This is a genomic window from Gordonia sp. NPDC127522, from assembly GCF_042672305.1.
Taxonomy (GTDB): domain Bacteria; phylum Actinomycetota; class Actinomycetes; order Mycobacteriales; family Mycobacteriaceae; genus Gordonia; species Gordonia hongkongensis.
Genome location: NZ_JBHXVK010000006.1, coordinates 1 through 115,343, shown reverse-complemented (window position 1 = coordinate 115,343; position 115,343 = coordinate 1). Strand labels below are relative to the sequence as shown.

The window sequence follows — 115,343 nt, the reverse complement described above, 5'->3', positions numbered from 1 at the left end:
CCGGCCGTCGAAGTAGAGGATCATCCCGGGCTGGCCGTTGAAGACCACGAACTCGGCGCGGTAGTCCTCGAGTACAGCTCCGATCCGGGCGAACCCGGACAGCACCTGCATCACCGCGGGCGCCCCGCGCATGGGCTGACGGACTGCGGTGGCCTTGCCGTTGCTGTCCGAGGTCAGCACGACCTCGGGTGCCATGAGGGCGACAAGCGCGTCGGCGTCGCCCGACTCTGCGGCGTCGAGGAACGTCTCGAAAACCTCCGCGGCGCGGGCGCGGTCCATCGGATCGAACCGGGGGCGCCGACGCTCGACGAACGACCGGCCTCGTTCCGCGAGCATCCCCACCTCGTCGGGCGTCCAGGACAGCATCATGGCGATCGTGTCGTCGGCGAATCCGAAGACCTCACGCAGGACGTACACCGTCCGCACAGCGGGCTCGAGCTTTTCCAGAACGAGCAGCATCGCGGTCGACGCGAATTCCGCGAGACCCGCGTCGGCGAGGACGTCGCCGTCGAACCGGATGGGATCGGGTAACCACGGTCCGACGTAGTCCCCGGCAACACGTCGACGCGCGGTGAGCGTCTCGAGCGCGCGCCGGGCAACCTGCGCGGTGAGGTGCGCTCGGGCCGACCCGGGGTCGAGCGCGCCTACCGGAGCGCTCGCCGGATGATCCCAGAGGCAGTGTCGGACAACATGATCGGCGTCCACAGCCGAGCCCAGGATCTCGTAGGCCACCGTGAAGAGCAGCGGTTCGAACGCGGCGGATCGCGCCGGAATCGGGTCCACGTCCATACGGGTCATCGGGGTCTGCCCCCTCGTAGATGGTTCGGGCGGCGAACGACGCGCTCGGGTGTGTGCTCACCCTGCGGGGTCGGGTCGCGGCAGTCTCCACACCGTACGTGGCGCGGCACCGCCAGGGTGCGAGTGTGGCGATCGGTGTCCCAGATCGTCTCGTCCGACCACGCCTCCCCGCGCGGCCGACGACGACACCGCGCGGGCACCCGGCCGGGATGTCCGCGCGGTGCACGGGTCAGCGGATCAGTTCGCCTTCGCCACGTCGGCGGTCACACCGTCGCCCAGTTCGATGCTGCCCGCGTCACCATCGCCGGACACGTCGAAACGCACCGCGAGCACCTCGCCGGCGATCAGGTCGGCGTGCGTCCTCGCCCAGTCCAGACGTTCGGCCGGTACGACGAGTCGCACCGTGATCCGGTCGGACACGTCCAGTCCCAGGGTGCGGCGCGCATCCTGCAGCTCGCGAACCCGGTCCTTCGCCCACCCCTCGGCCTCGAGTTCGGGCGTGACCGCCGTGTCGAGGACGACCAGGCCGTTCCCGCCCGGCAGCTCCGCGGTCGAGTCCGGTTCGACGGCCACCAGCCGCCGGGTGAACTCACCGTCGTGGAGTTCGATGCCGTCGGCGACGACGACCTCGGACCCGTCGGCGCCCTCGCCCGCAGTCCAGTTGCCCGACTTCACCGCCTTGATCGCACGCTGCACGTCCTTGCCCAGGCGGGGGCCGGCGGCACGGGCGTTGACCGCGATCTCGTAACGCCCGTACTCGCTGGCATCGGTCGCCAGTGTCACGTTCTTGACGTTCATCTCGTCCTTGATCAGGTCGACGAACGGCTCGAGCGCGGCCGCGGTCGGCGAGGCCACCGTCAGACCCGACAGGGGCAGTCGGACCCGCAGCTTGTTGGCCTTGCGGACGCTCGACGCCGTCGAGCACACCGCCTGGACCTGGTCCATCGCCATGACCAGGTCGGCATCGGCCGGCAGCTCATCGCTCGTCGGCCAGTCCGTCAGGTGCACCGACCGCTCCCCGGTGAGACCCCGCCAGACGGCCTCGGTCGCCAGCGGGAGCAGCGGCGAGGCCAGCCGGCAGGCGACCTCGAGCACGGTGTACAGGGTGTCGAAGGCGTCGGTGTCCTCGTCCTGGCCGGCCCAGAAGCGCGCCCGGGAACGACGCACATACCAGTTGGTGAGCGACTCGACGAACTCACGGAAGGCGTCACACGCCCCCGCGATGTCGTAGATGTCGAGCGCCGCGGTCATCGTGTCACGGGTCGTCGCCAGCTTGGCCAGGATGTAGCGGTCGAGCACATGCTGCGAGTCGGTCCGCCAGGTCGCCGGGCGCTCGGCGTAGAGCTGCAGGAAGCTGTAGGCGTTCCACAGCGGCAGGAGCGCCTGACGCACCCCTTCCCGGATGCCTCGCTCGGTCACGACGAGGTTGCCGCCGCGCAGGATCGGCGAGGCCATCAGGAACCATCGCATCGCGTCCGAACCGTCGCGATCGAAGACCTCGTTGACGTCGGGGTAGTTGCGCTTCGACTTCGACATCTTCTGCCCGTCGTCACCCAGCACGATCCCGTGCGCAGCAACGGTTTTGAAGGCCGGCCGGTCGAACAGCGCGGTGGCCAGCACGTGCAGCGTGTAGAACCAGCCACGGGTCTGCCCGTTGTACTCGACGATGAAATCGCCCGGGTTGTGGGCCGGGGCGTGCGCGGAGTCACCACCGTCGAACCAGTCGCGGTTCTCGAACGGATAGTGCACCTGGGCGAACGGCATCGAACCCGACTCGAACCAGCAGTCGAGGACCTCGGGCACCCGACGCATGGTCGACTTGCCGCTCGGGTCATCGGGATTGGGCCGGGTGAGTTCGTCGATGAACGGCCGGTGCAGGTTGTCCGGACGCACCCCGAAGTCGCGCTCGAGGTCGTCGAGCGAACCGTAGACGTCGACGCGCGGGAACTCCGGGTCGTCGGACACCCAGACCGGCAGTGGCGCACCCCAGTACCGGTTGCGACTGATGTTCCAGTCCCGGGCGCCCTCGAGCCACTTGCCGAACTGCCCGTCCCGGATGTGTTCGGGTACCCAGGTGATCTGCTTGTTCAGCTCCACCATACGGTCGCGGAACTGCGTCACCGCGACGAACCACGACGGCACCGCCATGTAGATGAGCGGCTGGCCCGACCGCCACGAGTGCGGGTAGGAGTGCTCGATGGTCTCATGGCGCAGGATCCGGCCGGATTCCTTCAGGTCCTTGATGATCACCGGGTTGGCGTCGAACACCATCAGGCCCTCATACGGCGGGACCTGCGCGGTGAAGCGTCCGCCCGGGTCGAGCGGTTGCACCACCTCGATGCCGTTGGCGGTCGCGAGGTCCATGTCCTCCTCGCCGAAAGCCGGTGCGAGGTGCACGATCCCGGTGCCGCTGTCGGTGGTCACGTAGTCGCCCAGCAAGACCCGGTGCGAGTTCGGGTGACCGGCGAAGAAGTCGAACGGCGGTGTGTACGACAGGTTCTCCAGGGTCGTGCCCAGGTGGGTGCCGAGCACCTCCGGATCGGCGATCTCCTTCGCGTACGCACCGAGCAGCGCCTCGGCCAGCAGGTACTCCCGGCCGTCGGCGGCCTTCACATGGACGTACGTGACCTCGGGGTTCACCGCGATCGCGAGGTTGGACGGCAGGGTCCACGGCGTCGTCGTCCAGATGAGCGCGTTGACTCCGTCGAGCGAGGCCAGCGGACCGTCGGGCACCCGCAGCGGCATCGTGACGGTGACCGCCGGGTCCTGCCGCATCCGGTAGGCATCGTCGAGCTTGGACTCCTGGTTGGACAACGGCGTCTGCTCGTACCAGCTGTAGGGCAGCACCCGATAGCCCTGGTAGATGAGCCCCTTGTCGTAGAGCGCCTTGAACGCCCACATCACCGACTCCATGAAGTCGAGATCGAGTGTCTTGTAGTCGTTGTCGAAGTCGACCCAGCGGGCCTGGCGGGTCACGTAGTCACGCCACTCCCCCGTGTACCGCAGCACCGAGTCGCGGCAGTACTCGTTGAACTTCGCCATGCCCATCTTCTCGATCTCCGACTTGTCGGTGATCCCGAGCTGGCGTTCGGCCTCCAGCTCTGCGGGCAGACCGTGTGTGTCCCAGCCGAACCGGCGGTCCACCTTCTTGCCGCGCATCGTCTGGTACCGAGGTACCAGATCTTTGACGTAACCGGTCAGCAGGTGACCGTAGTGCGGCAGCCCGTTCGCGAACGGCGGACCGTCGTAGAAGACGAACTCCTCGGCGTCGGCCCGGTTCTCGATCGACGCGGCGAAGGTCGAATCGGAGTCCCAGTACTGCAGGACCCGCTGTTCCACGGACGGGAAGTCGGGGGCGCTGCGCCCGGTGCCCCCGGTCATGTCGACCTTGGGATACACCCGCCCGGACTGAGTGGGGGCGGACTGGGTGGGGTCGGTCGCGTCGCTCACGGCTCGTCTCCTCGTGCCTGGTGATGTCTCATCGGCACGGGGACGCACACCGGAGGTCTGCGCGGTACCACCCCGCTTGCGTCGGAGATCCGACGCCACTCGACGAATCGCGACGGTCGGTGACCGTACGATCCTGTGGCTGTCACGGGCCACGCCCGCCCGGTTCTACTGGGAGTCACGCATTCGCACCGTCCACTGGACGCCGCACTCGATGACACCGTTCTTCCGGGTGCTCCCCGGTGATGGCCGGATCAACGCGTGAACCAGTGTAGCGACGACCCACCCGGTCGGGCCAATGGGTGTTCGGCCGCGCGGGTGCGCTCAGTCCGACGGCGGATGCCAGTTCGGATCAAGCGGATCGAAATCTGCACGCCGGCGACGCGGCGCGGACTCATCGGAACGCGTTGCCCGGTCGTCCGGGCCGGCGGCGCTGCCGCCCGGCACGTCGTCGGGGGCCCACCCCGTGGACTGCGGGTCGAACGGACGCGGAGCCGACGGCGGGCCGACCGGAGGCCGTTGACCCCTGGTCGGAGGCGGGCCGGATTGCGGAGGACCGAATTGCCCCTGCTGCGGCCGGGCCTGCTGTTGAGTCCACGATGGTTGACCGACCCCGGGCTGGCGACTCTGCGGTCCTACGCCGGGCGGTCGGGAACCCGGCGGCGGACCGGGGCGACCCTGGGCACCGGGGGGACCACCGGCGACATCGACACCGGTCGGCGGGACCCCCCGGGACGGCCCGTCACCACTCGGACCGTCGCCGCCGACCGAACGCAGATAGTCCTCGAGGTTGCCCTCACGACGCTCGGGAGCAGGACGATTCGGCGGGACCGAACCAGCGGGCGCGGCCATTCCTGGGTCGAAGGCCCCGGGCCGATAACCGGCGGGCTCGGAATCGCCGACACCGGGGGCGTCGGCGGCGGGGTACCGGCGCGTCGGTGCATCGGCGCCGCGATCGCCGTCCGAGTCGTGCCGGGTGACCGCGTCGTCGTCGGCGTCGTGCGACGGACCGGTGTCGGAGCCGGCGCCCGGGACCATGTCTTCCAGTGACCGGGCCGCGTCGCCCTTGCGACCGGCGAACACGTCCACCAGGAGGAAGCCGAGGCCCACCAGACAGACCACGATGCAGGCCACGGCCAGCCACACGGTTCCGGTGATGAGACCGAGGATGAGCAGCACGAACCCCAGAAGGGTCGCGGCCAGCGCCAAGGTCAGCACATCACCAGCCTAGTGCGCACCGATCCGCCCAGGTCAGCTGGGTGAGTAGCTGCTGAATCCACCGTTACCCGGATCGTTCGAGAACGACTGGTCGGGTCGGCCGCCCTCGACAGGCGCCGCGCTGCCACGCTGCTGGAGTTCCTCGAGCTGGGATTCGAGGTAGGTCTTGAGACGCGTACGATATTCGCGCTCGAACGTCTTGAGCTGCTCGATCCGGCCCTCCAGCACACCGCGCTGCTGGTTGATCGTGCCCATGATCTCGCTGTGCTTGCGCTCGGCGTCGCTCTGCAGGGCATCGGCACGTTCCTGTGCCTGCCGCAGCTGCGCCTCCGATCGCGTCTGGGCGTCGGCGAGGATCGCCTCCGAGCGCTGCCGGGCATCGGCGAGCATGGCATCGGACTTGCTCTGCGCCTCGGAGACGAGCGTGTCGGCGCGCGTCTGAGCGTCGGACAGCATCGCGTCGGCGTCGGCGCGTGCGCTGCCGGTGAGCCGGTCCGCGGTGTCCTGGGCGAGCGCGAGAACGCGTGCGGCGCGCACGTTGGCGTCGTCGTTGGTCGCCTGCGGGGCCGGCGTCGGCGCCGGGGCGGGCGGCTCGGGTGCCGCGGCGGGCTTGGCGAACATCTGGGTCCGGTCGTCCGCCTGGGCGCCACCACCGGAACGGGCATCGGCGAGCTCGCTCTCGAGCTCCTCGACGCGCTGCTTGAGGTCGGTGTTCTCTTCGATCAGCCGTGCGAGTTCGGCTTCGACGAAGTCGAGGAACTGATCGACCTCGTCCTCGTTGTAACCGCGCTTACCGATGGGCGGTTTGCTGAACGCGACGTTGTGCACATCAGCTGGAGTCAGCCGCATGTCGGTTCCCCTCGTGTCTGGTGGTGAACTTGTGTTCAGTTGGCGGGCCGTCCAACCCGGATCGCGCGACGGTGAGTCGTTCGACCAATACAGGTTGTCACTAACTATTCATACCAGTCAAAAATTGTAACTGGCGTCCAATCCTGTCACACGCGAACCGTTGGTCGCATCTCTGCGATGCGCTGTTGAAATGAAACAGTCATCCGAAGATGACTTATAACCGTAGACCATCTCCCTGACGCGGGGTACCCGCCGCCCGATCGAGTGCGCCCGCCGGGGACGGACCCTTCGTGACGCGCCCTCCGCAAGCTCCGGGAGCTCCTCAGGGAGCAGGGGGACGCGCCCGCAAGCTCCGGGAGCTCCTCAGGGAGCAGCGGGACGCGCCCGCAAGCTCCGGGCGCTCCTCAGGGAGCAGGGGGAGTCGCTTCTTTCGGATTCGGGAGCAGAGGGGACGCGCCCGCAAGCTCCGGGACCAAGGGATCACGGGCGGACGAGGTGTCCGGCGATCGCGAGCGACTCGGCCAGAGCGTCGGCGCGCAGACCGTTGACGATGTTCATGCCGATGATCACGACGAGCATCACGATCATGAGCGACAGGTCGAGCCGGATGGGACCGAGTGGGATCGGGGGGAGAACGCGACGCAACGCCTTGATCGGGGGGTCGGTCACGGTGAAGACCATCTCGATGACGACCACCGCGATCCCGGTGGGGCGCCACTCACGGGCGAAGGTGCGCACCAGTTCGACCACCAGCCGGCCCAGGAGGAGCAACCAGAAGATCAGCAGGATGTAGTACAAGACGCTCAACAAAATCGCAGCCACGCGTCAAGAGTGCCTGAACATCTCGGACGACGGCGAACCGAGGTACCCGACGCCGGTCAGGAGTGGTTGTAGAAGCCCGTCTCGGCGATCTTGCGGCGGTCTTCGGGCGACACGTCGACGTCGGCGGGCGACAGCAGGAACACCTTGGTGGCCACCTTGTCGAACGATCCGCGCAGCGCGAACGCAAGACCCGCGGCGAAGTCGACGAGGCGCTTGGCGTCGTCGTTGCTCATGTCGACGAGGTCCATGATGACCGGGTTGCCGTCGCGGAAACGCTCCCCGATGGTACGGGCTTCGCTGTAGTCCGACGGGCGCAGCGTGGTGATCTTCTGCAGCGGGCTGTCGGCGAAGACGCGCTCGAGTTCGCGGGGGTCGGCACCCATCGACCGCGGCGCGGTGGCAGCGCGCAGGGCCGCACTCGACGAACGCTGCAGCGGTTCGAGGCGGGCGGGTGCCCGCATCGGCCCCTCGCCCACCGCGCGACTGCCGGCGTAGGCGAACTCCGCCGCGTACTCCGGGGCCAGGTCGAAGCCGGCGTCGTAGTGACGGTCGGACAGCTCGTCGCGGTACGCGATCTCGTCGCGGTAGCCGGCGTCCCGGAAGGACGGCTCGTATCCGGGATCGTAGGAGGAGTCGCCGTAGTAGTCGTCACGGTAGGCGCGCTCACGAGACCGCTCACGCAGCGGCGGGGCCGACTCCTCGAGGTAGTCGTCCTCGTACTCGCTGGGCGGCACCATGCCGAAGTAAGCCTTGAACTTCTGCATCGTGGTCATTGACGGCCTCTCTGGTAGTGCGACGCCGGTTGCTGCCGTGCCGGATGGTGCATCTGTGGTCAGTGAGCTGACTGCGCTTCGTGTGTCACTTGGTTCTGGTGTTACCAATGTGATTACTGAGAGATTAGCGGCCGATCGCCCATGATCGCGGTTCCGACACGCACGCATGTCGAGCCCGCGGCGACCGCCTCCTCCATGTCCCCGGACATGCCCGCGGACAGTTCGGCGGCGTCGAATCGCCCGCGGAACGCCTCGTGGATGCGTGCGGCCTCGGCCATCCAGTGTCCGGGTTCGCCGTCCAGCGGGGCGATGACCATGAGCCCGCGCAACCGCAGTGAATCGGCCTCGACGACCCGCTCGGCCAGAGCCGGGAGATCCTCTTCGACGACGCCGCCGCGTTGCGGATCGCCGTCGAGGCTGACCTGGAGCAGGATGCCGAGCGGATCGGCGCGCTCCCCCTCGTCGAGTGCCGCGACCGCGGCACGGTCCAGGGCGTCGACGACCTTCGGGCGGTCGACGGAGTGCACCGCGCGCGCCCACCGCGCCACCGACCGGGCCTTCTTGGACTGCACCGAACCGATCATGTCGAAGACGGGGACGTCGCCGGGCTCCGGGGACTCCCAGTCCCCCAGCACCTCTGCCACCTTCCGGCCGGCCTCGGGTTCGCGCGACTCGCCGAACGCGCGCTCCCCCAGCCGCAGCAGCCGACGGACGTCATCCGCGGGAAAGAACTTGGTGACCACGAGGAGCTGACAGGACCCCGCCGGCCGGTGGGCGGCCTCGACCGCGGCGTCGAGGCGCCGACGCACCGCGGCCAACCGTTCGCCCAGCTCGGCGGTGCGCGCATCAGATGACCCGGTCATGTCCCCATCCTTCTCGCCACCGGGTCACTCCCCGAGCGGGCGCCGCTCACCGGGTGCATCGTCGCCGGGTGCATCGTCGCCGTGTGCATCGTCACCGTGTACATCGTCACCGTGTACATCGTCACCGGGGTCCATCCAGATGACCGAGGCCAGGCGGCCCGTGGGTGCGCCCCGGCGATGGCTGAACAGGCTCGGGTCGGCGATGGTGTCCCGCGGGTCGACCGCGACTCCGGCGACGCCGGCCTCGAGCAACTGCCGCCGCAAGCCGGCACGCAGGTCGAGACCGGCCGTGCCCTTCTTGGTACGCACGGCGCTGCCCGGCAGATGTTTCTCTACGTCGGCCTGCATGTCGGCGGGCACCTCGTAGTGGTCTCCGCTCGCGGCGGGACCGAGGAAGGCACCGATGGACCCGATGCTGGCGCCGAGTTCGACCATTGCGCGCAGGGTGGCGGGCACGATGCCGATCCGGGCGCCGACGCGGCCCGCATGGACCGCCGCGATCACACCGGCGTCGTCGTCGCTGAGGAGTACCGGGACGCAGTCGGCGGACAGCACGGCGAGGGCGAGACCGGGCGTGGTCGTGACCAGCGCGTCAGTGGCGGGCACCGGCTCGGGAACCGGTCCGTCGACCACGGTGACGTTGCGACTGTGGATCTGTTCCATCCAGACCACCGACCCGGCCGCCACCCCGATCTGCTCGGCCAGCCGAATCCTGTTCGCCGCCACGGCTTCCGGATCGTCTCCGACGTGATCACCGAGATTGAACGAATCGTACGGTGACACCGAGACCCCGCCGGCACGGGTGGTGATGACACGACGCACCCGCATGCGCGGGCTCAGCGCTTCATGAACGACGGCACGTCGACATCGTCGTCGTCGAGCCGGACGGTGTTGCGGCGGGGCGGCTCCGGCTCCTGCTCGAACGGATCGCCCGCACCCTTCGGCATGTCCCCGAAGAGCGGATCGTTCTTCGGCGGCGACGCCACGGCGCCGGCCTGGCCCTGACCGACCGCGGAACGCCCCGCGGCGGCCGGGACGTCGGTCCGCTTCTTGGGTGAGCCACCGTCGAAGCCGGCGGCGATGACCGTGACCCGGACCTCGTCACCGAGGTTGTCGTCGATCACCGTGCCGAAGATGATGTTGGCGTCCTCGTGCGCGGCCTCCTGCACCTGGGTCGCGGCGTTGTGGATCTCGAACAGACCCAGGTCGCTGCCACCGGCGATCGAGATCAGCACACCGCGGGCGCCTTCCATCGAGGCCTCGAGCAGCGGCGAGTTGATCGCGGACTCGGCGGCCTTGCGCGCACGCTCCTCGCCGCGGGCCGAACCGATGCCCATCAGCGCGCTGCCGGCATCGCTCATGACGCCCTTGACGTCGGCGAAGTCGACGTTGATCAGGCCCGGCGTGGTGATGAGGTCGGTGATGCCCTGCACACCGTTGAGGAGCACCTCGTCGGCACTGCGGAACGCGTCCATCAGGCTGACCTGCGCGTCGCCGAGCTGCAGCAGACGGTCGTTGGGGATCACGATCAGCGTGTCGCAGGACTCGCGCAGCGCGGTGATGCCCGCTTCGGCCTGTCCGCCGCGTCGCTTGCCCTCGAAGGCGAACGGCCGGGTGACCACGCCGACGGTGAGCGCACCGAGCTTGCGCGCGATCGACGCGACCACGGGTGCACCACCCGTTCCGGTCCCGCCGCCCTCGCCCGCGGTCACGAAGACCATGTCGGCGCCCTTGAGCAGTTCCTCGATCTCGTCGCGCGCGTCCTCGGCGGCGCGGCGACCGACCTCGGGATCGGCACCGGCGCCGAGACCCCGTGTCGAGTCGCGCCCGACATCGAGCTTGACGTCGGCGTCGCTCATCAACAACGCCTGGGCGTCGGTGTTGATCGCGATGAACTCGACTCCCTTGAGTCCCTGTTCGATCATGCGGTTGACGGCATTCACGCCGCCACCGCCGATGCCGACGACCTTGATGACGGCCAGGTAGTTGTGCGGTGGCGTCATGCGCTCGCCTTCCTTGTGTGGTCGATCTCTGTTCGAGTTCTGGTCTCGATATGTCCTGTGTGAACCGGCCGGTCCACGTCCCGCTCGCGACAAACCCTAAACCTGAACCATAGATTTAGAGTTATGTCAAGTAACTCGTTGTGGTGATGACGCTAGGCATCGCGGGCCCCGGTATCCAGATCCGCGCTCGGCGTGTCGGGAAGTCGTGGCGAAATCCGCCGGAACCCTCAGCTTTTCGCCGCCCCACGGCAGTCGTCCGGCCCCGTCACGCGGGTCCGCGCCACCCCGCCGGAGAATCCGAGGACGGCCGGATCCGGCGTGCGGTCACCGATAGGCCGGGAACTCGGGACTCGACACGTTGTACATCCGCGCCTCGCGGGTGAGCAGGTGCGTCAGTGTGCGGGCCTTCTCGGCGCCGCGGTCGCTGTCCCCCCACACCACGGTGCGCTTCTCCGACAGCGTGAACTCGATGTCGACCGGCGAGGTCGCCGTCACCCGGATGACCTGCCGCGCCAGCGATTCGGGCAAGCCCGCCACCGCCGCGATGGTCTCCCTGGTGGTCGGGTCCGCCGGCCCCGGGTTCGGGGTGTCGAGAACCGGGAGCTTGAGCACCTCGGGCGGGACGCCCTGCGTGCGGTCGTAGTCGAGGAACGCCACCCCGGACTTGTCGAGCACGTGGACGTCGTCGCCGTTGTTCACGATCACGACCGGGACCCGCTCGACGACGGTGATGGTCAGCGACGAGGGGTAACTCCGCTGCACGCGCGCCGATTCGACGGACGGGATGGTGGCGACACGCTGCGCGACCGCCCGGGTGTCGACCTGCAGCAGCGGGGTGCCCGACGGCACCGCCGCGACCCGCAGGATCTCGTCGGCCGGAATCGACCCGTTGTCGCGGACGTCGGTGCCGCGCACCGACATCAGCGGCGTGAGGTAGGCGATGAGCACCAACCCGACGCCGGCCGCGACCACCATGAGCGTGCCGAGGACCACGCGCGACCGGCGGCGCTCCGGCCAGCGGATCACGACACCCGCCCCGTCCGGCCGTCGGAGTCCGCCGGGCCGTCGGTCGTCGAGGCCGGGGCCAGGGCGTCGAGGATCTCCGGACCCTGCATCGTGATGTCGCCCGCGCCCAGGGTCAGCACGACATCCCCGGATCGCGCCAGTCGCGCGACCTGCGCGGCCAGCCGCGACAGGTCCGGGGCGAAGATCCCCGGCACGGTCAGCTTGTCCGAGATCGTGCGCCCGCTGACTCCCGGGATCGGGGCCTCACGGGCCCCGTACACATCGGCGACGACGACTGCGTCGGCGAGGTCGAGAGCAGCGGCGAACTCGTCGGCGAACTCGACGGTGCGTGAGTAGAGGTGCGGCTGGAACACCGCGATCACGCGCCCGCGCGAACCGCTCGGCCCGCCGCGGGCGGACACCATGTCCTGCGCCGCCGACAGCACGGCCCGCACCTCGGTCGGATGATGGGCGTAGTCGTCGATGACCTCGACGCCGCCGCGCCGTCCGCGGAACTCGAAACGGCGGTGGACACCGCCGAACGCGCCGATCCCGGCCACGATGCCGTCGAGCCGCCCGACCCCGGTCGATGCGTCGGATGTCGCGACGCCGGGCTGCGCACCCACCCGGGCGGCACCGATCACCGCGGCGATCGCGTTGAGCGCCATGTGCTCGCCCGGGAGCGGGAGGACGATTCGTCGATCCTCGGCATCCGGACAGAGCGGGGAGGTGAACCGGACCGTGGCGGCTCCGCCGCCTCCGCGCGGCTGCCAGGACGTCATGGTCGCGACGTTGCGGACGGTCGGCGCCAGCGCGGCGTGGGTCCCCCGTCCGTAACCGAGGACCTCCACCCCGCGCGCGGTGAGCGACTCGGCGACGCGGCCGGCCAGGGCGGCCGAGCCCGGGTCGTCGAGGCACACGACGAGCGACCCGCCGCCGGCGATGCGCGCGACGAACCGGTCGAACACCTCGACATAGGCCTCGATGGAACCGAAGAAGTCGAGGTGGTCGGCGTCGATGTTGGTGACGACGACGACGTCGGGTGTGTACTCCAGCAGCGAGCCGTCGCTCTCGTCGGCCTCGGCGACGAAGATCGGGTCGCCACCGTGGTGGGCGTTGGTCCCCGACTCGTTCAACTCGCCGCCGATCGCGAACGACGGGTCGGTCCCGGCATGCTGCAGCGCGACGACCGCCATCGAGGTCGTGGAGGTCTTGCCGTGGGTGCCGGCGATCAGCAGGCTGCGCTGACCCGCCATCAGCTGGGCCAGGACGCGCGGTCGCAGGAGAATCGGGATGCCGCGCGACCGTGCCGCCACGAGTTCGGGATTGGTCTTCGGGATCGCGGCGTGAGTGGTCACCACGACAGACGGGCCACCGGGGATCTGGTCGAGCGCCGACGGATCGTGCCCGACCTGCACCCGGGCGCCGCGGGTCCGGAGTTCGAGGATGCCGCGACTGTTCTTGGCATCCGACCCCGACACCTGTCCCCCGCGGGCCAGCAGAATCCGGGCCAGCCCCGACATCCCGGCGCCGCCGATGCCGACCATGTGGACGCGGCTCAGTTCGTCGGGCAGCGACCCCGGAGCCGACGCCGCCTCGTCCTTCTCCGTCGCTTCGCTCACGGTCTCATCGTTCACGGGCCGACCTCCCACCGCGACGACGTCCGGCCCGGAAATCCTGCGCGAGTTCGATGGCGGCGGTGGCCACCGCCGCCGCGGCGTCCCGATGCCCGGTGCCCGCGGCAGCGATCGACATCTCGTGCAGCCGAGCCGAATCCGTCAGCAGCGCAGGCACTTCGCGGGCAACCCAGTCCGCGTCCACCGTCGCATCGTCGACGAGCAGTCCCCCGCCCGCCTCCACGACCGGGAGCGCATTCAGTCGTTGTTCGCCGTTCCCGTGCGGCAGCGGGACATAGATCGCGGGCAACCCGGTCGCCGACACCTCGGCGACGGTCATCGCGCCGGACCGGCACATCACGAGATCCGCGGCGGCGTACGCGAGATCCATCCGTTTGAGATACCCGACGGCGCGGTAGGGCGGCGCGTCATCGACGACGGCGGGGTCGATCGAGTTCTTGGGACCGTATGCGTGCAGCACGCCGATGCCGGCCTCACCCAATGTCTTCGCCGCGCCCGACACGGCGTCGTTGAGTCGTTGCGCGCCCTGCGAGCCGCCGAAGACGAGCAGCGTCGGAGCGTCGTCGTCGAGTCCGAAGTAGTGGCGCGCCTTCGCCCGCAGGGCGGGCCGGTCCAGTTCGGCGAGGACACCGCGCACCGGGATTCCGACGACCGTCGCATCGAGCCCGGAACCGTCGACCGCCGCCAGGACCCGATCGGCGAAGCGGGCACCGACCTTGTTGGCGATGCCGGCCGAGGCATTGGCCTCGTGGATGACGATCGGGATCCGATTGCGTCGGCGCAGGTGCATCTGCGCCGCGAGGTACGCCGGCACCGAGACGTAACCACCGAAACCGATGACCACGTCGGCGTCCACCTCGTCCAGAACCTTGCGGGTGGCGGCCACCGAACCCAGCAGACGACCGGGGGTGCGCGCCAGGTCGAGGCCGGGTTTGCGCGGCAACGGCACCGGCGGGATCAGCTGCAGGTCGTATCCGCGTTCCGGGACGAGATCGACTTCGAGGCCCCGACTGGTACCCAGCGCCGTGATACGGGCCGTCGGATCGATGCGGCTGACCGCGTCGGCGACGGCGAGGGCGGGTTCGATGTGACCGGCCGTGCCGCCGCCTGCGACGACCACCGACAACGGCCGGCCGTTCGGCCGTCCGGTCGTATCAGCTTGTACCGCACCCGAACTCACCGGCGTCGTCACTCCATTTCAGCTTTCGATCACATTCGCGGGCTCCCGGCCGGGAGATCTCCCGTCGTGGGCCCGCACCTCAGCCGCTCCCACCGCCGGTCACCGACGGCCGGCGCCGCGTACATTCGGCCCGCTCGCTCCGCTCCCGGCGCCGCGTACATACGACCCGCTCCCCCGATACCCGACACCGTAGTCGACGCCGCTCCGCGAAGAAGTCCCCGGCCGGACCCGCCCGCGCGGGACACCCGCCCGGCCGGAGGCCGCCGACCGGGCCCCTCGGGTGTCGCCGGCACCGGATCGCGTCGACGACCGGCCCTGCCGTCGATCGTCCCGCGCGGACTGCGACGGGGCGGCCCGCCGCTGCGACGTCTCGGCGGCCCGCCGCCAGGGCAACGGGAAGCGTCGACGGCCACGTCCGGCATCGGCCGACGGCGCGGGCCCGCTCGGCGGACGGCGACGCGACTGCGGTCCCCGGCCGCCGCGACCCGCGCCGGCCGTCGGACGCGGACCGGCCGTGCGACGCTGGTCCAGTCGATCGCGCAGCGACTCCGCCCGTGTCTGCCGGTAGGCCACCGGCGTCGGCAGGCGCAGCCACCGTGCCACGCGGCTCGGCGACCCGCCGGTGAGCGTCGCGACCGCCTCGGGTTCGTGCCTCGCGGCGTTGGCGAGCAGACCGAGCATCGCGAGGACGGTCAGCGTCGACGTGCCACCGGCCGAGATCAGCGGCAGCTGGATTCCGGTCACCGGCAGCAATCCGATGACGTAGCCGATGTTGATGAACGCCTGCGCGGTGATCAGCACCGTGATGGTCGCCGACATCAGGCGCAGGAAGGGATCGGTCGACCGGGATGCGATCCGGAAGCCGATGTAGGCGAGGACGACGAACAGGAACACCACCATGAGCCCGCCGAGCAGCCCGAGCTCCTCGCCGATGATCGCGAAGATGAAGTCGTTGTGCGCGTTCGGCAGATAGTTCCACTTGGCACTCGACTGGCCGAGGCCCACGCCGAAGACCCCGCCGTTGGCGAGCGCGTAGGTCGCCTGGCGCGCCTGATAGCCGGCGCCCTGCGGGTCATCGACGTTGCCGAGGAAGCTCATCACGCGCTGCGAGCGGTAGCCCTCGGCCAGGGCGAGGATCACGGCGAGCGCGATGCCGGACACCGCGAACGAGACGAAGACCTTGACCGGCAGTCCCGCGAACCACAACAGCGCACCGACGATGATCGCGATGGTGATCGTCGTCGACAGGTTCGGCTCGAGGATGATGAGCAGGCACACGAGCATGGCCACCGGGACGAGCGGGACCAGCAGCTCGCGCAGGGAGGCGTTGTCCCGCCGGCGCGAGGCCAGCAGGTGCGCACCCCAGATACACAACGCGACCTTCACCAGCTCCGACGGCTGCACCGACAGGCCGTAGATGACGAACCAGCGGCGTGCGCCCTGACTGAGCGTGCCCACGCCGGGGATGAGGACCAGCGCCAGGAGCACCACCGCGACGAACATCGCGGGAGCGGCGAACCGTCGGAGCAGCCGCACCGGAATCCGCAGCATGAAGTAGAAGACCACCAGGCCGAGCAGGGCGAAGATCACCTGCGTGGCGAACAGCCCGTACGCCGAACCCTCTTTGGAATACCCCTCGACCGACGACGCCGAGAGCACCATCACCAGGCCGAATGTGGTGAGCAGGAACGACATCGTGAGAATCAGCTGATACGACGCCAGCGGACGTGCCAACAGGTTGCGGATGGCGTCGAGCACGATCGCCGGGATCGACGCGGCGGTCGCTGCTGCCGCACCCGCGGAGCGGCCCGAGGCGTCGTCCGGTGCCGACCTGCCACCGGTCCCGCGCTTCACGCTCTGCCGTTCGTTTTTCGTGCGCGTCCGGCCACCGGTGTCCCCGCCGGTCTCGACATCAGCGCTCCCGTTGTCGGCAGCGACACCATCGTCTCCGACGCCGTCGAGACCGCTGCGGTCGTCGGCATCGTCGACGGGGTCGTTGTCCGCGGCCGGGTTGCGGCTGCTCATCCGACTCAGCGTCCGGTGTCGGGCGAGCCGGCGATCCGACGCGCGGCGGCGGCGAAAGCGTCACCGCGCGCGCCGTATCCGGCGAACATGTCCAGCGAGGCCGCCGCGGGTGCGAGCAGCACGGCGTCGGGCGCGGACGGGCTCGCCTCCGCGAGCACCCACGCCTCCTCGACGGCCCGGTCCATGACCGCCACCGATGTCGAGGAGCCCGTCCCCGGGAGATCAACTGCTGAGGCATGGGGACCGGCCTGTCCCGGACGATGCGCGTTCACCGTGCCATCGTCCCCTGTGAATACTGTGACTGTTGGGACTTCTGGGGCGTGTCGCGCGATCGCCTCGATCACCAGGTCCCGGTCGCGGCCGATCGCGACCACCCCGGCCAGCCGACTGCCCACCGCGGTGAGCATCTCATCCATCGACGCACCCTTGAGCAGACCGCCCGCGATCAGCACGACCCGATCGAAGGCGGCGACCGCCGCCTGGGCGGCGTGGGGGTTGGTGGCTTTCGAGTCGTCGACGAAGTCGATCCCGTCCCGCGAGGCGACGACTTCGCCGCGATGACCGGCCGGCCGGAAGGACGCCAGCCCCGCCCGTATCGCCTCCGGCCCGATGCCGGCCGCGAGCGCGAGAGCCGACGCGGCCAGCGCATCGGCGACACCCGACGGTCCGGCCGGGCGCACCTCGTCGGCGTCATACAACCGGCCCGCGTCGAAGGCGCGGTCGATCAGCACGCCGTCCGCGACGCCGAGTTGTCCGGGCTGCGGCTCGCGCAGCGTGAAACCGATGCGGCGGCCCGCGGCGGGCAGGCCGGACGCGACCGGGTCGTCCAGTCCGACAACGCTCACCGCACCGCGCAGCGCTCCCGCCTTGGCAAGTGCGTACGCCTCGAAGGTCCCGTGCCAGTCGAGGTGATCCTCGGCCACGTTCAGCACGACTCCCGCATGCGGACGGACCGACGGCGCCCAATACAGCTGGAATGACGACAGTTCCGCACACAGCACGTCCACCCGGGGCTCGGCCTGCATCGCGTCGAGCACCGGGAGCCCGATGTTGCCGCAGGCCGCACCCCTGCGACCCGATGCCTCGACGATCCCGGCGAGCATCGACGTGGTCGTCGTCTTGCCGTTGGTGCCGGTCACGACAAGCCAGGTGCGTGGTTCGCCCAACAGTCCCGCGACGTCCACGCGCCAGGCCAGTTCGACCTCGCCCCAGACCGGTACGCCGGCGGTGGCCGCGGCGGCCACCAGGTGGTGGGTGGGCGCGAAGCCGGGTGACACGATCACGACCCTGGCCGTCGCCAGTCGCCCGGGACCGGTGAGCAGATCCGCGACGGCGACCGGTTCGACGCCCTGCGACATCAGTTCGGTGACCCCGGCGACCGCCGCGGCCGCGGCGTTCCGGTCGACGGGCGGCGCGTCAGCACCGGCGAACCGGTCGTCGGCGAGCAGGACATGCGCGCCGAGCGTCACCAGGAACCGGGTGGCGGACAACCCCGCGGTCCCGGCCCCGCCGACCACGACGGTCCGGCCGGCCAGGGCGCGCGGGTCGGGCCCCCCGGGGGTCGGACTCGCTTCCGGCTGATCAGCCATTGGTGGTCAGGAACTCGCCGTAGAACAGCGACAGGCCGAGCGCACAGGCGATGGCGGTGAGCAACCAGAATCTGATGATCACCGTGGTCTCCGCCCAGCCACCGAGTTCGAAGTGGTGATGGAACGGCGCCATCCGGAACACGCGACGACCGGTGGTCCGGAAGAAGGCGATCTGGATCACCACCGACATGATCTCGGCGACGAACAGCGCGCCGATCACGACCGCGAGCAACTCCGTTCGCGTGGTGATCGACAGACCGGCGAGCATGCCGCCGAGGGCGAGCGAGCCGGTGTCGCCCATGAAGATCTTGGCGGGCGCCGCATTCCACCAGAGGAAGCCGAGGCACGCTCCACCGCCGGCCACGGCGATGAGCGCGAGATCGAGGGGGTCACGGACCTGGTAGCAGCCGGTGGGGATCTCGCTCGGTGGTTTCGCGCCGCCCGCACAGGCGTTGACGAACTGGAAGAAGGTGACCAGGACGTAAGAGCCCAGGACCATCGCCATCGAGCCGGCGGCCAGGCCGTCGAGTCCGTCGGTGAAGTTCACCGCGTTCGACCAGGCCGCGACGACCAGCCAGCAGAACACCACGAACACGACCGACCCGAGCGTGATCGCATCGATGTCGCGGACGTAGGACAGGTTCGTACTCGCCGGCGTGTAGCCGTAGTCGTTGCGGAACTGCAGCACCAGGATGCCGAAGAGGATGGCGGCGATGAACTGCCCGATCGACTTCGCGGTCTTGTTCAGACCGAGGTTGCGATGCTTGCGGATCTTGATGATGTCGTCGAGGAACCCGACGACGCCCAACGCGGTCGCCAGCCCCAGGACGAGCAGTCCGGAGGCGGTAGGCCCGTTCCCGGCGTCGGTGAAGACCCCGACGAGGTGGGCGCCGAAATATCCGGCCCAGAGAGCCGCCAGGATCGCGACGCCGCCCATCGACGGGGTCCCGCGCTTGGTCTGGTGGCTCTGCGGGCCCTCGACCCGGATCTCCTGCCCGAAGCCCTGCCGGGAGAACACCTTGATGAGGACCGGCGTCAGCAGGATCGACACCGCGATCGCGATCGCCCCCGCGAGGAGTATCTGTGTCACCGCGTTGCCCCCGCATCCTCTCCGTACGCGACCGGTCTGTTCCCGGCCGCGATCTTCCCGAACCTGCCTGACACCCCGCGGCGGAGCGGCATCGTCGGCCCACTCACGCCCGCGCGAGCGCTCACGGTGCCGCCTCGTCGCCGGCCGGGGCGTCGACGACCCGCCATCCGCCCCGCTCGGACCACGCGGTGATCACCGAGTCGAGATCGGCGCCAGCCGCGGCCAGCAGGATGACGTCGCCGGCGGCGGGCCGCCAGTCCGGTTCTGTGTCGGCGAGTCGGGCGGCGGCGTCGACGGACTCGACGATGCGCGCCTCGTCACCCCACGAACCCTCCATGACCGCGCCCTGGTGCAGCGCGTGCACCGATCGTGAATCCCCCACGCAGAGAGTCTTGTCGACGGCCAGCCGGACCGCCAGGCGGCCCAGCAGGTCGTGTTCGACGACGCGCTGGTTCTCGGTCAGGCCGGCCGGCGAGGCCAGCTCGGCGATGACCGCCCAGGTGCGGCCGGCGCCGGCGGACTCGGCGAGGCGCCGGATCAGCCGACGGGCGTCGTCGACCGACACCGGCGCATCGCCGCGGATGACCGTGACCGCTCCGGTGGTCATCGTTCGCTCTCCGTGACCGCACCCGGAGCCTCGGCTGCGCGGGACTCGAGCGCACGGGCGACGACCTCCCGATCGTCGAACGGATGCTTCACGCCGTCGATCTCCTGTCCTGCCTCGTGTCCCTTGCCGGCGACCAGCACGATGTCGGCGGGTCGTGCCCAGGCGACGGCCGCCTCGATCGCGGCGGCGCGATCGCCGATCTCCTGGATCGGTTCGGCGCCGCGGGGGCGCTCGGTTCCGGGCACGGCCTGTGCACCGGCGAGCACCTCGGCCCGGATCGCACCCGGGTCCTCGGTACGCGGGTTGTCGTCGGTCACGACCACGAGTTCGGCACCACGCGCGGCCGCCTCCCCCATCAGCGGTCGCTTCCCGGTGTCGCGATCGCCGCCGGCACCGACGACGATGGCCACCCGTCCGGTCGTCTGCCCGCGCAGTGTCGCCAGCACCGCCTCGATCGCGCCCGGCTTGTGCGCGTAGTCGACGAGGGCCAGGAACGGCTGTCCACGATCGATGCGCTGTAGGCGTCCCGGGACGCTCACCGACGCGACCGCCTCGAGTGCGGTCGGCACCGGCACCCCGGCGGCATGTGCCACGGCGACGGCCAGGAGCCCGTTGGCCACGTTGTACCGGCCGGGCAATGGGATGAGGAGCTCGTGCTCACCGTCCGGCTCGGTGAACGGGGTGCGTGACGAGCCGTCGTCGGCGAGCGACGACTCACCCGCACGCCAGTGGGCCGGCGTCGGCCCGGTGGACACCAGGACCGGCTGCAGATGGGCGGCCTCGCCCGGCCGCCGGGCGAGCTCGGCCATCCGCCGACCCCACTCGTCGTCGACGCACACGACCGCCCGGACCGCGTGCGTCGGGGCGGACGGAACGAACAGCTGGGCCTTCGCGTCGAAGTAGGCGCGCATCGTCAGGTGGAAATCGAGATGGTCCTGCGAGAGATTGGTGAACGCGCCGATCGCGAAATGCGCACCGTCGACGCGACCGAGTGCCAGCGCGTGACTCGACACCTCCATGACGACGATGTCGACGCCGTCCTCGAGCATCGCCGCGAGCAGGGCCTGCAGTGTCGGGGCCTCCGGCGTGGTCAGCGAACTCGGTTGGGCGACGCCGTTCACGCGGGTCTCGACGGTGCCGATGAGCCCTACCGAGTGCCCGGCGGCCAGCAGGGCGGCCTCGACCAGATAGGACGTGGTGGTCTTGCCCGACGTGCCGGTGATGCCGATCAGCTTGAGTCGTTGGGACGGATTGCCGTACACGCGGGCGCTGACATTGCCGAGCACCGTGCGGGGAGCGGGATGGATGAGGACCGCGACGGCCGTCTCCGGCGGCAGGACGCGAGCCAGTTCGGCCCGGCCGGCGGGGTCGGTGAGGATGGCCGTCGCACCGGCCGCCACGGCCTGATCGGCGAACTTCGCGCCGTGCGTGCTGGCCCCGGGCAGAGCGGCGAACAGGTCACCGGGCCGGACGTCCTGCGCCCGCAGGACGACCCCGGTCACCTGGGTCTCGGCGTCGGCGCCGCCGACCAGGTCGAGTCGGGCCCCGGTGGCGGTGGACAACACGGACACCGGTGTCGGCGCGACCTCACGCGGACGGATGGGTCCGCCACTCCGGTCGGGTGATCGTCGACGAGACGCCATCGGTGCTCCTCGCCTCCTCGGTTCTTCTCTCGGCGTTTCCCACGGGCGAGCGGACATGCTCGCTCCTCGGGACTGTGCTGGTCGTGCGGGACTGCTCGGTACGGGTGTCGGTGTCAGGACGTCGGACCGGGCTGTGCCGCGAGGTGCGTCGGTGCCTCGTCGGGAGGCGCAGAATCGCACTCACGATACCGACCCGCCCCGACACCACGGCACACGGTGCGCCCGTGGCCGCACCTGCCCGGCCGATCGGCGACGGGCGCCGCGGGCGCTACCGCGCGGTCAGGGTCAGCCGCGGCGTCGGCGCGGACAGCGGCACCTGGGCGCGCTGGAGCATCCACGACGTGATGGTGGAGAACAGCGGGGCCGCCGACTGACCGCCCGACCCGTCCGAACTGCGCCGTGGGTTGTCGAGCATGATCCCGACGACGTAGCGCGGGTTGTCGGCCGGGGCGATGCCCGCGAACGTGATGTTGTACCGCGAGTTCGAGTAGCACCCACAGGATGGATCGACCTGCTGCGCGGTGCCGGTCTTGCCGCTCACCTGGTAGCCGTCGACGGCCGCCTTGGTCCCGGTGCCCTGTTGCTCGCCGGTCGGGTCGTCCTGCACCACCGACCGGAACATGTCCCGGACGGTGCGGGCGGTGGACTCGCTCACCACTCGAACGGGTTGGGGCCGCGCCCGGTCGTCGGGCGCCGACCCGTCCCGCTGTTCCGACGCCAGGATACGTGGCGGAATGCGCAGGCCGTCGTTGGCGATCGCCTGGTACATCGCGGTCATCTGCAGCAGCGACATCGAAAGGCCCTGTCCGATGGGCAGGTTGGCGAACGAGCCACCGGACCACTGACTCAGGGCGGGAACCTCTCCCGCGCTCTCCGCGGGCAGGCCGACCCCGGTTCGCTGACCGAGACCGAACTTCTTGACCATGTCGGCGAAGCGCTCCTCGCCGATCCGCTGCGCGAGCATCAGGGTGCCGACGTTCGACGATTTACCGAAGATGCCGGTGGTGGTGTACGGCTCGACCCCGTGCGGCCAAGCGTCGCGCACCGTCACCCCTGCCATCCGGATGCTGCCCGGAACGCGGTGCACCGTCTCGGGCCGGGTGATGCCGTATTCGACGGCGGCCGCGGCGGCGATGAGCTTGTTGACCGAGCCTGGCTCGAACGGAGACGTGACGGCGGGGTTGCCCAGCTCGGCATCGGGCTGCTCGGACAACGGGATGGATGCGTTGAACGTCCCGTCGTTCGCCATCGCCAGCACCTCACCGGTCTTGGCATCGAGCACCACGGCCGACGCGCCCTGCGCACCCGATGCCTGCTTGGCCTTCATGACCTGGCTCTGGACGAACCACTGGATGTCGGAGTCGAGGGTGAGGCGCACCGTCGCCCCGTTGAGAGCCGGGTGCACGTTGCGCATGCTGCCGGGGATGACGGCCCCGTCCGATCCCCGGTCGTAGGTCCGCGAGCCGTCGGTCCCGGACAGGATCGAGTCCAGCGACGCCTCGAGCCCGATGAGTCCGTTGCCGTCGTAGTTCACGTCGCCGACCACGTTCGCCGCCAGCGACCCACCCGGGTAGAGGCGGACGCTCTGCGGGTCGGCACCGACCTCCGGGAAGTCCTCGGTGATACGGGACGCGACGTCGGGGCTCACGGACCGCGCGAGGTACACGAAAGTGTCCTCGCCGGTGACCTTTTCGAGGAGATCCTCCTCGCTGATCGAACCACCGAGGGCCACCGACACCCCCTTCGCGATCTCCTCGAGCCTGGTCTCGACGTCGGGAAGCGCGGGGTTCTTGCGGTGCTCTTCCTCGATTGTCTTGCGAACGGCCTTGGGCAGGAACGTCAACGACCGCGCTTCGTCGGTGTAGGCCAGCGGGCGCCCGTTGCGGTCGAGGATCGCACCGCGCTTGGCGGTGAGGACCTGCGTGTACTCGCGCTGCTGTGCGGCCTCGGCAGAGATCGAACTCGCCTGCACCGTGTGGACGACGATCATCTTGACCGCGACGGCGAGAACGACCAGCAGGACCACCACGCCCGCCGCGCGCGCACGGAAGACGAAACCCTGCGGCCCACGGCCGTTCCGCCCGCCGGGCCCCTTCCGATCCGATCCTCCCGACCCCGCTCCGGGTCCACGCCCGGGTCTGCGTCCCGGACGCGACGGGCCGGCGCCGAGCCGCTCGAAGGTCGCACGTGTCATGGTCGTCAATTGTTCACCGCTTCAACGTGGTTACCCCGGATTTGACCCCGGCGGGTTGGAGATGGCGCCGGAGATCCAGCGCACTTCGGAAGCGCGGATCGGAGCGAACTCACGGGGTGGGCACCACATTCGGCGCCGGAGTCGGGGCCGATGGCGCGGCCGGGGGCACGGCACCGGCCCCGGAGGGAGCCGGACTCGCACCGGACGGGAGCGGATTCGCGCCGGGCGGCGCGGTCTGCGACGGAGACGGTCCGCCGGCCGCCGGTTCGCCGGATGCCGGTTGCGACGATGTGGGTTGCGACGGTGCGGGTTGCGGTGTGGACGTCCCACCCGCCTCGGGTCCCGCGGAACCCGATCCGCCGCCCAGCCCGATCGAGTCGTCGACCTGGCTCGGGTCGATCGATTCCGCGGGATCCGGTGCGGTATCGGGATTCAGGCTCCCCATCGGACGCCCGGACGCGGGCTCCGGCTTGCCCACCACGCGCGGGCGTCGCGGGTCGTCGACGATCATCCGAGCGGGGTTGTCGGCGGGGATCATGCCGAGACGTGCTGCCTTGTCGGACAATTCAGGCGCCGAGTTGCCCGATTCGTACGTGCGCTTGAGCGCGTCGCGCTGATCGATGAGGGACTGGTTCTGCGTCCGCTCGATTCCCAGCTTGTAGGAGTCCTGCGCCGCCTTGGTCGACAACCACAGGCTGAGACCGAGTCCGAGGACGAGCAGCGCGATCACCGGCACGACAAACGGGGTGTGCTGCAGTCGCTCTCGCAGGGACACCCCGGTCATGGACAGTCCGCCGCCGGTACGACGCGGCGGCGTGGCACGACCCGCCGCGGAGCGTCGGTGTCGACGGTCGAGCGCCCGCTGGGCGGCCCGCGATCGTGTCGCACGTTCGGACTCGATGCGGGTTCGGCGTGACCGTCGCGAATCGCGCTCGTCGCCGGCGGACCGCGACGGGGCCTCGTGCAGGATGGTCATGCTCAGCCCTTCTTCTCGACTCGTTCGATCGCGCGGACACGTACCGGCGCCGAGCGCGGGTTGGTGGCCAGTTCGTTCTCGTCCGGACGTTCGGCGCCCCGCGTGACGAGACGGAATTCCGGTGCCGTGCCGGGCAACTCGACCGGGAGCCCGGGAGGTGAGGTGGACGATGTGCGCGTCGCGAACTCGCGCTTGACGATCCGATCCTCGAGAGACTGGTAACTCATCACGGCGATCCGTCCGCCCACGGCGAGCGCGTCCAGCGCAGCCGGCAGAGCCTCACGCAGGACATCCAATTCGTGGTTGACCTCGATGCGCAGCGCCTGGAACGTCCGCTTCGCCGGGTGCCCGCCGGTCCGCCTGGTGGCGGCCGGGATGGCGTCGTAGAGGAGTTCGACGAGACGCGCGCTGGTCGTGAAGGGCTCCTTGTCCCGCTCCCGCAGGACCGCCGAGGCGATCCGGCCGGCGAAGCGCTCCTCCCCGTAATCGGAGAGCACGCGGGCCAATTCGCCGTGCGAGTACGTGTTGAGCACGTCGGCGGCGGTGAGCGGGTCGTCGGAGTTCATGCGCATGTCGAGCGGCGCATCCACCGCATAGGCGAAACCGCGTCCGGCCTGGTCCAGCTGCATCGACGACACCCCGAGATCGAACAGCGCGGCGTCGATGACCGACTCCCCCGCTGCGTCCATCACGTCGCGGATCTCGTGAAAGGTGGCCTGGTGCAGCGAGATCCGGTCGGAGTACGACGCCAGGCGCTCGCGGGCGATCTCGAGTGCCGAGGAGTCCCGATCGATGCCGACCACGCGGACGTTCGGGAACGACTCGAGAACCAGTTGACTGTGCCCGCCCGCGCCGAGCGTGGCGTCGAGGAAGACGCGCGGATCGTCGGAATCCAGTGCGGGGGTCAGCAGTTCGACGATGCGCGCACCCATGACGGGGATGTGACCGAACTCGCCGGACCGACGCGGTTCGTCCTCGGCATCGACCATGATGAAGACCCCCCATCGGCATGTATGCGGTATCGGCGGTGGGCGGATGCCTCGGGTCGGCGAGAGCAGGCGGTCGGATGGAGCGGGGTCCCGACCCGATCACGCACCTGGCGTTGGGGAAGTACGCCAGGGTCGCCACCGGGCCGGGGCCTCGTGCCACCCGAAGCCGCTGGGCACCGAACTCGCCCATCGGTTGCTGTCTCTTCGGTCGGTTTCTGGTCGGTTGCTGTCGTTGGTGTTGCTGTCTCGGCGGTGTGGCGGGCCGGTCCTCCGGCTACAGCACCGCGTTCAGCGCGGCGGAGTTGGCAGCCGAGAAGTTCTCCTCGTGCCGCGTCTGGTACTCGTTCCATGCGGCCGAGTCCCAGATCTCGAGGTGATCGAAGCTGCCGAACACCACGCACTCCTTGGACAACCCCGCGTACACGCGATGGTCGCCGGACAGGCTGATCCTGCCCTGACCGTCCGGTCGCTGCTCTTCCGAACCGGCGAAGAACGTCCGCTGGAACGCGCGCAGATCAGGGTCGTTCCGAGACGCCTCGACGATCCGAGCGGCTATCGCGTCGAACTCTTCGGTCCGGTACACCGACAAGCTGTGATCTTGGCCTTTGGTGACCACTACCCCTCCTGCCAGTGCATCGCGGAACTTGGCGGGCAACGTGAGCCGCCCTTTGTCGTCCAATTTGGGCGTGTAGGTACCGACGAATCGCACGGACACGTCGACACCTCCTGCCCACCGGGTTCCGCGTCGTATCTCGCCTCACCCAGTGCTGCCACAGTACCCCACTTTCCACCACTTTCCACCCCCGCCGCCCCCGCATTCACCCACTGACAGCAAATTCCCAGTTCAGAGAGCTCAAGATGACAATGAACGCGCGTGTCCCCGGCGCGTCACGGGCCGAAAGAAGCGCATCAAGCGTGTGACCAGAGATACCGATGAGGTTCGAGAGGCGGGAAATCCAGGCATAGATCCTCTAGTGGGGCAAAGTGGGGCGACCCGGTGGGGAGAAGTGGGGATCGCCGGTGGGGAGAAGTGGGGATCGCCAGTAGAGAAGCGCGAGGACCGTCGACCGGGCATCCGATCCCGTCGATCGTGCGCCCGAATCCGTCTGCCGTGCGCCCGAACCCGTTCAGCGTGCTCTGAAGAGCGATCGAGAACATGAAAGAGCCGCGTGCCCGAAGGCACGCGGCTCAGTCGTATGCGAAGTTGCGGGAGTCGGTCAGCCGATCGACGAACGCGGAGTCGGGATCAGCGGATCACTCCTGCTCGAACCGGCGATTGAATCGCTCCTCCATGCGTTCCGACAGCTTGCGCTTGCCGCCGGACGACCCCGATTGCTTCTTGCCGGACCTGGTCGACGACGAGCCCGCCTCGGCGGTGTTGTTGTCTCCCCAGAGAGCGAAGAGGCCGGCCCCGAACATCACCAGGAAGCCCAGGAGGCTCACGATCGGGAATCCGCCGATGTTGATGTTGACGATGAGTCCGCCGACCAGCATCACCAGGCCGACGACGAAGACCGCTGCCGCCTGCAGGCGACGACGACCGCTCGACTTCCCAAGGCGCCGACGCTTGACACTGGACGCAAACTTGGGGTCTTCCGCGTACAGCGCGCTCTCGATCTGTTCGAGCATGCGTTGCTCGTGCTCCGAAAGTGGCACCGACCCTCCTTCTCACTGATCCGTGACGCCGACGAAGGTCACCCGCGACCGGAAAGGCGTCTGCGCCTATATCGTCCCATGATACGAGGTGAAATCGACCGCGACCACCATTACTCGCTGTTGCCGACGACCGGGCGGTGCCAGAAACCGCAAAGTGTGGCCGGATTCACGCCGTCGCGCCGATCTGCGGCGCTTCGGCACCGAGTTTTCCTTGCTCGTAGGCGATGACCATCGTCTCGACCCGACGCAGGAAGTCGAGGACGAGCAGCCGCATGCCGGCGACGCTGTCGGGGTCGATCGTGCGGATGATCCCGGACTCGATCTTCATCCGAACCGGCGACAGTGCGGCGAACCGGGCGGCGATCGGCGCCAGCTCGGGGGCGACCACACCGATGCGGGTCCAGGCGTTCGACGTCCTGCGCCGCACGGTCCCGACCGGTTCGTGCACGGCGAGGGCCGCGCCCGAGGCGCGGAGTGCGACGAGGTACAGCTGGCGGAACCGCTCGACGTCGTCGTCGACGCCGTCGGCGTTGTCGAAGAGCACGTGCGCACGTTCGAGGAGATCGCGCGCTCGACCGACCATCACCGGGTCGACGGGCGCCGCGTGGGTGAGAGCCGTGGCGCTGCGGGATCTGGCCATGTCGTCCTCCTCGTGCGTATGGGCTGTGTCCGGCGGCAGACGCTTCCCTCGTCCGCCGCCGGACCGTGTCGTCGGATGAACGCGAACAGCTTGCGGAGGCACATTCATCGAACATCCGTTCGACACGTTCAATATAGCTATCCCGGCGTCGGCGTTCAAGACATCTGTGACCCGAAACCCCCGCCGGGGAGTACAACGCCACCACCTGCGGGCCGATTCCTGCCGAGTGTGCATCATCGATAGGACAATTCCCGGAAGTGGCCTGCGACGCGATGCCCCCGGCAGAGGGCGGCCCGCCCCAGCGGCAGCCGACCTCGTCTGCAGGTCGACGACGCAGGACGAACGATGCAGAGAACGGAAATCCGTTGACCATCCGCCTGGTGAGCCTGAGTGGCCAGGACGCCCGGGCCTGGCTCGAGCCGGCCCTGGAGATCTACGTGACCGCGATGAATTATCCGCGCGGTACGGAGATCCATCGGGCCGGGCTCTGGCGCGAACACATCGCGCGGCCCGGATGGCGTGCGGTGGGCGCGGTCGAGACGGTGACCCCATACAAGGCGCGGACCATGCCGGCCGCGCGGCGCCGGGTCGGTCCACCGGTCGGCTCCGGACCCGACGACCTGCTCGTCGGCATCGCCTACGGCTACACCGGCGCGACCGGTCAATGGTGGAACCAGCAGCTGCGGCTCGGACTCCGCCAGACGGGCCGACCGCCCGAGACGGTCGAGGCGATCGCGCGCGATTACTTCGAGCTCACCGAGCTGCACGTCCACCCGACCGCTCAGGGCCGTGGGATCGGACAGGCGCTCCTCGCCCGGCTGCTGGCCGATCGGCCCGAACGCCATGTGCTGCTGTCGACCCCGGAGATCCCCGCCGAGGACAACCGCGCGTGGTCGTTGTACCGGCGGATGGGTTTCACCGACGTCCTGCGCCACTTCACCTTCACCGGCGATCCGCGTCCGTTCGCGTTCCTCGGCCGTCCGCTCCCCCTGGAACTGCAACCCCCGGCCGCCGCCCGCCGCGCCGGTACCGGGAGCTGACGATGCACGGCACCCGGCGTGACGCCGTCGTCATCGGCGCGGGCCACAACGGCCTGATCGCCGCGGCCTACCTGGCACAGGCCGGACGGGATGTGGAGGTACTCGAGCGGGACGACATCCCCGGCGGCGCGGTCTCCACCGTCGAACGGTTCCCCGGCCATCGGGTCGACCGGGGGTCGTCGTCGCATCTGATGATCCGTCACTCCCCCGTCCTCGACGACCTCGACCTCGCCGCGCACGGCCTGCGCTACGTCGACTGCGATCCGTGGGCGTTCGTCCCGGCCACCGCGACCGCCCCGCCGATCGTCTTCCGCACCGACCTCGACGCGACGTGCGCTTCCATCGAGAACGCCTGCGGTGCAGCCGATGCCGCCGCATATCGACGGTTCGTGGAGACGTGGACGCCGCGGGCGCGGGCGGTCATGGATGCGTTCTACCAACCCGCGACGATGGGGAAGTTCGGCCGGGCCTTCGGCGGGCTCGGCGGCACCGCCACCACGGCACGCACGGGGTTGTTCGGCCGGCGCGGCGGCCGGGTGCTGAACCTGACCGCCGAATTGATGGCCTCCGGCGACTCCCTCCTCGACGAGTATTTCGAGTCCGAACAGCTCAAGGCCGGACTCGCGTGGTTCGGCGCCCAGTCCGGACCGCCCATGAGCGCACCGGGCACGGCGCCGATGATCGGATTCGCCGCACTCATGCACCGAATCCCGCCCGGACGCGCGATCGGGGGCAGCGGCGCACTCACCGAGGCCCTCGTGCACCGAATCCACCAGGACGGCGGCCGTGTCTCCTGCGGCGACCCCGCGGTCTCCGTCGCCCGCTGCGGCGACCACTGGCGGGTGCTCACCGGCACGGGTCAATCCCGTTGTGCCGCAACAGTCATCCACGCCTGCCACGTGCTCACCACGCTCGACCTCCTCGCCGCCGGCGGTTTCGACGCGGGCGTCATCGACCGCTGGCGACGCGCCATCGTCGTGGGCAGCGGGATCGGGATGGCGGTTCGCCTGGGGACAACCGGCCTGCCCGACTACCAGGGGCTGCCCGGCGACCTGCCCGAGCACGGCGTCCATTCGGCTCTCGGACTGCTGGTCACCGACCGCGCCCACCTCACCCGAGCCCATGCCGCGGCGTCGGTGGGCGAACTCCCGCCGCGCCCGGCCGTGGTCGCGATGAGCTATTCGGCGATCGATCCGACGCTCGCGCCCCCGGGCTGCTCCGTCATCAATCTCTGGGCACAGTGGCATCCGTACCGGCTGGCCGACGGCGACTGGCCGGCCGCGGCGGACCGCGCCGCGAAGGCCGTCGTCGACGAGGTGGACCGCCACGCGCCCGGTTTCGCCGAGTCGGTCGCGCATCGATACATCCAGACGCCGCGAGATCTGGCCGATGAGCTGGGCCTGATCGGCGGCAACATCATGCATGTCGAGATGTCCATCGACCAGATGTTCATGTGGCGTCCGACCCCCGACCTCGCCGGACACCGCGTCCCCGGTGCCGACGGCCTGCTCCTCGCCGGAGCGTCGACTCACCCCGGCGGAGGTGTCACCGGCGCGAGCGGTTACATCGCCGCCCACCTGGCGCTGCGACGCGGGCGTCGGGGTCTCGGCCGTCGGCCCTGACACCGCCGACACCCGACGCGGCGCGGTGTGACGGGTGCCCCGCGGTCCGGCCGGGGTCTGGCACGATGAGCACCGTGCGTTCGTCGAATCCCGTACCGGGTGCGCCCGGGTCCCGCCGAGCCCGGCGCCTGTTGCCGTCCGCGGTGGCCGTCGCTCTCGTCGCCCTCTCCCCGCTGATGGCCGGTTGTCTCGAACGGTCGACGACGGTGGGAGATCGCTACTCGGGGAGCGTCGTCGTGGCGACCACCCCGGACAATCCGCGCGGGACACCGCAGTTCGACCTCCCCGAGTCGATGATGGGGCAGGTCTCGGTGACCGACTACAAACAGGTGCCCGATCGTCCCGACGCGCCGTCGTCTCCGGGCGCCGGACCCGAGAACACGGCCGAATCCCCCTCCCCCTCCGAGTCCGCCGGAACCGACGAGGCCGGCGCGGACGAGAACCCCGACGAGGACGATCCCGCCACGCGCGTCGGAACGCGGGCGTCGTTCAGCGATCTCACCGCGGGACAGTTCGCCCAGCTGGGCGACATCGTGGCCGACGCCTACGGCGACACCTCGCTGACGATGGACCTCACCGCCAAGCGCAGCGGGGAGGTGGTGCGGTTCCGCGGCGACGCCGATCTGACCGAGCTGGTCCCGGACCGCGACTACGTGCAACTGACCGTCACCTTCGGCGGTCCGGTGACCGCGACGAACGGCGAGCAGGTCGGCGAGTCCACCGTGACCTGGACCCCCGCTCCAGGTGAACCGTCGGACTTCAGCGCCGATGCCACCTACCCGGACCCGGCGACCGCCGCGGTCAGCAGTTGGTCGTGGTTCGTCGCGTTGCTGTGCGTCGTGGTCGTCCTGGTGATCGTCCGGATCGCCTACTCCAAGCGGTATCGCGGACCGCGGCCCGGACGTCCGGCCGCGGCGAAGACAACGTCGTCGTCGATCTCGGGTGAAGGACTCGCCGCTGCCGCCGATCCCGTGTCGGGTCCGTCATCGGCAACACCGCCCGCGGATCGAAAGCCACCCGCGGGCACATGATGCCGCGCCGGACCGGCGTCGACACCGGTCCGGCGGAACAGCTTCGGCCGTTCAGGCCGGGACGTGCAGCGCGGCGTCGACGTCCACGCCGAGTCGGCCCAAGACCTCCGTCGTGGCCTTGGCGAAGTTCAGACTGCAGAAATGCAGGCACGGCGCACCCTCGGCGACGAGGCGCTGCGCCATCTCGGTGGCGAAGTCGATGCCGACGGCACGGACCGACGCACGATCCTCCTCGGCGCCGTTGCCCGCGGCCTTGGCGAAGCGTTCCTCGACGTCGGGCGGGATCACCGATCCCGACAGCTCGACCATGCGACGGACGGTGGCCAGCGACGTCACCGGCATGATCCCCGGGATGATCGGCTTGAGTCCCTGCTCGGGGTCGGCGGCCGCGACCCGGTCGCGCAGCCGCAGGTAGTGCTCGACGTCGAAGAACATCTGGGTGATGGAGTACTCGGCCCCGGCCCGCAACTTGCTGACGAGTGTCCGGGTGTCGTGTTCGACGTCGGGCGATCGGTGATGCGTCTCCGGGAACGACGCCACCCCCACGTGGAAGTCGCCGAGGGTGTCGATGAGCCGGACCAGTTGCTCGGCGTACTCTACGCCGTCGGGATGGGCGACCCACTCGCCGAGCGGATCGCCGGGCGGATCGCCGCGAAGCGCGAGGATGTTGGTGATGCCCTGGTCGGCGTAGGCACCGACGAGCGCGCGCAGTTCCGCGACACTGTGGTTAACGGCGGTCAGGTGGGCCACCGGCAGCAGCGTGGTCTGTGCGGCGAGCTCACCGGTGATGCGCACCGTGCGATCCCGCGTCGAACCGCCGGCACCGTAGGTCATCGAGACGAACGCCGGGGACAACCGCTCGAAGATGCGCACCGCCCGCCACAGCCGGGACTCGGCCTCGGCGTCACGCGGCGGGAAGAACTCGACCGAGAACGGGACCGGGCCGCGGTGCGGAGCGGACAGGCGTTCGACGATCGAGGGTGCGGGAGCGGTTGGGGTCACCCGCACAGTGTACGGAGCAGGTCGCATAGCCTGGCAGGGTGACCTCCACGATCCCCACGCCCACCTCGCTCGATGCGGTTCCGGGCGCCGTCGAGGCCGAATTACGCGCCTTCTTCGACGACGCCGTCCCGGCCGCCGCCGCGATCGCACCGGTGGTCGGTGAGGCGGCCGAACTGATCCGGGAGTTCGTGCTGCGAGGAGGCAAACGCATCCGACCGGTCTTCGCCTTCGCCGGGTGGCGCTGCGGGACGTCGTCGTCGGACCGTGCCGTCGCCGGGGCCGCAGTCGAGGACGACGCCCCGGGCCCGCGGGACGCGCTGCGCGTCTGCGCCGCACTCGAACTCGTGCAGGCCTGCGCCCTGATCCACGACGACATCATCGACCGGTCGGACACCCGGCGCGGGTACCCGACCGTGCACCGGGAGTTCGAGTCACGGCACGCGAGCGCGGAGTGGGCCGGGGACTCCGGCGCCCACGGGGTCGCGGCCGCGATCCTCGCCGGCGACTTCGCGCTCGCCTGGGCGGACGACCTGGTCCACGGTCACCGGCCGGGGGTTTCGACAGGCTCAACCGGCGGGGACCGCTCAACCGGCGGGGGCCGCTCAACCGGCGGGGACGGCGCAGCCGGCAGGGACGGCGACCACCCGCTGCCCGCGGAGGTGGGCGCGACGTGGGCGGCGATGCGGACCGAGGTGCTCGGCGGCCAGTTCCTGGACATCGTGAACGAGGCCGGCGGCGACGACTCGACCGAGGCCGCCTACCGGGTGATGGAGTTCAAGACCGCCGCCTACACCGTCGCGCGACCGCTCGAGCTGGGTGCGCGACTCGCCGGTGCGTCCGAGCAGCTGGTGTCGACGCTGCGTGCGATCGGGCACGACCTCGGCATCGCCTTCCAGCTCCGCGACGATCTGCTCGGCGTCTTCGGCGATCCCGAACGCACGGGTAAACCGTCCGGGGACGATCTGGTCTCGGACAAGCACACGGCCCTGCGCGCGATCGCGCTGCAACGCGCCGATGCGGCCGACCCGGCCCTCGGCGCGCGGTTGCGCTCCTACTTCGGCCGCCGGCTCGACAGCGACGAATTGGGTTCCGCGCGAGACCTGTTCGTCGAGCTCGGCGCGGTGGCCGAGGTGGAGAACTCGATCGACGAGCTGTTGGGGTCGGCGTTGACCGCACTCGACGCCGCCGACATCGGCGACGACATCCGTGCCGAGTTGATCGCGGTCGCCCATCGCGTCGCGCACCGTCAGGCGTGAGCACTTCCGTGACAGGTGCCGCCACGGCCGGTCGGGGCGATCTGATCCTCGGCGCGATCGGGTCCGTGCTGGTCTGTCTCGGCAGCTTCGGGGTCGGCGACCCGCCGCGCAACTCCGCTCTTCTCTCCGATCTGGGTCTGAGCTGGATCACGTACGGGCACGGCAAGAACGTCTTCGGGACGCTGTTCTGGCTGGGCGTGTTCCTCATGGTGTTCGGGTGGGTCCGGCTGGGGCGTCGGATCATCTCCTCCACCACCGACACCGCGCCGACGACGCGGACGCTGAGCCGATGGGTGCTCGTGTGGACCGCTCCCCTGCTCGTCGCGGTGCCGGTGTACTCGCGCGACGTCTACGCCTATCTCGCCCAGGGCGCGGTGTTCGGCGCCGGTTTCGACCCGTATGCCGACGGTCCGGCCCACCAGCCCGGTCCGCTCGTCGACAGCATGGCGCAGGTCTGGGCGACCACGACGGCACCGTACGGCCCCTTCTTCATGGGCATGCTGCGCGTCGTCACCGAGATCACCGGCGACCAGGTCGTCCTCGGCGTGCTGGCCATCCGGCTGGTGCTGCTGCCCGGACTCTTCCTGTCCCTCTGGGCGATACCCCGATTGGCGGAGCGGTTCGGGGCCTCCCCGCAAGCCGGACTGTGGCTGGTGCTGTTCAATCCGCTGGTCCTGATCCATCTCGTGGCGGGACCGCACGTGGAGCTGCTGATGATGGGCGTCCTCGTCACCGGGATCGTCCTGGTGGTCGACGGCCGGCACGTGGTGGGCACAGCCGTCCTGGCGCTCGCGGTGTCGATCAAGATCACCGCCGGCATCGCACTGCCGTTCGTCTTATGGATCTGGTTGTCGCACATCCGTTCCCGGCGACCGGTGACCGCCCGCGACGTGGTGACGGTGTTCGCATCCATCGTCGGGATCGCGGTCGCGGTGTTCGGCCTGTGGACCCTGGTGATCGGTTTGGGACTCGGCTGGCTCACCGGCCTGGGGTGGGCCGACGTCATCATCAACTGGTTCACGATTCCCACCCTGGCCGCCCATGTCGTGACCCTCGTCGCGGCGCCGTTCGTCGCCCTCAATCTGCAACCGGTGCTGGAGGTCACGCGGGCAATCGGTTCGGTGGTCCTCGCGGTCACGCTGGTCGCGCTCTGGTGGCGCCACCGCCACGACGTGCGGGACGCGGTCGCCGGGATGGCGTGGGCGATGCTGGCTGTACTCCTGCTCGAGCCGTCGACGCTGCCCTGGTACTACACGTGGGTGCTGGTGATCGCGGTGGCCTTCGACCTGCCGATGTGGGTGCGGGCCACGGTCGTCGGTGCCTCGACGTTCCTGCTGATCGTGTTCCAGCCCGACGACGCGATCGTCTTCTACAAACCTGTCGAGGTGACGCTGGCGGCCGCACTGGCCGGCCTCGCGGCCTGGTCGCTGACCCGTCGGGACCCGTTGCGGCTGGGCCGGTTCGGGAGGTGGGCGTGGGGCGCGACCCCGGCCGGCGAGGGCACTCTCGCGTCGGATGTCCTCGCGGAGACGGGCGTCGAGGAGTCGGGGCGCGCCGAGGCCGAGCCCCGGGAGTCCGGACCCAGGGGGTTCGGGGACGGGGCGTCGCTCAGAAAGCCTGGGCCTGCGCCCGGCGGATGACCTCGCGGGCGAGATCCGTGTGCAGCGCTGCCGCCGGGTGGAGTCCGAGATCTTCCTGCTCGGTGAACAACCACTCCATCACCTCGTCGCGCGTGTAACCGCCGTCGATCAGGACCGCCACGAGCCCGTAGAAGTGTTTCGCGACGCCACCCTCGTCCACGAAGAGCGCCGGAATCGCCGGGTATCCGTTGTGGGAGACCGCGAGCAGGTGATGGTCACGGATGAGTGTCCGCACCCGGTTGGTCGACACCCCGAGGCGGTCGGCGACATCGTCGATCGACAGGAACTCGGTGTCGGAAGGCAGAGTGTCAGGCGACAACGGTAGGGAACCCACGTCGAAAGGGTAGCCGGTAGTCGGGAGCGGGAGAAACCGTCGGGTCGCGACGACATGACGAACGAGACCCGCGAACGCCTCGGCAGCGACACCCTCGGTCGGCATCGTGCCGATGCTCTCGACCGGCCCGGGCTGCAGGTAGATTCGGCAGCGTGAACTCCCCCGTCGACACGATGCTCGGGACCGTCCTCGAGGACCGGTACCGGATCGACGCGCCCATCGCGCGCGGCGGCATGTCGGCGGTCTACCTCGCCGTCGACCTGCGGCTGGGACGCGACGTGGCGGTGAAGGTGATGGATTCCCGGTACTCGGGAGACCCACAGTTCTTGCGCCGCTTCGAGTTCGAGGCACGCGCGGTCGCCGGCCTCAAACATCCCGGGCTCGTCGCGGTGTACGACCAGGGCATCGACGACGGCATCGCGTTCCTGGTGATGGAACTGGTCGACGGAGGCAGCCTGCGCGAACTGTTGCGCGAGCGCGGCCCGATGCCGCCCCATGCCGTCGTCGCGGTGGCCGCGCCTGTACTGGGCGGGCTCGGCACCGCACATGCCGCCGGTCTGGTCCACCGGGACGTGAAACCCGAGAACGTACTCATCTCCGACGAGGGCGAGGTCAAGGTCGCGGACTTCGGACTGGTGCGAGCCGTGGCCGAGGCCGGGGTGACCTCGGCCAGCGTGATCCTCGGGACCGCTGCCTACCTCTCCCCCGAACAGGTCGAGTCCACCCACGCCGACGCTCGCAGCGACGTCTACTCCATGGGTGTGATGATGTTCGAACTCCTCACGGGCAGAACACCTTTCTCGGGCGACTCACCCCTGGCCCTCGCCTACCAACGTCTCAGCTTCGACGTGCCGGCGCCGGGCGACGTGATCCCGGGGGTGCCGGAGGAGTTCGACGAGATCGTGCTGCGCGCGACCGAACGCGACCCCGCCGATCGTTATGCCGACGGCTTCGACATGCAGCGGGCTCTGCTCGCCGTCGCCGACGAACTCGACCTCCCGCCGTTCACGGTGCCCGCGCCGCGCCGGTCGGCCGAGCGTCAGACGGTGTCGCGCTACCGGGGCCCCGATCCCGGCGGCCATGGCACCCGGGTCCAGTCGGTGCCCGGCCCGGCACGGCCCGCGGACACCGCCACACCCGTGGAGCAACCTGCGGCCGAGCGCGACGACGTCGGCCCCGCGCCGCGTCCGGTGACCCGTCGTACCTCACGGCCGGTGGCCGTCGAGCCCGAACTCATCGGCGGCAGCCGGCTCGGCGCGCTGGTCTGGATAGTCGTCGTGCTGGTGCTGGTCGGCGGCCTCGGCGCCCTCGGATTCTGGGTCGGCAGCACGTTCCTCGCGATCGGCTGACGCCCCGCTCCCTCAGCCGCGCAGCATCTCAGCGACGAGGAACGCCAGCTCGAGCGACTGCTGCGTGTTCAACCGCGGGTCGCAGGCGGTCTCGTAGCGTCCCCCGAGGTCGAGATCCGAGATCTCCTGTGCGCCACCGAGACATTCGGTGACGTCCTCGCCGGTCAGCTCGACGTGGACACCACCGGGATGGCTGCCCAACGCGCGATGCACCTCGAAGAACCCCTGCACCTCGTCGACGATGCGGTCGAAGTGCCGGGTCTTGAAGCCGGTCGACGCCTCATGGGTGTTGCCGTGCATCGGATCGCACTGCCAGATGACCTTGTGGCCGGTCGCCTCGACGGCGCCGACGATGGCCGGCAGCACGTCGCGGACCTTGCCGTTACCCATCCGCGCGACGAGCGTGAGGCGCCCCGGCACGTTGTGCGGATCGAGACGCTCGACGTATTCGACAGCCTGCTCAGGCGTCGTCGTGGGCCCGATCTTGACGCCGATCGGATTGCTGATGAGCTCCGCGAACGCGATGTGGGCGCCGTCGAGCTGGCGGGTCCTCTCCCCGATCCACAGGAAGTGCGCCGAGAGGTCGTAGAGGACCTTCCCGGCACCCTCGGGGTCGTCGGCCAGCCGCAGCATGGCGCGTTCGTAGTCGAGGACGAGCGCTTCGTGCGAGGCGAAGATGGAGGCGGAGTTCAGATTCGAATCGGTGACGCCGCAGGCGTCCATGAACCGCAGGCCGCGATCGATCTCGGACGCCAGGGCCTCGTAGCGTGCGCCGGCCGGTGACGTGCGCACGAACTCGCGGTTCCAGTCGTGCACCCGGCTCAGATCCGCCTCGGCCTGGGTGAGGGCGCGGACCAGGTTCATCGCGGCCGCGGCATTCGCGTAGGCGCGCACCAGCCGGGACGGGTCGTGTGCCCGCACCGCCGCGTCGGCCACGAATCCGTTGACCATGTCGCCGCGGTAGGAGGGCAGCCCCAGGGCGTCGGTGTCGGATGATCGCGGCTTGGCGTACTGGCCGGCGATCCGGGCGACCTTGACCACCGGCATGCTGGCGCCGTAGGTGAGCACGACCGCCATCTGCAACAACGTGCGGATATTGCCCTTGATGTGCGGTTCGGTGTTGTCGGCGAATGTCTCCGCGCAGTCACCGCCCTGCAGGAGGAATGCACGCCCCTCAGCGACGTCGGCCAGCTGCGCGGCGAGCGTCTGGACCTCGGCGGGCATACAGATCGGCGGGACCGACTCGAGGACGGTCCGCATCTTGCGCGCCTCGTCGGCCGGCCAGCTCGGCTGCTGTACCGCCGGGCGGCTGATCGCGTCGTCGAAGCGCGTCTGGAGATCCCCCGGAAGCGGCGGGAGCTCGGGAAGGTCGTCGATCGGAACGTCTACGGTCCAGTTCACCACCCGTCCAGGGTAGAGGAGACGTGGCCGTGGATTCGTCCGCGGGTCAGACGCGGGCCTTCTCGATCGCCTCCCACCGGCGCAGGTTGTGCCGGGCGTCGCTCAGCGCGTCGTGCGCGTCCGACGGCGTGGGCGGCAGCGCCGGTCGGCCCGCGGCCTCCCAGTGCTGCCGCAGCTCACGGGTGAACCGCGGGATCTCGCGCGGCAGCGCGGTCATGGGACCCCACAACTGGCACAGCACGACATGGTCGTAGGCGGCCACCCAGGCCCACAGCTCGATGTCGGAGCCGTCGGCGGTGAGGAACTCGAGGAGATCTTCCCGGATGCGTCGACGGTCCCGCCACGCGGACGACGACGGCGAGGGCAGTTTCGGCAGCACGTTGGCCCGCACCCAGTCCCCCGCCCGGCCGGGGTCGAAATCGGTCGACACCGCATAGAACTCGCGGCCGTCCTCACCGACGACCCCGATCGAGACCAGCTCGATGGTGGTGCCGTCCTCGATGAACTCCGAGTCGTAGAAGAAACGCATGGGTCAAGTATTCACACACCCTCGTGCCGACCCGCTCACCGCGCACCGTTTCGCCATACCGCCCTCCGGCTGTCTACCCTGGTATTTCGTGCGCTCCAGGTCCGTGCTGGCGACCGCTCTCCTGGCGGCGTCGATCATCGCGCGGCTCGTCTGGGACACGCTGACCGTGAACGGCAGGAACTTCGTGGACCTGCATGTTTACCGCGACGGTTCGGCAGGTCTCGCCGACGGGTCGCTCTATCTCTTCACCTACGCCGGTGAGACCGACTTCGCCCTGCCCTTCACGTATCCGCCGTTCGCGGCCGTCGTGCTGTACCCGCTGTCGCTCGTGCCGTGGGACCTGGTGGCGATCGGCTGGCAACTCGCGACGTTCGGAGCCCTGTACACCTGCGTCGTCCTCGCCTTACGCCTGTGCGGGTCGACCACCGACGTCTACGCCATGGCCGCACTCTGGACTGCCCCCGCGATCTGGTGCGAACCGGTCCGGGTCACCCTGGACTACGGCCAGATCAACGTCTTCCTGATGCTGGGCACCCTACTGGCGGTCACCTGGGCGCGCAGCGACCGCGGGGTGCTCGCCGGCGGCGCACTCATCGGTCTGATGGCCGGGGTCAAGCTCACCCCGGCGATCTCCGGGCTCTGGTATCTCGCCGCCCGCAAACCCCTGGGCGCCCTGGCCGCCGCGGTTGCCTTCGTCTTCACCGTCCTCGGTTGCCTGCTGCTCTTCCCCGACGTCACCCGCACCTACTACGGAACCCTTCTCGGCGACGCCGAGCGCATCGGTCCCGTCGAGGCGGTGATCAATCAGAGCCTGCGCGGCACCCTGTCCCGTTTCGTGGGCTTCGACGTGGGGTCGGGCTGGATCTGGATGGTCGGCGTCCTGGTCGCGGTCGTGGTGGCGGTGTTCGCCGGCCGCGCGGTGTCCGACGCGCTCGGCATCCTGCTGGTGGTCCAGCTCTTCGGACTCCTGGTGTCGCCGATCTCGTGGGTCCATCACTGGGTGTGGATCATCCCGCTGGGAATCTGGCTCGTGCACGGCACCGGTTCGCGGCGCCGGGGCGCGCGGGCGGTCCTCGCGATGTGGATCGTGGTCGCGGGCCTCGGGATTCCGTGGTTGCTCCGGGTCACGATCGAGTACGGTCCCCAGCCCCCGGCGGCACTCGAGGCGATCTTCGGGGCCGCGTGGCCGGCGGCCACCTTCGTCACCTTCGCCTGGATGATCGCGACCCGCGCCGCGCGCGACGAACCCCGCGACACCCGACCGCGCGACGTCGTCGCCGCGGCGATCATCGCCGACGGCCGGGTGCTGCTGGCGCAGCGGTCCCGTCCGGCCGAACTCGCTGGTCTGTGGGAACTGCCCGGCGGTCGTGTCGAGTCGGGGGAAACGCATGCGGCGGCGCTGGTTCGGGAGATCCGCGAGGAACTCGGAGCCGAGGTCGAAGCCGACGAGGGCGTTGGCTCCCCGGTCGCGCTGCCCGGTGGCCTGACCCTGCACGCCTACGTGGCGCGGTTGCGTTCGGGGACTCCGACCGCGCTCGAGCACCTCGACGTGCGCTGGTTCTCCGCCGACGAGCTTCGACACCTCGACGCCGCCGAGATCGTCCCGGCAGATCGCGACTGGATTCCGGAGCTGTGCGCCGTCCTGGACGGCACCCGGGTCGGCGACGCCGGCTGATCGACTGCGGCGGGTGCTCCCCGAGGAGTGCCCGGAGGGCGCAACCAACCACCGCTCCCTGAGGAGCGCCCGGAGCTTGCGGAGGGCGCGTCACGAAGGGTCCTGGTGAGATGCGTCGCCAACCCTTCGTGGCTCGTCGCTAGCGCTCCTCGCACCTCAGGGAGCAGAGGGAGGTCAGAGACTTCCTCAAGCGGCGGCGTCGGCTGCCGGGGGCTCGACCGGCGGGGCCTGGTTCTTGAGACTCGCAGCGTAGACGTCGACGTACTGCTGACCGGAGAGCTGCATCAGCTCGTACATGATCTCGTCGGTGACCGCGCGTTCGATGTAGCGGTTGCCCTCCATGCCCTCATAGCGCGAGAAGTCCAGGGGCTTGCCGATGCGCACCGACACCCGGGTGGGTCGCGGCAGGATGCTGCCCGGCGGGTTGAACTTGTGGGTGTCGATCATCGCGACGGGGATGACCGGCACCCCGGTGTCCATGGCCAGCCGGGCGAGACCGGTCTTCCCCTTGTAGAGACGTCCGTCGGGCGATCGGGTGCCCTCGGGGTACATCCCCATCAGCTTGCCCTTGTCGAGCTGGCGGCGTGCCGCGGTGAGCGCACCCTCGGCGGCCTCGGCCCCCGACCGGTCGATGGGGATCTGACCGACCGCGGTGAAGAACCAGCGCTGGAAGCCACCTTTGAGCCCCGTACCGGTGAAGTACTCGCTCTTGGCGAGGAAGTAGATGCGGCGGTCCACCATCAGCGGCAGGAAGAAGCTGTCCATCACCGCGAGGTGATTGCTCGCCAGGATCGCCGGGCCGTCGGTCGGGATGTTCTCGTGTCCTTCGATCGTCGGCCGGCCGAGGACCCGCAGGATCGGCCCGAGAAAGATGTACTTGAACGCCCAGTACCACATGAGAATCTCCTCGCCGCGTACACCGACCCGATGACCACCGCCGGACAACCGCGCCGCGGAGACCGCGGAACCGAGGAGTGTCCCGACGCCAAGACCTTACCCGCGTCGCACTCTACCGTCCGGCCGGGACTGCTCGGGGTCTCGCCGGGAGCACTCAGAGCCCGGAGACCGGCCGTGTCTCGGGGTGCGGGTCGGCCAGAGGGCGTGCGGCCGTCCGGATCGCCTGTCGCGCAACCTCGGCCGCGCCCACGACGCCGGCGGTCTCGCCGAGCTGGGTACCGCGGATACGCGCGAGCTGACGGTGTCCGGCACCGGTGACCTGGCGGGCGTAGTGCTCCCGGGCCTCGTCGAGGAACAGCCCCGACGCCGCGCCGACGCCGCCGGCCAGGACGATGAGGTCGGGGTCGAAGATGTCGGCGATCATCGCGAGCCCCTGGCCGAGCGACGTCGCGAACCGCGCGAACGCGGCCAGCGCGACGGCGTCCCCGTCGGCGGCCGCGCGGGCGACCCGACGGCCGGTCAGCGACCCGGGGTCCGCAGCGACATCGGCGGCGAGTTGGCTGCGCCCCCAGTCGCCGTCGGCGAGCAACTCGACCACGGTGTCCACGAGTGCTGTGCCGCTGCAGTACCGCTCCCAGCAGCCGCGTTTGCCACAGGCACAGGCGCGCCCGTCGGGGACGATCGTCAGATGTCCGAGTTCCGGTGCGACGCCGTAACTTCCGCGATAGATCTCCCCGTCGATCACGAACCCGGCGCCGATCCCGGTCCCGATCGCGAGGACGACGGTGTTGTGTCCACGGGCCGCCGCGCCGAACCGCCATTCGGCCACCGCGGCGGCGTTGGCGTCGTGTTCGGCGAAGACCGGGATCCCGACGCGGCGGGTCATCTCCTCGGCGACCGGCGCCTCGCGCCAGGGCAGATGCGGCGCGAACCGGACGATGCTGCGGTCGGTGGTCAGGAAGCCGGCGATCGCGAGCCCGACGGCCTTCGCGTCCCAGCGCGAGGTCAGTTCGCCGACCAACCGGTCCAGGCAGTGCTCGAGCGCGGCCGCGGTCGGCGGGGTCTGCGCGCGGAGGGTGTCGAGCATCGTCCCCCGGTCGTCGACCACCGAGGCGCGCACGCTGGTGCCGCCGATGTCGATGCCGATCGTCAGGTCGCCCATCAGTTCTCCTGCCCGGGGCCGGGTTCGGGGGGCGGCGTGGCCCGCCGTGAGGCATCACCGCGTCGCGGTGTGCCGGCCTCGCGCCCGGCGGCCGGTCCGTTGAATCGCACCGCGATCGGTTCGTACTGGCGTGGTGACGCCGATGAGGTCGGCGACGAACGCAGCGCCTCGGCGATGGCCTCGAGTACGGCGATGACCGCGGCGATCAGCCGGGCGACCAGATCGCCGATCTCGGCGAGCAACGAGGTGATCTCCCCCGACGCCCCGGAGAGCGCATGTCCGAGCGGACCACCGTCGGCGAAAGCGGCGAAACCGGGGCGCGTCCCCGTTGCGTCCGCACCACCGGCGGTGGCCGACTGCGGAGCCGGCGCGAAGAGCGCGGCCAGGTGGTCGATCTGGGCGGCCAGTCCGAGCAGCAGGTCGCGCACCGGATCGGCGGGTCCGTCGCGACGCCCGTCCGCGGACCCGTCACCGGCCTGCCGGAACGTCTCGTCGTCCGTGCCCATCGCCAACTCTCCCCTTCTCCCGGCCCCGCGCGAACACCCACCCGCGTGTCTGTCGTCGGGGTCATCGGCACCGTACCCTGCCGTCTCGAACGGTGCGGTCTGGCGAACGTACCCCGCCCGGGCGGGATCATTCCACCATCGCCGTCCCACCTGGCCGTCGGAACTGTGGGCTGCGTCGACGTTCAGGCCGGGAAACCGGCTCAGTTCTGCGGCCGGGGCCACACCGCCGGATCGGGGACGAAGCCGATGCCCAGGGTCGTGCCGTCCCAGTCGGCGTCGACGACCGTGCAGCGCCGAAGCACCGACGGCAGCCGCACCGGATGGCGGAATCCCGCGATCGTCACCAGGAGGTCGTCTCCGCTGCGCCCGAGCGCCAGCGAATCCGGTTCCGGTAAGCGCTGCGGCCAGGACAACCGGTACACCGGACCGGCCGGCTTGCCGCTCACGCGCCCCTGGCCCGCCTCGACCTCTGCCGCGGCCGAACCCCGGGGGACGCCGTGCGGTGCCGGCAACGAGACCGAGAGCTTGCGGAGCCGCGCCATGCGATCGATCGCACCGGGCGACTTCTCGACCACCTCGACGACGACGGATCGCGAACCGTCGGAACCGGCGAGTTCGGCCCGCACCATGTCCGCGACCTCGGCCGCCGGTTCGGCGCCGACGCCCGCGTTGACCTGGACCGAGGCCAGCGGCAGGCCCATGAGGTCGGCGGCGGCGAGATGGTGGCCGGTGAGTCGTCGGCTCCGGTCGTCGGCGGCGAGAACGAGGTGCACCGCCACCGCATGCGGATCGGCGAACAGTTCGGCGATGTCGAGGCAGTCCCGGTCGATGGCGTCGACCGCGGCCGTCAATTGCGCGACCATCGGACGCTCGGAGGCCATCGCGAGGCGTCGGTGACGCGGCCAGAACCGGTTGAGGGCCTGGCTGAGAACTGCTCCGCCACGGAGGAACTGGAGTGGGTCACCACACCCGGAACAGTCGACGACGATCCGCTGCCACCGGCCGCTGATCGCCTCGTCCCGGATACGGCGCAGGAGGAGGAAGTCGTCGATCCCGGGCAACGAGGTGAGCTCGGCGGCATCGATCCCGGCCAGGGTGCCGACGCCGGGCAGGGCCGTCTTGCTGCGGCTCACGGTGTGCTCGAGCACCTCGACGAACGCCGACCATGTGCGTTCGGTGAGGTCCAGTCGGTCCAGGGTCAACAGGTGCAGGTATTTGGACACGGCGACGGGCTCGCCGGGCCGGCGGTACACCCGTGCCCAGTCGGGAACCGGCGACCAGCGGTCGACGGTGATGAGGAGCGTGTCGGATTCGGCTGCCGACAGGCCCGACCGGGGCACGGCCCGGGCCGCCCGGGAGGTGCCGGGACGCTGGGTCGCGCCGGCGGCCGCGACCGCGGAGACACCGGAACCCCCCGGCCCGAGCACGATGTGGATGGGTGTGAGATCGATCAGCCTTCGACCCTCTTCTTGAGGTCGTTCAGCGCGGCATCGGTGATCGCCTTCTCGGCTCGTCGCTTCAGCTGCCCGATCATGGGCACCTGCAGGTCCACCATGAGTTCGTAGGTCACCTTCGTCGATCCCGGGACCTGTTGGGTCAACACGTATCGTCCGCGCTGATCCTTCTGCAGATCGCTCGACACCAGGCGCCACGACACCGCGGGGGCATTCCGATCCCATTCGTAGGCAAGCACATACGTGTCCTGGAGGACACCGGCATCGAGCACGAACCGGACCTCGAGGGCGCGGCCGGCTTCATCCGTGCGCAGCACCTCGACCTCGCGGGCGGCGGTCACCCACTCCGGGTAGTGCTCGAAGTCGGCGATGACGGCGAGGATGGCGTCGGCGTCGGCGCCGATGACGATGTCGCGTTCGGTGTGGTCGGCCATCACCGCATCCCGGCCGACTCGTGACCGGCGGCGGGACCACCGACGACACGGCCCTTCTCCAGCAGTCGTTTGACCTCGAAGGAGACCTCTTTGCCAGTCACGCGGCGCAGCTTGTTCTCCTCGGCCAGCACGTCGGCGCGGGTGCGGGGATCGTCGGGCAGCGGACCGGTGGGTTCGGCGTGGAGGAAGTAGTGGAGCACGAAGCCGTCGAGGACCGCCTCGTTCCAGATCTCCATCGTCCCCGACACCGGACCCGCGACCTGCCAGCGCACGCCCTGCTCGCCCCGATCCTCGGTGACCGCCAGACGCAGGTCCGGCCACCACCGGCGCCAGTTGGCGGGGTCGCCGATCACGGCGGTCGCCGACGGCGGCGCCGCGGCGACGAAGACCTCGTCGGCCACCTGGATGCTCGTCACGCCCACTAGCTTCACATACTCGTGTCGGCGCAGGGTAGTGCACCCGAAACCGACGTCGCGATGAGTCCGATTCCGTGTCGGGGATACGATTCGGTGACTGATGTCTACTGGAGGGTAACCACGATGGGCGAGTACAGCGTGCCCGCGAAGTTCTCGATCGGCGACGACGAGAACTGCACGAACATCATCTTCGGCCTGGCGCAGCGATCACCGCAGCACATCGTGTTCCGCCACAAGCAAGGCGACCGGTGGGAGCCGATCACCGCCGCCGAGGCCGCGTCCCGCATCTCCGCCATCGCCAAGGGCCTGATCGCCTCCGGCGTCAACCCCGGGGACCGGGTTGCGCTGCTGTCGCGCACCCGCCTCGAGTGGAATCTCTTCGACTTCGCGATCTGGTCCGCGGGCGCGATCACCGTGCCCATCTACGATTCGTCCTCCGCCGGCCAGATCGAATGGATCATGCAGGATTCCGGTGCGGTCGCGATCGTCCTGGAGGACGACGGACATCGCGCCGAGTTCGAGTCCATCGACTCCCTGACCACGCCGGTGACCGTCTTCCAGATCGACCGCACCGACGGGCCGGGTGCCGTCGGTGAGCTCGTCGCCGCCGGTGCCGACGTCCACGACGACGAGGTCGCGGCCCGCCGGGCCACCGTCAAGGCCGCCGACCCGGCGACGCTGATCTACACCTCGGGGACCACCGGACGGCCCAAGGGCTGCGAACTCACCCACGCCAACATGCTGTCGGAGGTGCGGGCGGTCCTCGCCGGCGACATCCTCGATCAGGTCATCGCCCGCGACGAGAAGCGTCTGCTGATGTTCCTGCCCCTCGCCCACGTCCTCGCGCGCGCCATCACTCTCGTCGCGATCGAGGCCGGCGCCGAAGTCGGGCACACGAGCGACATCCCGAACCTCGTCGACGAATTCGCCGCCTTCAAACCGTCGCTCATCCTGTCCGTGCCGCGCGTGTTCGAGAAGGTCTACAACACCGCCCGCCAGAAGGCCCACGACGGCGGCAAGGGCAAGATCTTCGACGCCGCGTCCGAGACCGCGATCGCGTACTCGCAGGCGAAGGAGAAGGGGCAGGTCGGTCTCGCACTGAAGGTCAAGCACGGCGTCTTCGACGCGCTCGTCTACAAGAAGCTCCGGGCCGCCCTCGGCGGCGAGTGCCAGTTGGCGATCTCCGGTGGCGCGCCGCTCGGCGCCCGACTGGGCCACTTCTTCTCCGGCGTCGGCGTGCCGGTGTACGAGGGCTACGGCCTGACCGAGACCACGGCCGCGTTCAGCGTGAACACGCCGTCGGCGTCGAAGATCGGCAGCGTCGGAAAACCGTTGTCGGGCAATTCCGTTCGGATCGGTGACGACGGTGAGGTGCTGTTGCGCGGCGGGGTCGTCTTCACCGAGTACTGGCAGAACCCCGAGGCGACCGCGTCCGCGGTCGTCGACGGCTGGTTCCATACCGGCGACCTCGGCACCGTCGACGCCGACGGCTTCATCACCATCACCGGCCGCAAGAAGGAACTGATCGTGACCGCGGGCGGCAAGAACGTCTCCCCCGCCGGACTCGAGGACGTCATCCGCGCCAACGCCCTGATCTCGCAGGCCACCGTCGTCGGTGACGCGAAACCGTTTGTGGCCGCCCTGATCACGATCGATCCGGAGGCGTTCCCGGCGTGGAAGGAGCGCACCGGCAAGCCCGCGTCCGCGACGGTCGCCGACCTCGCCGACGACGCCGACCTGCGCGCCGAGGTCCAGTCGGCCGTCGACCTCGCCAACAAGACGGTGTCGCATTCAGAGGCCATCAAGAAGTTCCGCATCCTGCCGACTGACTTCACCGAGGAGACCGGCGAGATGACGCCGACCCTCAAGGTCAAGCGCAACGTCGTCGTGGAGAAGTTCGCCGGCGACATCGAGGCGATCTACCAGCGGTGAGCTCCCCGCCGGCGCCGGTTGCTCCTCAGAGCAACTGGCGCAGGCGGGCCGCCATCTGGCTCCACTGCCAGTTCTCGACGACGTAACGCCGTCCGGCCCGGCCCATCTCGGCCGCGGCCGGGCGATCACCGAGGATCGCCAGGATCGCCAGGGCGACCGCGTCGACATCGGTCCCGTCGACGGCCGTGCCGGTGACCCCTTCCTCGATGGTCTCCGGCGCCCCACCGGACAACCCGGCGACCACGGGCACGCCCGACGCCGATGCCTCCAGGTAGACGATCCCCAGGCCTTCGACGTCCAGCCCGCGTCCCCTCGTCCGGGACGGCATCGCAAAGACGTCTGCGATGTTGTGGTACGCCGCGAGGTCGTCGGCGGGCACCGAGCCGGTGAAGATTACATGGTCGGCCACCCCGGTGTCGACCGCGAGGTCGCGCAGGGTCTTCCCGTAGGGACCACCGCCGACGATGACCAGCGTCGCGTCGGGGATGGTGCGTCGGATCAGCGGCAGCGCGCGGATCAACACATCCTGGCCCTTACGGGGCACCAGCCGCGACAGGCAGAGGATCGTCGGACGCTCCCCGAGGTCGAGACGTTCGCGAAACCGCTGTCGCAGCACCGGATCCGGGGCGAACCGCTCGGTGTCGACGCCAGGGGGCAGGTGTTCCAGGGCCGCGCGGGCGCCGAAGGCCGACGCGAACCGGCCGCGGGTGTATCGGCTGACGAAGGTGATCACATCGGTGTGGCGGCCGATGTGCCCGAGCACCTGCCGCGCGCCCGGCAGCATCGACCACCCGACCTCGTGACCGTGCGTGCTGGCGATGATCCGCTGGGCGCCCGCGCGACGCATCGCCGGCGCCAGCACGGCCAGCGGCGCGGCCGCGCCGAACCACACCGTCGAGATCTGTTCGCGGCGCACGATCTCCGCGGCACGCCGCGCCACGAACGGGGTGGGGAGCATGAGCGTCGTCGGGTGCCGGTACACCCGATACGGGGCGGCCGCGTCGAACTTCTCGTGCGAGTCATTACGCCAGCGCGGCGCGTAGACGACCACGTCCTCCGGCGGCAGCAGGTCCACCAGATTCTGCAGGTAGGACTGGATCCCGCCCGGACGGGGCGGAAAGTCGTTGGTGAGCAACAACGTTCGAGACATCAACGGGCCTGCACTTCGAGCCACCGCTGCCATCCCGCGACCAGTTCGGCACGCGTCAGCCCGAGACTCGAGGCGATCGCCGCGTCCTGCGCCGCGGGCAGGGCCGACGCCGCGACGCCCATGTACATCTTCTTCAGCCGCGCCTCGTCGAATCGATCGGCGACGTAGGCGGCCAGCGACCACGCACTCTGATAAGCCACCTGTGAAGTCTGACCGTCCATCGCGAAGTCGGTGTCGGCGGGTGGCCCGGTCGGAATTCGACCGGCACGCACGGACGCGATCAGGTCGGGTGCGGCATCCGCGACCCTCGTGTGAGTCCCGTTGCGCCCGACGTATTCGGCCACGCCCTCGGTGATCCAGAGCGGCGCGTCGAGCGCGGTGTGAACGCGGGCCGCGACATGGGTCAACTCGTGCCGGAGAACCACCGCGAGCGTCGGTGCGGCGAGTTCCCGGGCCGCCGGGGTCAGGATGATGCGCTGTCCGGTCGCGGTGCGCTGGACCAGGTCGAGGCTGCTGAACACGGTCGCGGCCGCCGCGGTCCCGGTCGCCGCTCGGCCCTCGGGTACGAGGGCGGCGAACTCGTCGTCGGTCGCCGTGGCGACCACGACGGCGCGGCGATCCCAATCGTCGCCCCAGAAGTCACTGACCGCGTCCACCGCCCCGGGCAGCTCCCGCTGCAGCGTCGCCACCGTCGAAGACGTTCGGGGATACGAGGCGACCACCGACGTGCCGCCTGCGGTCGCGGTGTCGGCCACCTGGAGTCCGGGCAGCTCCCACATCTGAGTAGGTGCGGGTTCTCCTCCCAGGGCCGTGGCGTCTCCGACGAGGCGCCAGGCCTCGCCGTAGCGGGCGACCACGAACTGGGTGCCGACGACCACCTCGGCCTCGTCGACTCCCGGGACCCCCTCGCCGCCGAGCGCATAGCGCAACTCCACCGGAGCGACCCACGAGTCCGAACTCCCCCCGGCATCGAGGAGCTCCTGCAACTCACCGGGTACGAGCACCTCCGCCTCTTCGGTGGGCGCAAGCTGATAGCCGAACCGTGCGAACCGCAGGGTGCCGCTGCGGCCGTTCCGCGGCGTGAACCGGCTGGGCGCGAAACCCGCGGCGGCCGTGACGAATCTGTCCTTGAACGCCGGGGTGGCAGCGGTGTCGACGAGGGGGCCGATCGCCCGCACATCCCCGGAACGCACCGCTTCGGTGAGCGCGTCGAGCAACCGCGTCACGCCCGCCGCTCGATCACGCTCATAGACGTTGACCGCTGGGCTCGACGACACGGGCGCGGCGGACGAGCCGGGCCCGTCGGGCACATCGACCGTGCCGCACGCGGTGGCAACTGCGATGACCAGAACGACCACGGCCGAGACGAGGCCGGCGCGCCCGCGCGGTGAGGTCACCGGCGGGACTAGAACCGGCGGGCAGAGTTGTACGGTCCGGCCTCGTCGAGCGGCTCGACCTTGACCGGCACGCCGAAGGTCGAGGCGTGGATGACATAGCCGTCACCGACGTACATACCGACGTGATGGGCATCGGGATAGTAGATGACCAGGTCACCGGGCTTGAGATCGTTCTTCTCGACCGGCTGACCGCCGGCCATCTGCGCCTGACTCGATCGCGGGATGGTCTTGCCGGCCTGCCGGAACGCCCACACCATGAGTCCCGAGCAGTCGAACGAATTCGGTCCGGTGGCGCCCCACACGTAGGGGTCACCGATCCGGGTGAGCGCGGCGTGGGTGGCGATCAGTCCGGCGGCGGTGCCCTTGGGCACCAGTCGCGGATCGAAGTCGAAGGTCGGACCGCGCAGAGCCGCCAACTGCTTGCCGGTCATCGACTTGTAGATCGACCGGATCTGGATCGCCTGGAGCTGCAGGTCGGCTTGCTTCGTCTGGAGGTCACCACGGACCCGTTCGGCGCGGGAGACCGCCTCGGAGGCGGCCACCGCCGTGCGCTCGGCATCCTTCTTCGCGATGGCGGTCCTGGCCCGTACCTTCTTGATCGCGGTCAGGTCCACCGACGCCTGACGCGAGATCATGTCGAGACCCGACATCTGGTCCAGGAGCGCCTGCGGGGAGTCGCTGACCATCACGGCGTACAGCCCGCTGACCCGCGCGCCCTGATAGCTGGCGCGGACGATCGCGTCGACTCGGTTCTGGTGCACGGCGAGCTGGGCGCGGCTGGTGTCCAGCGTCTGCTGCGCCTCGGCCGCGGCTTTCTTGGCCGCCGCCACGATGCCGCGCTGCTTGTCGTACTCGATCTTGGCGTTGTGCATCGCCTCGGTGGTCTTCTCCGCGTCGATGCCCAGTTGCTTGTAGCGGTCGAGCAGCTGATCGGCCGAGCGCGCAGGCACCGCACGGGCGTCCCCGACGCCGCCGGCGACGGTCGGTGCCAGAACGGCGAACGCCGACAGGACACAGAGCGCCACCATCAGCGGACCCGAACGCATCCTCGGCCGCGTCGCGCGACCACGCCCCTCCCCGATCAGCACGGTCTACTCACTCCCTCGTGTGTGCTCGTCGATCCCTGAGCATCCCGGGCCCCTGCACCCGTACCCCGCGTCCCGTCGACCACCCTAGGCGGCCGACCGGCCCCCGGGACTGGTTCGGGCGGATCGCAATCCACGCGATCCGCCCGTCCAGAGACCTTCGTGCTCAGTCTGTTCGTGTTCAGTTGTCGTCAGTACCGACGGATGCCCGTCAGGGTCCACTCCTTGACGGCGTCGCGCTTGACCGGCGTGCCGTAGTTGGACGAGTGGACGAACTGACCGTTGCCGACGTAGATGCCGGCGTGGCCGCCACCGTTGAAGATCATGACGTCGCCGGGCTTGGCCTCGGAGTACGACACCGCGCGTCCGCCGCCGAGCTGGCCGTAGCTGTCGCGCGGGATGTTCTTGCCGGCCTGCTTGTAGGACCAGTAGACGAGGCCCGAGCAGTCGAATGCGTTGGGGCCGGCGGAGCCGTAGGAGTACGGCGCACCGATCTTGCTCTCGGCGGCCTTCACGGCCTTCTGACCGGCGGTCAGCTGCGGCTGGCCCAGGGGCGCGCCGCCACCCTGCGGGCGGAACTGCTGCGGGATCTGCTCCGGCGCGATACCCGGCACGGTGAACTGCCCCAGGTTGGGGATCTCGACCGTGGCGGCGGGCGACTTCTTCACCGGCGTGGCCTCAGGCGCGGGCTTGGCCTCCGGGGCCTTCGCGCCGGGCAGGGCCGGGATCTCGAAAGTGCCCAGCGGGGTGTGGACCGGGGCGGCGAGAGCAGGGCCGGCGGCTGCGGCGAGCGAACCGAGTGTGATCGATCCAGCGATCACCGCCTTCTTGGCGACCGTGCTGCCACGATTGGGCTGTTCCAAACGATGTTTGGCCACGAAGCGAGTTCTCCTTCAGATCTTCCTCTACCGCCGACCGAGTTAGCTGTCGGGTTCGGGCCGGAAGAGTGGCCCTACACGTTTTTCGCGCATGAGGTATCCACTGGACACTCATGCGTGGCAACGCGATTCACCCCGATTCGGATCGGCTTCGACCGAGTCGCATCAGTGGTGATGCGCTCCGACGAGCCCGTCCGAAGGTTGTGGTTCCCCGGTTCGCCCGCGAGGGCGATTGAGCGGTGACTACTGCGGACCACTTCTGTTGAAGCGGGACGCTCCGCAAAGGTCTCAGAAAGGTTACGAAATCGGATGCGCTCTGTCCACCAGGCGACAGACAGCCAAACCTCGGCCGCTTCTCAGCCTGCCCTGAGGACGGTCACAGAGGCGCGTCGATCCGGCACCTGAACTGCGGTTTTGGCGGATCTTGCAGATCGTGCAGCGGCGCTGGTCACCATTGCAGCAGCCTGCAGAACGTCGATGGCGAGGTCCAGTTCGGCATCCGCGTCCGAGGTGGCCGCCGTTACCGAAACTCCACCTTCGTGCGGCATATCGTCCCAGCTCGGACCACCAAACAGCACTGTCATCATGCACCCGTCGCAAGCGACGGGACGAGCCGGGCAGCGCGCACAATCGACGTACATAATGTGATCTCCATCTCATCTGGCGAGGGCGGGCCGCGTCGGCCCCGTTACGGGTCGTTGTGACCGTGAGAAGACCGCATTTCTCACGTCCAGGTGGAGACTAGGGGCGCCCACCGACAAGTCCGTCGAACAGCGATCGACACAGCAGTCACACGGGTCACACGACACGATGTCGGAGCGTCGCGGTCGCGATGTCGGTGGATCGAACTAGTGTTCGCCGGGTGACGCAGACCAGCGTGGACGGCTCGCCCGCGGGGCAGCTCACCTTCGCCGACCTGGAGGCCGCCGACCAGGGGGCCACGGGTGAGACGTCGAACGAGTTCAGCGACCGGTCGCTCTTCGAGACGACCCTCGTCGTCGTCGACCTCGAGACCACCGGGTCCGACCCGGTCCGCGACCGGATCACCGAGATCGGCGCGGTCAAGATCCGCGGCGGCGAGGTGGTCGGCGAGTTCGCCACGCTGGTCGACCCCGGCCGGCCGATCCCCCCGCAGATCGTGACCCTCACCGGCATCACCACCGCGATGCTGACCGACGCCCCCCGGATCGAGTCGGTGCTGCCGTCGTTCTTCGAGTTCGCCCGCGGCTCGATCCTGGTGGCCCACAACGCTCGTTTCGACATGGGTTTCCTCCGGCAGAACGCGATCCGGCTCCACCTGCCGTGGACGTTCAGCCTCAGCCTGTGCACGGTGACCATGGCCCGGCGCATCCTCAGCCGTGACGAGGCGCCGACGGTCAAGCTCAGCGCGCTCGCCGACCTGTTCGACGTCTCCGTGCGGCCCACCCACCGGGCGCTCGACGATGCGCGCGCCACGGTGGAGGTCTTCCACCGGCTCCTCGAGCGCGTCGGCAATCAGGGCATCGCGACCGTCGGCGACCTGACGTCGTATCTCCCGAAGACCGACCCGCGCCTGCGCGCCAAACGCGCACTCGCCGACCATGTCCCGGCCCGCCCCGGGGTGTACCTGTTCCGCGGCCCGTCGAACGAGGTCCTCTACGTGGGCACCGCGGTGGACCTCCGCCGCCGGGTCCGGTCGTACTTCAGTGGCAACGACCCGCGCCGCCGCATCGCGGAGATGGTGCTCCTCGCCCAACGGGTCGATGTCGTGGAATGTTCCCACGCCCTGGAGGCCGCCGTCCGCGAACTCCGGCTCCTCGGCGCGCACGCACCCGCGTACAACCGACGATCGACCCAGCCGCACAAGGGTTGGTGGGTGACCCTGACCGAGGAACGCTTCCCCCGGCTCAAGGTCAGCCGCACACCCACCGACGAGTCGATCGGCCCGGTGGGCAACCGCAACAACGCGGCGACCGTCGCCGACGTGATCTCGGCGGCCGCCGGTCTGCGCACGTGCACGACACGGCTCGGCGCGACGGGCTACCACTGGTGTCCCGAGGCCGACGGGAGGCGGCGGCCGGGGTCCTGCCGGGCGGCCACGACCCATCCGCAGACGGTGCCGGACTACTCTCCCCGGGTCACCGCGGCCCGCCGGCTCATGCGAGGTGAGGCCGACGAACTCCTCGACGGCCTCACCGCGCGTCTCGCCGACCTCGCCCAGGCCCACATGTTCGAGACCGCGGCGCGGCATCGGGACCGTCTCGCGCTCACGATCGACGCCCTCGCCCGCTGCCAGCGACTGGCGGCGCTGTGCGCGATCGCCGAGATCGTGGTCGCCCGGCCCGACGGTGAACGCGGCTGGCAGTTCGCGGTCATCCGGTACGGACGTCTCGCCGCCGCCGGGCGCGCTCGACGCGGCGTCTCGCCCATGCCCGTCGTCGACGCGCTCGTCGCAGCCGCGGAGACCGTGTTACCGGGCCCCGGCCCGCTGCGGGGCGCGCCGGCCGAGGAGGTCGGCCTCGTGTACCGCTGGATGACCGAACCGGGCGCGCGCATCGTGTCGACGAGTGAGCCGGTCGCCCTGCCCGCCGGCTCGGCCGAACGCCGGCTCGGCTGGTCGCAGACGGCGCACGACGCACGTGCGGCCAGACCCGTCGCCGACTCTCGCACACGGCAGGCGAGCTGAGGGCCACGCACCACTAGGCTGGCGGCATGATCACCGCCATCGTCCTCATCCAGGCCGACATCCACCGGATCCCGGAGACCGCCCAGGCCGTCGCCGACATCCCCGGGGTCGAAGAGGTGTACTCCTGTGCGGGCGACGTCGATCTGATCGCGAAGATCCGGGTCCGTGACCACGAACAGATCGCGACGGTCGTCACCGGCCAGATCAACCGGCTACCCGGGGTTCTCAAGAGCGCGACACACATCGCGTTCCGCAGCTACTCCAGCTCCGACGTCGAGGGCGGTTTCTCCATCGGCGAGAACTGACCCGCCGAACACTGAGCCCCACAAGGATTTCGGGGCAGCGTGACCGTCAGGCGGGCGCGGCGAGCCGGCCGCTGAGCTCGGCCCACCGCTGCAGCAGGTCGGCGGCGGCACCGTTGTCGATCGCATCGGCCGCCCGCTCCTTCGCGGCGCCGAGGGCATCGGTGAGTTCCGCCGAGCTCATCGGCGCCTCCTGCTCGAACGCGACAATGGCCCCGGCCGAGTTCAGCAGCACCGCGTCCCGGACCGGGCCCGTGGTCCCGGCCAGCAACTCACGGGCGATCGCGGCGTTGACCGTCGCGTCTCCCCCTTGCAGGGCGGAGAGTTCCACGCGCGCGATCCCCAGATCCGTCGGATCGACGGTGAGTTCGTTCACCTGCCCGGCGACGACCTGCCAGACCGTCGACGTGGTGGTGGTCGTCAGTTCGTCGAGCCCGTCGTCGCCGCGGACCACCAGCGCGGAGCCGCCGCGCTCGGCGAAGGCCCGCGCCAGAACTGGCGCGAGATCGGCGAAGGCGCAGCCGATCAGTCCCCGGCTGGGTGTCGCCGGGTTGGTCAGCGGCCCCAGCACGTTGAAGACCGTTGGGATGCCGATCTCCTTGCGCGGCGGACCGGTGAAGCGGAAGGCCGGATGGAACACCGGCGCGAAGCAGAAGCCGATCCCGAGTTCCTCAACGCACTGCGCGACCGCGGCGGCATCGAGGGAGATGTCGACACCAAGCGCCTCCAGCACGTCGGCGCCGCCGCTCTTCGACGACGCCGCACGGTTGCCGTGCTTGACCACCGCGACGCCCGACGCTGCGATCACGATCGACGTCATCGTGGAGATGTTCACCGTGTGAGATCGGTCGCCGCCGGTCCCCACGACGTCGACGGCCGGGCGAGTGACGTCCACGAGCGTCGCGTGGTCGAGCATCGCGCGCGACAACCCGAGGAGCTCGGCCGGTGCGGCACCCTTCATCTTCACGCCGACGCCGAACGCGGCGATCTGGGCTCCGGTCGCACTGTCGGTCATGATCTCGTTCATCGCCCACGCGGCCTCGTCGGCGTCGAGGTCGAGGCGATCGGTGACCTTGCCGAGGATCTGCGGCCAGCTGAAGTCAGACTGTGCGGTGCTCACGGGGAGTCAGCATATTCGTGTTCAGAGCGGCGGCCGCTGGAGGACGGCCCACTCGCGTGCGAATCCGCCGTGCCGCGAACCGAGGCTCGCCATCCGGGACCGTTCCTGCGACAGATGCATCGCGTCGAGCAGCTGGACCCGCGCCAGGACCAGGACCACGAGCCGATCGTCGCGCGGCGCCGGCCTCGGCCCCCAGCGTTCGTCGTCGACGGACTCGTAACCGTCGAGCGCGGCCACCGCGGCCGCGGCGGCCCGCCGGTCGGGTGGCACCTCGACGACGTGCCGGAGGATCACCTCGTCCGCGGCTCGCCACGACGACGCGTCGAGGGCCACCGAACTCGCGATGGCGTCATCGTCGGACCGGGCCACCACCTCCACCCGCTCGTCCAGCGTCAGGGGACCGGCGCCGGCACGCGGGCGCAGCCGTGAGCGGAGCCGCGCCAGGCGACCCTGCTCGACGACTCGGCCGTTGAGATCACGGGGGCCGGGCGGCGCCGAACTGGACATGAACACACGGTAGCGAGCCGGGCGTCCGCCACACCCTTCCCGGACACGCCGAGGGTCACCCGATTCGGGCCCGGACCTGCGACGAGAAAAATAGTCGGGGGCAATTTCCGACCCGGGTGGCCACGGCTTACTACGAACCGTCATACTTCACTTGTGACAAGCGCTGTAGGTACCTCAGGAACAGCCATCACCTCGCGCGTGCACTCGCTGAACCGGCCCAACATGGTCAGCGTCGGCACGATCGTGTGGCTGTCCAGTGAGCTCATGTTCTTCGCTGGCCTCTTCGCGATGTATTTCGTCGCTCGTGCCAACTCCGCCGTCGGCTGGCCGCCGCCACCGACCGAGCTGAATCTCGCCCTCGCCATCCCGGTGACGACGATTCTCATCCTGTCGTCGGTGACGTGCCAGATGGGTGTCTTCGCCGCTGAGCGCGGTGACGTCTTCGGCCTCCGCCGCTGGTACGTCATCACCCTCATCATGGGAACGATCTTCGTGATCGGGCAGGCGTACGAGTACACCGTGCTGGTCGGCCACGGCACGACCCTCGCGTCGGATGCGTACGGCTCGGTCTTCTACATGACGACCGGGTTCCACGGCCTCCACGTGATCGGCGGTCTGATCGCGTTCGTGTATCTGCTCATCCGGACCAAGCTGTCGAAGTTCACGCCGGCGCAGGCAACCGCGGCCATCGTCGTCTCCTACTACTGGCATTTCGTCGACATCGTGTGGATCGGGCTGTTCGTCACGATCTACTTCATCCGATGACGCCGGCCCGTTCCACCACGACCGAGCGCAGCTCGATCTAACAACAGTCCGTCCCGCTTAGTAGAGAGTCACAGATGAGTTCATCTCCACCGCGTCCGTCGGATAGCGGCACCGAGGTCGGACCCGATGCCTCGGCCCGACGCTCCTCTGCACGCGACGCCGGCCGCCGCGCCAAGGCCCGACGCAAGCTCCGTCGGCGCGCAGGCGGCACCATCGTGCTGCTGGCCGGCCTCGTCATGGCGGGTGTGCTCGCCTCGGTGCTGACCCCCGAGCCGCAGGTCGCGGTCGCCGACGAGAGCAACGCCGCGATGATCGACGACGGTCGCAAGCTCTACGAGACCTCGTGCATCACCTGCCACGGCGCGAACCTGCAGGGCGTGCCCGAGCGCGGTCCCGCGCTTCTCGGTGTCGGCGACGCCGCCGTGTACTTCCAGGTGTCGACCGGACGTATGCCGGCAGCGCGCGGTGAGGCACAGGCGCAACGCAAGCCGGCCAAGTTCACCACCGAGCAGATCGACCAGCTCGGCGCCTACATCCAGGCCGAGGGTGGCGGACCGCAGGTGCCGCGCAACGCCGACGGAACGGTCGCGCAGGAGTCACTGCGCGGCGACAGCATCGGACGCGGCAGTGAGCTGTTCCGGCTGAACTGCGCGTCGTGCCACAACTTCACCGGCCGTGGTGGCGCACTGTCCTCGGGCAAGTTCGCGCCGAACCTCGACGGTGTGAACGAGGCACAGATCTACACCGCGATGCTGACCGGTCCGCAGAACATGCCCAAGTTCTCGAATCGTCAGCTCGATCCGGAAGAGAAGCGGGACGTGATCGCCTACGTCAAGTACGTGAGTGAGGCAAAGCCCAGCGGTGGACTCGGAATCGGCGGTTTCGGTCCGGTCAGTGAAGGCATGGTCATGTGGTTCGTCGGCGTCATCGCCATCGTCGCCGGCGCCATGTGGATGGGATCTCGAGCATGAGCGCGAACGACAAAGACGTCCCGTCGCGGGACGAACTCGAACAGATGAGCACCGATGAGCTCGTCAAACTCGGTACCAACCTCGACGGCGTCGAGATCATCCACCGGTCCGAGCGTTACACGGTACCGGGCACCAAGGTCGAGAAGCGGGCCGAACGTCAGGTGGCCATCTGGTTCACCGTCGCCGGTGTGTCCGCCCTCGCGTGCCTCGGGATCTTCCTGTTCAACCACTGGGAATTCGCCCTCCCGGACGATCCGAACTACTGGTGGTACACGTTCAACACGCCGCTCCTCGGCGTGACATTCGGTCTGTCGGTGTTCGCCATCGGCGTCGCGCTGATCCTCATCACCAAGAAGTTCATCCCGGCCGAGATCTCGGTTCAGGATCGTCACGACGGCGGATCGGCCGAGGTCGACAAGAAGACGATCGTCGGTCTGCTCCAGGACACCGGCGCCACGTCCACCCTGGGTCGTCGCAAGATGATCATCGGCTCCGCCGGTTTCGGTCTCGGCGCCTTCGCGGTCACCGGACTCGTGGCCTTCCTCGGTGGCTTCATCAAGAACCCGTGGGCCGAGGGCCCCGACTCGCCGCTGTGGCATTCGGGATGGTCGCCGATCTACAACCCGCCGGAAGCGCCCAACGAGACCATCTACCTGCGGCGTGACACCGGCAACCCGTTCCAGGTCGCCCTGGTCCGGCCGGAAGATCTCGACGCCGGCGGTATGGAAACCGTGTTCCCGTGGCGTCGTTCGGACGGGTTCGGCGAGTCCGAGCACTCCCGCCACCTGCTGGAGGAGGGCCTGCACCAGGTCCGCAACCCCGTCATGCTCATCCGTCTGCGTCCCGAGGATGCGGCCCGTGCGGTCAAGCGCAAGGGTCAGGAGAGCTTCAACTACGGTGACTACTTCGCCTACACCAAGGTCTGCAGCCACCTCGGCTGCCCCGCCTCGCTCTACGAGCAGCGGAGCAACCGCATCCTGTGTCCCTGCCATCAGTCGCAGTTCGACGCGCTCGAGTACGCCAAGCCCATCTTCGGACCGGCCGCACGTGCGCTGGCACAGCTGCCGATCACGGTGAACAACGAGGGCTACCTCGTTGCCGCAGGCGACTTCATCGAGCCCGTCGGTCCGGCATTCTGGGAGCGTAAGTCATGAGCATCGCCGAACGCCTCGGCACTCAAGCCGAAGAAGTGGACTCGCGGTATCACCTCGCCGCGGGCATGCGTCGCCAGATCAACAAGGTCTTCCCCACCCACTGGTCCTTCATGCTGGGCGAGATCGCGCTGTACAGCTTCATCATCCTGCTGGTGTCGGGCGTCTACCTGTCGCTGTTCTTCGATCCGTCGATGACGCGCGTGGTGTACGACGGCGCCTACCAGCCGCTGAACGGCGTGATGATGACCAAGGCGTACGAGACGACGCTGAACATCTCGTTCGAGGTGCGCGGCGGTCTCTTCGTCCGTCAGATCCACCACTGGGCGGCACTGCTGTTCGCCGCGTCGATCATCATCCACATGATGCGCATCTTCTTCACCGGTGCGTTCCGACGCCCGCGTGAGGCCAACTGGATCATCGGTTGTCTCCTGCTGATCCTGGCGATGTTCGAGGGCTTCTTCGGTTACTCGCTCCCCGACGACCTCCTGTCGGGCACCGGCGTCCGCGCCGCCATGAGTGGCATCGTCCTCGGTATCCCGGTCGTCGGCACCTGGATTCACTGGGCACTGTTCGGCGGCGACTTCCCCGGCGTCATCATCATCCCGCGCCTCTACGTGCTGCACATCCTGCTCTTCCCGGGCATCATCCTGGCTCTGATCGGCGCACACCTCGCGCTGGTCTGGTACCAGAAGCACACGCAGTTCCCCGGCCCCGGCCGCACCGAGAAGAACGTCGTCGGCGTCCGCATCATGCCGGTCTTCGCCGCCAAGGCCGGCGCGATGTTCGCCTTCGTCACCGGCGTCCTGGCGATCATGTCGGGCGTCTTCCAGATCAACCCGGTCTGGAACATCGGTCCGTACAACCCGGCACAGGTGTCCGCCGGATCTCAGCCAGACATCTACATGATGTGGACCGACGGTCTGATACGTCTGTTCCCGGCATGGGAGCTCTACCTGGGCAACTACACGGTGCCGATGTCGAACTGGGTCGTGCTGATCATGACCATCATCTTCGGCCTGATGTTCGCCTACCCGTGGATCGAGAAGAAGCTCACCGGCGACGATGCGCATCACAACCTGCTGCAGCGTCCCCGCGACACCCCGGTGCGGACGGCGATCGGCTCCATGGCGGTCTCGTTCTACATCCTGCTGACGATCGCATGTATGAACGACATCATCGCGTTCAAGTTCCACATCTCGCTGAACGCGACCACCTGGATCGGGCGCATCGGTCTGATCGTCCTGCCGCCGCTGGTCTACTTCATCGCCTACCGCTGGGCACTCTCGTTGCAGCGCAGCGACCGCGAGGTCCTGGCACACGGCATCGAGACCGGCATCATCAAGCGGCTGCCGCAGGGTGAGTACATCGAGGTCCACCAGCCGCTCGGCCCGGTCGACAGCCATGGTCACCCGATCCCGCTCCCCTACGAGGGCGCGGCACTGCCCAAGCGGATGAACAAGCTCGGCTCCGCCGGTGCCCCGGGTACCGGTTCGATCCTCACGGCGGACCCGCCGGAGGAGCAGCTGCGCAACGTCGAACTCGAGCACGAGATCGAGGCAGGCGAGCGAAAGGCCCTTCGCGAGCTGCAGGCCAAGGGCGGCAACCCCTTCGGCGAGTAGTCGCAGTAAATCGCGCGACCCACCGCGGGCCGTCGAGCACCATCTGGTGCGCGACGGCCCGCGGTTCGTTTGCGTGGTGGGTCCGCGTCTTCGACCGACACCACTCCCCTCCCCCGGGGTGGCTGCCGGGACGGGTCCGATGTGGCACGGTGTACCCCATGCACCGGTCACCTCCCCGAAGTTCCGGTCTGTCCCAGATCACCCGCGGGATGGGCACTCTCGATGCCGAGATCTACGATTCGATCGCCCGGTCCCCGAGTCCGCTCCTCGACGTGACGATGCCGATACTCACCCGGGCCGCCGACCACTCGAAGCTGTGGATGGCGATCGCCGCCGGGCTCGCCGTGTCCGGCCGTCCCTCGTTGCAGCGCGGCGCCGCACGCGGACTGGTCTCGCTCGCCGTGACGAGTCTGGTCACCAACCAGGGGGCGAAGCGGATCCGCAACCGCTCGCGGCCCTCCCACGGACTGATCCCGTTGTCCCGGCGGGGTCGTCGACGCCCGACGTCGAACTCGCTGCCGTCCGGACACTCCGCCAGTGCTGCCGCTTTCGCGGTCGGTGTGGCCGTCGAGAATCCGCCCGCGGGTCTGTTGTTGTCGGCACTGGCCGGGCTCGTCGGGCTGTCCCGGGTGGCGACCGGGGCACACTACCCCGGCGACGTGGTCGCAGGGCTCGGCATCGGCGCCGTGATCGCCACCATCGGTGCCCGTGTCGTGCCGCCCATCACCGAGCCGTCGCTGTCCCTGGCCGCCCCGTCCGTCGTCGACGTGGGACCCAACCCCGACGGGACCGGGCTGGTCGTCGTCGTGAACCCGGGCTCCGCGGACGGGCGGGGTCGCCGTGTGGTGGAGGCGATCCGCGCCGGGCTGCCGGCCGCCGAGATCATCGAGCTCGACGACACCGACGACATGGCAACCGTTTTCGCCGACGTCGCGGCACGCGCGGAGATCCTGGGGGTGGCCGGCGGCGACGGCACCGTGGCATGTGCCGCCGCTCCTGCGCTGGCCGCCGACATCCCCGTCGCGGTCTTCCCGGCCGGCACGTTCAACCACTTCGCGCGCGACATCGGTTGCGGCACGGTGGACATTACGATCGACGCGATCCGTTCGGGTTCGGCGTCCCGTGTCGACGCGATGTGGCTCAACGACTCCCGCCTGATCCTCAACACCGCGAGCATCGGCGCGCACCCCGACTTCGTCCGGGTCCGGCGACGCCTCCAGCGGCGGATCAGCCGGCCGCTCGCGACCGCGGCGGCCGTATTGCACGTCCTCCGCAAAGATCCGCACGTCCGGATCGAGGTGGAGGGCCGTGTACTCGATGCGTCCCTGTTCCTCGTCGGCAACTCGATCTACCAGCCCACCGGATTCCTGCCGTCGCGACGCGTCCGGCTCGACGACGGCCTTCTCGACGTACGGATCCTCGAGACAAGCCACCGCTGGGCGACCCTGCGACTCCTGGGTTCACTCGCGCTCGGTCGTCTTGAACGCTCTCACCTGTACCACGAGATGCAAGTCCCCGAGTTCCGCTTCACCGCGGTCGACGGCCCCGTCGCGGTCTCACACGACGGCGAGGTCGAGGAGTCGTTCTCGCAGGCCGACTTCCGCGTGGACTACCGCGTCCTGAAGGTCTTCCGGCCGGTCGGCCGGCAGCGTCCCTGACCGCTCACCGAGGGTTCCTCGGCGAAGACACGAAAGCGCCCCACCGGAGATCCGGTGGGGCGCTTTCGTGGTGCGTGCGCGGCGCCGTGCCGCGGCGGCGTCAGTGTCTGTCGCTCAGTGCTTCTCGGGACCGACGTGGTACTCGAAGACCAGGCCCGCCGCCGTGCCCATGATGACCACGGCCGCGAAGATCGCCAGCCAGAAGTTACCGGTGGCGAAGCCGACCGCGAAGGTCGAGGCGCCGAGCGCGATCAGGATGGGCCACCAGGAGTGCGGGCTGAAGAAGCCCAGCTCGCCGGCGCCGTCCTCGACCTCGGCGTCTTCGTAGTCCTCGGGGCGGATCTCGACGCGTCGGGCGACGAACCGGAAGAACGTGCCCGCGATGAGCGTCAGGCCGGCCGCGAAGAACAGGCCGACGACGCCGACCCACTCGATGCCCTTGCTGGTGAACGCGGTGAAGAGGGTGTATGCGACGCCCGTCAGAAAGAAGAAGGCGGTCAGCATCTCGAAGAGGCGTGCCTCGATCTTCATCGTCAGCTCACTTCCTTGGTGCAGTTGGCGAGGGTCGGGTTGTCGGGATCACCGGTGGCACCGACGGAGCCGTCGGTGGCGCGGCGGGTGTCGAAGGGCACCGTGGTCACCGCTTCGGGTGCCTGGCAGATCGACGCGAGCGCTTCGGCGTTGGTGGCGCTGGGGTTCGCCTCGCGGAACCGTATGTAGCTGTCGAAGTCCTCCGGCGAGACCGCGCGGACCTCGAAGTTCATCATCGAGTGGTACGTACCGCACATCTCCGCACAGCGACCGACGAAGGCGCCGGTCCGGTCGATCGACTTGATCTGGAAGATCGGGTCGGTCGCGTTCTGCTCGGGGAACGGGAAGACGTCGCGCTTGTAGAGGAACTCCGGCACCCAGAACGAGTGGATGACGTCGGCCGAGGCGATGTTGAACTCGATGCGCTTGCCGGTCGGCAGCACCAGGACCGGGATCTCCGACGACGAGCCGACCGTCTCGATCCGGTCGAACTTCAGGTAGTCGCGGATGTCGTCGTCACGGCCACCGGCCGGACCGGGCAGCTCACCGTGCTCGCCACCCTCGTCGCTGCCGGCGTGCTCGGTCTCGGCGCCGCTGCCGGTCTGGGCCTGGACCTCGAACGGGTTGCCGTTCTGCTCGAAGCCGTTGTAGGTGGTGCCGTCGGAGAACTCGACCTGGTTGTAACCGAACTTCCAGTTCCACTGGAACGCGGTGACGTCGACGACGACCTTGGAGTCGTTGTTCTTGCCCTCGACGTTGTTCTGCACGATGACCGTGAAGTAGAAGAGCACGGCGATGATGACGAACGGGATCGCCGTGTAGGTGAGCTCCAGCGGCACGTTGTATGCCGTCTGGCGCGGGAACACGCCCTTCTTGGCGTCGTTCGCGCGGTGGAACGTGATCGTCCAGAAGATCAGCGCCCAGACCAGGACACCCATGACCAGCGCCGCGATGACCGACCAGGTCCACAGATCGACCATCTCTTTGCCGTCGGGCGTGACGCCCTCGGGCCAACCGAAACGCATCGCCTCACTGGCGCTGCAACCCGACATCAGCAGTGCGCCGAGGCCGAGAGCGGCGACGAATCCGAGTCGCTTCATCGTCCGCGACGCTGATGAGACACGCCTCGCTCGGGGCCGTCCACCGTGTGCCAATTTCACGCCTTCCTGCTCGCTCACCGGCGCCCTCGCGCCGAGGTGAGTGCATGCCACATGACCTGCACGGGGCAAGGTCTTGCCGTGGACACACAGCAATTCTTGCACCTAGTACTACGCAGCGTAGACCAACCCGCGGAAGCTGTCGGAATCGGGGCGCGATCGGCGTCGTGTCCCCGTCCCTCGGTCCCGCACCGGCGTCCATGGGTCGCTCGCGACAGCCGTGTTCGCTCTCGCGGCCAACCGCGCCACGTGGGAACTCCGCCCGCCGCTTCAGGCATACTCGGACGCGATCCGGCCCGGCGCCGGAATCGTGCGTGGACTGGCAACTGAACGGAGAGAACGAGACGTGTGTGGTCTGCTCGGCCTGCTGACATCCGACGGAACGGCCGCCGATGTCGTCGAACCGGTGGCGGTGGCCTCGCACTGCATGCGGCATCGCGGACCCGACGAGCCCGGCACATGGCACGACGACGACATCGTGTTCGGGTTCAATCGCCTCTCGATCATCGACATCGAGCATTCGCATCAGCCGCTGCGCTGGGGCCCGCCCGAGAATCCCGACCGTTACGCGCTGGTGTTCAACGGCGAGATCTACAACTACCTCGAGATCCGCGCCGAGCTGGCGAAGGACGAGGGGGTGCTGTTCCGGACCGAGGGTGACAGCGAGGCGATCGTCGCAGCGTTCCACCACTGGGGCCCCGACGCCGTCAAACGGCTTCGTGGCATGTTCGCCTTCGCGATCTGGGACACCGAGAACCGCTCGCTCTTCCTCGCCCGCGACCCGTTCGGCATCAAGCCGCTGTTCGTGGCGTCGGGCCCCGGCGGGCTGATCTTCGGCAGCGAGAAGAAGAGCCTGCTCGAGCTGATCGAACGCGTCGGGCTGTCGACCGAGCTCGATCCCCGCGCAATCGAGCACTACACCGTGCTGCAGTACGTCCCGGAGCCCGAGACGATCCACGCGTCGATCCGGCGGCTCGAGTCGGGCTGCCACGCGACCGCCACGCCGGGCAGTCCCCTGTCGATCCGGCGGTACTTCACCCCGCAGTTCGGTGTCCGCCCGGTCACCGAGGCCACCCGACAGAAGCGGTACGACGAGATCGCCGACGTCCTCGCCGATTCGGTCGCCAAGCACATGCGCGCCGACGTCACGGTCGGGTCGTTCCTGTCCGGCGGCATCGATTCGACGGCAATCGCGGCGCTCGCGATCCGGCACAACCCCGACCTCATCACCTTCACCACCGGCTTCGAGCGCGAGGGCTACTCGGAAGTCGACGTCGCCGCCGAGTCCGCGGAGGCGATCGGCGCTCGGCATGTCGTGAAGGTCGTCGGGCCGTCGGAGTTCATCGAGTCGATCCCGTCGATCGTCTGGTACCTCGACGATCCGGTCGCCGACCCCGCACTCGTCCCGCTGTACTTCGTGGCCGCCGAGGCACGCAAACACGTCAAGGTGGTCCTGTCCGGCGAAGGCGCCGACGAGTTGTTCGGCGGCTACACGATCTACAAGGAACCGCTGTCCCTCGCCGCATTCGACCGGTTGCCCCGTGCGCTGCGTCGTGCGGCGGGCAAGGTGTCCGAGCGGATTCCGGAGGGGACCCGCGGCAAGAGCCTGCTGCACCGCGGGTCGCTCACGCTCGAGGAGCGCTACTACGGCAACGCCCGCAGCTTCGACGACGCGCGGCTCCGCGCGGTGCTGCGCGACTACCGTCCCGAATGGACCCACACCGACGTCACCGCACCGATCTACGCGATGAGCCAGGGCTGGGACCCGGTGGCCCGCATGCAACATCTGGACCTCTTCACCTGGCTGCGCGGCGACATCCTGGTCAAGGCCGACAAGATCACCATGGCCAACTCCCTCGAGCTGCGGGTGCCGTTCCTCGACCCGGAGGTCTTCGCGATCGCCGAAGGTCTCCCCCACGACGAGAAGATCGCGCACGGCACAACGAAATACGCGTTGCGCAAGGCGCTGGAGCAGATCGTCCCGGCGCACGTCCTGCATCGCAAGAAGCTCGGCTTCCCGGTCCCCATCCGCCACTGGCTGGCCGGCACCGAGATGTACGACTGGGCGCACGACACGATCACGCATTCGCAGACCGATCACATCTTCGCCAAAGACGCGGTTGTCGCGATGCTCAACGAGCACCGAGAAGGCGTGGTGGACAACAGCCGTCGTCTCTGGACGGTCCTGATGTTCATGGTCTGGCACGGCATCTTCGTCGAGGGCACGATCGTTCCGGAGATCATCGACCACACCTACCCCGTGCGGGTCTGATTCCCCGACAACCGAAGCCGCCCACGAATCCGGGGCGGCTTCGGTGGCGACGGCGTCAGTGCGCGAGCTTCAGACCGATGACCCCGCCGACGATCATCACCAGGAACAGCGCCTTGAGCAGCGAAACCGGTTCCTCACCGGTGGCCATCGCATAGACGACGGTCAGCACCGCACCGATACCGACCCACACCGCATAGGCGGTCCCGACCGGCAGGTCGCGCATCGCATACGCCAGTCCGACCATGCTGGCGACCAGCGCGACCCCGAACACGGCCGTCGGACCCAGCTTGCTGAAACCCTCCGACTTGCCCAGCGCGGTTGCCCACACGGCTTCCAGGACACCGGACACGATCAGAACGATCCACGACATGACGCTCCCTCCGGGCCGTCTTGTCGCACACCGGGTACAGCACCCCTCGTCCGGGAGCCCTCGATCGGGACTCCGTTCCAACGTCTCACGCCGGGGCGGGGGTGGCAACGTCAGACGCGTCACCACCCCGGAGAACCGGACTCAGCCGGCGAACGCCGCCTTGATCTCCGCGGCGGCCTCGGCGCCGTAGGCGCCTTCGATACGGGCCAGCGCCGAGTCCGGGTCCCAGGCCCAGTCCTGTGTCGAGACGGTCTCCAGCACGAGCACCGCGACCATCGAGCCGACCTGCGCGGCCCGCTCGAAGTCGAGTCCGCGCGCCAGCGCGGACAGGAACCCGGCGCGGAACCCGTCGCCGACACCGGTGGGGTCGACCTTCTCCGTCTCCGGCACGACGGGGACGTGGATGCGCGTGCCGTCGCGGTCGACGATCTCGACGCCGTCCTTGCCGAGCGTCGTGACGCGCACGCCGACCATCTCCGCGACCTGCGCCTCGGACAATCCGGCCTTCTGACGCAGGAGTCCCCACTCGTACTCGTTGGTGAACAGGTAGGCGGCGCCGTCGATGAGCGTGCGGGTCTGCTCCCCGTCGAGGCGGGCCAGCTGCTGCGACGGGTCCGCCGCGAACGGGATACCGGCGGCCCGGCACTCTTCGGTGTGGCGGATCATCCCGGCCGGATCGTCGGCCCCGATGAGGACGAGGTCGGGCGCCCCGACCTCCGCGATCACCTCGGACAGCACGATGTCGCGGCTCTCGCTCATCGCGCCGGCGTAGAACGTGGCGAGCTGGGCCATCGTCTCGTCGGTGGTGCACATGAACCGGGCGGTGTGGTGGGTCTCCGAGACCCGCACGCCCCGGCAGTCGACCCCGTTGGATTCGAGCCACTGGCGGTAGTCGTGGAAGTCGGACCCGACCGCGCCGACCAGAACGGGCGCACCGCCGAGCTGACCCATCGCGTAGCAGATGTTGCCGCCGACACCGCCGCGCCGAACGACGAGATCCTCCACGAGGAAGCTGAGGGAGATGTGTTCGAGGTGGTCTCCGAGCAGCTGCTCGGAGAACTTGCCCGGGAACTTCATCAGATGGTCGGTTGCGATGGACCCACACACAACGATTGCCACTGGAGATCTCGACCCTTCGATTGGTTGCCCGACGGATGTACCCAGCAGGTGGTCACCTCACCCGGACAGGTGATGACGCAGACAGGTGTCCACGCTACTCACTCATCGGCAAACGACACCGGCCGCACCCCAAGTGGGATGCGGCCGGTACCGGAAAATTGCTGACGTGTACGGCGTCAGTTGAACGAATCGCCGCAGGCGCAACTGCCGGTGGCGTTCGGGTTGTCGATGGTGAAGCCCTGCTTCTCGATGGTGTCGACGAAGTCGATGGTGGCTCCCTGCACGTAGGGGGCGCTCATGCGGTCGACGGCGAGGGTGACGCCACCGAAATCGGTGGTGATGTCGCCATCGAGAGTGCGGTCGTCGAAGAAGAGCTGGTATCGCAGACCCGCGCAACCACCCGGCTGTACGGCGATACGCAGCGCGAGGTCGTCGCGGCCCTCCTGGTCGAGCAGCGCCTTGGCCTTCGACGCGGCTGCGTCGCTGAGGATGACGCCGGTGCTCGTGGCTGTGCCCGTTTCGTTCTGCACGGTCATGGATGCTCCTGTAAGTGGTGTGGTCCCGGTGCATCGTGGCCCGATGCCGTGGTTGGGGTGTGCCCTCACGGTCGTTCGGGATTCACCCGCTCGCCGGGAGGTCGACCGGTGTGCCCGTGCGTACAACCGTACTCCTCTCCGTGGTATTCCCGTCCAGTCGGACGGGCGTTTCCGGGAGGTCGGCACCCGATTCGGCGGCACGGCGCGACGCCGAGGTCAGCCCGAACCGTCCGCCGCCCGGAAGTCGGATGCGACCGATGTCGCGAGCGCGACGAGCTGATTCTCCGCATCGTTCATCGCGACCTCGACCGATCCGGCGATGTCGACGATCGCGTACGCGGCCGCGACACCGGCCGCTCGGATCTCGTCGGGGCCCAATGCGACCTGCCCCGCGAGGACGATCGTCGGCGCACCCGCGCCCCGGGCGCCGATCGTCGAGGCCGCGTCGTGCAGTGCGGCGACCACCTTGCCCCGGAGCGTCTGGGCGTCGAACTTCCCCTCGCCGGTGACGACGACATCGGCCGCGGCCACCTCGGCCGCCAGCCCGGTCGCCTCCGCGACGACGGTGGCACCGGACACCCGGGTACCGCCGAGCGCGAGCAGCGCCGCACCCAGCCCGCCCGCGGCGCCGGCGCCGGGCTCATCGGCGACATCCCGGTCGGCGAGCGCACTCAACACCTGTGCCCAGTGGGCGAGGCGCGTCTCGAGCAGTTCGACCGTCTCCGGGTCGGCGCCCTTCTGCGGACCGAAGACGGCGGCGGCTCCCGACGGCCCGAGCAGCGGGTTCTCCACATCGGACGCCACCACCAGATCCACACCCCGGAATCGCTCCCGGGCGCGGTCGCCGCCGCCGAGGGCTTCCACGAGGCCGGCGCCGCCATCGGTCGTCGCACTGCCGCCGAGACCGATCACGATCCGCTCGGCCCCGCGCGCCAGCGCCGCCGCGACGAGTTCGCCGACTCCGCGGGTATCGGCCGCCGTCGCCGTCCGCGGCGTCGGCGTCCCGCCCAGCTGGTGCAGACCGCACGCCTGGGCGCACTCGATGTATGCGGTCGACGCGTCGTCGAGAAGCCATCGCGCGATGACCCCCGCCCCGAGCGGACCGGACACCGGTTCGGCGATCACGGTCCCGAACCGCGACGCGAGCACGTCGACGAAGCCGGGTCCGCCATCCGACTGCGGAGCCACGACGAGCTCGTCCCCATGCCGTGCCGCACGCCACCCCCGGGCGATCGCCCGAGCCGCGACCACCGCGGACATGGTGTCACCGAACGAATCCGGCGCGATCAGGATCCGCACCGGGATCCCGCTGTCGGCCCCGTGGGTGCTCCACCGCGCTGCGCGCCGTTCCCGGTCATGAGCACGGAGTGTAAGTGGCCGAGCCCGACCCGGCAGCGCGACATCGACGCAGGGCGGATCCGCGATACACCGTGCGAAGCCGCCGATGCCGAGTCCGCCGGGGTGACCACCCGAAAGCGACGACCACGCGTTTGTCTCGCAACATCGATCACCTAGGCTCTACAGCGTGAAGCTGCCATGGAAGAAGGACGACACCCAGGCGGATTCCGGCGACAGCTCGGTCTCCACCTACACCGCCGACGACGAGTCCGGCACCGACGTCGCGCCCTCCACCAAGGGCAGCAAGTACACCCCGGGCAAGGGTCGTCCGACGCCGTCTCGCCGACAGGCCGAGAACAAGCGACGCGGGCCCGTCGCACCGCCCCCGACGAACCGCGCCGAGGCGCGCGCCCGCAAGAAGGAACTGAAGTCCACGCTCTCCAAAGAGGAGAAGCGCGCACTCTCCGCCGAGCGCCGCGAGAAGCGGCTCCAGCAGCGCGAACGGATGATGGCCGGCGACGAGGCCTACCTGATGCCGCGCGACAAGGGCGCCTCGCGGCGCTACACCCGTGACATCGTCGACGCCCGACGCAACTTCGCCGGGCTGTTCATGCCGTTCGCGATCCTGCTGATCGTGTTGATGTTCCTGGTCCCGCAGGCGGCGGCGCTGACCAACCTGATCCTGGTCGCCTTCGTCGTGCTGATGGCGGCCGACGGTGTGATCCTGGGCCGCATGGTCAACCGGCGGGTCGCCGAACGTTTCCCCGACTCCAGCGACGGCGGTTTCAAGCTGGGCTGGTACGCGTTCACGCGCGCGATGCAGCTGCGCAAGATGCGCGCCCCCAAGCCGATGGTCTCGCCGGGCGACGAAGTCTGATCGATGACCGATCGCGCAGTGCGCACCCTCGTCCTCGGCGGCGTGCGCTCGGGTAAGTCCGCGCACGGAGAGTCGTTGCTCGACGGCCACCGTCAGATCCGCTACCTGGCCACGGGCCCGCTGACGTCCTCCGACGGGGAGTGGATGGATCGTGTCCGGCTCCATCGCGAACGCCGCGACGACCGGTACACGACGATCGAGACGACCGATCTCGGCCAGGCCCTTCGCGCCGCGCCCGACATCCCGGCCCTCGTCGACGACCTGGGCACCTGGCTCACCGCGCAGATCGACGCCGTCCACGGTTGGACGTCGGGTTCGGAGATCGACCTCGACGACCGGATCGACGACCTCTGCGATGCCCTGCGCGCGATGTCGGCCGACGTGGTGATCATCAGCCCGGAAGCCGGCCTCTCGCTCGTACCGCCCACCCCCGCCGGACGGGTGTTCCAGGACCTGCTCGGGACCCTCAACGTCCGGGTCGCCGAGGTCTGCGAGCGCGTCGATCTCGTCGTCGCCGGCCGGGTCCTCAACCTCCCCGCCGGAGCACCCGCCGACGAGGCCGTGAGCCCGCACGTGACCGACGCGGACCCGACCGGGAACGCGGGCCAGGCGTCGGCCACCCCGGCATCGGACACCCCGACGACGACTCCGTCCGACGACCCGACCGCGACGCCTCCGAGCACGGCGGCGGCTGCGGTGGCAACCACTTTCGGCACAGCACCCGAACCTGTTGCGGGCGTAGGCGTCTCGGAGCGGCCCCGGCCCGACCCCACGGATGCCGAGGTGTTCGCGCCGATCGCGCCACCGGACGAGGCGGTTGCGCAGGACGCGCGGAAACGGCAGGCGGTACTCACCAAGCCGCCGGGGTCGCTGGGCCGCGTCGAGGAGATCGGCGTCTGGATCGCCGCCTGCCAGGGGCAGTGTCCGCCCGCGCCACTCACCTCCCCCACCGTCGTCGTCTTCGCCGGCGATCACGGTGTCGCACGCGGCGGGGTGTCGGCGTTCCCACCCGAGGTGACCGCGCAGATGGTCGCCAACATCGCCGCGGGCGGTGCCGCGGTGAACGTGATGGCAGGCCGTGTCGGCGCCGCGGTGAAGGTCGTCGACATGTCCGTCGACGCCGACACCCCGCCGGAACTGTCGCGGTACAAGGTCCGTCGCAGCAGCGAAGACCTCCGCACCACCGACACCATCAGCCTCGCCGAGGCACGCGAGGCGCTGGCCGCCGGCCGCGCCATCGCCGACGACCTCGTCGATTCGGGCACCGACCTGCTCATCGCCGGCGAGATGGGCATCGGCAACACCACCCCGGCGACCGTCCTCATCGGCGCGCTGACCCGGCGCGAGCCGGTCGAGATCGTCGGCCGCGGCACCGGCGTCGACGACGCCGGATGGATGCGGAAGACGGCCGCGATCCGAGACGGAATGCGTCGCGCGCGCAAGGTCATCCACGACCCCCTCGCGCTGCTCGCCGCCGTCGGCGGCGCCGATCTCGCCGCCACCGTCGGCTTCCTCGCCCAAGCGGCGCTGCGTCGGACGCCGGTCATTCTCGACGGCGTGGTGATCACCGCCGCGGCGATGGTCGCCAACGAACTCGCACCGGGCGCGATGCGCTGGTGGATCGCCGGACACCGATCGGTCGAACCCGCCCATCAGATCGCGCTCGACCACCTCGATCTCGTTCCGGTACTCGACCTCTCGATGCGCCTGGGCGAAGGCAGCGGTGCCGTCCTGGCTCTGCCGATCGTGCAGTCGGCAGCAGACCTGCTCGGCTCGATGGCCACCTTCGACGAGGCGGGGGTGTCCGACCGGGAGGACGAGCACGCCAGCGTCGAGACGACCTGACGCCGAACCGATCTGAGATGATCTCGCCGATCCGGGCGCTGCGAACCGCGTTCAGCTGGCTCACGGTGGTACCCGTCGGTGGTCACGTAGGCGCTTCCGCACCCGACCGGGAGCTGGGAGCGGCGGTCATGGCGTCGGTCCCGGCGATCGGCGCCGCCCTGGGCGCGGCGTCGGCGGGACTGGCTTTCGGGCTCGCGCAGACCGACCTCCCGGCGCTCACGGCGGGCGTGCTGATCGTCGTGCTGCTCGGCGTCGCCACCCGGGGCATGCACCTCGACGGGCTCGCCGACACCGCGGACGGACTCGGGTGTTACGGGACGCCCGATCGTGTCACCGAGGTCATGCGCAGCGGCACCGTCGGACCGTTCGGCGTCGCGACGCTGGTCCTCACGCTCGCCGTGCAATCAACCGGGTTCGCCGCACTCACCGATCAGTGTCGTTGGTATGAGCTCGCTTTCGCGATCGCGCTCGGGCGGCTCGGCGCAGTCGTCGGCACCCGGCGGTCCCTGGAACCGGCCCACCCCAACGGTTTCGGCGCCTTGGTCGCGGGGACCCAGCGCACCTCGGTCGCCGCGTGGTTCGTCGTGGCCCTGCTCGCAACCGTGCCGCTCGGACTGTCCGCCAACGAAATCGACGGCGGCCACGTCGAGGTGGCCGCCGTCGTCCAGGGGTGTGCGATCGTGCTGGCCGTGACCGCCTTCGCATGGTGGTTCACGAGGCACTGCGCTCGCCGGATGGGTGGGATGACCGGCGACGTGCTGGGCGCGACCATCGAACTCGGGGTCGCGATCGGCGTCGTCGGCCTCCTGCTCTGAGGCGTCGTGGCGCCGCTCAGCGGCGGTAGAGCTCGGTCATCCACCCGTGGGTGTCGGCGAAGGTCCCGCGCTGGATGCCGGTCAGGGTGTCACGCAACGCCTGCGTCACCTCACCGGTCTCACCGTTGTTGATGGTGTAGTCCTCGCCCTCACCCTTGACCCGGCCGACCGGGGTGATGACCGCGGCGGTGCCACAGGCGAACACCTCGGTGATGTCGCCCGACGCCACGCCCTTGCGCAGCTCCTCGGTGGTGATCTTGCGTTCCTCGACCTCGAAGCCGGCATCGGTGGCCAGCGTCAGCAGCGACGAACGGGTGATGCCGGGCAGCAGTGAGCCCGACAACTCGGGGGTCACCAGCCGGGCGTCGGCGCCCGAGCCGAACACGAAGAACAGATTCATGCCGCCCATCTCCTCGATGAAACGGCGTTCGATCGCGTCGAGCCACACGACCTGGTCGCACCCCTGCTCGGTGGCCTGCCGCTGGGCGAGGAACGCGGCGGCGTAGTTGCCACCGCACTTGGCGAATCCGGTGCCGCCCGGTGCCGCCCGGACATACTCGGTGGACAGCCAGACACTCACCGGCTTGATCCCACCGGCGAAGTAGGCGCCCGCCGGCGAGGCGATGACCGAGTAGATGTAGCTGGAGGACGGGGCGTTGACGCCGAGGCTGGCCTGCGACGCGAACATGAACGGACGGAGGTAGAGCGCCTCTTCGCCGCCGGCGGCGGGCACCCACTCGTTGTCGGCCTCGAGCAGCGCCTTGAGCGAGGCGATGAAATCCTCGACCGGCAGCGCGGGCATCGCGAGCCGCTCCGCGCTGCGCTGGAGACGCGCGGCGTTCGCCTCGGGGCGGAACGCGGCGATCGAACCGTCCGGCTGCCGATAGGCCTTGAGCCCCTCGAACACCTCTTGGCCGTAGTGCAGAACCGTGGCCGCGGGGTCGAGGGCGATCGGACCGTACGGCTTCACCGTGGCGTTGTGCCAACCCACCCCTGCGTCGTAATCGATCATCACCATGTTGTCGGTGAAGTGGCGCCCGAATCCGGGGGCGGACAGGATCTCCGCGCGCCGGCCCTCAGACACCGGGTGCGGATGCTCGGTACGGTTGAACTCCAAGGTCATCACGCCATCGTACCGCCGGGCACAAAAGCATTTCCCGGCCCGGTCGGCTGACCCCCGGGGCTGCGTGGGACGTCGCGCGAGGGCCCGCAGGTCACACGTGCGACGGCACGAACGGCGGGATCACGACCTCGCACGCCAGGTCCCGCCCGCGGACGTCGACGACGACCTCGTCGCCTTTGCGCACCCCGGACGCCGTATCGAGCAGCGCCAGTGCGATGCCCTGTTTGAGGGTGGGCGAGAACGTCCCCGACGTACAGGTGCCGATCTGCTGGTCCTTCCCCGCCAGGCGGACCACGCACCCCGCACGCGGCACCCCGCGGCCGGTCGCCCGCAACCCGTACAGACGACGCGTCGGTCCGGCCTCCTTCTCGGCGAGTAGGGCGTCGCGTCCGAAGAACGACGGCTTGTCCCAGCCGACCGCCCAACTCGACCGCGCCTGCACCGGCGAGATGTCGGGCCCCAGCTCGTGGCCGTGCAGCGCATATCCCATCTCGGTGCGCAGGGTGTCCCGTGCGCCCAGGCCGGCGGGCAACCCGCCGGCCGCCGTGATCGCTTCCAGCAGGACGTCGAACACCGCACCCGCATCGTCCCACCGCGGCACGATCTCGTACCCGCGTTCACCGGTGTATCCGGTGCGGCACACGCGGACCGGTGCCACGCCGTCGGCGGTCGTCAGGTCGGCGTCGGCGAACGCCATGTACTCCATGTCGGCGGGCAGTCCCAACCCGGCAAGGATCTCGGGCGACTTCGGGCCCTGCACCGCGAGCACGGCCAGGTCACGGTGCTGGTCGGTGATCGAGATCCCTTCCGGCGCAATCGCTTGCAGCTGGGCGACCACGGACGCGGTGTTCGCCGCATTGGGCACCAGGAAGACCTCGTCCTCGCCGACGAGGTAGGCGATCAGGTCGTCGACGACACCACCGGAGTCGTTGCAGCACAACGTGTATTGCGCCTTGCCCGGCACGATCTTGCCGAGGTCGTTGGTGAGCGTCGAGTTGACGAAGGCCGCCGCACCTTCGCCGGACACCAGCGCCTTGCCGAGGTGGCTGACGTCGAAGATGCCCACGCTCTCCCGCACCGCGGCGTGCTCGGCGACCGTGCCGGAGTACGACACCGGCATGTTCCAGCCGCCGAACTCGGCGAAGGTGGCCCCCAGTGCGGCATGACGGTCGGCGATCGGCCCGGCGAGGAGTTCACTCATGCCGTCCACGCTATCGGGCGACCCCGCCGGCCGAGCACGGACGCGGCGTTCGTCTGCACGTCCTCCCACTGGGACTCGGCGCCGCCGGAGCTGTGGCAGAGTTGACCGGGTGAGCAAGAACGACACCGTCGACCGCACGCGCGGCCCCGAACTCGAACTGTCCACCTCGATCGGCAAGGACGACTCCGCCCTGGTCATTGGCCTGATCAGCGCCTCGTCCCCCGACGACGCCGAGAATGCCGACCCCACAGCCGAACCGACCCTCGCCATCGGCGACGGCATCCTCGACGACGCCCAGGCCGCCGCCATCACCGCCGCTCTCACCGCCCTCGGCGCGACCGGGTCCCACGGCGAGGTCACCCGGACCGCGGCTCCGGAGTCGCTGCCCGTCGACATCGTCGTCGCCGTCGGCCTGGGCGATGCCGACAACCTCGACGACGCCGACCAGGTCCGGCAGGCCGCCGGTGTCGTCGCCCGCGAACTGGACGGGCACGAGTCGGTCGCCACCACGCTCTCGGCCGTCGACCTGGCTGCCGCCGCCGAGGGACTGTTCCTCGGCGCCTATCGGTTCGACGAGTTCCGTTCGGACAAGTCGAAGCCCAAGAAGACTCCGCCGCAACGCATCACACTGCTGGTCGAATCGAAGTCCAAGGAGGCCAAGGCCGCTGTGGAGCGCGCGGTCGCCGTGGCCGACTCGGTGGCGATCGCCCGCGACTTCGTCAACACCCCGCCGAGCCACCTGTATCCCGAGGAGTTCGCCGCCCGCGCCCGCACCCTCGGCAGCAAGGCCGGACTCAAGGTCGAGATCCTCGACGACAAGCAGCTGGAGGCGCAGGGTTACGGCGGGATCATCGGCGTCGGCAAGGGCTCGTCCCGGCTGCCGCGCCTCGTCCGGCTGACCCACACCGCGAAGAAGTCGCCGAAGAAGGTCGCGCTCGTCGGCAAGGGCATCACCTTCGACACCGGCGGTATCTCGATCAAACCCGCCGCCAACATGGACGCCATGACCTCGGACATGGGCGGCGCGGCCGCGGTCATCGCGGCGACGATCCTGGCCGCCCGGCTCGATGTCGACGTGACGGTGATCGCCACCGTCCCCATGGCCGAGAACATGCCGTCGTCGACTGCGCAGCGCCCGGGCGACGTGCTCACCCAGTACGGCGGCCGCACGGTCGAGGTCCTCAACACCGACGCCGAGGGACGGCTGATCCTCGCCGATGCCATCGTGCGGGCCTGCGAGGACGATCCCGACTATCTCATCGACACCGCGACCCTGACCGGCGCCCAGATGGTGGCACTCGGCACCCGGACACCGGGCGTCATGGGCACCGACGGGTTCCGCGACCGGGTCGCGGCCCGGTCGGCCGATGTAGGTGAGAACGCCTGGGCGATGCCGCTCCCGGCCGAGCTGCGCGCAGACCTGAAGTCCCGCGTCGCGGACCTGGCGAACGTGACCCCCCACCGCTGGGGCGGGATGCTCGCCGCGGGCATCTTCCTGAAGGAGTTCGTGCCCGAGGACGTGCAGTGGGCCCACATCGACATCGCCGGGCCCGCCTTCAACACCGGCGGCCCGTGGGGTTACACGACGAAGGGCGGTACGGGCGTCCCCGTCCGGACCATCGCGGCCGTGCTCGAGGACATCGCCGCAAACGGCTGAGAACACCTTCGGCGAGCCGCGGCCGAGACCGGTGCCGCGGCCGCCGGAGAATCGTTACCGACGAGTACGAGCCGAACCGAGTCGGCGGCTCACCGTACGGGTAGGGTTGGCCGCGGGGATGAGCGGCTGATCCGCCACTCATCTGCGCGGTCTTCCACCGCCTCCCGACCCCCGTGCCCACGGCGCACACACCACTGGGCATCACCTACAGACCACCACGTCGAGTTCAGGAGTTCACAACGATGGCCTTCTCCGTCCAGATGCCCGCCCTTGGTGAAAGTGTCACCGAGGGGACAGTCACCCGGTGGCTGAAGGAGGAGGGCGACACCGTCGAGGCCGACGAGCCGTTGCTCGAGGTGTCGACCGACAAGGTGGACACCGAGATCCCCGCCCCCACTTCGGGTGTGCTGACCAAGATCATCGCGCAGGAGGACGACGTCGTCGAGGTCGGCGGCGATCTCGCCCTGATCGGTGACGCCGACGAGGCCGGTTCCGACGACTCCGGTTCGGACGATTCCGATTCCGGCGCCGCGGGCGGCGACGAGCCGACCGAGGCCGCCCCCGAGCCCGAGCCCGAGCAGGCCGCCGAGGAGCCCTCCGTCGACGAGGACGCGCCCGCCGAGAAGCCCACCGCCGACACCGGCTCGGGCTCGGCCGAGGGCACCGACGTGCTCATGCCCGAACTCGGCGAGTCGGTCACCGAGGGCACGGTCACCAACTGGCTGAAGGCCGTCGGCGACGAGGTCGCCGCCGACGAACCCCTGCTCGAGGTCTCCACCGACAAGGTCGACACCGAGATCCCCTCGCCGGTCGCCGGCACCCTGCTCGAGATCCTCGCGCAGGAGGACGACGTGATCGAGGTCGGCGGCAAGCTCGCCGTCATCGGTGATGCCTCGGCGGCTCCGTCGAAGAAGAAGCCCGAACCGGAACCCGAACCGGAGCCCGAGCCCGAGCAGGAGTCCGCGCCGGAGCCGGAGTCCGAGCAGGCGCCTGCCCCCGAGGGAGAGCAGAAGCCGCAGCCGAAGGCCCAGGAGTCCAAGGCACCCGAGCCCAAGGCACAGGCCGCGGAGAAGTCCGACCCGCCGACCGTCGAGTCGACCCCGTACGTGACGCCGCTGGTGCGCAAGCTCGCCGCGGAGAACAACATCGACCTGAACGCCATCAAGGGCACCGGTGTCGGTGGCCGCATCCGCAAGCAGGACGTGCTCGCCGCGGCCGAGGAGGCCAACGCCCCGGCGCAGGAGTCCGCCCCGGCTGCCAAGCCCGCGGCATCGTCGGCACCGGCCGCGTCGTCGGGCTCGCCGGAGATCCGGCCCGAGCTCGCCGAGCTGCGCGGGACGACGCAGAAGATCAACCGCATCCGTCAGATCACCGCGAAGAAGACTCGCGAGTCGCTGCAGCAGAGCGCACAGCTCACCCAGGTCTTCGAGGTCGACATGACCCGCATCGCCGGACTCCGCAAGGCGGCGAAGGAGAGCTTCAAGGCGTCCGAGGGCGTCAACCTGACGTACCTGCCGTTCATCGCGAAGGCCGTCGTGGAGGCGCTGAAGGCGCATCCCAATGTCAACGCGTCGATCGACGAGGACAAGAAGGAGATCACCTACTACGACAAGGTGCATCTCGGCATCGCCGTCGACACCCCGCAGGGGCTGCTGTCGCCGGTCATCCACAACGCCGACGACCTGTCGATCGCCGGTCTGGCCCGCGCCATCGCCGACATCGCATCCCGGGCGCGCTCCAACGGCCTCAAGCCCGACGAGCTCGCCGGCGGCACGTTCACCATCACCAACATCGGCAGCCAGGGCGCGCTGTTCGACACCCCGATCCTGGTGCCGCCGCAGGCGGCGATGCTGGGCACCGGCGCAATCGTCAAGCGCCCGGTCGTCATCACCGGTGAGGACGGTTCGGAGTCGATCGCGGTGCGGTCGATGTCCTACCTGCCGCTGACCTACGATCACCGTCTGATCGACGGCGCCGACGCGGGACGCTTCCTCACCACGGTGAAGAAGCGTCTCGAAGAGGCCGCCTTCGCCGCGGACCTGGGCCTCTAGCCCAGATCTGCTTCAGACGGCACACCGAGGACACAGAATGCGCATCGCCGTCGCCGGATCATCGGGGCTCATCGGCAACGCCCTGGTCAACTCGCTGCGCGCGGCGGGCCACACGGTCACACGTCTGGTCCGCCGCGAGGCACGCGCCGATGACGAGTTCAGCTGGGATCCCGAGACGATCGGCGTCCCGCCGGAGAGTCTCGACGGCGTCGAGGCGGTGGTCTCGCTGGGTGGCGTGGGAGTCGGCGACGGTCGCTGGACCGGCCGGTTCAAACAGGAACTCCGGGACTCGCGGATCACCCCCACCGAACTGCTCGCCGAGGCCGTCCGCGATCTCGGCATCCCGACGTTCGTGAGTGCCAGCGCCACGGGCTATTACGGGAACACCGGTCGCCACGCCGCGGTCGAGACCGACGGCCCCGGCGAGGGATTCCTCGCCGACCTGGTCGTCGACTGGGAGCGCGCCGCCACCGCCGGCGTCGGCGCGGACACGCGTCTGGTCCTGCTCCGCACGGCGCCGGTCCTCAGCACCCAGGGCGGCCTGCTGGGCAAACTCCGGCCGTTGTTCAAGCTCGGGCTCGGCGGACCGATAGGCGACGGCAAGCAGTACTTCTCGTGGATCAGCCTGATCGACGAAATCCGCGCCATCGAGTTCCTCCTCGACTCCGACGTGTCCGGACCGGTGAACCTGAGTTCGCCGGGCGCCGTCCCGTTCGGTGAGTTCACCTCGGCTCTGGGCCGGGCCGTGCACCGCCCGACGATCCTGCAGGTACCCGCCTTCGCGGCGCGTCGGGTCGGCGGCGAGATGGCCGAGGAAATGATTCTGTTCAGTCAGCGCGTTACACCCAAGGTGCTGACCGATCACGGATTCACCTTCACCCATCCCGGTGTCGACGAGGCCCTCGCCTACGCCACCGGGACCACCGGTCATGACTGAGCGTCCGATCCGCGGGAGTGCCGAACCGGTCGAGGTCCGCCATCTCGGCGTCGTCGACTACCAGACGGCCTACGACCTGCAGCACGGCCTGGCGACCGACCGCGCCGACGGCGTCCTGGACCACGATGTGCTGCTCCTGCTGGAGCATCCGTCCACGTACACGGCGGGCAAGCGCACGGAGGACGCCGACCGGCCCACCAACGGGGCGCCGGTCATCGACGTCGACCGCGGCGGCCGGATCACCTGGCACGGACCGGGACAACTCGTCGGCTATCCGATCGTGAAGCTCGCCGAGCCGCTCGACGTCGTCGAGTACGTCCGTCGCCTCGAGGCGGCCCTCATCTCGGTGTGCGCCGGTCTCGGCGTGACCACCGGCCGCGTCGAAGGACGTTCGGGCGTGTGGATCACCGACGACGCCGGTGAACGCAAACTCGGACAGATCGGTATCCGCGTGGCACGCGGGGTGGCCCTGCACGGCTTCGCACTCAACATCGACCCCGACATGTCGGCGTTCGAGGCGATCGTCCCCTGCGGGATCGCCGACGCCGGGGTCACGTCCCTGGCGCGCGAACTCGGGCGGCCGTTGTCGGTGGCCTCTCTGCTCGACGTCACCGCCGATGCCGTGCTCACCGCGCTCGACGCCACTGCGAGCCCGGTCGCGTCGGCACAATCATTTCCATCCACAACTGCGAGCGTAGGATCGATCCAGTGACCGCGTCCCCCATCCCCCCCGGACCCGGTGCCCCCGAAGCCACACCCTCGGCCTCGGCATCCGCACCACAGACCCCGACCCCGGCCCCCGAGGGCCGTAAGCTGCTCCGCCTCGAGGTGCGCAACGCGCAGACCCCCATCGAGCGCAAGCCGGAGTGGATCCGTACCCGCGCGACGATGGGCCCGGAGTTCACCGAACTGAAGGGCCTGGTCAAGCGCGAGGGTTTGCACACCGTCTGCGAAGAGGCCGGCTGCCCCAACATCTATGAATGCTGGGAAGACCGCGAGGCGACGTTCCTCATCGGCGGCGAGCAGTGCACCCGACGCTGCGACTTCTGCCAGATCGACACCGGCAAGCCCGCCGAACTCGACCGCGACGAACCCCGCCGCGTCGCCGAGAGCGTCCAGGCGATGGGTCTGCGCTACTCGACGATCACCGGCGTCGCCCGCGACGACCTGCCCGACGAGGGTGCCTGGCTCTACGCCGAGACCGTCCGCGCGATCCACCGCCTCAACCCGGGCACCGGTGTGGAGAACCTCATCCCGGACTTCCACGCCAAGCCCGATCTGCTGGCCGAGGTCTTCGACGCCCGGCCCGAGGTACTGGCGCACAACCTCGAGACCGTGCCGCGTATCTTCAAGCGCATCCGCCCGGCCTTCCGCTACGAGCGGTCTCTCGAAGTCCTCACCGCCGCACGTGATTTCGGCTTGGTGACGAAGTCGAACCTCATCCTCGGGATGGGCGAGACCCCGCAGGAGGTGCAGTCGGCGATCGTGGATCTGCACGAGGCGGGCTGCGACATCCTGACCATCACGCAGTACCTGCGTCCCTCGCCGCGGCATCATCCGGTCGAGCGGTGGGTCAAGCCCGAGGAGTTCGTCGACCACTCCGAGTTCGCCGAAGAAGTCGGATTCGCCGGCGTCATGGCGGGTCCGCTGGTGCGGTCGTCGTACCGAGCGGGCCGCCTGTATGCGCAGGCGATGGCCCATCACGGTCGCGAGATCTCACCGGCTCTCGCGCACCTGGCGGCCGAGGGATCGGCCAGCCAGGAGGCCTCCAGCCTGATGGCACGCCTCGCCCGCTGACGCCCCGCGCGTCCGGTGATTATCGGACGGTCACCCGATGCCCCGATCGCTCGATCCACGGACGTAAACTGGCCTCATGGCAAAGGCGCAGGTGAGCAAAGAGGTCAAGGCCGAGAAGAAGAAGGCCCGTAAGGCCGCATCGAAGGAACGGCGCCAGCAGCTCTGGCAGGCCTTCCAGATGCAGCGCAAGGAAGACAAACGACTCATCCCCTACATGGTGGGTGTCATCGTCCTGTCGATCGCGGTCTTCACCGCTCTCGGATTCGTCCTCGGTTCGCCGTGGCTGCTGATCCCGCTCGGCGTGGTGCTGGGCATCCTCGGCGCCTTCATCCTGTTCGGCCGCCGCGTCCAGAAGAACGTGTACACCAAGGCCGAGGGACAGCCCGGCGCCGCCGGATGGGCACTGGGCAACATGCGCGGGCAATGGCGGGTCAAGCAGGCCGTGGCCGGCACCTCCCAGCTCGACGCCGTGCACCGCGTCATCGGCAAGCCGGGCATCATCCTGGTCGCCGAGGGCTCCCCGACCCGCATCAAGTCGCTGCTCGGCCAGGAGAAGAAGAAGGTCGCGCGGGTCGTCGGCGACACCCCGATCTACGAGATCATGGTCGGCAACGACGACGGCCAGGTCCCGCTGTCGAAGCTCGAGCGGCACCTCAACAAGCTGCCCAGCAACATCGACCGCAAGCGGATGGAGACCTTGGAAGGCCGGCTGTCCGCCCTCGGCAGCAAGGCCCCCGGCCCCGGCATGCCGAAGGGTCCCCTGCCCGCGAACGCCAAGATGCGCAGCATGCAGCGCACGGCGCGCCGCCGCGGCTGACGCTTCCGCGTGGCCCGACTCAACCCATACGGGTCATCGTCGGTAATGAGCGACCCGAGCGCGTCTCAAGGACGAAAAGATACGGCCCCACGATCTGCACGTCGACGTCGTCCGCGTCTCGCGTCTCTTTCAACCGCCACGCCTGCTCACCGCTCTGCGGGTCATAGGCAACCAACGCCCGCGGGCCGGGTTCGTCTTGCTCCCCGTCTCCTTCGAAGATCAGGCGTGTGCCGTCAAAGGCCTTGTACCGCTGGTGAGTGCTCATCGGGATCGTTGCCCCGGCGACGCCGGAAGCGGCCTCGATGAAAGTCCACCGGTAGCCGACATCGGCCAGCGCCTGCACGCCGACGTAGCGGCCACCCAGGAGGGAGACGTCGTCGACGATGTTGCCCTCGACGGACCAGAGCAGCTTCCCGTTCACGGTGGACACTGCGCCGGCGATCGGGCGGTCGGATTTGTTCTCGCCCTGGACGGGCAACAATGCGCCCTCGGTCGCGGTCGGGCGCCCGTTCGGGAGTTCGAGATCCGCCAACAGGCCGTGTTCGATACCCTGCCGATCGAAGAGCCTCAGGGATCGGCGCGGATAAACGGTGTGACTGACCGCAAAACCGGTTCCCGTCGCCGCGACCCTGATCCAGGTGTTCGCACTTCCCTGCGCGTCATCATCATCGGCCGCGCCTCCCGGTCCGCGAAGTTCGTCGTCGGCGGCGGAGTCGTAGAGGACGTCGCCGGTAGGCAGCGACAGGACTCGAACTCCTGCTTCGCTGTCGCCGACGACAATTACGTCGCCGGCCTCGGACAACGCCGGGTCACCTATCTGCTCCGGAAGCACCTGGGTCCACCGCTGTCGCCCGTCGGATTCGAACGCCGTCAGGGTGGTCGTGGCCCGATAGCTCACAGAGTCGTACAACACCGACGTGACCAGAAAGCCGTCTGCTGCGCGGACGATCTGGCTCCGGCCAGACCGCACGGTCGCGGTCGCCGAGACCGCGCCCGTGGCAGCCTCGAGAAACGCCACTTCGGTCTGTCGGTCACTCACCGAGGCGACACAGGCGAGTCGTCGGTCCCGACTCAACGCGCAATCACTGGCCAGGAACGTTGACGGGTTGCGCCACAGCGCTCTTCCGTTCGTCTGGTCGAGCGCCACGACCCCGCCTGCCGACGTGAGGTCCGATGACGCACCAGCGATGACCATCCGGTCGTCGGCGGCGAGGGGAATCACGTACGTCGCGGGTTCCGGCGAGCCGAGAGCGAGTTCCTCCGACGTTTCCCACAGCGGTTCGGGTTGCGTGGGTAAGGCGCGGATGACCGGGTCCTCGTCGTGCTCCCCCGTCGGCGCACCGAGCACGGTACCCGATCCTTCGACCGTGCGTGGTACCGCCAGCGTCACGGTCAGCACAGTCGCGAGCGCGAGCGTCCCGAGTACGAGGATCGCCAGTCCGGTCGTCGTACCGGTTCCGCGACGGGCCCTCGGGGATCGCGAGGGCGGCATTCCGACCGAGTGATGGTCGCCTGGGTACGGCCGGGTCAAGGCTTCGCATCCAGCAGACGAAGCGAACCCGACTCGCCGGCCACACCGGTGATGACTTGAAAGAGGTACGGTCCGACGAAACGGTATTCGCGCTCGCCGTCCGGGTTTCCAAGCGTCCATACCTCACGTCCGCTCGACAGTTCGTAGGCGACCATCTTCGGGACACCGTAGTTCGAACCGAACCTGTCTGCGAAGACGGCCCGAACTCCGTCGAAAGCAAGGAGACGGTTGTTCCCGGCGGCCATGGTCGTCGCGCTCTGCGGTTTGTCGAGGTCGAGGACCACCCATTCCTCGGAGTTGCTGCCGGTCGTCTCAGAACCGGCCACATACTGCTCACCCAATAGTTCGGTACCGAGAAGGCTGCCGGCGAACGCCGTCAGAGCGACGACCTCGAGCGTCTCCAATGAGGCGGCACCGATGGCCTGACGGTTGTCCACATCGGTTCCGGTGACGGGGATGAGGTCTCCTTCTGAACCGGACGGCGCGAAGGGCAGGACGACGCCGTCGATCGCGCCGCGTAGGGTGCCGCTGTCGTCATAGACGGTGGTGGTACGGGCGCTCGTCAGGATGCTGACCGCGAAGCCGGGCCGGGCCACGGCGACCTGGATGATGGCCGACCCGCCCGGACCACCGTGGGGCTCGAGGTCCCGGGCGGAGTCGTACAGCACAGTTCCACTGTCGAGGGCGTACACCCGCGCTCCGCGCTTGTAGTCAGAGACCGCCACCACGTTGCCGGACTCGGACAGTTCCGGATCGGATAGCCCCACGGGAGGACGCTGCACCCAGGAACGCGAACCGTCGGAACTGAACCAGTTCAAGGTCGCCGCATAAACGGCCTCGGTTTCGACGAACCGCCGGCTCGTGACGAGGAAGCCGTTACCTGCGGAGGCGAGGGTCGGGTCTTGTGGACCGTCTGCGATCTCGAACGATTTCGTCGCCGTCACCGCACCGGTGCCGACCGCGATGAACCCGAGATCGACGGTGCTCGGCGCACTCCCGCGACGGAGGCAGGCGAGTCTGCCATCGCGGCTGAGAGCGCAGGTCTCGGCTCGAAACGCCGACGTCTCGGGCCAGAGTTGCCTGCCGTCCGCAGCGTCGAAGGCCATCAGTTCGGTGACGGATGCGCTCGTGGGACCGCCGACGACGATCTGCCGATCAGCTGCGAGCACCGTCGGCACCCGGGTGGTGTCCGGGGTTCGCAGCCCGGCGATGTCAGACATGTCCGCCGACCACCGCGGGGTCGGGGTGGTTGCCAGGGGGTCGACATCGGGATACCTGTCGTCGGCCGCGCTGCGGTCCGCGGTCGTCGCGCTGTCTGCCACCACCGCGGCGTGCCCGTCAACAGACCGAGGCACCGCCAGAGTGACGATCACCCCCATCGCAACGATCACCGTGCCCATGAAAAGGGCCACGACGGCCCCCGACTTCCCCCGCATGCGACCACTAAATCACAGCGACGATGACCATCCCGCCCCTAGTTCCACAGCGAATCGATAGGCGTATGGAGAACGAGCTGCCGCCCCGGGTCAGCGGGTCCGGACGAGCGCGGTGCCGGTTGCGCGGTCGTGCAGAGCGCGTCCGTTGTAGTCGTTGATCAGGGCCGGGACCAGGAAGATCATCAGCAGCTGGCGGAAGAAGGCCCGGACGATCCCGACCGCCGCCGGGCTCTGCTCGCCGGTCGCTTCGGCGGTGTTGCGCTCGACGCCGTAATCCACACGCGCCACGCGCATCCCGATGACGAGCTGGCCCGGGGTGAACCCGAACAGCGTCACCGCGAAGATGCCCATGACGAACCACACGCCCATCTGCGCGGTGCCCAGATGCGGCGAGTTGAAGCCACCGAAGAACGCCATCGCGAGCCCGCCGGCGATCAGCCAGTCGACGAGCAGGCCGGCCACCCGCGGCCAGCCGGTGGCCAGCGACCCGGGACCGCTCTGCGGTAGGCCGAGATCCTGTCCCCGGTACTCGTTGTCCACGCCGTTCTCGGGACCGATCTGCGGTCCCGACAGCCAGGAACCCGTGACTCGTCCCATCGGTGATGACTCCTCTCACGCGACCGCGCAACCCCCTCGGTCCGCGTCGTCGCCGCACTGGGAACCATCGTAGTCGCTGGTTGTCGTGACCCGTCCCGCCCGTTGGCACCTGCCGCTAGGGTTGGGATGCGCCGAGTGCGACGGCCCCCGATCACGCTGTGTAGCCAACACCACTGCGCGTGTAACACGGGGGAAACACGGACTTGACGCATGGGCAACTTCGCCTCCATACGGTTGCCGCTGAGATCCGCTGCTGTTTCTCAGTGGCGGATGTGGCGTGTCCCCATACACGGACCACCGATCACGAAGGAGTCACCGCACGGTGTACAGCAGTAAAGAAGAACTACTCGAGGGCATCAAGAAGGAAGGTGTCGAGTACGTCGACATCCGTTTCTGCGACCTGCCCGGTGTCATGCAGCACTTCTCGATCCCCGCGTCGGCCTTCGACGAGGACGTCTTCGAGGACGGGCTGGCGTTCGACGGATCGTCGGTGCGTGGCTTCCAGTCGATCAACGAGTCGGACATGATGCTGCTGCCCGACCCGGCCACCGCGCGGATCGATCCGTTCCGCAAGGCCAAGACGATGAACCTCAGCTTCTTCGTCCACGACCCGTTCACCCGCGAGGCCTACAGCCGCGACCCGCGCAACGTCGCCCGCAAGGCCGAGGACTACCTCGCCTCCACCGGCGTCGCCGACACCTGCTTCTTCGGTGCCGAGGCCGAGTTCTACATCTTCGACTCGGTGTCCTTCGGTTCCGAGATGAACGGCACCTTCTACGAGGTCGAGTCCGAGTCCGGCTGGTGGAACACCGCGTCGCCGACCGATCCCGACGGCAGCCCGAACCTCGGCTACAAGGTCCGCCCGAAGGGTGGGTACTTCCCCGTCGCACCGTACGACCACTACGTCGACCTGCGTGACGAGATGTCCACCAACCTGCAGAACTCGGGCTTCGAGCTCGAGCGCGGCCACCACGAGGTCGGCACTGCGGGCCAGGCGGAGATCAACTACAAGTTCAACACGCTGCTCCACGCAGCCGATGACGTGCAGCTGTTCAAGTACATCATCAAGAACACCGCATGGCAGAACGGCAAGTCGGTCACCTTCATGCCGAAGCCGCTCTTCGGCGACAACGGTTCGGGCATGCACGCCCACCAGTCGCTGTGGAAGGACGGCAAGCCGCTGTTCCACGACGAGGCCGGTTACGCGGGCCTGTCGGACCTGGCGCGCTACTACATCGGTGGCATCCTGCACCACGCACCGTCGCTGCTGGCGTTCACCAACCCGACCGTGAACTCCTACAAGCGTCTGGTGCCGGGCTACGAGGCCCCGATCAACCTGGTCTACAGCCAGCGCAACCGGTCGGCCTGTGTGCGTATCCCGATCACCGGCAACAACCCGAAGGCCAAGCGCCTCGAGTTCCGTTGCCCGGACAGCTCGGGCAACCCGTACCTGGCGTTCGCCGCGATGATGATGGCCGGCCTGGACGGCATCAAGAACAAGATCGAGCCGCACGAGCCCGTCGACAAGGACCTCTACGAGCTCCCGCCGGAGGAGGCCAAGAGCATCCCGCAGGCCCCGACCTCGCTGGCCGCGGTCATCGACCGTCTCGAAGAGGATCACGAATACCTCACCGCCGGTGGCGTGTTCACCGAGGACCTCATCGAGACCTGGATCGCGCTGAAGCGTGAGAACGAGATCGAGCCGGTGCAGATCCGTCCGCACCCGTACGAGTTCTCGCTGTACTACGACTGCTGAGCCCAGGCTCCGACGTCGACTCGGCCCGCTCCGCGATCGCTCTCCGATCGCCGAGCGGGCCGTTTCGTTGTCGGCCGACTCGATCCATCAATCCGCGCGAGCAGCCGTGTCCGACCGTCCCGCCGTGCGACGATGAGCCGCATGGGCACACTGCTGACGTCCGACGAGTTCGAGATCCGCCTGCTGTTCGCGGAGTCGGTCCCGGAGGTGATGCAGTTCGTCCGCGACATGGTCAGGCAACGCGAGCCGATCGCCCTGGAACTCGAGGGATCGGCTCACCTCGTGAATCTGGCCAACGTCCGGCACTTCTCGCTGGTCGATCAGACGGCCGACGACGAGGCGCTGGACTCGGACGACCGCACCACGGTCGTCCTGTCCATCGCCGAAGCCAGAGAGTAGCGACGCCAAGCAGATCGCGCGTACGTCGCCGCGGGGCCGGCGGACCGTCAGTCGCCGGCGGCGATGATCACCTTGAGCGCGTGCTCGTCGGCCGCGTTGCCGAACGTGTCGTAGGCCTCGTCGAACTGGTCGAACGTGAACCGGTGGGTGATGAACTTCTCCGGGGAGATGTCGCCGCGTTCGATGCTCTCCAACAGTTCGGGTGCCGTGGTGGCATTCACCAGTCCCGTGGTGATCGTGAGGTTGTTGATCCAGTCCCGCTCGATCGGGAACGTCACGCTCTCGCCGTGTACGCCCACGTTGGCGACGTGACCGCCGGGACGTACGGAGTCGAGCGCGACGCCGAACGTCGCGGGCACGCCGACTGCCTCGATCGCGACGTCCACACCGAGTCCGCCTCGGCTGAGTTCCTTGAGTTGCGCGACGACGTCGCCGCCTGCGTTGACGTCGATCGTGTCGGTCGCGCCGAAGTCCCGGGACTGTTCGAGCCGGAACTTGTTGCCGTCCACCGCGATCACCTTCGACGCTCCGGCGGCCGCCGCCGTCATCACGGCGGCCAGGCCCACCGGCCCGACCCCGACGACGGCGACGACGTCGCCCTGCCCGACGGCGCCGTAGCGCACCCCGATCTCGTATCCGGTCGGCAGGATGTCGCTGAGCATCGTCCCTTGCTCCGGCGTCACCTTCGCGGGTAGCGGGATGAGACCGTTGTCGGCGAACGGGACCCGGACGTACTCGGCCTGGGTGCCGTCGATGAGGTGACCGAAGATCCAGCCGATGCCACCCACCGTCTGGCAGTGCGACGTCAGACCCGCTCGGCAGAACTCGCACGTTCCGCACTTGCTCACGCAGGACACGATCACGCGATCCCCGACCCGAACCCGCTCGCAGCCCGGACCGACCTCGGTGACCACTCCGACGCCCTCATGCCCGAGGATCCGCCCCGGCGTGACCGCCGGTACGTCGCCCTTGAGGATGTGCAGATCGGTTCCGCAGATGGTGGTCACCTCCATCTTGACGATGGCGTCCGTCGGCTCCTGCAGAACGGGGTCCGGAACGTCTTCCCACGCCTTCTGCCCGGGACCGTGATACACGAGAGCTTTCATCGCCGACTCCTGATGTGTGCGGGTGTCGCGCGCAGAATAAGCACGATCGCCGTCGCGATCCGTCTCACATTGAGACTTGTCCGACGGGTCCCGGGCCCATCGGGGCGCCGATCATCTCGTCCCGCGTCGACGCCGGGTGTGGCTCACTTGATGGCGACAGGGTTGACCGGCGAGCCGGTCGCCTCGTGGATCTTCAACGGCGCCGCCACGTAGAAGAACGCGTACGCACCGTCCTCGGCACAGTCCGCCGCGAGCTTCTCGAGGTCACAGATCTCGGTGAACGCCACGCCGAGATTTCGCATGAGTGCGTTGTGCAACACCAGGACCGCGCCGTTGTTCGGGTCGGTGGTCACCTCGTTGGCCATAGTGTCGGTCACGAGATTGGGGATCTCCATCTCGTGGAACCACGTCACGAGCTCCGGGGAGTAGACGAGCCCCGACTCGCAGAAGCCCCGGTAGAAGTCATCGCCCTTGTCGTAGAACAGTTGCAGGTGGTTCGTGCGGACCACCAGGATGTCGCGCGGCCGGATCGGGGTGCCCTGCTGCTCGGCACACGCGATCAGATCCTCGTGGGTGAAGGTCTCGTGTGGCTCGAGGTGGTCCTTGCCCCGGTGACGGGCCATGTCGAGGAGCACGGCACGGCCGGCGACCCCGCGCTCGGCGATCGGGGCGACGCTGGCCTTGGACAACCCGCCGACCGTCGTCTGGGCGTCGAAGCCGTTCCAGATCTTGCCGTCGTACCAGACGTGACCAAGCGCGTCGTACTGCGTCGACCCCTGCAGGGATGCGTAGAGCGTGTCGTCGGCGCAGTGCAGGCCGCCCGGGAACGCCGGCCCGTTGCCGTCTGCGTCCCAGTGTGATTCGTCGAGAACCATCTCGCGCACGGCAGGAGTACGGCCCGGCCACAACGGATCGCCCGCGGGGTCCCCGATCAGACGCTGAAGGGTGAACACCTTGCCCTGCTTGATCTGTGCGGCTCCGGCCAGAACCTGCGCCGCGGTCAGGTAGTTGAGACTGCCGACCTCGTCATCGGGCCCCCACCTGCCCCAGTTGGTCGGCGCGTCGGCGAGCAGTTCGGTGAGCTCGGGAACACGGGCGTCAGAAGCTCGGGCGTCGGGCATGGATCACCTTTCGGAGGCGCGGAACGTTCGCCGGGTGAATGCTCACGATGATCAGCTCAGCTGAGAGCTCATATGCGACCTGATCAAACCGATCTCGGAACCGGTCCATCTCGCTCCGTGAGTGGCCACCCTCACATGTGATCCATACCACTTTTGGGACCTGTTACTCTGCCGACTCACAAGGTACGACCGTAGTTTGGACCAATGACCCGTGATGTATATGTCGAAGACCTCGTACCCGGTGACCGCATCCGCCTGGAGGGCACCCCGCGAGTGGTTCGGACCACCAGTCGCGTCGACGACAACCAGCTGCGCATTGAACTCGTGAAGGGCCACGACGACCTGAGCGAGGTCGTCCTGGACCGCACCGTCAAGCTGCAGGTCAACTGACGCCTGATTCGACGATCCGACGTTCGGGCGGACCTATGGGTCAGGCCGCCCGGGCGCCGTCGAGATCACCGAACACCGCCTGATTGTGGTCGAAGGCCGCGATGGCCTCGTCGACGAGCCGTTCGATCCCTGTGGCGTCGAGCGGTAGCGCGTCGAGCCGCGCCCGGTAGGAGTCCTTGTAGCGCTTGAGCTTGTCGATCTCGTCGAACGAGTAGAAACTCAGCGCCGCGTCCTCGACCCCGTAATGCTCTCGCATGCGGTGGGCCACCACCTGGCCACCGCTGAGGTCGCCGAGATAGCGCGTGTAGTGATGAGCCACGTAGCGCGCCGGGTCGGTGCGGGTTGATTCGATCGCCGCCACATACCGCGCCACTGCCGGCAGCGGCGACGCCGTCGACGGGTCGATGCCGAAGGAGGCGAGGTCGGCGCCGAGGCGTTGTAGGCGAAGCAGTTTCGGGTCGAGCACGGCGTCGGCCACCGGGTCCCCCGCCAGGTCGGCACCGACACGCTCGAGCGCCTCGTAGACGAAGTACAACTGGACCGCCAGGCGCTGATACTCGCCGGAGTCCAACCGGCCCGACATCAGATCGTCGATGAACGGCGCATGCTCGGCGCGTTCGTGCGCCACCGCGGTGGCCGAACGCAGACGTTCGGAAATACTCGGGCGGTCGTGTGGTCCGACGTTCTCGGGATCGGGCGTCATGATGCCACCAGTGTTACCACCAGAGTCCGGTGATCGGAACCCGGCAGGTAGTGGGTGTCCATCGACGTGGCCACGAAACCGCGCAGGATGACCCGGTCGATGGCGACCAGCGGCCGATTGCCGAGCTGCTTGTCAGTGGGATAGCTCGGCAGGAACCCGGCACCGGCCATGTCGGTGCCGTCGACGAGCCCGTTGGTCAGCAGGCTGCGGTACTTCGCGTGATTCCAGGTGGAGTTGTAGTCCCCGATCGCGATCACCCGGCCGGGTGGGAGCTCGGCGAAATGTGCGGCGAGCGTGTCCATGTCGTCGTGCCAGTCCCAGTTGCGACCCCACAGCGGCGCCGCCGGGTGGATGGCCAGGACCTGGGTCCCGGCGGCGCCCGGCAGGTCGGTGCGGGCCTGCAGGTTGTGCAGCACCGTCCCCGGGATGTTGTATCGCTCGTCCAGCGGGCGCTTGCTGAACATCGCGGTGCCGGCCGCGTAGGTGTACGGGATCGCGAACTCGTGCGGCAGGGTCCGGCCGATCTCACTGCGCCGCAGACGTTCCAGCGCCTCGGGGGTGACCTCTTGGAGGGACACGAGGTCCGGATCGGCGTCGGCGACGATCTTCTCGAGCGCACCCAGGTCGCCCCCGCCGAAGAGCAGGTTGGCCGACACGACGGTGAACCGCTCGCCGGACGGCGCCGCGTTGGCGATGACCAGCGGCACCTGGGTGTAGGCCAGACCGCCGACGGCCACGATCGCAATCGCCAGCATGAACCAGCGCCGCAGGACCGCGAAGACGACGATGGCGATCACTCCGGGGATCAACGCGAACTGCACGGCGCTGGTGAGGTACAGCGCGACGTCACCGCGGGACGGGTAGAAGTGCAGGAACACGCCCAGCACCACGCCGGCGAGCATCGCCCACCCCAGGACGTACGCAGCCGCCCACAGAAATCTCGTCATCGCTCCCCCATGTGATCCGGTGTTCCCCCGCCGGAGTCAGCTGCGCCCTTCCGCGCCCGTCCGCTTCTCTCCGCGCTCAGGCCCCGAAGACCTTGAGCACCACGGCCTTGGCCCGGCGCGTCACCCGGAGATAATTCTCCAGGAACTCGTTGGCCTGGTCCTCCGGCCATCCCGCGGCAAACGCGATCTGGCGCAGTTGTGCACCCGGCCCAGGTAGTTGATCGATCGGCTTGCCACGCACCAGGACCAGCGCGTTGCGCGCCTTCGTCGCGGTCGTCCAGGCGTCCTTCAACAGCGCGACGTCGTTCTCCGACAACAACTCCGCCGCGCCGATGGCATCCAGTGAGTCCAGCGTCGACGTGTTGTGCAGGCTCCGATAGCGGTGCGCATACTTCAGCTGCAGGAGCTGCACCGTCCACTCGATGTCGGCGAGACCACCGCGGCCGAGCTTGGTGTGGGTGGCCGGGTCGGCTCCGCGCGGCAGTCGCTCGGCGTCCACGCGGGCCTTGATCCGGCGGATCTCCCGAACGGCGTCGTTGCTGACACCGCCGGCCGGATACCGCACGTGGTCGATCATGTGCAGGAAGTCGATGCCGAGGGCCTCGTCGCCCGCTACCTGATGCGCCCGGAGCAGCGCCTGGACCTCCCACGGTTGCGCCCACTGCGCGTAGTAGGCGGCGTAGGACGCGAGGGTCCGCACGATCGGACCGTTCCGGCCTTCGGGTCGCAGCCCCGTGTCGACCTCGAGGGGTGGATCCGCGCTCGGGCTCCCCAGCATCGACCGCACGTTCTCGGCGATCGTCTGCGCCCACTTGAGCGCCTCGGACTCCTCGGCGTCCCGATCGGGCTGACACACGAACATCACGTCGGCGTCGGATCCGTAACCCAGCTCGCCACCGCCGAGCCGGCCCATCCCGATCACCGCGATGCGCGCCGGCGCCCGGCTCCCCCGTTCGCGCTCGGAGATGTTGATCGCGACGGTGAGCGCTGCGTTCAGGACCGCCGCCCACACACTGGACAGCGCCTTGCAGACGGCCGGTACGTCCAGCAGTCCCAGCACGTCGGCAGAGGCGATGCGGACCAGCTCGGCCCGACGGTGCGAACGGGCCACGGCCACTGCGCGTTTCATGTCCTGCTGGCGGACCGTCGAGGCGACGAGGCCCTTGGCGACGTCCTCGGGGCGCACGTTGCACAGCTTGGGCCCGTCCGGCCCGTCGGAGTACTGGTGGATCACCTCGGGCGAACGCATCAGCATGTTCGCGATGTACTCCGACGTCCCGAGCACCTTCATCAGCCGCGCCGCCACCACGCCGTCGTCGCGCAGCAGTCGCAGGAACCAGTCGGTGTCCTCCATCACGTCGCACAGCCGGCGGTAGTTCAGCAGGCCGGCATCGGGATCCGGTGTGTCCCCGATGTGTTCGAGCAACTGCGGCAGGATGAGCAGCTGGATCTGACCGCGGCGTCCCGGCGCGTTCGACAGCGCGCGGATATGACTCAGTGCCCGATCGGGTTTCGCGTAACCCAGTGCGGCCAGCCGCCTCTCGGCGGAGGTGTCGGTCAGGGTCAGCTCGTCGGTCTTGAAGCGCGTGACCGCCTCGAGCAGCGGGCGGTAGAACAGCTTCTGGTGCAGCCGCCGGACCCGCAGGCTCTGGTGGCGGATCTGTTCGCGCAGCACCCCCGTCGCGTCGAGTTCGCCCTCTCGCCGGATGTGTGCGGCGCGGGCGAGCCAGCGCAGCGCCTCGTGGTCGTCGGGCTGCGGCAGCAGATGCGTCCGGGACATGCGCTGAAGCTGCAGCCGGTGTTCGAGGAGACGCAAGAACTGGTACGACGCACTGAGATTCGCGGCGTCGTCGCGTCCGACGTAACCGCCTGCGGTAAGCGCGGCCAGCGCGTCGACGGTCGGCATCACGCGCAGGTTCTCGTCCACCCGGCCGTGCACCATCTGCAGGAGCTGGACCGCGAACTCGACGTCGCGCAGACTGCCGCGCCCCAGTTTCAGGTTGCGCTCGCGCTCGTCCTCGGGGAGCAGGGATTCGACGCGGCGTCGCATCTTCTGCACCTCGGGCACGAAGTCGGGCCGCTCGGCCGCCTTCCACACCATCGGTTTGACCGCGGCGATGTAATCGTCGGCGAGCTGCATGTCGCCGGTCATCGCCCGGGCCTTGAGCAGCGCTTGGAACTCCCAGGTCTTGGCCCACCGTTCGTAGTAGGCCACATGCGATTCCAGGGTGCGGGTCAGCGCTCCGGACTTCCCCTCGGGCCGTAGCGCGGCGTCGACCTCGAAGAACGCGAGCGAACCGATGCGCATCATCTCGCCCGCGATCCGCGCCGCGGTACCGTCGGCCGGGTCACTGACGAAGATGACGTCGACGTCGCTGACGTAGTTCAGTTCGCGCGCACCGCATTTGCCCATCGCGACGACGGCGAGCCGGACCGGGATCGGATCGTCCCCGCAGACCTCGGCGAAGGCGACGGCGAGGGCGGCGGTCAGGGCGGCGTCGGCCAGGTCGGACAGGTAGGCACCCACCTCGGGCAACCACATCACCGGTTCGTCCTCGACGGTCGAGGCGACGTCGTGGGCGGCGAGCTGCAGGATCAGGTTGCGGTAGGCCAGGCGGAGTGCGATGACGGCCTTCGGGCCGGTGAGCGCGGCCCGGTACACCCGGTTGCCCTTCTCGACCTCGCCCGGAACGGGCTCGGCACCGACCGAGGCGAGCATCAGACGGTCTACCTCGGCGCGGTCGGGCAACTCGTCGGCGAGCAGGAGCCGCCAGCTCGACGGTTCGGCGACCAGGTGATCGGCGAGTGCGTCCGACGAGCCGATGACCGCGAACAGGCGCCCACGGAATGCGCGCTCCGTGCGCACCAGGCCGTCGATCTCGGACCACTCGTCGCCGACGGCGCTGCGCAACCGCACGAGCGTACGGAGGGCCAGGTCGGCGTCCGGAGACCGCGACAGGGCCCACAACACGTCGACCGACTCCGGCGTGTTCCACCCGAGATCGGCGAGGTTCCGGGGTGCGGCGTCGTCGAGCAGACCCAGCCGGCCCGCACTGGGGACGGTGCTGCGTCCGGCTCGCCCCGGGGGTCCCGATCGTGTTGTCACATCACAAAAGTAGCGACCGGATCCGATCGGCACGACATCGCGGTCCCGGACCGGGCAAGGCAGCCCTTACAGCGGCAGGTAGTTCTGCAGCTCGAACGGGGTCACGAGGCTGCGGTAGTTCGTCCATTCCGTCCACTTGTTGCGCAAGAAGTAGTCGAACACGTGCTCGCCGAGGGCCTCGGCGACCAGCTCCGAGTTCTCCATCTCCTTCAGCGCGTCGGCGAGGCTGCCGGGGAGTTCCTTGTAACCCATCGCGCGACGCTCGGCCGAGGTGAGTGCCCAGACGTCGTCCTCGGCCTCGTCGGGCAGCTCGTAGTCCTCGTTGATGCCCTTGAGCCCGGCGGCCAGCAGCACCGCGAAGGTCAGGTACGGATTGCAGGCGGAGTCGGGGCTGCGGACCTCGATGCGGCGTGACGACGCCTTGTTCGGCGTGTAGAGCGGGAGGCGGATCAGCGCCGAGCGGTTGGCGCCGCCCCAGGTGGCCGCGGTCGGCGCCTCGCCACCGTGGATGAGCCGCTTGTAGCTGTTCACCCACTGGTTGGTGACCGCGCTGATCTCCGAGGCGTGATGCAGGATGCCGGCGATGAACTTCTTCCCGGTGGCCGAAAGCTGCATCGGGTCGTCGGGGTTGTGGAAGGCGTTGAGGTCGCCCTCGAACAGGCTGAGGTGGGTGTGCATCGCCGACCCGGGATGCTCACTGAACGGTTTGGGCATGAACGTCGCCCAGACGCCCTCGTTGATCGCGACCTCCTTGATGAGGTAGCGGAACGTCATGACGTTGTCCGCCATCGACAGCGCGTCGGCGTAGCGCAGGTCGATCTCCTGCTGACCGGGCGCACCCTCGTGATGGGAGAACTCGACCGAGATGCCCATCGACTCCAGGGCCTCGATCGCATGCCGCCGGAAGTTGGGCGCGGCGTCGTGGACGGCCTGGTCGAAGTACCCCCCGGAGTCCGCCGGAGTCGGCACCGACCCGTCCAGGGGCGCCTCTTTGAGCAGGAAGAACTCGATCTCGGGGTGGACATAGCAGCTGAAGCCGAGGTCGGCGGCCTTGTTGAGCTGCCGGCGCAGCACATGCCGCGAGTCGGCCCAACTGGGAGTGCCGTCGGGCATCGCGATGTCGCAGAACATGCGTGCGGAATGGTGCCGACCGGCCGAGGTGGTCCACGGCAGCACCTGGAAGGTCGACGGATCAGGCTTGGCCACGGTGTCGGCTTCCGAGACCCGGGAGAATCCCTCGATGGACGAGCCGTCGAAGCCGATACCCTCGGCGAACGCGCCCTCGAGTTCGGCCGGGGCGATCGCCACGGACTTCAGATAACCGAGGACGTCGGTGAACCACAGTCGGACGAAGCGGATGTCGCGCTCTTCGAGGGTCCGCAGCACGAATTCCTTTTGGCGATCCATGGTCGCCGACATTAGAAGTACGCTGTTAAATCCGTGTTACACGCGCAATTCCAACTCGCTGTGCTGCAGTTTTACGGACGACATCCCACATCGTGAGACGTCCGACCAGAGGCTGGGACGCGGGCCCGGGACACGAACCCCAGGTGAATTGCTGACAGAGTCGCACACCGCGCTCCCGGCCCCGTCCGCGCGTGTGACCAATCGCATAAACATGGCAGGTCACAACAGGTCGTCCTGGTGAAACAATGGCCTACGTCCGTGTTCAACCCGGGTACCCGCCGCGCCCTCTCCGGCCAGTCGGGACTCGAGGCAGAAAAGAGACAACGATGTCCAATTCCTCGGTATACGGCGCGTCCGCCCCCGCCCAGTCCGCCAAGCGACGCGTGACCCGCATCCACCACCTCGCGCAGATGAAGGCCGAGGGCGAGAAGTGGTCGATGCTCACCGCATACGACTACTCCTCCGCCCGCATCTTCGACGCCGCCGAGATCCCCGTCCTGCTGGTCGGCGACTCCGCCGCCAACGTCGTCCTGGGCTACGACACCACCATCCCGGTCACCGTCGACGAGATGATCCCGCTCATCCGCGCCGTCGTACGCGGCGCACCGCATGCACTCGTCGTAGCCGACATGCCGTTCGGCAGCTACGAGATCGGCCCGCAGCACGCCCTCGAGAACGCATTCCGGATCTTCAAGGAGACCGGTGCGCACGCGGTGAAACTCGAAGGCGGCGAACGCGTCGCCCCGCAGATCGCGGCGCTGACCGCGGCCGGCATCCCGGTCATGGCCCACATCGGGTTCACCCCGCAGAGCGTCAACGGGCTCGGCGGCTTCCGTGTCCAGGGCCGCGGGGACGGCGCCGATCAGCTCGTCGCCGACGCCATCGCCGTCCAGGAGGCGGGCGCCTTCGCCGTGGTGATGGAGATGGTGCCGGCCGATCTCGCCGGTCAGATCACCCGCAAGCTCACCATCCCGACCGTCGGTATCGGCGCGGGCAACGAGACCGACGCGCAGGTCCTCGTGTGGCAGGACATGGCCGGACTCACCCACGGCAAGACCGCGAAGTTCGTCAAGCGCTTCGCCGATGTCGGTGGTGAATTGCGGTCGGCCGCCGAGCAATACGCCGACGAGGTGCGCCGCGGAGTGTTCCCCGGCCCCGAACACAGCTACTGAGTCCGGGCGTCAGCACTACGCTGACGTCCATGCGGAACTTCTACCCGGAGATCGAGCCCTACGCCTCCGGCCATCTCGACGTCGGCGACGGCCAGCAGATCTACTGGGAGACCTCCGGCAACCCGGACGGCAAACCCGCCGTGTTCGTGCACGGCGGGCCCGGGGGCGGGACGTCCCCGGCGCAGCGCCGGTTCTTCGACCCGGCGAGGTACCGGATCGTCCTGTTCGACCAGCGCGGCTGCGGACAGTCCCGGCCCCACATCGCCGACGGCGCGAACCTCGCCGTGAACACGACACCCCACCTCATCGCCGACATGGAGCGCCTCCGTACTCATCTCGGGATCGACCGCTGGCAGGTCTTCGGCGGTTCCTGGGGTTCGACACTCGGTCTCGCCTACGCGCAGGCCCATCCCGACCGCGTCACCGAACTCGTGCTGCGCGGCATCTTCCTGCTGCGGCGCAGCGAGATCGACTGGTACTACAACGGCGGGGCCGCCCACATCTACCCCGACCTGTGGGAGAGCTACCTCGAGCCCATCCCCGTCGACGAACGCGACGGCGACCTCGTCGCCGCCTATCACCGCCTGCTCACCTCCGGGGACGCCGCGACGGCCCGCGCCGCCGCCCGCGCCTGGACGGGTTGGGAGCAGGCGACCAGCTATCTCCTCCCCCGCCCCGACGAGGAGTCGGACGGTTCCTCGGCGGACGACCCCCAGAAGAAGGACACCGACCGCTTCGACCTCGCCTTCGCATCGATCGAGAACCACTACTTCGTCAATCACGGATTCCTGCGCGACGGTCAGCTCCTCGACGAGATCGACACGATCGCCTCCATCCCCGGCGTGATCGTGCAGGGCCGCTACGACGTCGTGTGCCCGATGCGCAGCGCCTGGGACCTGCACCGCGCCTGGCCGGCTGCCGATCTCCGCATCGTCGCCGACGCCGGGCACGCATCGTACGAGCCGGGTATCAGACATCACCTGATCGAGGCCACGGACCGGTTCGCGCGGTAGCCGACGCCAGTACTCCGCACGCACCACTAAGCTCGACGGACAGCCGTCGAGAAACCAGGAGGAACAGGTGGCCGCATCCGAGCAGGTCGAGGTGGAGCTGAAGTTCGACGTGGACGCCGGACACGTGGCCCCCGACCTGCGAGCCCTGCCCGGCGTCGTCTCGGCGACGACCCCGGAGACGTTCTCGCTCGACGCCACCTATTTCGACACCGAGAACCTCGACCTCGCCGGCAACAAGATCACCATGCGGCGGCGTACCGGCGGAAGCGACCAGGGCTGGCACCTCAAGCGCCCCACGGGCATTCCGGGAACTCGGCGAGAGCTGCACGTGGGCTTCGACGAGGCTCCCGCGGACGGCGACGTCCCCGACGCGCTGTCGACACCGGTCCTGGCCCACATCCGCGAACGCACCCTGATGCCGGTCGCCGTCATCTCCACGACGCGCACCGTGACCCGGTTGCTCGGCGCCGACGACGAGCCGCTCGCCGAACTCGCCGAGGACCTCGTCACCGCCCAGTCACTCCTGCCCGGCGGTCACAGCCAGCAGTGGGCGGAGTGGGAGTTCGAGCTCCTCGCCGGCGGCACGCCGAAGCTGCTCAAGGCCGCCGACAAAGCGCTGCGTGCCGGGGGTGGCCGCGAGGCGTCGAGCGCGTCGAAGCTCGCCCGGGCGATCGGCGCCACCCCGACCGTGCACGAACCGCGCCTGTCCAAGCGGCCCACCGCACTCGAACTAGTCGTCACCGACATTGCGCTGCATCGCAATTCGCTGGTCGCCTACGATCCGCTGGTGCGCGTCGACGCCCCCGACGCGGTGCACCAGATGCGCGTGGCGTGCCGCCGCCTGCGAAGCGTGTTGTCGGGCTTCCCCACCGTCCTCGACGCCGAGCGCACCGCCCACATCGGCGCCGAGTTGAAGCTGCTCGCCCAGATCCTCGGCGACGCACGCGATTCAGAGGTGCAGCTCGAGTTGAGCGAATCACTGCTGCGCGGCGAGAACGCCTCGCCGGAGCTGCTCGCCGAGCTCGCCGGCACCGAGGTCACCGCCCACGATCGCGCCCTGCGCGCGGCACACGCCGCGATGTCGTCGAAGCGGTACTTCGCCCTGCTCGACAGCATCGACGGCCTGATCGCGTCGCCCCCGCCGGGCCCCGACGCCGACCTCCCGGCCACCACGGTCGTCGACAAGGCGATCGCCCGCAGCCGCAAGCACATCCACCGCGCACAGGCTCGTCTCGCCGGCTTCGCCGAGGGTTCCGACGAGTGGGAGGAGCAGCTGCACACCATCCGCAAGCGCGCCAAGCGGCTGCGCTACAGCATCGACGCGACCGAACCGCTCGGGAAGAAGAAGTATCGCGAGGTCGGCGTGGCGGCCAAGAAGATCCAGTCCGCGCTGGGCGATTTCAACGACACCCGGATCAACCGGACGCGACTCGCACAGATCGCGGCGGCCGGCACCCTCGGCGGCCCCGACATGTTCGTACTCGGCCGGATCGACGCCCGGCTCGAGGCCGACGGGCACCGCGCGATCGCCGCGTACCGCCGAGTCGCCAAGGAACTCTGACCAACCGGCCGCTGGTTGAGCCGGCACCGAGCGAAGCGGGCCGCCCCCCTGCTGGTTGAGCCGGCACCGAGCGGAGCGAGGCGCCCCCCTGCTGGTTGAGCCGGCACCGAGCGGAGCGAGGCGCCGAGTCGAAGCCACTCCGCCACCACCGCTCACACCGGGCGGAACTCCACCGTCCGGGTCACCTCGTCGGCCTTGGTCAGTTCGACGACCACGCGGTCGCCGGGGCGTAGATCACCCGCGCAGCGCGCGATCACCGGCGGATCGGACAGGAAGATCTGCGCCTGCCTGCGCTCGGTCGCGCCCGACATCACGACCGCGTCGAACCGCTCACCTACCCGCTCACGCAAGATGACGGCTTCCGCCAGGTCGATGCTCGCACGATCGGCAGTGGCGCCGAGAGTATCCGCCGACCGCAGGATCTTGGGCAGCGTCGGCAACGCGCGGTGCACCCAGTCCGGTACCGGCGTACCGGATGCGATCGCCAGACACACCTCGGTGGCGAACCGGTCCCCGAGCCGCCGCAGCGGCGCGGTGACATGCGCGTAGAGTCCACCGATCGCCGAATGCCGCATCAGCGCGTCATCGACGGCCTCGTCGGGTCCGGTGAGGGCGAGGTAGTTGGCACCCCGCATGAGCCCGGCCGCGGCCGATTGCAGGGCGAGCGTGCTCGGCTCGCCACCCGGTAGCCCCGCCAGGAACCGGCCCACCGGCAAGCCGGCCGGCCACTGAACCCCGATGGCCCGGGCAGCGGCCCGCAGATCCTCGATCGCGTCCTCCTCGGCCGGCGGCAGGGTGCGCAGCAGCCCGACACCGGCCTCGGCCATGATCGTGCCCGCGCACATCCCGGCCAGCAGCGACACCTGCGAGTTCCACATGTCGGCGGGTGTGTGTGCCTCGAGATCAAGACGCCACCCGTCGGCCGTGCGGACGACCGTCTGGTCGGGCAGGTCGAGTTCGACCGCGCCCCGCGCCAGCGCGACCTCGCGTCGCAGTTCGCCGAATGCGGGCAGGGCCGCGATGGCGGGATGCAGCCGGCCGGCGGCGGCATCGGCCGAGACGCCGGCGTAGTCGAGGCGCGCGACCGAGGCGATGCGGGACCGCCGCACCCGGACATCGGTCACCGATCCGTCGCCGGCCACCCGGATCGTCCACAGCACACACAGTCTGACCTGCTCCGGCAGAAGGGAACCCGCGTCCTCGGACAGTGCGCGAGGATGCAACGGGACCGAGCCGTCGGGAAAGTACACGGTCGCGCCGCGTCGTCGACTCTCCTGGTCGAGAGCACCTTCGGGGGTGATGAGTGCCGCGACATCGGCGATCGCGTAGTCGACGACGAACCCGTCGGCGTCGGCGGTGATGTGCACCGCCTGGTCGAGATCCCGGGACGTCGGCGGGTCGATCGTGACGAAGGGGACGCCGGTGTGGTCCTCGCGGACGTCGGCGTACCGGTCGGCACCCGGAGCGCCGGAGTCGATCATCTGCGCGGTGGCCCGGGCTTCGGCGAGGGCATCGTCGCCGTACTCCTCGTCGACGCCCAGTTCGGTGCGTATACCGGCGAAGTCGATGTCGGGGGCGGAAAGGATGCGCTTCACTCCCCCAACCCTAGAGAAGAGTGAGGCGAACGAGTCGGCACGTAAGCCGGATCCTGTTCCCGCACGGTCGTGAGACCGCGTGGGCGGCGACCATCCATCTGGGCACACCGTCGCCGGGTACCTCGAGCGGCCCACCCGCGGGCTGGGGCGAGCAGCCCTCGTGACGCCCGCGCACACGCACCGTGAGGTGCGTGCTTCGGCCTTGCTCCGGGTGGGGTTTACCGAGCCGGCACGGTCACCCGTGCCGCTGGTGCGCTCTTACCGCACCGTTTCACCCTTACCGACCTCGCGGCCGGCGGTCTGTTCTCTGTGGCACTGTCCCGCGGGTCACCCCGGGTTGCCGTTGACAACCACCCTGCTCTGCGGAGTCCGGACTTTCCTCGATGCGCGGCGTGACGGGAGACCGCCCGTTCCGCGCACCGCGGCCGCCCGGCCGACTCGTTCGCGCACCCAGGATACGGCAGGCGTCGGGCGGACCCTCGACGGCGGCGTCAGACGCGCCAGTGCGCGGCGTCGTTGACGAGCCGCACGACGGAGCCGCCGTCGTCGAAGTACTCGGCGATCGACACCGACGCGAGGTCGAGGTGCAGCCGGAACAGCAGTTCGGGACCGACGCCGAGCGCGTCCTGCAGCAGCGTCTTGATGGGCGTGACATGCGAGACCAGCACCACGGTCTGACCCGGATACCTCTGCAGCAGTTCGACTTTCGTACGCGAAATGCGTTCGGCGACCTGCGCGAAGCTCTCCCCGCCGGGCGCGGGCACGGTGATGTCGGACAACCACTCGCGATGCAGATCCGGGTCGCGCTGCGACGCCTCGGTGAACGTCAGACCCTCCCAGTCACCGAAGTCGTTCTCGATCAGCCCGGGATGTTCGACGACGTCGATCCCGGTCAGCGCGGCGACCTCCTCGGCCGTCGACCGTGCACGCCGCAGCGGCGAGGTCACGATCGCGGCGATCCCCTCCTCGCGCACCACGCGCGCGGCGGCGGCGCGGGCCTGGCGTCGACCCTCGTCGGTGAGGTCCGGGTTGCCTCGCCCGGAGTAGCGCCGCTCCACCGACAGGGGCGTCTGGCCGTGCCGGAGCAGGAAGAACCGGGTCGGATCGCTGCGCCGACCCTGCCACGACGGCGCCCTGGTCGCCGAATCTCCCTCGGGGACAGACTCTTCGGCGGTCGCGGTCATGTATCTAGATCCCGGACTCGGCGGTCCGCACGAGGATCGCGCCGCACTCCTCGCACCGGATCACCTCGTCGGACTGCGCCGCGGCGATGGTGGCGATGGTCCCGCGGTCGAGTTCCATCCGGCAGGCACCGCATCGCCGTGCCCGCAGCAGGCCGGCGCCGATACGGCCGCCGGCACGTTGTTTGTCGTACATCGCGAGCAGCGGCGCATCGATCTCGGCTTCGAGGGTCTCGCGGCGCTCCCGCGCGCGCGACAGGTCCTCGTCGATGGTCTCGAGGGACTTGTCGCGCCGGACCTGCGCTTCGGCGACCTTCTCCTCGAGGTGGCTGATGGTCGCCGCGGCCCGGGTGCGTTCGGACTCGACGGCCTCCTGCTGCTCCATCAGCGACAGCATCTCGTCTTCGAGCACCGCTCGCCGGCGACCCAGGCCCGCGAGCTCGTGTTGCAACTCCGACAACGCTTTCGGCGCCAGGCCACCGGCGGTCAACAGGGCCGAGTCCTTGGCCTCACGGTTGGCCATACCGGTCACCTCGGAGTCGATCCGGCGGTACTCGCGTCCGAGGTCCTCGGCGGCGATCTCCGCGCGCACCAGATCGTCACGGGCAGCATCGATCGCGGAATTGTGTTCGGCGATCTCGGCGTCCTCCGGCAGGGTCTTGCGGCGATGAACGAGACGATTGATCTCGGCATCGGAGTCCGCGAGATCGAGCAGCAGTCGCTGCACGGCGGCGTCGACTTTCATTGCGGTCTCCTCTTCGGCGAAAGTCCCCCCACCGTACGCGGGGGGCGCGCGCGAGCCGGCGGCGGCTCGGTTTCTCCCGAGTCAGCCCGCACTGTGCAGCGCGAACGGATCGGTCGGCGCCTCGAAGACGCTCACCGGCATGCCCAATTCGGCCTCGAGCAGCGCCTCGACCTGCGCACACCACGGGAACTCGGTCGCCCAGTGTCCGGCGTCGACCAGGGCCGGCCCGCCGTCGCGCAGACTCTCGTCGACCGGATGATGACGGAGATCACCGGTCAGGTACACGTCGACGCCGAGACCGCGGACACGTCCGAGCAAGGAGTCCCCGGCCCCGCCGCACACCGCGACGGTCCGTACCAGCGCGTCTGGGTCTCCCGCGGCGCGGACACCCGCCGGGGTGCGCAACACCCGGGCGGCCTCGGCGACGAAGTCGCGCAACGTCATCGGCTCGGTGAGCGACCCGACGCGGCCCAGCCCGACATCGCTGCCCAGGTCGGCGAGTTCGAACACGTCGAAGGCCGGCTCCTCGTACGGGTGCGCGTCGCGCAAGGCGCGCAGGACGCCGGCCCGCAGTCCGCGCGAGGCGACCATCTCGACCCGCGCCTCGTCGACGTGGGTGCGCATCCCGATCTCGCCGATTGTCGGTGAGGCGTCGTCGCCGGCCTCGAATTGCCCGGTTCCGACGACCGTCCACGAGCAGTCCCGGTAGTCGCCGATAGCCCCCGCACCCGCGGCGAACATCGCCTCGCTGACCTGCTCGACGTTGCCCTCCGGCACCATCACGACCCACTTGTCCATCGCCGCAACCGGTTTCGGGTCGATGGGGACCGTGCCGCACAGGCCGAGCCGGTCGGCCAGCGCGTCGGAGACGCCGGGGCGCGCACTGTCGGCGTTGGTGTGTGCGCACACCAGCGCGATCCCGTTGCGGATCAGCCGATGGACGATCCGGCCCTTGGGGGTGTCGGCGGCCACGGTGGTGACACCGCGCAGGAGGAGCGGGTGATGGGCGACGACGATCCCTGCGCCGGCCGCGACCGCGGCGTCGACCACGGCATCGGTGACGTCCACGCACACCAGCACGCCGCGCGCCGGGTCGGCCCGGTCGCCACACACCAGTCCGACCGCATCCCACGATTCGGCGAGGGCGGGCGGATAAGCCCGCTCCACGACGTCGACCACGTCGCCCACCGTCACGGTCGCGTCAGACGGGTTCGCCGGTTCCACTGTCGATCTCCTCTCGTACCAACTCGATCGCCCGCGTGAGCGCGCGGACCTGCGGAAGTGCCCGGACGGCAAGACGAAGATGCGAGTCGCCGAGGCCGACGAAGTTGGCGCAGCTGCGCACCGCGAATCCGTGGCGGATCAGCCGCTGCTTCACCTCGGTGGCGTGGGCCATCTCGACGAGCAGGAAGGGCGCCGCGGGCTCGGCCGCGACCCGGAGCCCGATCCGCGCCAGCTCGGCGACCATGTCGCTGCGCTCGTCGGCCACCCGCCGGGCGACCGCGGCGCGGTATCGCTGCCCCTGTTCCTCGACACAGGCGGTCAGCGCGGCCAGCGCAGGGGTCGACACGGCCCACGGTCGTCGACCGGCGCGGAGTCGATCGAGCAGCTCGACCGGCCCGAGCAGATAACCCGCGCGGAGCCCAGCCAGACCGAACGTCTTTGTCACACTGCGGATCACGAGAAGGTCAGGCCAGTCGACCGAGGCGAGGGACTGGGGTTCGAGTGACCCGTCGGCGCCCAGGGTGAGGTCGGCGAAGGCCTCGTCGACGACGAGGATCCGTCCCGGCCTGCGCAGTGCGGCGATGGCCTCGACCGGGTGCAGCACCGACGTCGGGTTCGTGGGATTGCCCAGGATGACGAGACCGGCGTCGTCCGGCACGGTGGTCCCGCTGTCTCCCGGACCGGGCAGCTCCCAGGGTGCGGTCAGCGCGACCTGTGTGATCGGGATGCCCGCGGCGCGGAGCACGATCTCCGGCTCGGTGAACGACGGCTGGATCAGGGCCGCGTGACGAGCCCCCAGCCGCGGGAGCATCTCGAACCCGTCGGCGGCCCCCGACAGCAACAGCACTTCCTCGGGGCGACGGCCGTGTGCCGCGGCGATCGCGTCGACGGCGCGTCGCTCCTGCGCTCCGGTCGGATACCGCGCAAGATCGTCGAGTCCCGACCGGATGGCGTCGAGGACGAACGCCGGCGGTGTCCCGCGGACGTTCACGGCGAAGTCGACGAGCCCCGGCGCGGCGTCCTGGTCGCCGTGACGTTCCGGGTCGGTCAGATCGGCGCGCGGCGGCGGTGTCCCGGTCGAACCGGTCTCGACGTCGAGCGCGTCGTACCCAACTGTCATGTGTTCAGACCTTACGTGCACGATGGAGACGTGACGACGACGCCGGATCCCCGCCATCCCGAGACCGTCCTACTCGTCGACCTCGACGGCACGGTCACCGACAGTTTCGCAGGTATCGAGAACAGCTTTCGGCATGCTCTCGCCGTGGTCGGGGCGCCCGAACCCGATCCGCGCATCGTGGCCGGCATCGCCGGGCCGCCGATGATCGACACGCTGAATGCCCTGGGACTCTCGCCCGAGACGGCCGACAAGGCGATGCGCGCGTACCGAGAGCGATACACCGAGGTCGGCTGGCTGGAGAACTCGGTGTTCGACGGGATGGCCGAGCTGCTCGCCGATCTGGCCGCCGGCGGCCGGACCCTGGCGATCGCGACGTCGAAGAACCAGACCACCGCGCGTCGGATCCTCGAGCACTTCGGTCTGGCCGAACACTTCCGCTACGTCGCCGGGGCCAGCGACGACGGCACCCGCCGCGAGAAAGCCGACGTGATCGCCGCTGCCCTCGCCGAACTCGGAGTGCCCACCGACCCGCAGACCGGGCACGTCACCACTCCGGTCGTGATGATCGGCGACCGCAGCCATGACGTGCTGGGCGCGGCCGAATTCGGCATCTCAGCGATTCTCGTGCGGTGGGGTTACGCTCTGGGCGGGGAGGACCAGGGTGCGACCTGGGTGGTCGAGTCCGTGGCCGAACTCCGCGACGTCCTGGGTGCGTGACCTCGTACCCGACGACCGGCTGAGGCGCACATCGACTTGTTGAGGTAGCAGTGTCTGACGAACTCCACATCTGCTTCGTGTGTACGGGCAACATCTGTCGGTCACCGATGGCGCAGAACATCTTCCGAACGGCACTCGACGACGCCGGACTCGGCGGCAAGGTGCGGGTGTCCAGTTGCGGGACGAGCGGCTATCACGTCGGTGAGCCGGCCGACAATCGCGCGCGAACCGAATTGGTCGCGCACGGCTACTCCGACGCGCATGTCGCCGCGTTGATCGGACCCGAACATTTCGAGGCCGACCTCCTGCTCGCGATGGACGAGGGCCACGTGCGCGAACTCGAACGCAAGCGGCTCGGCGACCGCACACGGCTCCTGCGCTCGTTCGATCCGTCCGCGCCCGTCGACGACCTCGATCTCGCCGACCCGTACTACGGCACCCCCGACGACTTCGTGGTGACACGCGAACAGATCGAGGGTTCGATGCCGGGCCTGATCGACTGGGTGCGGGCCGAACTCGGGGTGTCCTGAGTCCGAAAGAACCACAAAACCGATGGTCTATCCTCTGCTCCCGGAGGAGCGCCCGCATTGACAAGACTCGTTGCCCTCGGAGAGCCCAACTCCTGCTCCCTGAGGAGCGCCCGCATTGACAAGACTCGTTGCCCTCGGAGAGCCCAACTCCTGCTCCCTGAGGAGGCCGGAGCTTGCGGAGGCCGTCACGAAGGGTCTTGAAGAGGTCGGTTGCGAAGACCCTTCGTGACGCGCCCTCCGCAAGCTCCGGGCGCTCCTCAGGGAGCAGGGGGCGGGTCGTTCTTTCGGATCAGGGACTCAGTCTCAGGCCGCCGGCGCGATGAGGTTGTGCACGAAGCGGATCTTGGTCAGAACCGTCTCGGGCAGCACGAACGGGTAGAGGTCGGGATGGCCCATCGACCGGTTGATCTGGTTGAGCGCCCACGTCAGCGGTAGCCACTCGTCGATGACCCGGTCGAATCCCACGTCACCCGGCGGCACCCCGTCGAAGGTCGCGCCAGCGGGCGCCATGGCGAACGCCGCGGCGGTGTCGAGCGTGTCGCGGATGTGCAGATAGTGCGCGAACGTCTCCGCGAAATCCTCCGCCGGGTGCATCGTCGCGTATGAGGACACGAAGTCCTGCCGCCAGCCCTCGGGAGCGCCCTCGCTGTAGTGGCGGTCGAGAGCCGCCTGATAGTCGTCGTCAGGGTTTCCGAACAGCTCCTCGAAGCCGGCTCGTCGCTCGTCGGTGATGAGGACGAGCTGGTAGTAGTGACCGATCTCGTGCCGGAAGTGCCCGAGGACGGTCCGGTACGGCTCGGCGAGTTCGACGCGCATCTGTTCACGGTGGACGTCGTCCCCCTCGGCGAGGTCGAGGGTGATGACCCCGTTCGCGTGACCGGTGATGACCGACTGCTTGGCGCTGGAGAGCAGGTCGAAGGCCAGCCCGGACTCCGGGTTCTCCTCCCGGGTCTCGATGGGCAGCCCGAGTTCGTCCAGTTCCAGGATGAGGCGGCGCTTGGCGGTCTCGGTCTGGCCGAAGATGACCAGCGCATCCGGGTCGTCGTCGCCGGGACGGGTACGGGTGAGGCGGCACGACTCACACATGGTCGGCTTGCCGCTCCACTTCACCAGCCAATTACATTGCGCGACCTTGGTATTGGCACAGCGTTCGAGCAGCACGCCGTCCACCTCCGCGCGCGCCTGGTCGTCGAGGACGTGGATGGTCCTGGTCGTCAGCCAGAAGCCGAGGGGACTCCGGCAGTTCAGACACAGACTGTTCTCGAAGGAGAGACGCTGACCGCACTTCAAGCAGAGGAAGTCTCGCATTTCGATCAGGCTACCCCCGCTCGGTAGCCTGGGTGGGTGCACGTACTGCGAACGATCCTCCGGCCCGGGTGGATTGCCCTCGGTCTCGTGGTCGCGGCGTTCGCGGTGGCCTGCTTCACCCTGCTCGCGCCCTGGCAGCTGGGCAAGAACTCCGACACCGAACGCCGCAACGACCTGATCCGCACCGCCACGTCGATCGAGACGGCACCGCTGGCGGAGGTGGCGCCGTCGTCGACCTTCGTGCCGTCCTCGGAGTGGCGTTCGGCGGCGGTGACCGGGCGGTACCTGACGGACCGACAGGCTCTCGTCCGGCTCCGCAACGTCGATCAGCGCCCCGCGGTGGAGGTGCTCACCCCGTTCGCGGTCAGCGGGTCCGACCGGGTCATCCTCGTCAACCGCGGGTTCGTCCGCCCGGTCGAGGGAGCGGTCCCCGACATCCCGGCCCCGCCCGTCGGCGAGCAGACCGTCGACGGCCGGATCCGGGCCGCCGAGAGCGTGAGCACCGACCGCGGCACACGCGTCGAGAACGGCGCACTGACCGTCGCGACCATCAACCCGGGGCTGGTGTCCGCGGCGACCTCCACCCCGATGGACGACTTCTACCTGCAGCTCTCCCCCGACCAGCCGGGCTCGCTCGGCGAGATCCCGCTGCCCCAGCTCGACACCGGCCCATACCTGTCGTACGGCCTGCAGTGGCTCGCCTTCGGCGTGATGGCCCCCCTCGGCGTCGGCTACTTCCTCTACTCCGAGATCCGCGCCCGTCGCCGGGCTGCCGCTACCGCCACCGAGACATCGGCGACCTTGACCGCCGGCACCGCCGTCGATCAGCCGTCCGACCCGGTCGCCGCCGCCGCCACGACCGTCGAGTCGCGCTCCCAGCGCCGGCAGCACCGTCGAGAGGAACTGCGGGCCGCCGCCGGGACCACGATGACCCAGCAGGTCGGCGACATCGGCCACGGCCCGCGCGCCGATGACGAATCCGGCGACGTCCGCGACAAGCTCACCCGGCGATACGGCGGCTGAGCCGCCTCGCCGCAGCTCCGACGCCCGGTCGTACCACGGCCACGACCGCGCAGATGAGCACCGTCGCGCGCTGCACGCGCCGCGACAAGGCGACCGCGGCCCGGAGATCGGCCGGCCCCGGCGCCGGTCCGGAACCGAGCGTCGGACGCATCTCGACGCCGTACGGGTAGACGGTCCGACCGCCCAGCTGCACCCCCAGGGCCCCGGCGAACCCGGCTTCGACGACCCCCGCGTTCGGACTCGGGTGGGCACTGCTGTCCCGGCGCCACGCCGCGATCGTCCGCCGCGGAGAGCCGCCGATCACCACCAGCAGCGAACCCGCCAGCCGCGCGGGCAGCAGGTTCACGAGATCGTCGAGGCGCGCGGCCGCCCAGCCGAAGTTCCGGTAGTGCCCATTCCGGTAGCCGACCATCGCATCGAGCGTGTTGACCGCCCGATACCCCAGCACTCCGGGGACACCCGCCAGTGCACCCCACACCAGCGGACCGACGGCCGCATCGGAGGTGTTCTCGGCGATCGACTCGAGAGCGGCACGACAGAGCCCCGCCTCGTCGAGTGACTTCGGGTCCCGGCCGCACAGGCTGGGGATGAGCGCTCGCGCACCCTCGAGGTCCTCGGCCTCCAACGCCTGCGCGACCGCATCACCGACCCGACACAGCGACGTACCGCCCAGCGCCACCCACGTCGACGCCGCGGTCACCACGACGCCGACGACACCTGCCGATCGCCGACCGGGAAACGCCGCGAGCGCCACCGTCGAACCGACCATCACCCCGACCAGTCCGACGCCCGCCGCCCGCGAGTCCCGGTACAGGCGCTGCTCCACCGCACCGGTCAGCCGTCCGAATCCGGCCACCGGATGACCGCGCGACGGATCACCGAACAGCTCGTCGAGCACGAACCCGGCCACCAGCCCCGCCGCGGTGACGGCACCACGACGGCGATCGGGGTGCGGACTATGAAAACGCGACGGTCTGGGCACCGCGCGATGGTATCCACCCGGGCTCGTGTTCATTCGGCCCGCTCGCTTCGCTCCCGGCGCCGGCACCCATTCGGCCCGCTCGCTTCGCTCCCGGCGCCGGCACCCATTCGGCCCGCTCGCTTCGCTCCCGGCGCCGGGCCCGTGCCACACTTGGCCCCCGTGGCCCGGACAACCGCACACCCGACACCCGGTCGGTACGACATCGACACCGGCGTCGCCGAGTTGAGCCCCGACACCATCGCGGGCGGGTGGCTGCTGACCATCAACGGGGCGCACAGCTCGCACATCCACCCCGACGACCCGACCGCGCTCGACTTCGAGTACCTGCGGCAGATGGCGGCCGTCATCGACGAACGGCACCCGAGCACCGACCGGCTACGGGTCCTGCATCTCGGTGGGGCCGCCTGCGCGCTGGCGCGCCACCTCGACCATCGCTACCCGGACGCGCGTCAGGTGGCCGTCGAGATCGACGCCGAACTCGCACGCCTCGTACGGGAGTGGTTCGACCTCCCGCGTGCGCCGAAACTCCGGATCCGGGTCGGCGATGCGCGGCAGGTCGTCGAGTCGCTGCAGCCGGGCACCCGCGAAGTCGTCGTGCGGGACGCGTTCGCCGGCGACCGCACCCCACGGCACCTCACGACGCGTGAATTCACCGAAAGCGTCCGCGACGTCCTCGTCCCCGGCGGCCTGTATCTCGCCAACTGCGGCGACAGCCGGGACCTCGCCGGCGCCCGCGCCGAAGCCGCAACCGTCGGGTCGGTGTTCGACCATCTCGCGCTCATCGCCGACGCCGCGATGTTCAAAGGTCGACGCACCGGCAACATCGTGATCGCGGGCAGCGACACCGCGCTCGATCCATCGGCCACGCTCGTCCGCACCCTGCTCAGTGATCCGCTACCGGCGCAGATCCTCTCCGGTGACCGAGCCCGCGAGTTCGCCCGCGGCGAGGCCCTGACCGACCCCACCGCTGGTTGAGCCGGCACCGAGCGGAGCGAGGCGCCGAGTCGAAGCCACCCGACGACGACAGCTCAGACCTCGGAGAACGTGACTGGTCGGCCCGACGACGAGGCGTCCGCGCGAGACGGGCCGCACGCCGGCTCCGGCCAATGGATAGGGTTGATTCGATCCTGGGGCCGACCTGACGCGGACGTAGAGTCGATTGTGCCGACACCGGGAAGCAGACACCGGGGAAACCGAGGGATGACGTGACCGATCCATCGTCGCGTGCGGGCACGACGCTGGGCCCGTACCGCATCGACAGACTCCTGGGTCGTGGCGGGATGGGTGAGGTCTACGAGGCCTACGACACCGTCCGGGAACGCCGCGTCGCCCTGAAACTCCTGCCCCCACACCTGGTGCACGACAAGGACTTCCGCGAGCGCTTCGAGCGGGAGTCGAAGACCGCGGCGAAGCTCTCCGACCCGCACGTCATCCCGATCCACGACTGGGGCGAGAAGGACGGCGTCCTCTTCATCGACATGCGTCTCGTCGACGGGCAGGACCTGCGCAAGCTGCTCGCCGCCGGTCCGCTGCCCGCCGCCCGGGCGGTTGCGATCCTCGGCCAGGTGGCGTCGGCTCTCGATGCCGCGCACCGCAACGGCCTCGTCCACCGAGACATCAAGCCGGACAACATCCTCGTCGACGCCGACGACTTCGCCTACCTCGTCGACTTCGGCATCGCGCAGGGCGCGAGCGACAGCCGCCTCACCCAGATCGGGACCGCGCTCGGGACACTCGCCTACATGGCGCCGGAGCGGTTCGGCGACGACCCCGCCGGGCCGAGTTCGGACAACTACGCGTTGGCCTGCGTGTTGTACGAAAGTGTCACCGGTCAGACCCCGTATCCGGTGAAAACCGATCAGGGTCTGATGGCCGCGCACATCACCAAGGAACCGCCGACGATGGGCGGTCCGCTCGACCCGGTCATCGCGCGCGGACTCGCCAAGGATCCGGCGCAGCGCTATCCGACGGCGCGCGAACTGATCCGGGCCGCGGCGTCGGCGCTGACCGAACCACCCGCGTCGTCGGCACCGCCGACGGTGACACCGCGCATCGTGACACCGCCCCCGATCGCCCCGCCCACCTACGCACCAGGAGGGCCCGGCTCGAACGCGTTCCGCAAGCCAGGGAGCCCGGCCCCCTCGGATCGCACGGTCATCTCGCCCGGCACACCCGCGCCCGGACAGCCCGGCGGCGTCCCCGATTTCGGGCCACCGCCGGGACAGTCCGGCCCGCAACGACATTCGGGTCCCCAGCCCTATTCGGGCCCCCAGTCGTATTCGGGCCCCCAGTCGTATTCGGGCCCCCAGTCGTATTCGGGCGCGCCGCCCTACCCGGGTACCCAGCGCTCGGGCCCCCAGTCCTATTCGGGCCCCCAGCACTCCGGCCCACAACAGTTCTCCGGCCCGCAACAGTTCGCGGGCCCGGGCCAGTGGGGCACCCCGACCGCCCCGCCGCGGAAATCGAACACCGGACGGAATGTGGCCATCGCGGTGGGTGCCGGGCTGGTCGTGATCGCGCTGGCGGTCACCGGCATCATCGTGGTCCTGGCCGGTTCGGGCGGCGACGACCCGGCCCCGCCGAGCACGTCGACCAGTGCGATCCCGGCGGGCACCGTCGCGTGCGACTACCCGACCCGGACGGCGGTCGGCGGCATCACCCAGCCCGCTCCCGCCGCGAGCCAGCCGAACACCGGAACGGTCGACGCACAGATCCCGATCGCCGGCCAGGGCACGATCGACCTGACGCTCGACCGTGCCGAGGCGCCCTGCAACGTGGGGGCGATGGTGTCGTTGATCGAGTCCGGCTTCTACGACAACAGCAAGTGTCACCGCGCCTCACGGCAGTACCTGATCTGCGGCTCGTCCGGTGGCCGGGAGGGCACCAACCCGGGCTGGACCAGCCCGGACGAGCTGCCCGAGAACATGCCGTCGGCCGGCACCGACGACGACGGCGTACCGCAGGTCACCTATCCACGCGGCACCGTCGGCATCCTCGATCTGCCCGATGACGAGGGTGCCACCGGATCCACGACGTTCTTCCTGCTCGCCGACGACACCGACCTCCCCTTGACCTACTCGACCGTCGGCACCATCGACCCGTCCGGGCTCGCCGTCCTCGACAAGGTCCTGGCAGGCGGCTTCACCCCGAATGCCCCGGGTGCGGCGTCGGGCCCGCCGAAGCAGAACCTGCTGATCCAGAAGGCAACCGTCGGCGGGTGACCGCGGAGTCCAGGTAAATCCGGTTGCGGTTTGTCCCGGCAACCGGGACAAACC

At 69.2% G+C, this 115,343-nt stretch carries 100 protein-coding genes, 1 other RNA gene and 2 riboswitches (1 of these 103 running past the window's edge); of the genes, 36 read left to right on the top strand and 65 right to left on the bottom strand.

Translation table 11 applies throughout. From position 1 onward, the window contains the following. The 23 genes from ACFVHY_RS13285 to ACFVHY_RS13175 form a co-directional block, all read right to left on the bottom strand. A protein-coding gene (locus tag ACFVHY_RS13285) for an RNA polymerase subunit sigma-24 (protein WP_390272393.1) crosses the window boundary here: on the bottom strand, positions 1 to 798 show its 5' portion. Its footprint begins 114 nt before the window's first position; 798 of the gene's 912 nt are visible here — the first part of the coding sequence; it begins with the start codon at positions 796 to 798; its stop codon lies beyond the left edge, outside the window. Positions 799 to 1,035: 237 nt separating this feature from the next. Further along, positions 1,036 to 4,248, bottom strand: coding sequence for an isoleucine--tRNA ligase (ileS, locus tag ACFVHY_RS13280; RefSeq protein ID WP_390272391.1), 3,213 nt, complete (start codon positions 4,246 to 4,248; stop codon positions 1,036 to 1,038). 321 nt (positions 4,249 to 4,569) lie between these two features. After that, positions 4,570 to 5,463: a hypothetical protein gene (locus ACFVHY_RS13275; protein WP_390272388.1), complete on the bottom strand. Its 894-nt coding sequence runs from the start codon at positions 5,461 to 5,463 to the stop codon at positions 4,570 to 4,572. 33 nt (positions 5,464 to 5,496) lie between these two features. Continuing rightward, positions 5,497 to 6,312 carry a DivIVA domain-containing protein gene (locus ACFVHY_RS13270; RefSeq protein ID WP_390272386.1) on the bottom strand — a complete coding sequence of 272 codons (816 nt, stop codon included), beginning with the start codon at positions 6,310 to 6,312 and terminating at the stop codon, positions 5,497 to 5,499. Positions 6,313 to 6,792: 480 nt separating this feature from the next. After that, positions 6,793 to 7,134: a YggT family protein gene (locus ACFVHY_RS13265; RefSeq protein WP_065632304.1), complete on the bottom strand. Its 342-nt coding sequence runs from the start codon at positions 7,132 to 7,134 to the stop codon at positions 6,793 to 6,795. Between the two features lie 56 nt (positions 7,135 to 7,190). After that, positions 7,191 to 7,907 carry a cell division protein SepF gene (locus ACFVHY_RS13260; protein ID WP_065632303.1) on the bottom strand — a complete coding sequence of 239 codons (717 nt, stop codon included), beginning with the start codon at positions 7,905 to 7,907 and terminating at the stop codon, positions 7,191 to 7,193. A 113-nt stretch (positions 7,908 to 8,020) separates the two neighbouring features. Further along, positions 8,021 to 8,770, bottom strand: coding sequence for a YggS family pyridoxal phosphate-dependent enzyme (locus tag ACFVHY_RS13255; protein ID WP_390272384.1), 750 nt, complete (start codon positions 8,768 to 8,770; stop codon positions 8,021 to 8,023). 24 nt (positions 8,771 to 8,794) lie between these two features. Continuing rightward, a complete protein-coding gene (pgeF, locus tag ACFVHY_RS13250) occupies positions 8,795 to 9,598 on the bottom strand; it encodes a peptidoglycan editing factor PgeF (protein WP_390272382.1) in 804 nt (267 codons plus the stop codon). 8 nt (positions 9,599 to 9,606) lie between these two features. After that, positions 9,607 to 10,773: a cell division protein FtsZ gene (ftsZ, locus tag ACFVHY_RS13245; protein ID WP_058251716.1), complete on the bottom strand. Its 1,167-nt coding sequence runs from the start codon at positions 10,771 to 10,773 to the stop codon at positions 9,607 to 9,609. A gap of 324 nt (positions 10,774 to 11,097) precedes the next feature. Next, positions 11,098 to 11,799 (bottom strand): cell division protein FtsQ/DivIB, encoded by a 702-nt coding sequence (locus tag ACFVHY_RS13240; protein WP_390272378.1) that lies wholly within the window; start codon positions 11,797 to 11,799, stop codon positions 11,098 to 11,100. Continuing rightward, positions 11,796 to 13,325: a UDP-N-acetylmuramate--L-alanine ligase gene (gene murC, locus ACFVHY_RS13235; protein ID WP_390272567.1), complete on the bottom strand. Its 1,530-nt coding sequence runs from the start codon at positions 13,323 to 13,325 to the stop codon at positions 11,796 to 11,798. The genes ACFVHY_RS13240 and murC overlap by 4 nt, the downstream gene beginning before the upstream one ends. Positions 13,326 to 13,404: 79 nt before the next feature. Then, on the bottom strand, positions 13,405 to 14,535 hold the full coding sequence (gene murG, locus ACFVHY_RS13230) for an undecaprenyldiphospho-muramoylpentapeptide beta-N-acetylglucosaminyltransferase (RefSeq protein WP_065632299.1): 1,131 nt from the start codon (positions 14,533 to 14,535) through the stop codon (positions 13,405 to 13,407). A 159-nt stretch (positions 14,536 to 14,694) separates the two neighbouring features. Further along, positions 14,695 to 16,620, bottom strand: coding sequence for a putative lipid II flippase FtsW (gene ftsW / locus ACFVHY_RS13225; protein ID WP_390272375.1), 1,926 nt, complete (start codon positions 16,618 to 16,620; stop codon positions 14,695 to 14,697). A 5-nt stretch (positions 16,621 to 16,625) separates the two neighbouring features. Then, positions 16,626 to 18,209 carry a UDP-N-acetylmuramoyl-L-alanine--D-glutamate ligase gene (gene murD / locus ACFVHY_RS13220; RefSeq protein ID WP_390272372.1) on the bottom strand — a complete coding sequence of 528 codons (1,584 nt, stop codon included), beginning with the start codon at positions 18,207 to 18,209 and terminating at the stop codon, positions 16,626 to 16,628. Beyond that, positions 18,202 to 19,299, bottom strand: a complete 1,098-nt coding sequence (gene mraY / locus ACFVHY_RS13215) for a phospho-N-acetylmuramoyl-pentapeptide-transferase (RefSeq protein WP_058251712.1) — start codon at positions 19,297 to 19,299, stop codon at positions 18,202 to 18,204. Before mraY ends, murD begins: the two co-directional genes overlap by 8 nt. A 121-nt stretch (positions 19,300 to 19,420) precedes the next feature. After that, entirely contained in the window at positions 19,421 to 19,906 is a 486-nt protein-coding gene (locus tag ACFVHY_RS13210; protein WP_390272370.1) for a UDP-N-acetylmuramoyl-tripeptide--D-alanyl-D-alanine ligase, read from the bottom strand. Next, positions 19,903 to 21,549 (bottom strand): UDP-N-acetylmuramoyl-L-alanyl-D-glutamate--2,6-diaminopimelate ligase, encoded by a 1,647-nt coding sequence (locus ACFVHY_RS13205; RefSeq protein WP_390272368.1) that lies wholly within the window; start codon positions 21,547 to 21,549, stop codon positions 19,903 to 19,905. Before ACFVHY_RS13205 ends, ACFVHY_RS13210 begins: the two co-directional genes overlap by 4 nt. A 268-nt stretch (positions 21,550 to 21,817) precedes the next feature. Then, entirely contained in the window at positions 21,818 to 23,743 is a 1,926-nt protein-coding gene (locus ACFVHY_RS13200) for a peptidoglycan D,D-transpeptidase FtsI family protein (RefSeq protein WP_390272365.1), read from the bottom strand. A gap of 109 nt (positions 23,744 to 23,852) precedes the next feature. Beyond that, on the bottom strand, positions 23,853 to 24,719 hold the full coding sequence (locus ACFVHY_RS13195; RefSeq protein WP_390272363.1) for a hypothetical protein: 867 nt from the start codon (positions 24,717 to 24,719) through the stop codon (positions 23,853 to 23,855). 2 nt (positions 24,720 to 24,721) lie between these two features. Further along, positions 24,722 to 25,708, bottom strand: a complete 987-nt coding sequence (gene rsmH, locus ACFVHY_RS13190; RefSeq protein WP_390272360.1) for a 16S rRNA (cytosine(1402)-N(4))-methyltransferase RsmH — start codon at positions 25,706 to 25,708, stop codon at positions 24,722 to 24,724. A 274-nt stretch (positions 25,709 to 25,982) separates the two neighbouring features. Further along, positions 25,983 to 26,423 (bottom strand): division/cell wall cluster transcriptional repressor MraZ, encoded by a 441-nt coding sequence (mraZ, locus tag ACFVHY_RS13185; RefSeq protein WP_058251706.1) that lies wholly within the window; start codon positions 26,421 to 26,423, stop codon positions 25,983 to 25,985. A gap of 539 nt (positions 26,424 to 26,962) precedes the next feature. Beyond that, positions 26,963 to 27,364, bottom strand: a complete 402-nt coding sequence (locus ACFVHY_RS13180) for a DUF3040 domain-containing protein (protein WP_065632291.1) — start codon at positions 27,362 to 27,364, stop codon at positions 26,963 to 26,965. A 166-nt stretch (positions 27,365 to 27,530) separates the two neighbouring features. Next, on the bottom strand, positions 27,531 to 28,004 hold the full coding sequence (locus ACFVHY_RS13175; RefSeq protein ID WP_390272357.1) for an SAV_6107 family HEPN domain-containing protein: 474 nt from the start codon (positions 28,002 to 28,004) through the stop codon (positions 27,531 to 27,533). 365 nt (positions 28,005 to 28,369) lie between these two features. Between ACFVHY_RS13175 and ACFVHY_RS13170 the strand changes: the two genes are divergently transcribed. The 3 genes from ACFVHY_RS13170 to ACFVHY_RS13160 all read left to right on the top strand — a co-directional run bounded on the left by ACFVHY_RS13170 (position 28,370) and on the right by ACFVHY_RS13160 (position 31,697). Further along, positions 28,370 to 29,044, top strand: coding sequence for a GNAT family N-acetyltransferase (locus ACFVHY_RS13170; protein WP_390272355.1), 675 nt, complete (start codon positions 28,370 to 28,372; stop codon positions 29,042 to 29,044). 2 nt (positions 29,045 to 29,046) lie between these two features. Further along, the gene (locus ACFVHY_RS13165; protein WP_390272353.1) at positions 29,047 to 30,666 is read left to right on the top strand and encodes a phytoene desaturase family protein; all 1,620 of its coding nucleotides are present in this window, start codon (positions 29,047 to 29,049) and stop codon (positions 30,664 to 30,666) included. A 65-nt stretch (positions 30,667 to 30,731) separates the two neighbouring features. Then, complete coding sequence (locus tag ACFVHY_RS13160) at positions 30,732 to 31,697, top strand: LppM family (lipo)protein (protein ID WP_390272351.1); 966 nt, start codon at positions 30,732 to 30,734, stop codon at positions 31,695 to 31,697. 51 nt (positions 31,698 to 31,748) lie between these two features. Here ACFVHY_RS13160 and ACFVHY_RS13155 read toward each other — a convergent pair whose 3' ends face one another. Then, positions 31,749 to 32,726 carry a methylenetetrahydrofolate reductase gene (locus ACFVHY_RS13155; protein ID WP_390272349.1) on the bottom strand — a complete coding sequence of 326 codons (978 nt, stop codon included), beginning with the start codon at positions 32,724 to 32,726 and terminating at the stop codon, positions 31,749 to 31,751. 11 nt (positions 32,727 to 32,737) lie between these two features. On the opposite strand from ACFVHY_RS13155, the gene ACFVHY_RS13150 reads away from it, so the two are divergent. Both ACFVHY_RS13150 and ACFVHY_RS13145 read left to right on the top strand, forming a co-directional pair. Next, positions 32,738 to 33,955, top strand: a complete 1,218-nt coding sequence (locus tag ACFVHY_RS13150) for a polyprenyl synthetase family protein (protein ID WP_269552859.1) — start codon at positions 32,738 to 32,740, stop codon at positions 33,953 to 33,955. Further along, a complete protein-coding gene (locus ACFVHY_RS13145; protein ID WP_390272346.1) occupies positions 33,952 to 35,595 on the top strand; it encodes an alpha-(1->6)-mannopyranosyltransferase A in 1,644 nt (547 codons plus the stop codon). The genes ACFVHY_RS13150 and ACFVHY_RS13145 overlap by 4 nt, the downstream gene beginning before the upstream one ends. Here ACFVHY_RS13145 and ACFVHY_RS13140 read toward each other — a convergent pair. Continuing rightward, positions 35,564 to 35,929 (bottom strand): Rv2175c family DNA-binding protein, encoded by a 366-nt coding sequence (locus tag ACFVHY_RS13140; RefSeq protein WP_058251861.1) that lies wholly within the window; start codon positions 35,927 to 35,929, stop codon positions 35,564 to 35,566. The two genes, ACFVHY_RS13145 and ACFVHY_RS13140, sit on opposite strands and share 32 nt — an antisense overlap. Before the next feature lie 152 nt (positions 35,930 to 36,081). On the opposite strand from ACFVHY_RS13140, the gene ACFVHY_RS13135 reads away from it, so the two are divergent. Then, positions 36,082 to 37,278, top strand: a complete 1,197-nt coding sequence (locus ACFVHY_RS13135) for a protein kinase (protein ID WP_390272342.1) — start codon at positions 36,082 to 36,084, stop codon at positions 37,276 to 37,278. 12 nt (positions 37,279 to 37,290) lie between these two features. Here the strand turns inward: ACFVHY_RS13135 and ACFVHY_RS13130 are convergent, their stop codons facing one another. Together ACFVHY_RS13130 and ACFVHY_RS13125 are read right to left on the bottom strand one after the other, a co-directional pair. Beyond that, positions 37,291 to 38,682, bottom strand: a complete 1,392-nt coding sequence (locus tag ACFVHY_RS13130) for a class II 3-deoxy-7-phosphoheptulonate synthase (RefSeq protein WP_068970557.1) — start codon at positions 38,680 to 38,682, stop codon at positions 37,291 to 37,293. 43 nt (positions 38,683 to 38,725) lie between these two features. Further along, entirely contained in the window at positions 38,726 to 39,208 is a 483-nt protein-coding gene (locus ACFVHY_RS13125) for a polyadenylate-specific 3'-exoribonuclease AS (RefSeq protein ID WP_390272339.1), read from the bottom strand. Positions 39,209 to 39,311: 103 nt separating this feature from the next. Here ACFVHY_RS13125 and ACFVHY_RS13120 point away from each other — a divergent pair, with 103 nt between their 5' ends. Further along, positions 39,312 to 40,883: a mannosyltransferase gene (locus ACFVHY_RS13120; RefSeq protein ID WP_390272565.1), complete on the top strand. Its 1,572-nt coding sequence runs from the start codon at positions 39,312 to 39,314 to the stop codon at positions 40,881 to 40,883. Positions 40,884 to 41,069: 186 nt separating this feature from the next. Here ACFVHY_RS13120 and ACFVHY_RS13115 read toward each other — a convergent pair whose 3' ends face one another. The 6 genes from ACFVHY_RS13115 to ACFVHY_RS13090 all read right to left on the bottom strand — a co-directional run bounded on the left by ACFVHY_RS13115 (position 41,070) and on the right by ACFVHY_RS13090 (position 45,767). Continuing rightward, positions 41,070 to 41,780 (bottom strand): 1-acyl-sn-glycerol-3-phosphate acyltransferase, encoded by a 711-nt coding sequence (locus tag ACFVHY_RS13115; protein ID WP_058253139.1) that lies wholly within the window; start codon positions 41,778 to 41,780, stop codon positions 41,070 to 41,072. A gap of 154 nt (positions 41,781 to 41,934) precedes the next feature. After that, the gene (locus ACFVHY_RS13110; RefSeq protein WP_058253064.1) at positions 41,935 to 42,942 is read right to left on the bottom strand and encodes an ROK family protein; all 1,008 of its coding nucleotides are present in this window, start codon (positions 42,940 to 42,942) and stop codon (positions 41,935 to 41,937) included. Continuing rightward, a complete protein-coding gene (locus tag ACFVHY_RS13105; protein WP_068972086.1) occupies positions 42,942 to 43,448 on the bottom strand; it encodes a hypothetical protein in 507 nt (168 codons plus the stop codon). Before ACFVHY_RS13105 ends, ACFVHY_RS13110 begins: the two co-directional genes overlap by 1 nt. A gap of 200 nt (positions 43,449 to 43,648) precedes the next feature. After that, the gene (locus ACFVHY_RS13100; protein ID WP_137808543.1) at positions 43,649 to 44,878 is read right to left on the bottom strand and encodes an ArsA-related P-loop ATPase; all 1,230 of its coding nucleotides are present in this window, start codon (positions 44,876 to 44,878) and stop codon (positions 43,649 to 43,651) included. A gap of 20 nt (positions 44,879 to 44,898) precedes the next feature. Further along, positions 44,899 to 45,336, bottom strand: coding sequence for an SRPBCC family protein (locus ACFVHY_RS13095; RefSeq protein ID WP_058253066.1), 438 nt, complete (start codon positions 45,334 to 45,336; stop codon positions 44,899 to 44,901). Beyond that, positions 45,336 to 45,767, bottom strand: a complete 432-nt coding sequence (locus ACFVHY_RS13090; RefSeq protein WP_390272335.1) for a hypothetical protein — start codon at positions 45,765 to 45,767, stop codon at positions 45,336 to 45,338. The genes ACFVHY_RS13095 and ACFVHY_RS13090 overlap by 1 nt, the downstream gene beginning before the upstream one ends. Before the next feature lie 108 nt (positions 45,768 to 45,875). Here ACFVHY_RS13090 and ACFVHY_RS13085 point away from each other — a divergent pair, with 108 nt between their 5' ends. Further along, positions 45,876 to 47,684, top strand: coding sequence for an AMP-dependent synthetase/ligase (locus ACFVHY_RS13085; RefSeq protein ID WP_390272332.1), 1,809 nt, complete (start codon positions 45,876 to 45,878; stop codon positions 47,682 to 47,684). A gap of 25 nt (positions 47,685 to 47,709) precedes the next feature. Here the strand turns inward: ACFVHY_RS13085 and ACFVHY_RS13080 are convergent, their stop codons facing one another. The 5 genes from ACFVHY_RS13080 to ACFVHY_RS13060 form a co-directional block, all read right to left on the bottom strand. Next, entirely contained in the window at positions 47,710 to 48,834 is a 1,125-nt protein-coding gene (locus ACFVHY_RS13080) for a glycosyltransferase family 4 protein (protein ID WP_390272330.1), read from the bottom strand. Then, complete coding sequence (locus ACFVHY_RS13075) at positions 48,834 to 50,231, bottom strand: hypothetical protein (protein ID WP_390272327.1); 1,398 nt, start codon at positions 50,229 to 50,231, stop codon at positions 48,834 to 48,836. Before ACFVHY_RS13075 ends, ACFVHY_RS13080 begins: the two co-directional genes overlap by 1 nt. An 8-nt stretch (positions 50,232 to 50,239) precedes the next feature. Beyond that, positions 50,240 to 51,277 carry an NlpC/P60 family protein gene (locus ACFVHY_RS13070; RefSeq protein WP_068972099.1) on the bottom strand — a complete coding sequence of 346 codons (1,038 nt, stop codon included), beginning with the start codon at positions 51,275 to 51,277 and terminating at the stop codon, positions 50,240 to 50,242. Positions 51,278 to 51,507: 230 nt separating this feature from the next. Then, complete coding sequence (locus tag ACFVHY_RS13065; RefSeq protein ID WP_068972088.1) at positions 51,508 to 52,194, bottom strand: C40 family peptidase; 687 nt, start codon at positions 52,192 to 52,194, stop codon at positions 51,508 to 51,510. 16 nt (positions 52,195 to 52,210) lie between these two features. After that, a riboswitch (cyclic di-AMP (ydaO/yuaA leader) is annotated at positions 52,211 to 52,443 on the bottom strand. A gap of 107 nt (positions 52,444 to 52,550) precedes the next feature. Further along, positions 52,551 to 52,781 carry a hypothetical protein gene (locus ACFVHY_RS13060; protein ID WP_223259021.1) on the bottom strand — a complete coding sequence of 77 codons (231 nt, stop codon included), beginning with the start codon at positions 52,779 to 52,781 and terminating at the stop codon, positions 52,551 to 52,553. A 245-nt stretch (positions 52,782 to 53,026) separates the two neighbouring features. Between ACFVHY_RS13060 and ACFVHY_RS13055 the strand changes: the two genes are divergently transcribed. Both ACFVHY_RS13055 and ACFVHY_RS13050 read left to right on the top strand, forming a co-directional pair. Beyond that, positions 53,027 to 54,859: a DEDD exonuclease domain-containing protein gene (locus ACFVHY_RS13055; protein WP_390272324.1), complete on the top strand. Its 1,833-nt coding sequence runs from the start codon at positions 53,027 to 53,029 to the stop codon at positions 54,857 to 54,859. A gap of 26 nt (positions 54,860 to 54,885) precedes the next feature. After that, positions 54,886 to 55,164, top strand: a complete 279-nt coding sequence (locus tag ACFVHY_RS13050) for an Lrp/AsnC family transcriptional regulator (RefSeq protein WP_058253073.1) — start codon at positions 54,886 to 54,888, stop codon at positions 55,162 to 55,164. 46 nt (positions 55,165 to 55,210) lie between these two features. Here the strand turns inward: ACFVHY_RS13050 and trpD are convergent, their stop codons facing one another. Together trpD and ACFVHY_RS13040 are read right to left on the bottom strand one after the other, a co-directional pair. Continuing rightward, complete coding sequence (trpD, locus tag ACFVHY_RS13045) at positions 55,211 to 56,281, bottom strand: anthranilate phosphoribosyltransferase (protein WP_390272320.1); 1,071 nt, start codon at positions 56,279 to 56,281, stop codon at positions 55,211 to 55,213. Between the two features lie 21 nt (positions 56,282 to 56,302). After that, the gene (locus tag ACFVHY_RS13040; protein ID WP_078112873.1) at positions 56,303 to 56,788 is read right to left on the bottom strand and encodes a hypothetical protein; all 486 of its coding nucleotides are present in this window, start codon (positions 56,786 to 56,788) and stop codon (positions 56,303 to 56,305) included. 153 nt (positions 56,789 to 56,941) lie between these two features. Between ACFVHY_RS13040 and ACFVHY_RS13035 the strand changes: the two genes are divergently transcribed. From ACFVHY_RS13035 to ACFVHY_RS13015, 5 genes are all read left to right on the top strand, one after another. Then, positions 56,942 to 57,553: a heme-copper oxidase subunit III gene (locus tag ACFVHY_RS13035; RefSeq protein ID WP_065630046.1), complete on the top strand. Its 612-nt coding sequence runs from the start codon at positions 56,942 to 56,944 to the stop codon at positions 57,551 to 57,553. A gap of 74 nt (positions 57,554 to 57,627) precedes the next feature. Beyond that, positions 57,628 to 58,524: a c-type cytochrome gene (locus tag ACFVHY_RS13030; protein WP_390272317.1), complete on the top strand. Its 897-nt coding sequence runs from the start codon at positions 57,628 to 57,630 to the stop codon at positions 58,522 to 58,524. Beyond that, positions 58,521 to 59,678, top strand: a complete 1,158-nt coding sequence (locus tag ACFVHY_RS13025; RefSeq protein WP_165629893.1) for a ubiquinol-cytochrome c reductase iron-sulfur subunit — start codon at positions 58,521 to 58,523, stop codon at positions 59,676 to 59,678. Before ACFVHY_RS13030 ends, ACFVHY_RS13025 begins: the two co-directional genes overlap by 4 nt. Then, positions 59,675 to 61,297 (top strand): cytochrome bc complex cytochrome b subunit, encoded by a 1,623-nt coding sequence (locus ACFVHY_RS13020; RefSeq protein WP_058253078.1) that lies wholly within the window; start codon positions 59,675 to 59,677, stop codon positions 61,295 to 61,297. Before ACFVHY_RS13025 ends, ACFVHY_RS13020 begins: the two co-directional genes overlap by 4 nt. A gap of 209 nt (positions 61,298 to 61,506) precedes the next feature. Beyond that, complete coding sequence (locus ACFVHY_RS13015; protein ID WP_390272314.1) at positions 61,507 to 62,955, top strand: diacylglycerol kinase family protein; 1,449 nt, start codon at positions 61,507 to 61,509, stop codon at positions 62,953 to 62,955. Between the two features lie 114 nt (positions 62,956 to 63,069). On the opposite strand, the gene ACFVHY_RS13010 is transcribed toward ACFVHY_RS13015, so the two are convergent. Continuing rightward, positions 63,070 to 63,486, bottom strand: coding sequence for a cytochrome c oxidase subunit 4 (locus tag ACFVHY_RS13010; RefSeq protein WP_058253080.1), 417 nt, complete (start codon positions 63,484 to 63,486; stop codon positions 63,070 to 63,072). A gap of 2 nt (positions 63,487 to 63,488) precedes the next feature. Next, positions 63,489 to 64,586, bottom strand: coding sequence for a cytochrome c oxidase subunit II (locus ACFVHY_RS13005; protein ID WP_078112804.1), 1,098 nt, complete (start codon positions 64,584 to 64,586; stop codon positions 63,489 to 63,491). 403 nt (positions 64,587 to 64,989) lie between these two features. On the opposite strand from ACFVHY_RS13005, the gene asnB reads away from it, so the two are divergent. Then, complete coding sequence (gene asnB / locus ACFVHY_RS13000; protein ID WP_058253082.1) at positions 64,990 to 66,915, top strand: asparagine synthase (glutamine-hydrolyzing); 1,926 nt, start codon at positions 64,990 to 64,992, stop codon at positions 66,913 to 66,915. A 55-nt stretch (positions 66,916 to 66,970) separates the two neighbouring features. On the opposite strand, the gene ACFVHY_RS12995 is transcribed toward asnB, so the two are convergent. The 4 genes from ACFVHY_RS12995 to ACFVHY_RS12980 all read right to left on the bottom strand — a co-directional run bounded on the left by ACFVHY_RS12995 (position 66,971) and on the right by ACFVHY_RS12980 (position 70,239). After that, entirely contained in the window at positions 66,971 to 67,285 is a 315-nt protein-coding gene (locus ACFVHY_RS12995; RefSeq protein ID WP_068972093.1) for a multidrug efflux SMR transporter, read from the bottom strand. 9 nt (positions 67,286 to 67,294) lie between these two features. Continuing rightward, positions 67,295 to 67,361: riboswitch (guanidine-III (ykkC-III) riboswitch) on the bottom strand. 65 nt (positions 67,362 to 67,426) lie between these two features. Next, positions 67,427 to 68,404, bottom strand: a complete 978-nt coding sequence (locus tag ACFVHY_RS12990; protein ID WP_390272310.1) for a carbohydrate kinase family protein — start codon at positions 68,402 to 68,404, stop codon at positions 67,427 to 67,429. Positions 68,405 to 68,580: 176 nt separating this feature from the next. Beyond that, complete coding sequence (locus ACFVHY_RS12985) at positions 68,581 to 68,940, bottom strand: iron-sulfur cluster assembly accessory protein (protein ID WP_058253100.1); 360 nt, start codon at positions 68,938 to 68,940, stop codon at positions 68,581 to 68,583. 216 nt (positions 68,941 to 69,156) lie between these two features. After that, positions 69,157 to 70,239 carry a glycerate kinase gene (locus ACFVHY_RS12980; protein WP_390272308.1) on the bottom strand — a complete coding sequence of 361 codons (1,083 nt, stop codon included), beginning with the start codon at positions 70,237 to 70,239 and terminating at the stop codon, positions 69,157 to 69,159. 226 nt (positions 70,240 to 70,465) lie between these two features. Between ACFVHY_RS12980 and ACFVHY_RS12975 the strand changes: the two genes are divergently transcribed. The 3 genes from ACFVHY_RS12975 to ACFVHY_RS12965 are packed head-to-tail and all read left to right on the top strand — an operon-like array spanning position 70,466 to position 73,815. Beyond that, a complete protein-coding gene (locus ACFVHY_RS12975) occupies positions 70,466 to 71,155 on the top strand; it encodes a DUF3043 domain-containing protein (protein WP_269552845.1) in 690 nt (229 codons plus the stop codon). 3 nt (positions 71,156 to 71,158) lie between these two features. After that, entirely contained in the window at positions 71,159 to 73,000 is a 1,842-nt protein-coding gene (cobT, locus tag ACFVHY_RS12970; RefSeq protein WP_390272305.1) for a nicotinate-nucleotide--dimethylbenzimidazole phosphoribosyltransferase, read from the top strand. Between the two features lie 17 nt (positions 73,001 to 73,017). Then, positions 73,018 to 73,815 (top strand): adenosylcobinamide-GDP ribazoletransferase, encoded by a 798-nt coding sequence (locus ACFVHY_RS12965; RefSeq protein ID WP_390272303.1) that lies wholly within the window; start codon positions 73,018 to 73,020, stop codon positions 73,813 to 73,815. A 16-nt stretch (positions 73,816 to 73,831) separates the two neighbouring features. On the opposite strand, the gene ACFVHY_RS12960 is transcribed toward ACFVHY_RS12965, so the two are convergent. Together ACFVHY_RS12960 and gcvT are read right to left on the bottom strand one after the other, a co-directional pair. Next, entirely contained in the window at positions 73,832 to 74,938 is a 1,107-nt protein-coding gene (locus ACFVHY_RS12960; RefSeq protein WP_058253105.1) for a branched-chain amino acid aminotransferase, read from the bottom strand. 91 nt (positions 74,939 to 75,029) lie between these two features. Then, positions 75,030 to 76,139, bottom strand: a complete 1,110-nt coding sequence (gcvT, locus tag ACFVHY_RS12955; RefSeq protein WP_165629884.1) for a glycine cleavage system aminomethyltransferase GcvT — start codon at positions 76,137 to 76,139, stop codon at positions 75,030 to 75,032. 109 nt (positions 76,140 to 76,248) lie between these two features. On the opposite strand from gcvT, the gene ACFVHY_RS12950 reads away from it, so the two are divergent. From ACFVHY_RS12950 to ACFVHY_RS12925, 6 genes are all read left to right on the top strand, one after another. Further along, positions 76,249 to 77,796, top strand: coding sequence for a leucyl aminopeptidase (locus ACFVHY_RS12950; protein WP_068972096.1), 1,548 nt, complete (start codon positions 76,249 to 76,251; stop codon positions 77,794 to 77,796). A 242-nt stretch (positions 77,797 to 78,038) separates the two neighbouring features. Continuing rightward, positions 78,039 to 79,847, top strand: a complete 1,809-nt coding sequence (gene sucB, locus ACFVHY_RS12945; RefSeq protein ID WP_390272300.1) for a 2-oxoglutarate dehydrogenase, E2 component, dihydrolipoamide succinyltransferase — start codon at positions 78,039 to 78,041, stop codon at positions 79,845 to 79,847. 37 nt (positions 79,848 to 79,884) lie between these two features. Then, complete coding sequence (locus ACFVHY_RS12940; protein WP_390272298.1) at positions 79,885 to 80,784, top strand: TIGR01777 family oxidoreductase; 900 nt, start codon at positions 79,885 to 79,887, stop codon at positions 80,782 to 80,784. Beyond that, positions 80,777 to 81,496: a lipoyl(octanoyl) transferase LipB gene (gene lipB / locus ACFVHY_RS12935; RefSeq protein WP_390272297.1), complete on the top strand. Its 720-nt coding sequence runs from the start codon at positions 80,777 to 80,779 to the stop codon at positions 81,494 to 81,496. Before ACFVHY_RS12940 ends, lipB begins: the two co-directional genes overlap by 8 nt. Further along, the gene (gene lipA, locus ACFVHY_RS12930) at positions 81,493 to 82,581 is read left to right on the top strand and encodes a lipoyl synthase (RefSeq protein ID WP_390272295.1); all 1,089 of its coding nucleotides are present in this window, start codon (positions 81,493 to 81,495) and stop codon (positions 82,579 to 82,581) included. The genes lipB and lipA overlap by 4 nt, the downstream gene beginning before the upstream one ends. A gap of 76 nt (positions 82,582 to 82,657) precedes the next feature. Beyond that, positions 82,658 to 83,398, top strand: a complete 741-nt coding sequence (locus ACFVHY_RS12925) for a DUF4191 domain-containing protein (RefSeq protein ID WP_058253111.1) — start codon at positions 82,658 to 82,660, stop codon at positions 83,396 to 83,398. Positions 83,399 to 83,417: 19 nt separating this feature from the next. On the opposite strand, the gene ACFVHY_RS12920 is transcribed toward ACFVHY_RS12925, so the two are convergent. The 3 genes from ACFVHY_RS12920 to ACFVHY_RS12910 all read right to left on the bottom strand — a co-directional run bounded on the left by ACFVHY_RS12920 (position 83,418) and on the right by ACFVHY_RS12910 (position 86,962). Continuing rightward, entirely contained in the window at positions 83,418 to 84,890 is a 1,473-nt protein-coding gene (locus ACFVHY_RS12920; RefSeq protein ID WP_390272293.1) for a PQQ-binding-like beta-propeller repeat protein, read from the bottom strand. A 35-nt stretch (positions 84,891 to 84,925) separates the two neighbouring features. Beyond that, positions 84,926 to 86,365, bottom strand: a complete 1,440-nt coding sequence (locus ACFVHY_RS12915) for a hypothetical protein (protein ID WP_165629881.1) — start codon at positions 86,363 to 86,365, stop codon at positions 84,926 to 84,928. A gap of 90 nt (positions 86,366 to 86,455) precedes the next feature. Beyond that, a complete protein-coding gene (locus tag ACFVHY_RS12910; RefSeq protein ID WP_165629880.1) occupies positions 86,456 to 86,962 on the bottom strand; it encodes an RDD family protein in 507 nt (168 codons plus the stop codon). 322 nt (positions 86,963 to 87,284) lie between these two features. Between ACFVHY_RS12910 and glnA (ACFVHY_RS12905) the strand changes: the two genes are divergently transcribed. Together glnA (ACFVHY_RS12905) and ACFVHY_RS12900 are read left to right on the top strand one after the other, a co-directional pair. Continuing rightward, entirely contained in the window at positions 87,285 to 88,718 is a 1,434-nt protein-coding gene (gene glnA, locus ACFVHY_RS12905; protein WP_010841141.1) for a type I glutamate--ammonia ligase, read from the top strand. Positions 88,719 to 88,859: 141 nt separating this feature from the next. Next, positions 88,860 to 89,117, top strand: a complete 258-nt coding sequence (locus ACFVHY_RS12900; RefSeq protein ID WP_390272290.1) for a hypothetical protein — start codon at positions 88,860 to 88,862, stop codon at positions 89,115 to 89,117. A gap of 47 nt (positions 89,118 to 89,164) precedes the next feature. Here ACFVHY_RS12900 and ACFVHY_RS12895 read toward each other — a convergent pair whose 3' ends face one another. Both ACFVHY_RS12895 and ACFVHY_RS12890 read right to left on the bottom strand, forming a co-directional pair. Next, positions 89,165 to 90,223: a zinc-binding dehydrogenase gene (locus ACFVHY_RS12895; RefSeq protein WP_390272288.1), complete on the bottom strand. Its 1,059-nt coding sequence runs from the start codon at positions 90,221 to 90,223 to the stop codon at positions 89,165 to 89,167. Between the two features lie 143 nt (positions 90,224 to 90,366). Then, positions 90,367 to 91,344 (bottom strand): cyclase family protein, encoded by a 978-nt coding sequence (locus tag ACFVHY_RS12890; protein WP_390272286.1) that lies wholly within the window; start codon positions 91,342 to 91,344, stop codon positions 90,367 to 90,369. Positions 91,345 to 91,548: 204 nt separating this feature from the next. Between ACFVHY_RS12890 and ACFVHY_RS12885 the strand changes: the two genes are divergently transcribed. Next, complete coding sequence (locus ACFVHY_RS12885; protein ID WP_058253116.1) at positions 91,549 to 91,734, top strand: hypothetical protein; 186 nt, start codon at positions 91,549 to 91,551, stop codon at positions 91,732 to 91,734. A gap of 40 nt (positions 91,735 to 91,774) precedes the next feature. Here the strand turns inward: ACFVHY_RS12885 and ACFVHY_RS12880 are convergent, their stop codons facing one another. The 4 genes from ACFVHY_RS12880 to glnA (ACFVHY_RS12865) all read right to left on the bottom strand — a co-directional run bounded on the left by ACFVHY_RS12880 (position 91,775) and on the right by glnA (ACFVHY_RS12865) (position 97,897). Then, complete coding sequence (locus ACFVHY_RS12880; RefSeq protein WP_390272284.1) at positions 91,775 to 92,437, bottom strand: heme oxygenase (biliverdin-producing); 663 nt, start codon at positions 92,435 to 92,437, stop codon at positions 91,775 to 91,777. After that, positions 92,434 to 93,384, bottom strand: coding sequence for an endonuclease/exonuclease/phosphatase family protein (locus tag ACFVHY_RS12875; protein WP_078112790.1), 951 nt, complete (start codon positions 93,382 to 93,384; stop codon positions 92,434 to 92,436). Before ACFVHY_RS12875 ends, ACFVHY_RS12880 begins: the two co-directional genes overlap by 4 nt. Before the next feature lie 76 nt (positions 93,385 to 93,460). Then, entirely contained in the window at positions 93,461 to 96,490 is a 3,030-nt protein-coding gene (locus ACFVHY_RS12870) for a bifunctional [glutamine synthetase] adenylyltransferase/[glutamine synthetase]-adenylyl-L-tyrosine phosphorylase (protein WP_390272281.1), read from the bottom strand. A gap of 66 nt (positions 96,491 to 96,556) precedes the next feature. Continuing rightward, positions 96,557 to 97,897, bottom strand: a complete 1,341-nt coding sequence (gene glnA / locus ACFVHY_RS12865; protein ID WP_065630066.1) for a type I glutamate--ammonia ligase — start codon at positions 97,895 to 97,897, stop codon at positions 96,557 to 96,559. Between the two features lie 326 nt (positions 97,898 to 98,223). On the opposite strand from glnA (ACFVHY_RS12865), the gene panB reads away from it, so the two are divergent. The 3 genes from panB to ACFVHY_RS12850 all read left to right on the top strand — a co-directional run bounded on the left by panB (position 98,224) and on the right by ACFVHY_RS12850 (position 101,643). Further along, entirely contained in the window at positions 98,224 to 99,069 is an 846-nt protein-coding gene (panB, locus tag ACFVHY_RS12860; protein WP_390272279.1) for a 3-methyl-2-oxobutanoate hydroxymethyltransferase, read from the top strand. 29 nt (positions 99,070 to 99,098) lie between these two features. Next, positions 99,099 to 100,082, top strand: a complete 984-nt coding sequence (gene pip / locus ACFVHY_RS12855) for a prolyl aminopeptidase (RefSeq protein WP_390272277.1) — start codon at positions 99,099 to 99,101, stop codon at positions 100,080 to 100,082. A 67-nt stretch (positions 100,083 to 100,149) separates the two neighbouring features. Continuing rightward, entirely contained in the window at positions 100,150 to 101,643 is a 1,494-nt protein-coding gene (locus ACFVHY_RS12850; protein ID WP_390272275.1) for a CHAD domain-containing protein, read from the top strand. A gap of 152 nt (positions 101,644 to 101,795) precedes the next feature. On the opposite strand, the gene ACFVHY_RS12845 is transcribed toward ACFVHY_RS12850, so the two are convergent. The 6 genes from ACFVHY_RS12845 to cobC form a co-directional block, all read right to left on the bottom strand. Then, on the bottom strand, positions 101,796 to 103,238 hold the full coding sequence (locus tag ACFVHY_RS12845) for an RNB domain-containing ribonuclease (protein ID WP_390272273.1): 1,443 nt from the start codon (positions 103,236 to 103,238) through the stop codon (positions 101,796 to 101,798). Positions 103,239 to 103,264: 26 nt separating this feature from the next. Next, an RNA gene (gene rnpB, locus ACFVHY_RS12840) (RNase P RNA component class A) lies at positions 103,265 to 103,679 on the bottom strand. A gap of 50 nt (positions 103,680 to 103,729) precedes the next feature. Further along, positions 103,730 to 104,422: a histidine phosphatase family protein gene (locus tag ACFVHY_RS12835; RefSeq protein ID WP_390272271.1), complete on the bottom strand. Its 693-nt coding sequence runs from the start codon at positions 104,420 to 104,422 to the stop codon at positions 103,730 to 103,732. 4 nt (positions 104,423 to 104,426) lie between these two features. After that, positions 104,427 to 105,164, bottom strand: a complete 738-nt coding sequence (locus ACFVHY_RS12830; protein WP_058253125.1) for a zinc ribbon domain-containing protein — start codon at positions 105,162 to 105,164, stop codon at positions 104,427 to 104,429. Between the two features lie 81 nt (positions 105,165 to 105,245). After that, the gene (locus ACFVHY_RS12825) at positions 105,246 to 106,388 is read right to left on the bottom strand and encodes a Nif3-like dinuclear metal center hexameric protein (protein WP_390272269.1); all 1,143 of its coding nucleotides are present in this window, start codon (positions 106,386 to 106,388) and stop codon (positions 105,246 to 105,248) included. Beyond that, on the bottom strand, positions 106,366 to 107,508 hold the full coding sequence (cobC, locus tag ACFVHY_RS12820) for an Rv2231c family pyridoxal phosphate-dependent protein CobC (protein WP_390272267.1): 1,143 nt from the start codon (positions 107,506 to 107,508) through the stop codon (positions 106,366 to 106,368). The genes ACFVHY_RS12825 and cobC overlap by 23 nt, the downstream gene beginning before the upstream one ends. 30 nt (positions 107,509 to 107,538) lie before the next feature. On the opposite strand from cobC, the gene ACFVHY_RS12815 reads away from it, so the two are divergent. Further along, the gene (locus ACFVHY_RS12815) at positions 107,539 to 108,225 is read left to right on the top strand and encodes an HAD hydrolase-like protein (protein WP_390272265.1); all 687 of its coding nucleotides are present in this window, start codon (positions 107,539 to 107,541) and stop codon (positions 108,223 to 108,225) included. A gap of 50 nt (positions 108,226 to 108,275) precedes the next feature. Next, positions 108,276 to 108,755, top strand: a complete 480-nt coding sequence (locus tag ACFVHY_RS12810) for a low molecular weight protein-tyrosine-phosphatase (RefSeq protein WP_390272263.1) — start codon at positions 108,276 to 108,278, stop codon at positions 108,753 to 108,755. Between the two features lie 303 nt (positions 108,756 to 109,058). Here ACFVHY_RS12810 and ACFVHY_RS12805 read toward each other — a convergent pair whose 3' ends face one another. Beyond that, positions 109,059 to 110,063 carry a putative zinc-binding metallopeptidase gene (locus ACFVHY_RS12805; protein ID WP_390272261.1) on the bottom strand — a complete coding sequence of 335 codons (1,005 nt, stop codon included), beginning with the start codon at positions 110,061 to 110,063 and terminating at the stop codon, positions 109,059 to 109,061. A gap of 36 nt (positions 110,064 to 110,099) precedes the next feature. Between ACFVHY_RS12805 and ACFVHY_RS12800 the strand changes: the two genes are divergently transcribed. Next, on the top strand, positions 110,100 to 111,086 hold the full coding sequence (locus tag ACFVHY_RS12800) for an SURF1 family protein (RefSeq protein WP_390272259.1): 987 nt from the start codon (positions 110,100 to 110,102) through the stop codon (positions 111,084 to 111,086). Here the strand turns inward: ACFVHY_RS12800 and ACFVHY_RS12795 are convergent. Continuing rightward, complete coding sequence (locus tag ACFVHY_RS12795; protein WP_390272256.1) at positions 111,064 to 112,068, bottom strand: cobalamin biosynthesis protein; 1,005 nt, start codon at positions 112,066 to 112,068, stop codon at positions 111,064 to 111,066. The two genes, ACFVHY_RS12800 and ACFVHY_RS12795, sit on opposite strands and share 23 nt — an antisense overlap. A gap of 159 nt (positions 112,069 to 112,227) precedes the next feature. Here ACFVHY_RS12795 and ACFVHY_RS12790 point away from each other — a divergent pair, with 159 nt between their 5' ends. Together ACFVHY_RS12790 and ACFVHY_RS12785 are read left to right on the top strand one after the other, a co-directional pair. After that, positions 112,228 to 113,043, top strand: coding sequence for a spermidine synthase (locus ACFVHY_RS12790; protein ID WP_390272254.1), 816 nt, complete (start codon positions 112,228 to 112,230; stop codon positions 113,041 to 113,043). Between the two features lie 230 nt (positions 113,044 to 113,273). Beyond that, positions 113,274 to 115,289 (top strand): protein kinase, encoded by a 2,016-nt coding sequence (locus tag ACFVHY_RS12785; RefSeq protein ID WP_390272252.1) that lies wholly within the window; start codon positions 113,274 to 113,276, stop codon positions 115,287 to 115,289. Positions 115,290 to 115,343: the final 54 nt, after the last annotated feature.

Excerpts from the sequence above, each read along its gene's own strand:
- ACFVHY_RS13270 (WP_390272386.1), bottom strand. The coding sequence starts at position 6,312 with ATGCGGCTGACTCCAGCTGATGTGCACAACGTCGCGTTCAGCAAACCG.
- ACFVHY_RS13260 (WP_065632303.1), bottom strand. The coding sequence starts at position 7,907 with ATGACCACGATGCAGAAGTTCAAGGCTTACTTCGGCATGGTGCCGCCC.
- ACFVHY_RS13255 (WP_390272384.1), bottom strand. The coding sequence starts at position 8,770 with ATGACCGGGTCATCTGATGCGCGCACCGCCGAGCTGGGCGAACGGTTG.
- pgeF (WP_390272382.1), bottom strand. The coding sequence starts at position 9,598 with ATGCGGGTGCGTCGTGTCATCACCACCCGTGCCGGCGGGGTCTCGGTG.
- ftsZ (WP_058251716.1), bottom strand. The coding sequence starts at position 10,773 with ATGACGCCACCGCACAACTACCTGGCCGTCATCAAGGTCGTCGGCATC.
- murC (WP_390272567.1), bottom strand. The coding sequence starts at position 13,325 with ATGGTCGGCATCGGCGGCGCCGGGATGTCGGGGCTGGCCCGGATTCTG.
- ftsW (WP_390272375.1), bottom strand. The coding sequence starts at position 16,620 with ATGAGCAGCCGCAACCCGGCCGCGGACAACGACCCCGTCGACGATGCC.
- murD (WP_390272372.1), bottom strand. The coding sequence starts at position 18,209 with ATGGCTGATCAGCCGGAAGCGAGTCCGACCCCCGGGGGGCCCGACCCG.
- ACFVHY_RS13210 (WP_390272370.1), bottom strand. The coding sequence starts at position 19,906 with ATGACCACCGGAGCGGTCACGGTCATCCGCGGCGATGCGCCGGTGTCG.
- ACFVHY_RS13205 (WP_390272368.1), bottom strand. The coding sequence starts at position 21,549 with ATGGCGTCTCGTCGACGATCACCCGACCGGAGTGGCGGACCCATCCGT.
- ACFVHY_RS13200 (WP_390272365.1), bottom strand. The coding sequence starts at position 23,743 with ATGACACGTGCGACCTTCGAGCGGCTCGGCGCCGGCCCGTCGCGTCCG.
- ACFVHY_RS13195 (WP_390272363.1), bottom strand. The coding sequence starts at position 24,719 with ATGACCATCCTGCACGAGGCCCCGTCGCGGTCCGCCGGCGACGAGCGC.
- rsmH (WP_390272360.1), bottom strand. The coding sequence starts at position 25,708 with ATGGTCGATGCCGAGGACGAACCGCGTCGGTCCGGCGAGTTCGGTCAC.
- ACFVHY_RS13175 (WP_390272357.1), bottom strand. The coding sequence starts at position 28,004 with ATGGCCAGATCCCGCAGCGCCACGGCTCTCACCCACGCGGCGCCCGTC.
- ACFVHY_RS13165 (WP_390272353.1), top strand. The coding sequence starts at position 29,047 with ATGCACGGCACCCGGCGTGACGCCGTCGTCATCGGCGCGGGCCACAAC.
- ACFVHY_RS13160 (WP_390272351.1), top strand. The coding sequence starts at position 30,732 with ATGAGCACCGTGCGTTCGTCGAATCCCGTACCGGGTGCGCCCGGGTCC.
- ACFVHY_RS13155 (WP_390272349.1), bottom strand. The coding sequence starts at position 32,726 with ATGCGACCTGCTCCGTACACTGTGCGGGTGACCCCAACCGCTCCCGCA.
- ACFVHY_RS13125 (WP_390272339.1), bottom strand. The coding sequence starts at position 39,208 with ATGCGTTTCTTCTACGACTCGGAGTTCATCGAGGACGGCACCACCATC.
- ACFVHY_RS13115 (WP_058253139.1), bottom strand. The coding sequence starts at position 41,780 with ATGTGGTACTGGGCGTTCAAGTACATCTTTCTCGGGCCGATCCTGCGG.
- ACFVHY_RS13110 (WP_058253064.1), bottom strand. The coding sequence starts at position 42,942 with ATGGGCGACCTGACGATCGGCATCGACATCGGCGGCACCAGCGTGCGC.
- ACFVHY_RS13105 (WP_068972086.1), bottom strand. The coding sequence starts at position 43,448 with ATGGGCACGGACGACGAGACGTTCCGGCAGGCCGGTGACGGGTCCGCG.
- ACFVHY_RS13095 (WP_058253066.1), bottom strand. The coding sequence starts at position 45,336 with ATGGCCGACCACACCGAACGCGACATCGTCATCGGCGCCGACGCCGAC.
- ACFVHY_RS13085 (WP_390272332.1), top strand. The coding sequence starts at position 45,876 with ATGGGCGAGTACAGCGTGCCCGCGAAGTTCTCGATCGGCGACGACGAG.
- ACFVHY_RS13080 (WP_390272330.1), bottom strand. The coding sequence starts at position 48,834 with ATGTCTCGAACGTTGTTGCTCACCAACGACTTTCCGCCCCGTCCGGGC.
- ACFVHY_RS13070 (WP_068972099.1), bottom strand. The coding sequence starts at position 51,277 with ATGCGTTCGGGTCCGCTGATGGTGGCGCTCTGTGTCCTGTCGGCGTTC.
- ACFVHY_RS13060 (WP_223259021.1), bottom strand. The coding sequence starts at position 52,781 with ATGATGACAGTGCTGTTTGGTGGTCCGAGCTGGGACGATATGCCGCAC.
- ACFVHY_RS13055 (WP_390272324.1), top strand. The coding sequence starts at position 53,027 with ATGTCGGTGGATCGAACTAGTGTTCGCCGGGTGACGCAGACCAGCGTG.
- ACFVHY_RS13050 (WP_058253073.1), top strand. The coding sequence starts at position 54,886 with ATGATCACCGCCATCGTCCTCATCCAGGCCGACATCCACCGGATCCCG.
- ACFVHY_RS13040 (WP_078112873.1), bottom strand. The coding sequence starts at position 56,788 with ATGTCCAGTTCGGCGCCGCCCGGCCCCCGTGATCTCAACGGCCGAGTC.
- ACFVHY_RS13030 (WP_390272317.1), top strand. The coding sequence starts at position 57,628 with ATGAGTTCATCTCCACCGCGTCCGTCGGATAGCGGCACCGAGGTCGGA.
- ACFVHY_RS13025 (WP_165629893.1), top strand. The coding sequence starts at position 58,521 with ATGAGCGCGAACGACAAAGACGTCCCGTCGCGGGACGAACTCGAACAG.
- ACFVHY_RS13020 (WP_058253078.1), top strand. The coding sequence starts at position 59,675 with ATGAGCATCGCCGAACGCCTCGGCACTCAAGCCGAAGAAGTGGACTCG.
- ACFVHY_RS13015 (WP_390272314.1), top strand. The coding sequence starts at position 61,507 with ATGGGCACTCTCGATGCCGAGATCTACGATTCGATCGCCCGGTCCCCG.
- ACFVHY_RS13010 (WP_058253080.1), bottom strand. The coding sequence starts at position 63,486 with ATGAAGATCGAGGCACGCCTCTTCGAGATGCTGACCGCCTTCTTCTTT.
- ACFVHY_RS13005 (WP_078112804.1), bottom strand. The coding sequence starts at position 64,586 with ATGAAGCGACTCGGATTCGTCGCCGCTCTCGGCCTCGGCGCACTGCTG.
- ACFVHY_RS12995 (WP_068972093.1), bottom strand. The coding sequence starts at position 67,285 with ATGTCGTGGATCGTTCTGATCGTGTCCGGTGTCCTGGAAGCCGTGTGG.
- ACFVHY_RS12985 (WP_058253100.1), bottom strand. The coding sequence starts at position 68,940 with ATGACCGTGCAGAACGAAACGGGCACAGCCACGAGCACCGGCGTCATC.
- cobT (WP_390272305.1), top strand. The coding sequence starts at position 71,159 with ATGACCGATCGCGCAGTGCGCACCCTCGTCCTCGGCGGCGTGCGCTCG.
- ACFVHY_RS12965 (WP_390272303.1), top strand. The coding sequence starts at position 73,018 with ATGATCTCGCCGATCCGGGCGCTGCGAACCGCGTTCAGCTGGCTCACG.
- ACFVHY_RS12960 (WP_058253105.1), bottom strand. The coding sequence starts at position 74,938 with ATGACCTTGGAGTTCAACCGTACCGAGCATCCGCACCCGGTGTCTGAG.
- gcvT (WP_165629884.1), bottom strand. The coding sequence starts at position 76,139 with ATGAGTGAACTCCTCGCCGGGCCGATCGCCGACCGTCATGCCGCACTG.
- sucB (WP_390272300.1), top strand. The coding sequence starts at position 78,039 with ATGGCCTTCTCCGTCCAGATGCCCGCCCTTGGTGAAAGTGTCACCGAG.
- ACFVHY_RS12940 (WP_390272298.1), top strand. The coding sequence starts at position 79,885 with ATGCGCATCGCCGTCGCCGGATCATCGGGGCTCATCGGCAACGCCCTG.
- lipB (WP_390272297.1), top strand. The coding sequence starts at position 80,777 with ATGACTGAGCGTCCGATCCGCGGGAGTGCCGAACCGGTCGAGGTCCGC.
- ACFVHY_RS12925 (WP_058253111.1), top strand. The coding sequence starts at position 82,658 with ATGGCAAAGGCGCAGGTGAGCAAAGAGGTCAAGGCCGAGAAGAAGAAG.
- ACFVHY_RS12920 (WP_390272293.1), bottom strand. The coding sequence starts at position 84,890 with ATGCCGCCCTCGCGATCCCCGAGGGCCCGTCGCGGAACCGGTACGACG.
- ACFVHY_RS12915 (WP_165629881.1), bottom strand. The coding sequence starts at position 86,365 with ATGCGGGGGAAGTCGGGGGCCGTCGTGGCCCTTTTCATGGGCACGGTG.
- ACFVHY_RS12910 (WP_165629880.1), bottom strand. The coding sequence starts at position 86,962 with ATGGGACGAGTCACGGGTTCCTGGCTGTCGGGACCGCAGATCGGTCCC.
- ACFVHY_RS12900 (WP_390272290.1), top strand. The coding sequence starts at position 88,860 with ATGGGCACACTGCTGACGTCCGACGAGTTCGAGATCCGCCTGCTGTTC.
- ACFVHY_RS12895 (WP_390272288.1), bottom strand. The coding sequence starts at position 90,223 with ATGAAAGCTCTCGTGTATCACGGTCCCGGGCAGAAGGCGTGGGAAGAC.
- ACFVHY_RS12890 (WP_390272286.1), bottom strand. The coding sequence starts at position 91,344 with ATGCCCGACGCCCGAGCTTCTGACGCCCGTGTTCCCGAGCTCACCGAA.
- ACFVHY_RS12885 (WP_058253116.1), top strand. The coding sequence starts at position 91,549 with ATGACCCGTGATGTATATGTCGAAGACCTCGTACCCGGTGACCGCATC.
- ACFVHY_RS12880 (WP_390272284.1), bottom strand. The coding sequence starts at position 92,437 with ATGACGCCCGATCCCGAGAACGTCGGACCACACGACCGCCCGAGTATT.
- ACFVHY_RS12875 (WP_078112790.1), bottom strand. The coding sequence starts at position 93,384 with ATGACGAGATTTCTGTGGGCGGCTGCGTACGTCCTGGGGTGGGCGATG.
- glnA (WP_065630066.1), bottom strand. The coding sequence starts at position 97,897 with ATGGATCGCCAAAAGGAATTCGTGCTGCGGACCCTCGAAGAGCGCGAC.
- panB (WP_390272279.1), top strand. The coding sequence starts at position 98,224 with ATGTCCAATTCCTCGGTATACGGCGCGTCCGCCCCCGCCCAGTCCGCC.
- pip (WP_390272277.1), top strand. The coding sequence starts at position 99,099 with ATGCGGAACTTCTACCCGGAGATCGAGCCCTACGCCTCCGGCCATCTC.
- ACFVHY_RS12835 (WP_390272271.1), bottom strand. The coding sequence starts at position 104,422 with ATGACCGCGACCGCCGAAGAGTCTGTCCCCGAGGGAGATTCGGCGACC.
- ACFVHY_RS12830 (WP_058253125.1), bottom strand. The coding sequence starts at position 105,164 with ATGAAAGTCGACGCCGCCGTGCAGCGACTGCTGCTCGATCTCGCGGAC.
- cobC (WP_390272267.1), bottom strand. The coding sequence starts at position 107,508 with ATGACAGTTGGGTACGACGCGCTCGACGTCGAGACCGGTTCGACCGGG.
- ACFVHY_RS12805 (WP_390272261.1), bottom strand. The coding sequence starts at position 110,063 with ATGCGAGACTTCCTCTGCTTGAAGTGCGGTCAGCGTCTCTCCTTCGAG.